The sequence below is a fragment of the Streptomyces chlorus genome (assembly GCF_042655885.1).
Taxonomy (GTDB): domain Bacteria; phylum Actinomycetota; class Actinomycetes; order Streptomycetales; family Streptomycetaceae; genus Streptomyces; species Streptomyces chlorus.
This window is the reverse complement of the sequence record NZ_JBHSOA010000136.1, coordinates 1-114,373: the sequence shown is the minus strand read 5'-3', so window position 1 is coordinate 114,373 and position 114,373 is coordinate 1. Positions and strand designations below refer to the sequence as shown.

92 protein-coding genes and 8 pseudogenes (1 of these 100 cut by a window edge) are annotated in these 114,373 nt (G+C 71.8%); 40 read left to right on the top strand and 60 right to left on the bottom strand.

The window, feature by feature from the left end:
* The 6 genes from ACFPZI_RS35035 to ACFPZI_RS35010 all read left to right on the top strand — a co-directional run.
* Positions 1-736, top strand: the 3' portion of a protein-coding gene (locus ACFPZI_RS35035) for a 2-dehydropantoate 2-reductase (protein WP_381371193.1). 236 nt of this gene lie to the left of the window's left edge; only the last 736 of its 972 coding nucleotides appear in the window; its start codon lies off the left edge, out of view; its stop codon occupies positions 734-736.
* Positions 733-2,700 (top strand): molybdopterin oxidoreductase family protein, encoded by a 1,968-nt coding sequence (locus ACFPZI_RS35030; RefSeq protein ID WP_381371192.1) that lies wholly within the window; start codon positions 733-735, stop codon positions 2,698-2,700. The genes ACFPZI_RS35035 and ACFPZI_RS35030 overlap by 4 nt, the downstream gene beginning before the upstream one ends.
* A gap of 10 nt (positions 2,701-2,710) precedes the next feature.
* Positions 2,711-4,543, top strand: coding sequence for an NAD(P)H-dependent oxidoreductase subunit E (locus ACFPZI_RS35025; RefSeq protein WP_381371191.1), 1,833 nt, complete (start codon positions 2,711-2,713; stop codon positions 4,541-4,543).
* Positions 4,540-5,400 carry a 2Fe-2S iron-sulfur cluster-binding protein gene (locus tag ACFPZI_RS35020; RefSeq protein WP_381371190.1) on the top strand — a complete coding sequence of 287 codons (861 nt, stop codon included), beginning with the start codon at positions 4,540-4,542 and terminating at the stop codon, positions 5,398-5,400. Before ACFPZI_RS35025 ends, ACFPZI_RS35020 begins: the two co-directional genes overlap by 4 nt.
* 28 nt (positions 5,401-5,428) lie before the next feature.
* Positions 5,429-6,277 (top strand): formate dehydrogenase accessory sulfurtransferase FdhD, encoded by an 849-nt coding sequence (gene fdhD, locus ACFPZI_RS35015; protein ID WP_381371189.1) that lies wholly within the window; start codon positions 5,429-5,431, stop codon positions 6,275-6,277.
* Between the two features lie 162 nt (positions 6,278-6,439).
* Positions 6,440-7,759 (top strand): DUF4185 domain-containing protein, encoded by a 1,320-nt coding sequence (locus ACFPZI_RS35010; RefSeq protein ID WP_381371188.1) that lies wholly within the window; start codon positions 6,440-6,442, stop codon positions 7,757-7,759.
* Here ACFPZI_RS35010 and ACFPZI_RS35005 read toward each other — a convergent pair.
* Positions 7,695-8,768 (bottom strand): bile acid:sodium symporter family protein, encoded by a 1,074-nt coding sequence (locus tag ACFPZI_RS35005; protein WP_381371238.1) that lies wholly within the window; start codon positions 8,766-8,768, stop codon positions 7,695-7,697. The two genes, ACFPZI_RS35010 and ACFPZI_RS35005, sit on opposite strands and share 65 nt — an antisense overlap.
* Before the next feature lie 314 nt (positions 8,769-9,082).
* On the opposite strand from ACFPZI_RS35005, the gene ACFPZI_RS35000 reads away from it, so the two are divergent.
* From ACFPZI_RS35000 to ACFPZI_RS34990, 3 genes and pseudogenes are all read left to right on the top strand, one after another.
* Positions 9,083-9,979: a LysR family transcriptional regulator gene (locus tag ACFPZI_RS35000; protein ID WP_381371237.1), complete on the top strand. Its 897-nt coding sequence runs from the start codon at positions 9,083-9,085 to the stop codon at positions 9,977-9,979.
* 93 nt (positions 9,980-10,072) lie between these two features.
* Positions 10,073-10,363 (top strand): annotated as a pseudogene (locus ACFPZI_RS34995) (hypothetical protein); the annotation flags it as partial.
* A 142-nt stretch (positions 10,364-10,505) separates the two neighbouring features.
* On the top strand, positions 10,506-11,327 hold the full coding sequence (locus tag ACFPZI_RS34990; RefSeq protein ID WP_381371236.1) for an aldo/keto reductase: 822 nt from the start codon (positions 10,506-10,508) through the stop codon (positions 11,325-11,327).
* A gap of 84 nt (positions 11,328-11,411) precedes the next feature.
* Here the strand turns inward: ACFPZI_RS34990 and ACFPZI_RS34985 are convergent, their stop codons facing one another.
* From ACFPZI_RS34985 to ACFPZI_RS34975, 3 genes are all read right to left on the bottom strand, one after another.
* Positions 11,412-12,113 carry an SDR family oxidoreductase gene (locus tag ACFPZI_RS34985; RefSeq protein WP_381371187.1) on the bottom strand — a complete coding sequence of 234 codons (702 nt, stop codon included), beginning with the start codon at positions 12,111-12,113 and terminating at the stop codon, positions 11,412-11,414.
* A 150-nt stretch (positions 12,114-12,263) separates the two neighbouring features.
* Positions 12,264-13,187 carry a class I SAM-dependent methyltransferase gene (locus ACFPZI_RS34980; protein WP_381371186.1) on the bottom strand — a complete coding sequence of 308 codons (924 nt, stop codon included), beginning with the start codon at positions 13,185-13,187 and terminating at the stop codon, positions 12,264-12,266.
* Positions 13,188-13,406: 219 nt separating this feature from the next.
* Positions 13,407-15,128, bottom strand: coding sequence for a glycoside hydrolase family 6 protein (locus tag ACFPZI_RS34975; RefSeq protein WP_381371185.1), 1,722 nt, complete (start codon positions 15,126-15,128; stop codon positions 13,407-13,409).
* A gap of 694 nt (positions 15,129-15,822) precedes the next feature.
* Between ACFPZI_RS34975 and ACFPZI_RS34970 the strand changes: the two genes are divergently transcribed.
* A complete protein-coding gene (locus tag ACFPZI_RS34970; RefSeq protein WP_381371184.1) occupies positions 15,823-18,741 on the top strand; it encodes a glycoside hydrolase family 48 protein in 2,919 nt (972 codons plus the stop codon).
* A 167-nt stretch (positions 18,742-18,908) separates the two neighbouring features.
* Positions 18,909-21,605 carry a cellulose binding domain-containing protein gene (locus tag ACFPZI_RS34965; RefSeq protein WP_381371183.1) on the top strand — a complete coding sequence of 899 codons (2,697 nt, stop codon included), beginning with the start codon at positions 18,909-18,911 and terminating at the stop codon, positions 21,603-21,605.
* 84 nt (positions 21,606-21,689) lie between these two features.
* Here ACFPZI_RS34965 and ACFPZI_RS34960 read toward each other — a convergent pair whose 3' ends face one another.
* The 3 genes from ACFPZI_RS34960 to ACFPZI_RS34950 form a co-directional block, all read right to left on the bottom strand.
* Positions 21,690-22,304: a rhamnogalacturonan lyase family protein gene (locus tag ACFPZI_RS34960; RefSeq protein ID WP_381371235.1), complete on the bottom strand. Its 615-nt coding sequence runs from the start codon at positions 22,302-22,304 to the stop codon at positions 21,690-21,692.
* Positions 22,305-22,410: 106 nt separating this feature from the next.
* Positions 22,411-23,214 carry a class I SAM-dependent methyltransferase gene (locus tag ACFPZI_RS34955; protein ID WP_381371182.1) on the bottom strand — a complete coding sequence of 268 codons (804 nt, stop codon included), beginning with the start codon at positions 23,212-23,214 and terminating at the stop codon, positions 22,411-22,413.
* Positions 23,215-23,219: 5 nt separating this feature from the next.
* Complete coding sequence (locus ACFPZI_RS34950; protein WP_381371181.1) at positions 23,220-23,534, bottom strand: 4a-hydroxytetrahydrobiopterin dehydratase; 315 nt, start codon at positions 23,532-23,534, stop codon at positions 23,220-23,222.
* A 167-nt stretch (positions 23,535-23,701) separates the two neighbouring features.
* Between ACFPZI_RS34950 and ACFPZI_RS34945 the strand changes: the two genes are divergently transcribed.
* Positions 23,702-24,544 carry a helix-turn-helix domain-containing protein gene (locus ACFPZI_RS34945; protein WP_381371180.1) on the top strand — a complete coding sequence of 281 codons (843 nt, stop codon included), beginning with the start codon at positions 23,702-23,704 and terminating at the stop codon, positions 24,542-24,544.
* On the opposite strand, the gene ACFPZI_RS34940 is transcribed toward ACFPZI_RS34945, so the two are convergent.
* A complete protein-coding gene (locus tag ACFPZI_RS34940; protein ID WP_381371179.1) occupies positions 24,526-24,951 on the bottom strand; it encodes a hypothetical protein in 426 nt (141 codons plus the stop codon). The two genes, ACFPZI_RS34945 and ACFPZI_RS34940, sit on opposite strands and share 19 nt — an antisense overlap.
* A gap of 377 nt (positions 24,952-25,328) precedes the next feature.
* Between ACFPZI_RS34940 and ACFPZI_RS34935 the strand changes: the two genes are divergently transcribed.
* Positions 25,329-26,192 carry a helix-turn-helix domain-containing protein gene (locus ACFPZI_RS34935; protein ID WP_381371178.1) on the top strand — a complete coding sequence of 288 codons (864 nt, stop codon included), beginning with the start codon at positions 25,329-25,331 and terminating at the stop codon, positions 26,190-26,192.
* Here the strand turns inward: ACFPZI_RS34935 and dnaK are convergent.
* The 5 genes from dnaK to ACFPZI_RS34910 form a co-directional block, all read right to left on the bottom strand.
* Positions 26,186-28,084, bottom strand: coding sequence for a molecular chaperone DnaK (gene dnaK, locus ACFPZI_RS34930; RefSeq protein ID WP_381371177.1), 1,899 nt, complete (start codon positions 28,082-28,084; stop codon positions 26,186-26,188). The two genes, ACFPZI_RS34935 and dnaK, sit on opposite strands and share 7 nt — an antisense overlap.
* Before the next feature lie 100 nt (positions 28,085-28,184).
* Positions 28,185-28,913, bottom strand: coding sequence for a glycerophosphodiester phosphodiesterase family protein (locus tag ACFPZI_RS34925; RefSeq protein WP_381371176.1), 729 nt, complete (start codon positions 28,911-28,913; stop codon positions 28,185-28,187).
* Positions 28,914-29,094: 181 nt separating this feature from the next.
* A complete protein-coding gene (locus ACFPZI_RS34920) occupies positions 29,095-29,523 on the bottom strand; it encodes an OsmC family peroxiredoxin (protein ID WP_055595704.1) in 429 nt (142 codons plus the stop codon).
* A gap of 265 nt (positions 29,524-29,788) precedes the next feature.
* The gene (locus ACFPZI_RS34915; protein ID WP_381371175.1) at positions 29,789-31,864 is read right to left on the bottom strand and encodes a phage holin family protein; all 2,076 of its coding nucleotides are present in this window, start codon (positions 31,862-31,864) and stop codon (positions 29,789-29,791) included.
* Positions 31,865-32,040: 176 nt separating this feature from the next.
* The gene (locus ACFPZI_RS34910) at positions 32,041-32,442 is read right to left on the bottom strand and encodes a hypothetical protein (RefSeq protein WP_381371174.1); all 402 of its coding nucleotides are present in this window, start codon (positions 32,440-32,442) and stop codon (positions 32,041-32,043) included.
* An 81-nt stretch (positions 32,443-32,523) separates the two neighbouring features.
* Between ACFPZI_RS34910 and ACFPZI_RS34905 the strand changes: the two genes are divergently transcribed.
* Complete coding sequence (locus ACFPZI_RS34905; RefSeq protein WP_381371173.1) at positions 32,524-33,297, top strand: MBL fold metallo-hydrolase; 774 nt, start codon at positions 32,524-32,526, stop codon at positions 33,295-33,297.
* 56 nt (positions 33,298-33,353) lie between these two features.
* Entirely contained in the window at positions 33,354-33,980 is a 627-nt protein-coding gene (locus ACFPZI_RS34900; RefSeq protein WP_381371234.1) for a DedA family protein, read from the top strand.
* A 46-nt stretch (positions 33,981-34,026) separates the two neighbouring features.
* Here the strand turns inward: ACFPZI_RS34900 and ACFPZI_RS34895 are convergent, their stop codons facing one another.
* The 4 genes from ACFPZI_RS34895 to ACFPZI_RS34880 all read right to left on the bottom strand — a co-directional run bounded on the left by ACFPZI_RS34895 (position 34,027) and on the right by ACFPZI_RS34880 (position 37,793).
* Positions 34,027-35,103, bottom strand: coding sequence for an MBL fold metallo-hydrolase (locus tag ACFPZI_RS34895; RefSeq protein WP_381371172.1), 1,077 nt, complete (start codon positions 35,101-35,103; stop codon positions 34,027-34,029).
* Positions 35,100-36,422: an aminotransferase class I/II-fold pyridoxal phosphate-dependent enzyme gene (locus ACFPZI_RS34890; protein ID WP_381371171.1), complete on the bottom strand. Its 1,323-nt coding sequence runs from the start codon at positions 36,420-36,422 to the stop codon at positions 35,100-35,102. The genes ACFPZI_RS34895 and ACFPZI_RS34890 overlap by 4 nt, the downstream gene beginning before the upstream one ends.
* A gap of 132 nt (positions 36,423-36,554) precedes the next feature.
* Positions 36,555-37,382 (bottom strand): hypothetical protein, encoded by an 828-nt coding sequence (locus tag ACFPZI_RS34885; RefSeq protein ID WP_381371170.1) that lies wholly within the window; start codon positions 37,380-37,382, stop codon positions 36,555-36,557.
* A gap of 204 nt (positions 37,383-37,586) precedes the next feature.
* Positions 37,587-37,793, bottom strand: a complete 207-nt coding sequence (locus ACFPZI_RS34880; protein ID WP_381371169.1) for a hypothetical protein — start codon at positions 37,791-37,793, stop codon at positions 37,587-37,589.
* Between the two features lie 192 nt (positions 37,794-37,985).
* Here ACFPZI_RS34880 and ACFPZI_RS34875 point away from each other — a divergent pair, with 192 nt between their 5' ends.
* Complete coding sequence (locus ACFPZI_RS34875; protein ID WP_381371168.1) at positions 37,986-38,378, top strand: DUF2795 domain-containing protein; 393 nt, start codon at positions 37,986-37,988, stop codon at positions 38,376-38,378.
* Positions 38,379-38,450: 72 nt separating this feature from the next.
* Positions 38,451-38,999, top strand: coding sequence for a type 1 glutamine amidotransferase domain-containing protein (locus tag ACFPZI_RS34870; protein WP_381371167.1), 549 nt, complete (start codon positions 38,451-38,453; stop codon positions 38,997-38,999).
* A 118-nt stretch (positions 39,000-39,117) separates the two neighbouring features.
* Here the strand turns inward: ACFPZI_RS34870 and ACFPZI_RS34865 are convergent.
* Positions 39,118-39,407, bottom strand: a pseudogene (locus ACFPZI_RS34865) (DUF6158 family protein).
* A gap of 102 nt (positions 39,408-39,509) precedes the next feature.
* Complete coding sequence (locus tag ACFPZI_RS34860; protein WP_381371166.1) at positions 39,510-41,129, bottom strand: ABC-F family ATP-binding cassette domain-containing protein; 1,620 nt, start codon at positions 41,127-41,129, stop codon at positions 39,510-39,512.
* A 182-nt stretch (positions 41,130-41,311) separates the two neighbouring features.
* Here ACFPZI_RS34860 and ACFPZI_RS34855 point away from each other — a divergent pair, with 182 nt between their 5' ends.
* Together ACFPZI_RS34855 and ACFPZI_RS34850 are read left to right on the top strand one after the other, a co-directional pair.
* Positions 41,312-42,133: a methyltransferase domain-containing protein gene (locus ACFPZI_RS34855; RefSeq protein ID WP_381371165.1), complete on the top strand. Its 822-nt coding sequence runs from the start codon at positions 41,312-41,314 to the stop codon at positions 42,131-42,133.
* 43 nt (positions 42,134-42,176) lie between these two features.
* A complete protein-coding gene (locus tag ACFPZI_RS34850; RefSeq protein WP_055597260.1) occupies positions 42,177-42,347 on the top strand; it encodes a hypothetical protein in 171 nt (56 codons plus the stop codon).
* Positions 42,348-42,427: 80 nt separating this feature from the next.
* Here the strand turns inward: ACFPZI_RS34850 and ACFPZI_RS34845 are convergent, their stop codons facing one another.
* The 13 genes from ACFPZI_RS34845 to ACFPZI_RS34785 all read right to left on the bottom strand — a co-directional run bounded on the left by ACFPZI_RS34845 (position 42,428) and on the right by ACFPZI_RS34785 (position 52,226).
* Entirely contained in the window at positions 42,428-42,793 is a 366-nt protein-coding gene (locus ACFPZI_RS34845) for a gas vesicle protein K (RefSeq protein ID WP_381371164.1), read from the bottom strand.
* A complete protein-coding gene (locus ACFPZI_RS34840; protein WP_055597259.1) occupies positions 42,790-42,978 on the bottom strand; it encodes a gas vesicle protein in 189 nt (62 codons plus the stop codon). Before ACFPZI_RS34840 ends, ACFPZI_RS34845 begins: the two co-directional genes overlap by 4 nt.
* Positions 42,975-43,757, bottom strand: coding sequence for a GvpL/GvpF family gas vesicle protein (locus ACFPZI_RS34835; RefSeq protein WP_381371163.1), 783 nt, complete (start codon positions 43,755-43,757; stop codon positions 42,975-42,977). Before ACFPZI_RS34835 ends, ACFPZI_RS34840 begins: the two co-directional genes overlap by 4 nt.
* Complete coding sequence (locus ACFPZI_RS34830) at positions 43,754-44,152, bottom strand: gas vesicle protein (RefSeq protein WP_381371162.1); 399 nt, start codon at positions 44,150-44,152, stop codon at positions 43,754-43,756. Before ACFPZI_RS34830 ends, ACFPZI_RS34835 begins: the two co-directional genes overlap by 4 nt.
* Complete coding sequence (locus ACFPZI_RS34825) at positions 44,149-45,261, bottom strand: SRPBCC family protein (RefSeq protein WP_381371161.1); 1,113 nt, start codon at positions 45,259-45,261, stop codon at positions 44,149-44,151. The genes ACFPZI_RS34830 and ACFPZI_RS34825 overlap by 4 nt, the downstream gene beginning before the upstream one ends.
* Complete coding sequence (locus ACFPZI_RS34820) at positions 45,258-45,890, bottom strand: DNA primase (protein WP_381371160.1); 633 nt, start codon at positions 45,888-45,890, stop codon at positions 45,258-45,260. The genes ACFPZI_RS34825 and ACFPZI_RS34820 overlap by 4 nt, the downstream gene beginning before the upstream one ends.
* Positions 45,887-46,150 carry a gas vesicle protein GvpG gene (locus tag ACFPZI_RS34815; protein ID WP_055597254.1) on the bottom strand — a complete coding sequence of 88 codons (264 nt, stop codon included), beginning with the start codon at positions 46,148-46,150 and terminating at the stop codon, positions 45,887-45,889. Before ACFPZI_RS34815 ends, ACFPZI_RS34820 begins: the two co-directional genes overlap by 4 nt.
* A gap of 4 nt (positions 46,151-46,154) precedes the next feature.
* Positions 46,155-46,922, bottom strand: coding sequence for a GvpL/GvpF family gas vesicle protein (locus ACFPZI_RS34810; RefSeq protein ID WP_381371159.1), 768 nt, complete (start codon positions 46,920-46,922; stop codon positions 46,155-46,157).
* On the bottom strand, positions 46,919-47,353 hold the full coding sequence (locus ACFPZI_RS34805) for a gas vesicle structural protein GvpA (protein ID WP_381371158.1): 435 nt from the start codon (positions 47,351-47,353) through the stop codon (positions 46,919-46,921). Before ACFPZI_RS34805 ends, ACFPZI_RS34810 begins: the two co-directional genes overlap by 4 nt.
* 52 nt (positions 47,354-47,405) lie before the next feature.
* Complete coding sequence (locus tag ACFPZI_RS34800; protein WP_381371157.1) at positions 47,406-47,777, bottom strand: gas vesicle protein GvpO; 372 nt, start codon at positions 47,775-47,777, stop codon at positions 47,406-47,408.
* A 104-nt stretch (positions 47,778-47,881) separates the two neighbouring features.
* Entirely contained in the window at positions 47,882-48,820 is a 939-nt protein-coding gene (ligD, locus tag ACFPZI_RS34795; RefSeq protein WP_381371156.1) for a non-homologous end-joining DNA ligase, read from the bottom strand.
* The gene (locus tag ACFPZI_RS34790; protein WP_381371155.1) at positions 48,817-50,664 is read right to left on the bottom strand and encodes a transketolase; all 1,848 of its coding nucleotides are present in this window, start codon (positions 50,662-50,664) and stop codon (positions 48,817-48,819) included. The genes ligD and ACFPZI_RS34790 overlap by 4 nt, the downstream gene beginning before the upstream one ends.
* On the bottom strand, positions 50,661-52,226 hold the full coding sequence (locus ACFPZI_RS34785) for an NAD(P)/FAD-dependent oxidoreductase (RefSeq protein ID WP_381371154.1): 1,566 nt from the start codon (positions 52,224-52,226) through the stop codon (positions 50,661-50,663). Before ACFPZI_RS34785 ends, ACFPZI_RS34790 begins: the two co-directional genes overlap by 4 nt.
* 141 nt (positions 52,227-52,367) lie before the next feature.
* Between ACFPZI_RS34785 and ACFPZI_RS34780 the strand changes: the two are divergent.
* Positions 52,368-52,523 (top strand): annotated as a pseudogene (locus ACFPZI_RS34780) (LLM class F420-dependent oxidoreductase); the annotation flags it as partial.
* A 104-nt stretch (positions 52,524-52,627) separates the two neighbouring features.
* Here ACFPZI_RS34780 and ACFPZI_RS34775 read toward each other — a convergent pair.
* On the bottom strand, positions 52,628-53,128 hold the full coding sequence (locus ACFPZI_RS34775; RefSeq protein WP_381371153.1) for a phage holin family protein: 501 nt from the start codon (positions 53,126-53,128) through the stop codon (positions 52,628-52,630).
* A 60-nt stretch (positions 53,129-53,188) separates the two neighbouring features.
* Here ACFPZI_RS34775 and ACFPZI_RS34770 point away from each other — a divergent pair.
* Positions 53,189-53,538 (top strand): annotated as a pseudogene (locus tag ACFPZI_RS34770) (VOC family protein).
* A 136-nt stretch (positions 53,539-53,674) separates the two neighbouring features.
* Here the strand turns inward: ACFPZI_RS34770 and ACFPZI_RS34765 are convergent.
* The 9 genes and pseudogenes from ACFPZI_RS34765 to ACFPZI_RS34725 form a co-directional block, all read right to left on the bottom strand.
* Positions 53,675-54,259: a GNAT family N-acetyltransferase gene (locus ACFPZI_RS34765; RefSeq protein WP_381371152.1), complete on the bottom strand. Its 585-nt coding sequence runs from the start codon at positions 54,257-54,259 to the stop codon at positions 53,675-53,677.
* A gap of 38 nt (positions 54,260-54,297) precedes the next feature.
* Positions 54,298-55,233: a S66 peptidase family protein gene (locus ACFPZI_RS34760; protein WP_381371151.1), complete on the bottom strand. Its 936-nt coding sequence runs from the start codon at positions 55,231-55,233 to the stop codon at positions 54,298-54,300.
* Entirely contained in the window at positions 55,230-57,194 is a 1,965-nt protein-coding gene (locus ACFPZI_RS34755) for a dipeptidyl-peptidase 5 (RefSeq protein ID WP_381371150.1), read from the bottom strand. Before ACFPZI_RS34755 ends, ACFPZI_RS34760 begins: the two co-directional genes overlap by 4 nt.
* 4 nt (positions 57,195-57,198) lie before the next feature.
* A complete protein-coding gene (locus ACFPZI_RS34750) occupies positions 57,199-58,503 on the bottom strand; it encodes a M20/M25/M40 family metallo-hydrolase (RefSeq protein ID WP_381371149.1) in 1,305 nt (434 codons plus the stop codon).
* Entirely contained in the window at positions 58,496-59,329 is an 834-nt protein-coding gene (locus ACFPZI_RS34745) for a M55 family metallopeptidase (protein ID WP_350858394.1), read from the bottom strand. The genes ACFPZI_RS34750 and ACFPZI_RS34745 overlap by 8 nt, the downstream gene beginning before the upstream one ends.
* A 250-nt stretch (positions 59,330-59,579) precedes the next feature.
* Positions 59,580-60,305: a class I SAM-dependent methyltransferase gene (locus ACFPZI_RS34740; RefSeq protein WP_381371148.1), complete on the bottom strand. Its 726-nt coding sequence runs from the start codon at positions 60,303-60,305 to the stop codon at positions 59,580-59,582.
* 291 nt (positions 60,306-60,596) lie between these two features.
* Positions 60,597-63,116: a SpoIIE family protein phosphatase gene (locus ACFPZI_RS34735; RefSeq protein ID WP_381371147.1), complete on the bottom strand. Its 2,520-nt coding sequence runs from the start codon at positions 63,114-63,116 to the stop codon at positions 60,597-60,599.
* 170 nt (positions 63,117-63,286) lie between these two features.
* Positions 63,287-63,844: pseudogene (locus ACFPZI_RS34730) on the bottom strand (carboxypeptidase regulatory-like domain-containing protein); the annotation flags it as partial.
* 18 nt (positions 63,845-63,862) lie between these two features.
* Positions 63,863-64,306: an SRPBCC family protein gene (locus ACFPZI_RS34725; protein WP_381371146.1), complete on the bottom strand. Its 444-nt coding sequence runs from the start codon at positions 64,304-64,306 to the stop codon at positions 63,863-63,865.
* A 167-nt stretch (positions 64,307-64,473) separates the two neighbouring features.
* Here ACFPZI_RS34725 and ACFPZI_RS34720 point away from each other — a divergent pair.
* The 3 genes and pseudogenes from ACFPZI_RS34720 to ACFPZI_RS34710 all read left to right on the top strand — a co-directional run.
* Positions 64,474-65,071, top strand: a pseudogene (locus ACFPZI_RS34720) (SPL family radical SAM protein); the annotation flags it as partial.
* 151 nt (positions 65,072-65,222) lie between these two features.
* Positions 65,223-66,800, top strand: coding sequence for an alpha/beta hydrolase (locus ACFPZI_RS34715; protein WP_381371145.1), 1,578 nt, complete (start codon positions 65,223-65,225; stop codon positions 66,798-66,800).
* A 169-nt stretch (positions 66,801-66,969) separates the two neighbouring features.
* Complete coding sequence (locus ACFPZI_RS34710; protein WP_381371233.1) at positions 66,970-67,473, top strand: GNAT family N-acetyltransferase; 504 nt, start codon at positions 66,970-66,972, stop codon at positions 67,471-67,473.
* Positions 67,474-67,503: 30 nt separating this feature from the next.
* Here the strand turns inward: ACFPZI_RS34710 and ACFPZI_RS34705 are convergent, their stop codons facing one another.
* Positions 67,504-68,112, bottom strand: a complete 609-nt coding sequence (locus ACFPZI_RS34705; RefSeq protein WP_381371144.1) for an adenylosuccinate lyase — start codon at positions 68,110-68,112, stop codon at positions 67,504-67,506.
* A 385-nt stretch (positions 68,113-68,497) separates the two neighbouring features.
* Here ACFPZI_RS34705 and ACFPZI_RS34700 point away from each other — a divergent pair, with 385 nt between their 5' ends.
* From ACFPZI_RS34700 to pssA, 9 genes are all read left to right on the top strand, one after another.
* Positions 68,498-70,312 carry a 3-hydroxyacyl-CoA dehydrogenase family protein gene (locus ACFPZI_RS34700; protein WP_381371143.1) on the top strand — a complete coding sequence of 605 codons (1,815 nt, stop codon included), beginning with the start codon at positions 68,498-68,500 and terminating at the stop codon, positions 70,310-70,312.
* 169 nt (positions 70,313-70,481) lie between these two features.
* Positions 70,482-71,294: a TetR family transcriptional regulator gene (locus ACFPZI_RS34695; protein ID WP_381371142.1), complete on the top strand. Its 813-nt coding sequence runs from the start codon at positions 70,482-70,484 to the stop codon at positions 71,292-71,294.
* Between the two features lie 477 nt (positions 71,295-71,771).
* Entirely contained in the window at positions 71,772-73,115 is a 1,344-nt protein-coding gene (gene ccrA, locus ACFPZI_RS34690) for a crotonyl-CoA carboxylase/reductase (protein ID WP_381371141.1), read from the top strand.
* Between the two features lie 52 nt (positions 73,116-73,167).
* The gene (locus tag ACFPZI_RS34685) at positions 73,168-75,276 is read left to right on the top strand and encodes a protein meaA (RefSeq protein WP_381371140.1); all 2,109 of its coding nucleotides are present in this window, start codon (positions 73,168-73,170) and stop codon (positions 75,274-75,276) included.
* Positions 75,273-76,235 carry an HpcH/HpaI aldolase/citrate lyase family protein gene (locus ACFPZI_RS34680; RefSeq protein WP_381371139.1) on the top strand — a complete coding sequence of 321 codons (963 nt, stop codon included), beginning with the start codon at positions 75,273-75,275 and terminating at the stop codon, positions 76,233-76,235. Before ACFPZI_RS34685 ends, ACFPZI_RS34680 begins: the two co-directional genes overlap by 4 nt.
* A 16-nt stretch (positions 76,236-76,251) precedes the next feature.
* Entirely contained in the window at positions 76,252-76,779 is a 528-nt protein-coding gene (locus ACFPZI_RS34675) for a MaoC family dehydratase (protein WP_381371138.1), read from the top strand.
* A 2-nt stretch (positions 76,780-76,781) separates the two neighbouring features.
* Positions 76,782-77,987, top strand: a complete 1,206-nt coding sequence (locus ACFPZI_RS34670) for an acyl-CoA dehydrogenase family protein (protein WP_381371137.1) — start codon at positions 76,782-76,784, stop codon at positions 77,985-77,987.
* Between the two features lie 171 nt (positions 77,988-78,158).
* Positions 78,159-78,815: a phosphatidylserine decarboxylase gene (locus tag ACFPZI_RS34665; RefSeq protein WP_381371136.1), complete on the top strand. Its 657-nt coding sequence runs from the start codon at positions 78,159-78,161 to the stop codon at positions 78,813-78,815.
* Between the two features lie 25 nt (positions 78,816-78,840).
* Positions 78,841-79,656, top strand: a complete 816-nt coding sequence (gene pssA / locus ACFPZI_RS34660; RefSeq protein WP_381371135.1) for a CDP-diacylglycerol--serine O-phosphatidyltransferase — start codon at positions 78,841-78,843, stop codon at positions 79,654-79,656.
* Between the two features lie 453 nt (positions 79,657-80,109).
* Here the strand turns inward: pssA and ACFPZI_RS34655 are convergent, their stop codons facing one another.
* The gene (locus ACFPZI_RS34655) at positions 80,110-81,306 is read right to left on the bottom strand and encodes a glycerate kinase (protein ID WP_381371134.1); all 1,197 of its coding nucleotides are present in this window, start codon (positions 81,304-81,306) and stop codon (positions 80,110-80,112) included.
* Between the two features lie 325 nt (positions 81,307-81,631).
* Here ACFPZI_RS34655 and ACFPZI_RS34650 point away from each other — a divergent pair, with 325 nt between their 5' ends.
* The gene (locus ACFPZI_RS34650) at positions 81,632-82,135 is read left to right on the top strand and encodes an NUDIX domain-containing protein (protein ID WP_381371133.1); all 504 of its coding nucleotides are present in this window, start codon (positions 81,632-81,634) and stop codon (positions 82,133-82,135) included.
* Positions 82,136-82,355: 220 nt separating this feature from the next.
* Complete coding sequence (locus tag ACFPZI_RS34645; RefSeq protein WP_381371132.1) at positions 82,356-83,189, top strand: MHYT domain-containing protein; 834 nt, start codon at positions 82,356-82,358, stop codon at positions 83,187-83,189.
* On the opposite strand, the gene ACFPZI_RS34640 is transcribed toward ACFPZI_RS34645, so the two are convergent.
* The 4 genes from ACFPZI_RS34640 to ACFPZI_RS34625 all read right to left on the bottom strand — a co-directional run bounded on the left by ACFPZI_RS34640 (position 83,137) and on the right by ACFPZI_RS34625 (position 87,162).
* Positions 83,137-83,721: a methylated-DNA--[protein]-cysteine S-methyltransferase gene (locus ACFPZI_RS34640; RefSeq protein ID WP_381371131.1), complete on the bottom strand. Its 585-nt coding sequence runs from the start codon at positions 83,719-83,721 to the stop codon at positions 83,137-83,139. The two genes, ACFPZI_RS34645 and ACFPZI_RS34640, sit on opposite strands and share 53 nt — an antisense overlap.
* A 74-nt stretch (positions 83,722-83,795) precedes the next feature.
* Positions 83,796-85,316: an AlkA N-terminal domain-containing protein gene (locus ACFPZI_RS34635; RefSeq protein WP_381371130.1), complete on the bottom strand. Its 1,521-nt coding sequence runs from the start codon at positions 85,314-85,316 to the stop codon at positions 83,796-83,798.
* Between the two features lie 55 nt (positions 85,317-85,371).
* Positions 85,372-85,536: a hypothetical protein gene (locus ACFPZI_RS34630; RefSeq protein ID WP_381371241.1), complete on the bottom strand. Its 165-nt coding sequence runs from the start codon at positions 85,534-85,536 to the stop codon at positions 85,372-85,374.
* A gap of 87 nt (positions 85,537-85,623) precedes the next feature.
* A complete protein-coding gene (locus tag ACFPZI_RS34625; RefSeq protein ID WP_381371129.1) occupies positions 85,624-87,162 on the bottom strand; it encodes a purine-cytosine permease family protein in 1,539 nt (512 codons plus the stop codon).
* 102 nt (positions 87,163-87,264) lie between these two features.
* Between ACFPZI_RS34625 and ACFPZI_RS34620 the strand changes: the two genes are divergently transcribed.
* Positions 87,265-88,716, top strand: a complete 1,452-nt coding sequence (locus ACFPZI_RS34620) for a PucR family transcriptional regulator (RefSeq protein ID WP_381371128.1) — start codon at positions 87,265-87,267, stop codon at positions 88,714-88,716.
* 463 nt (positions 88,717-89,179) lie between these two features.
* On the opposite strand, the gene ACFPZI_RS34615 is transcribed toward ACFPZI_RS34620, so the two are convergent.
* The gene (locus tag ACFPZI_RS34615) at positions 89,180-89,839 is read right to left on the bottom strand and encodes a ScbR family autoregulator-binding transcription factor (RefSeq protein ID WP_381371127.1); all 660 of its coding nucleotides are present in this window, start codon (positions 89,837-89,839) and stop codon (positions 89,180-89,182) included.
* Positions 89,840-90,398: 559 nt separating this feature from the next.
* Between ACFPZI_RS34615 and ACFPZI_RS34610 the strand changes: the two genes are divergently transcribed.
* Positions 90,399-91,079 (top strand): HAD family hydrolase, encoded by a 681-nt coding sequence (locus tag ACFPZI_RS34610; RefSeq protein ID WP_381371126.1) that lies wholly within the window; start codon positions 90,399-90,401, stop codon positions 91,077-91,079.
* A 143-nt stretch (positions 91,080-91,222) separates the two neighbouring features.
* On the opposite strand, the pseudogene ACFPZI_RS34605 reads toward ACFPZI_RS34610, so the two are convergent.
* From ACFPZI_RS34605 to ACFPZI_RS34560, 10 genes and pseudogenes are all read right to left on the bottom strand, one after another.
* Positions 91,223-91,366 (bottom strand): annotated as a pseudogene (locus ACFPZI_RS34605) (macro domain-containing protein); the annotation flags it as partial.
* The gene (locus ACFPZI_RS34600) at positions 91,363-92,772 is read right to left on the bottom strand and encodes a phytoene desaturase family protein (RefSeq protein WP_381371125.1); all 1,410 of its coding nucleotides are present in this window, start codon (positions 92,770-92,772) and stop codon (positions 91,363-91,365) included. The gene ACFPZI_RS34600 and the pseudogene ACFPZI_RS34605, both read right to left, overlap by 4 nt.
* A gap of 170 nt (positions 92,773-92,942) precedes the next feature.
* Complete coding sequence (locus ACFPZI_RS34595; RefSeq protein WP_381371124.1) at positions 92,943-93,788, bottom strand: inositol monophosphatase family protein; 846 nt, start codon at positions 93,786-93,788, stop codon at positions 92,943-92,945.
* Positions 93,789-93,889: 101 nt separating this feature from the next.
* Positions 93,890-95,749 carry a gamma-glutamyltransferase family protein gene (locus ACFPZI_RS34590; RefSeq protein WP_381371123.1) on the bottom strand — a complete coding sequence of 620 codons (1,860 nt, stop codon included), beginning with the start codon at positions 95,747-95,749 and terminating at the stop codon, positions 93,890-93,892.
* A gap of 195 nt (positions 95,750-95,944) precedes the next feature.
* The gene (locus ACFPZI_RS34585) at positions 95,945-98,293 is read right to left on the bottom strand and encodes a UvrD-helicase domain-containing protein (protein WP_381371122.1); all 2,349 of its coding nucleotides are present in this window, start codon (positions 98,291-98,293) and stop codon (positions 95,945-95,947) included.
* Positions 98,290-105,162 (bottom strand): DEAD/DEAH box helicase, encoded by a 6,873-nt coding sequence (locus ACFPZI_RS34580; RefSeq protein WP_381371121.1) that lies wholly within the window; start codon positions 105,160-105,162, stop codon positions 98,290-98,292. Before ACFPZI_RS34580 ends, ACFPZI_RS34585 begins: the two co-directional genes overlap by 4 nt.
* A gap of 218 nt (positions 105,163-105,380) precedes the next feature.
* Positions 105,381-106,325, bottom strand: coding sequence for a hypothetical protein (locus ACFPZI_RS34575; protein ID WP_381371120.1), 945 nt, complete (start codon positions 106,323-106,325; stop codon positions 105,381-105,383).
* Between the two features lie 94 nt (positions 106,326-106,419).
* On the bottom strand, positions 106,420-107,610 hold the full coding sequence (locus tag ACFPZI_RS34570) for an AAA family ATPase (RefSeq protein WP_381371119.1): 1,191 nt from the start codon (positions 107,608-107,610) through the stop codon (positions 106,420-106,422).
* Positions 107,607-108,890, bottom strand: a complete 1,284-nt coding sequence (locus ACFPZI_RS34565; RefSeq protein WP_381371118.1) for a DUF262 domain-containing protein — start codon at positions 108,888-108,890, stop codon at positions 107,607-107,609. The genes ACFPZI_RS34570 and ACFPZI_RS34565 overlap by 4 nt, the downstream gene beginning before the upstream one ends.
* Before the next feature lie 629 nt (positions 108,891-109,519).
* The gene (locus ACFPZI_RS34560; protein ID WP_381026022.1) at positions 109,520-110,128 is read right to left on the bottom strand and encodes a hypothetical protein; all 609 of its coding nucleotides are present in this window, start codon (positions 110,126-110,128) and stop codon (positions 109,520-109,522) included.
* A 694-nt stretch (positions 110,129-110,822) separates the two neighbouring features.
* Here ACFPZI_RS34560 and ACFPZI_RS34555 point away from each other — a divergent pair.
* Positions 110,823-112,429: pseudogene (locus ACFPZI_RS34555) on the top strand (nuclease/transposase family protein).
* A gap of 141 nt (positions 112,430-112,570) precedes the next feature.
* On the opposite strand, the gene ACFPZI_RS34550 reads toward ACFPZI_RS34555, so the two are convergent.
* Positions 112,571-113,062 (bottom strand): ATP-binding protein, encoded by a 492-nt coding sequence (locus tag ACFPZI_RS34550; RefSeq protein WP_381371117.1) that lies wholly within the window; start codon positions 113,060-113,062, stop codon positions 112,571-112,573.
* 157 nt (positions 113,063-113,219) lie between these two features.
* Between ACFPZI_RS34550 and ACFPZI_RS34545 the strand changes: the two genes are divergently transcribed.
* Both ACFPZI_RS34545 and ACFPZI_RS34540 read left to right on the top strand, forming a co-directional pair.
* On the top strand, positions 113,220-114,041 hold the full coding sequence (locus tag ACFPZI_RS34545) for a helix-turn-helix domain-containing protein (protein ID WP_381371116.1): 822 nt from the start codon (positions 113,220-113,222) through the stop codon (positions 114,039-114,041).
* Between the two features lie 251 nt (positions 114,042-114,292).
* A partial coding sequence (locus ACFPZI_RS34540; RefSeq protein WP_381371232.1) for a DUF397 domain-containing protein occupies positions 114,293-114,373 on the top strand: 81 nt, incomplete at its 3' end.

Sequence of the window (114,373 nt, the reverse complement as noted above, 5' to 3'; positions counted from 1 at the left end):
GTACGCGGCGTGCGGGCCGCTGATCGCACCCTTGTTGCACGACACCACGGCGGTCGTGGCCGCCCAGAACGGCATCCCCTGGTGGTACTTCCACCGGCACGGCGGCCCTCACGACGGCCACCGTCTCGAGAGCGTGGACCCCGGCGGCGCGGTCGGTGCGGTGCTCGCGCCACAGCGAGCGATCGGCTGTGTCGTCTACGCGGCCACCGAGCTCGAAGGGCCGGGCGTGGTGAGGCACTTGGAGGGCACCCGGTTCTCGATCGGGGAGCCCGACCGCAGTGTCTCCGCACGCTGCCTCGCGTTCAGCGGGGCGATGGTGGACGGCGGGCTGAAATGCCCGGTGGAGCCCGAACTGCGCGGTGACATCTGGGTCAAGCTGCTCGGCAACATCTCCTTCAACCCGATCAGCGCCCTCGCCCGCGCGACCATGCGGCAGATGTGTCTGCACGGCGGCACCCGCAGGGTCATCGAGATCATGATGAACGAGACGCTCGCGGTCGCCCGTGCCCTGGGCTGCGAGGTCGGCGTGTCCGTGGAGCGCCGGCTGGCCGGTGCCGAGCGCGTCGGCGACCACCGCACGTCCACGCTCCAGGACCTGGAGCGCGGCAAACCGCTCGAGCTCGACGTACTGCTCGCCGCCGTCGTCGAGCTGGCGGAGATCACCGGCGTGGAGGTGCCCACCCTGCGCACCGTGCACGCCCTCTCGGACCTGCTCGCGCTGAGGAGCGCCGCATGAAGAGCACCAGGAAACGCGACCGGAGCCCGAAGACCTACACCAGGCTCACCCATCCCCTGGTCCGCGACTCGCGTGACGAGCCGTTCCGGCGGGCCACCTGGGACGAGGCCCTGGAGCGGGCCGCCCGGGGAATCGGCGCCGCGCGCGGCGCGTTCGGAATGTTCTCCTGTGCCCGCGCGACCAATGAGATGAACTACGTGGCGCAGAAGTTCGCCCGGGTCGTCATGGGCACCCACAACGTCGACTCCTGCAACCGCACCTGTCACGCCCCGTCCGTGGCCGGATTGTCGGCCGCCTTCGGCTCCGGTGGAGGGACGTCGTCGTACGAGGAGATCGAGCACACCGACGTCATCGTGATGTGGGGTTCCAACGCCCGCTTCGCACACCCGATTTTCTTCCAGCACGCGCTGAAAGGCATCCACAACGGCGCCCGCATGTACGCGGTCGACCCGCGGCGGACGTCGACCGCCGAGTGGGCGGAGAGCTGGCTCGGGCTGAACGTCGGCACGGACATCCCGATGGCGCACGCGATCGGCCGCGAGATCATCCACGCCGGTCTGGTCAATGAGGCGTTCGTCCGGCGGGCAACCACCGGTTTCGAGGAGTACCGAGAACTCGTCGAACCGTGGACGCTGTCCCTCGCCGAGAAGGTGACGGGCGTCCCGGCAGCCGCCATACGGGAGTTGGCGCACGCCTATGCCCGGGCCGAGCGCGCCCAGCTGTGCTGGACCCTCGGTATCACCGAGCACCACAACGGCACCGACAACGTCCGCGCCCTGGTCAACCTGTCCTTGCTCACCGGCCAGGTCGGCCGCTACGGCGCCGGCCTGCAGCCGCTGCGCGGCCAGAACAACGTGCAGGGCGGCGGTGACATGGGGGCGATCCCCAACCGGCTGCCCGGCTTCCAGGACATCCTCGACCCCGGGATCCGGCTGAAGTTCGAGTCCGCCTGGAACACCGTCCTCCCGCCGCGCTACGGGATGACCCTGACGGAGATGTTCGAGGCCATGGACGACGGTTCGCTGCGGGCCGTCTACTGCATCGGTGAGAACCCGGCGCAGTCCGAGGCGGACGCCGATCAGGCGGTCCGGCGGCTGAGCGGGCTGGACTTCCTGGTGGTGCAGGACATCTTCCTGACGAAGACCGCCGAACTCGCGGACGTCGTCCTGCCGGCCACCGCAGGGTGGGCGGAGACCGACGGCACCACCACCAACAGCGAGCGCAGGGTGCAGCGCGTCCGCAGGGCGGTGGTGCCGCCCGGTGAGGCACGCGAGGACATCGACATCATCTGCGATCTCGCCACCCGCCTCGGCCACGACTGGAAGTACGCCGACGCCGAGGCCGTCTGGGACGAGCTCAGGTCCGTCTCCCCCGACCACCACGGCATGACCTACGGGCGGCTGGCGGAGCACCAGGGCATCCAGTGGCCGTGCCCGAGCACCGATGCGCTCGAGCCACCGTATCTGCACGGCAGGTTGTGGGACCCGGATCCGCAGCGGCGGGGCAGGTCCGCGCCGTTCGGGATCGTGCAGCACGACCCGCCGGTCGACCTCACCGATGAGGAGTACCCGATCCGGCTCACCACCGGGCGTCGGCTCGACTCGTACAACACCGGTGTGCAGAGCGGCGGTTACTCCTCGCCCCTGCGGCGTGGCGAGGCCGTCGAGCTGTGTCCGGAGGACGCCGAGCGGTACGGGGTGGTGGTCGGCGAGGAGGTGCGGGTGACGTCCCGGCGCGGGTCGGTGCTGGCGCCGGTGTGGGTGGACACCGCGCTGCGGCCGGGGCTCGCCTTCATGAGCTTCCACTTCCCCGACGAGGTGGACACCAATGTGCTGACCATCGAGGCCAACTGTCCCATCGCCGGGACGGCGGAGTTCAAGGCCTCGGCGATCCGGATCGAGAAGCTCCCGGCTCCGAGCCGTACGACCCGTGCGACCCGTGCGACCCGTGCGACCCCACAGTGAGGTGACGTAAGTGGACCTGCGCTTCGGTGACAGCAAACCGACGGACGAGGAGCGGGCGGCGGTCGACGCGCTGCTCGGTCCTCCCGAGTCCTCGTGGGAGGGCGCCGACCGCGACGAGATGAGGGCCGCCGATCTGAGGTGGGCCCGTGGCGGGCGGGAGGCCCGGGACCGCCGCGACCAGCTGCTGCCGGGGCTGCACGCGGTCAACGACCGGGTGGGCTGGATCAGCGAGGGCGCCCTGGACTATCTGTGCCGACGGCTGACGGTGCCGCCGTCGGAGGCGTACGGGGTGGCCACGTTCTACGCGATGTTCTCCGTCAAACCGCGCCCGGCGACCGTGCTGCACGTGTGCACGGACCTCGCGTGCGCGGCGGCCGGGGCCGGCGCGCTGTGCGCCGGGATCGAGTCACGCCTCGGGCCCGGCAGCGGGGTGAGCGTCGAACGCAGCCCCTGTCTGGGCCTGTGCGAACGCGCCCCGGCGGCACTGACGATCAGGGCCGGGGAGCCGGTGCGTACGGCGGTGTCGGCGCCGGCGACGGTGGACGCCGCGGTGCTCGCGGCGACCGCGCCCGACGCGGCGCCCGACGAGCCGCCCGCGGCGATGGCCGTGCCCCAGGCAGGGGACACCACGCTGACGCTGCTGCGCCGGGTCGGGGTGGCCGACCCGGAATCGCTGGACGACTACCGCGCCCACGGCGGCTACGCGGCCCTGCGCCGGGCCTTCGCGCTGGGCCCGGCCGGGGTGATCCGGGAGGTCACCGACTCGGGTCTGGTCGGGCGGGGCGGTGCCGCCTTCCCCACCGGCCGCAAGTGGCAGGCCACGGCGTCCCAGCCGGACCGGCCGCACCATCTCGTGTGCAACGCCGACGAGTCCGAGCCCGGGACCTTCAAGGACCGGGTGATCATGGAGGGTGACCCGTACGCGCTGGTGGAGGCGATGACCATCGCCGCGTACGCGACCGGCGCGCACAAGGGATACCTCTATCTGCGCGGCGAGTACCCGCGGGCGCTGCACCGTATGCGGTATGCGATCGACCGGGCGCGGGCGCGCGGGCTGCTCGGCGACGACATCCTCGGCCAGGGTTTCGCCTTCGACATCGAGATCCGGCGCGGCGCGGGCGCGTACATCTGCGGCGAGGAGACCGCGCTGTTCAGCTCCATCGAGGGCTACCGGGGCGAGCCCCGCTCCAAGCCGCCCTTCCCGGTGGAGAAGGGCCTGTTCGGCAAGCCGACGGTGGAGAACAACGTCGAGACACTCGTCAACGTTCTGCCCGTCCTGACGATGGGCGCCCCGGCGTACGCGGCGATCGGTACCGAACGGTCCACCGGCCCCAAGCTGTTCTGCGTCTCCGGCAGTGTCGGGCGGCCCGGCGTCTACGAGGTCCCGTTCGGCGCGACGCTGGGCGAGCTGCTGGAGCTGGCCGACGTGCGGGACGGGCTGCGGGCGGTGCTGCTCGGCGGGGCGGCCGGCGGCTTCGTGCGCGCCGACGAACTGGACATCCCGCTCACCTTCGAGGGCACCCGGGAGGCGGGCACGACGCTCGGCTCGGGGGTCGTCATGGCCTTCGACGACACCGTCCCACTGCCCCGGCTGCTGCTGCGCATCGCCCAGTTCTTCCGTGACGAGTCGTGCGGGCAGTGCGTGCCGTGCCGGGTGGGGACCGTGCGCCAGGAGGAGGCGCTCACCCGGATCGTGGAGCGCACCGGGGCCGGGGCCGCCGGTGACATCGCCCTGCTGCGCGAGGTGGGCAGCGCGATGCGGGACGCCTCGATCTGCGGTCTGGGCCAGACCGCGTGGAACGCCGTGGAATCCGCCATCGACCGCCTGGGGGCCTACGAATGACCGTGACACCGCTGGGGATTCCCCGCCGTCTGCTGGAGTTCACCCTGGACGGCGAGCCGGTCCGGGCGCCCGAGGGGTCGACGATCCTGGACGCCTGCCGGGCGGCCGGGAAGGACGTGCCGACCCTGTGCGAGGGCGACACACTGACGCCGAAGAACGCGTGCCGTGTGTGCGTGGTGGAGGTCGAGGGCGCTCGCACCCTGGTCCCGGCCTGCTCGCGCAAGGCGGAGCCGGGCATGGAGGTACGTACCGGCACCGAACGGGCCCGGCACAGTCGCAAGGTGGTCCTCGAACTGCTCGCGTCCTCCGTCGACCTGTCGACGACCCCGCGGGCCGCCGAGTGGATCAAGGAGTACGGGGCGAAACCGGACCGCTTCGGCCCGGACGCGGCCCGGGTCGACGAGGAACCGAGGGTCGACAACGACCTGTACGTGCGCGACTACGGCAAGTGCATCCTCTGCTACAAGTGCGTGGACGCCTGCGGCGACCAGTGGCAGAACTCCTTCGCGATCTCGGTCGCGGGCCGTGGTTTCGACGCGCGGATCGCGGTCGAGCACGACGGTCCGCTGACCGAATCGGCGTGCGTGTACTGCGGGAACTGCATCGAGGTGTGCCCGACGGGCGCCCTGTCGTTCAAGTCGGAGTTCGACATGCGGGCGGCGGGCACCTGGGACGAGTCGGCGCAGACGGAGACCACGACGGTGTGCGCGTACTGCGGAGTGGGCTGCAACCTCACGTTGCACGTGCAGGACAATGAGATCGTGAAGGTCAGCTCACCGCACGACAATCCGGTGACCCACGGCAACCTGTGCATCAAGGGCCGCTTCGGCTATCAGCACGTACAGAACCGGGACTGACACCAGGCACCGACCAGGGACTGGGGACATGGGACGAGTCACAGAACGACGCAAGGTGGTCCGCATCCGGGACGGGGTGGTGTCCAGCCGCCCGGACACGCTCGTCACCGAGGAGCCCCTGGAGATCCGGCTGAACGGGAAGCCGCTGGCGATCACGATGCGCACCCCGGGTGACGACTTCGCGCTGGCCGTCGGCTTCCTGGTGAGCGAAGGAGTCCTGGCGACGGCATCCGATCTACGGAACGTCGTGTACTGCGCGGGCGCGACCGCGGACGGGTCGAACACGTACAACGTGGTCGACGTGCAGACCGCCCCCGGCGTGCGGATCCCGGACATCACGCTCGAGCGGAACGTGTACACGACCTCGTCCTGCGGCCTGTGCGGCAAGGCGAGTCTGGACGCGGTGCGCACCACGACCCGCCACCCCATCGCCGACAGTCCGCCGCTGCGTGTCACCCCGGAGCTGCTGGCGGGCCTGCCCGACCGGCTGCGCGCCTCCCAGCGGGTCTTCGAGCGGACGGGCGGCCTGCACGCGGCGGCCCTGTTCGACGAGGCCGGGGAACTGCTGGACGTCCGGGAGGACGTGGGCCGGCACAACGCGGTCGACAAGCTGGTCGGCCGTGCCCTGCAGGGCGGGAACCTGCCATTGTCCCGGACCGTCCTGATGGTCTCCGGCCGTGCCTCCTTCGAGCTGGCGCAGAAGGCGGTCATGGCGGGCATCCCCCTGCTCGCGGCCGTCTCGGCGCCGTCCTCGCTGGCCGTGGACCTGGCGGCGGAGACGGGTCTGACGCTGGTCGGGTTCCTGCGGGGCACCTCCATGAACGTGTACGCGGGTGAGGACCGCATAGCCCTGCGGGCGGCGGCTTCCCAGGGTTGACCGGTCCCCCGCGGCACGGCGGCGGGGTCCCTGCCGGCGGGGAGCGCCCCCTGCGCCGCGGGGGCCCCGCCTCGAACCCACGGCCATCGCGCCATGCGCCAGGGCAGGCAGGGCAGCAGGCACCATGGACCCGGGCCACTGGGGCCACTAACGTCCCGGAGCGTGCCCGACGACGCAGCGCCAGCACGCGCAGGAACACGCACGGAGACACCGAAACCGGCACAGCCACAGCCGCGGACACGACGGGGGACAGGGACCTGGATCGGCCTGGTTCTGGCCCTCGCCCTCGCCCTGGCCCTGGCCCTGCTCCTGGGGACCGTGCTGGTCCTCGGCCTCCCGGACCACGACGACGGGCGGCAGGACGGCGGTGCCTGCACACCGCACACCGTCGCCTCCTGGGCCGAGGACGACGCCCTCACCGCCGAGTTCGCCCGCTACGGCGACGACGGGGCCCGTACCGACGACTGGACGGGCGGCGACGGCACGCACTCGGTGCGGCTGCCCGACGGCCGACTGCTGTGGCTGTTCTCCGACACGTTTCTGGGCCGCGTGCACAGCCCGCCCAACCCGGTCGGCGAGTCGTACGCCTGGCGGGACATGACCGCGCCGATGGTGCGCAACTCGGCTGTCCTGATGCGCGACGGCCGGCTGGAGTCCACGCTCCCCGCCCCGCTCTTCCCCGACCCTGCCCCGGACCAGTGGCGCTGGCCGGTCGGCGCCCGGGTGGAGCCCCGCTCCCCCGGTTCCACGGAGCAGGTCGTCCGCGTCCTGCTGTGGGTGCGTACGGCGGGGCGGTCCCCGTGGATCTACGGAGTGCCCACCGCCACCGAGGTCGCCACGCTCTCCCTGCCCGATCTGCGCCTGGAGTCGGTGGAGACGGTGCTCGACCAGCGGGACGTGCCCGATCCGTCCCGGCGGGTGCTGTTCGGCACGACCCTGGTCGAGGAGGACGGCTGGACGTACGTCTTCGGCGGTGACGACGGCCGGGCCGTCTCCCGCGAGGCCTCGCAGGCGTACGTGGCGCGGGTCCCGGAGGGCGGGCTCGCCGACCCGGCTGCCTGGGAGTACTGGGAGGGCACGGCGTGGCAGACCCGCACCCGCCCGCGCCCGGTGCTCGGGGACGGACAGCGCACCGGGGTGGGCAGCGCCTTCTCGGTGGTGCGGGAGGGCGGGACGTACGTCCTGTTCACGATGGCCACGGGCGTCAAGGGGCTGACCACGGTGGCGGCGTACTGGTCCTGCTCCCCCACCGGACCGTGGCGCGGCCCGGCGAAGGAGTTCAGCCCCACGCTGCCGCCCGGCGGGACCGGCGCGTACAACCCGCAGGCGCACCCGGAACTCAGCGGGGACGGACGACTGGTGCTCAGCTACGACGTGAACCTGCTCGAGACGTCCGGCGCCGGCGCCGCCGTGACGCTCAGCCGGAACGTGTCCCTGTACCGGCCGCGGTTCGTGACCGTCCGGCTGGGACCGGGACGGTGACCTCCTCGGCGACCGCCGAGGTGACCGCCTCGGGCGGGTCGACGGCGTCGCGCGAGCGGCGTTTGGCGATCACCGCGCACACCATGAGCTGCATCTGGTGGAACAGCATCAGCGGCAGCACGGCCAGCGAGGCCTGCGCGCCGAACAGCACGCTCGCCATCGGCAGTCCGGCGGCCAGGGACTTCTTCGAACCGGCGAACTGGATCACGATCCGGTCCGCCCGGCCGAACTTCAGCGCCTTGGCCCCGTACCAGGTCAGCAGCAGCATCGCGGCGAGAAGTACGGCTTCCACGGCGAGCAGTCCGCCGAGCCGGGCCGGGCTCACCCGGTGCCAGATGCCCTCGACCATGCCCTGGCTGAACGCGGTGTAGACGACGAGCAGGATCGAGCCCCGGTCGACGAGCCCGAGCACCTTCCGGTGGCGGAGGACGAACTCCCCCACCCAGCGGCGCAGCACCTGCCCGGCGACGAACGGCACCAGCAGTTGCAGCACGATCTTCGTCACCGAGTCGGCGGAGAACCCGCCGGCGCCCAGGCTCCCGTCGCCGCCCCCGCCCCCGCCGAGCAGCGCCGCCGCCAGCAGCGGGGTCGCCACGATGCCGGCCAGTGAGGAGAAGGAGCCGGCGCAGATCGCGGCGGGCACGTTGCCGCGGGCGAGGGAGGTGAAGGCGATCGACGACTGGATGGTGGACGGGACGAGGGTGAGGAAGAGCAGGCCCTGATAGAGGGGGTCGCTCAGAATCCCGGCCGGGACGAACCCGCGGGCGGCCAGGCCGAGCAGCGGGAAGACGACGAAGGTGCAGGCCAGGACGGTGCCGTGGAGCCGCCAGTGCCGGAGCCCGTCCAGTGCCTCACGGGTGGAGAGGCGGGCTCCGTAGAGGAAGAAGAGGAAGGCGATGGCTGCGGTGGAGGCACCGGAGGCGATGTCGGCGCCGGTGCCGCGCGCCGGGAGCAGCGCGGCCAGGCCCACGGTCCCGAGCAGGAGCAGGATGTACGGGTCGACCGGCATCCGGCTCGGCCAGTGCGGGCGTTTCACGGTGTTTCACTTGCTCCACTCACTCGGGGAACGCACTCCGGTGCGCGCTCGGGGTCCACCGGGGTTCCGCCGGGATTCCCCTGCGGCTCGCCGGGGTTTCGCCGGGGGGCGCCAAGGGCTCCTCGGGGCTGCCCCGGGCCGAGGGCACCGCCGGGAGCACCCCGCACGGGCACGCGAAACCCCTCCCCATCCTGCTCCCTCCTTCCGTGATCGGGAATCCCGTATACCGCTCTCACTGTCATCACGTACCGCGATAGCCACGCTAATCTGCCGGGATGGCGGACGAGATGTACGACCCGACGCAGCTGCGGACCTTCCTGTCCGTGGCGCAGACGCTGTCCTTCACGCACGCGGCGCGCCGCCTCGGGCTGCGGCAGTCGACGGTCAGCCAGCATGTGCGGCGGCTGGAGGACGCCACCGGGCGGCAGCTGTTCACCCGGGACACGCACTCGGTGGAGCTCACCGAGGACGGCGAGGCGATGCTGGGCTTCGCGCGGCGGATCCTGGACGTCCACGAGCAGGCGGCGCAGTTCTTCACCGGCACCCGGCTGCGCGGCCGGCTGCGGTTCGGGGCGTCGGAGGACTTCGTCCTGACCCGGCTGCCGGAGATCCTGGAGCGGTTCCGGTACGAGCACCCGGAGGTGGACCTGGAGCTGACGGTCGAGCTGTCGGGCACGCTGCACGAGAAGCTGGCCGCGGGCGAGCTGGACCTGGTGCTCGCGAAGCGGCGGCCGAAGGACCTGCGGGGCGAGCTGGTGTGGCACGACGAGCTGGTGTGGCACGACGAGCTGGTGTGGATCGGTGCGCAGGGGCTGCGTCTCGATCCCGGCCGTCCGGTGCCGCTGATCGTCTACCCACCGCCGGGCATCACCCGCGAGCTCGCGCTGCGGGCGCTGGAGCGGCAGGGCCGTGAGTGGCGGATCGTCTGCACCAGCGGCAGTCTCAACGGCTTGATCGCGGCGGCCCGCGCCGGGCTCGGCGTGATGGTGCACGCGCGCGGGATGATCCCGCCGGGGCTGGTGCGGATGCCGGACCGGGCGGAGCTGCCGGAGCCGGGCCAGGTGGACTTCGTGGTGGCGCACGGCCGGCGGCGCCCTTCCGCGCAGGGCGCGGCGCACGCGCTGGCGGCGGCGATCCTGTCGGGCGGCGACCGCCTGCACCGCACCGGCCGCCAGGCCCGCTGACCGGGACCCGCCGACCGGGACCCGCTCCGACGCACAAGCCCCACCATGCGAGCCCGGAACTCCCGCCCCGCGCCCGCCCGACACACCCCACCCCCTCGTCTGTCGCCGGCCGAGCTGGTGCGGGACGCGGCGCTGGAGGCGGAGGTGCGGCGGGCAGTGGCGCGGCGGGCGGAGGTACGGCGGGCGGAGGTACGGCGGGCGGAGGCAGCGGCCAACACCCTGGTCTCGCAGGCGGATTCGATCCGGACCTTCCGGATTCTGGCGCAGCCGTTCACCGAGGAGCACGGGCTGCTCACGCCGTCGCTGAAGCTGAAGCGCAGGACGATCGAGAAGGCGTACCAGAAAGCGTACGAGGAAGAGGTCGAGACGCTGTGCCGCACGTGAGGACCGCCACACGACGGTGCTTTGCGACCCGGAAGTGCGCTCACCGTACGGGAATTGTGCCGTCAGGAATGCATCACGGGCGGTGATCGTTGACCATGGGAGTTCCACCGGACCCCGACCGAAGGATCGAGAGCTCGTGAGCATGGTCCCCCCGATCACCCTGAACAACGGCGTCGTGATGCCCCAACTGGGTTTCGGCGTCTGGCAGGTACCGGACGCCGAGGCCGAGACGGCCGTCGCGGCGGCGCTGGAGGCGGGCTACCGCAGCATCGACACCGCGGCGGTGTACGGCAACGAGGAGGGCACCGGCAGGGCCGTCGCCGCCTCGGGCGTTCCCCGCGAGGACCTCTTCGTCACCACCAAGCTCTGGAACGACGACCAGGGGTACGACGCCACCCTGCGCGGTTTCGACGCTTCCCTGTCCAAGCTCGGCCTGGACTACGTGGACCTGTACCTCATCCACTGGCCGACACCGGCCCACGACCGCTATGTCGACACGTACCGGGCGTTCGAGAAGCTGTACGCCGAGGGCCGGGTCCGTGCCATCGGCGTGTCCAACTTCCTGCCCGAGTACCTGGAGCGCCTGCTCGACGAGACGTCGGTCGTACCGGCCGTCAACCAGATCGAGCTGCACCCGCATCTCCAGCAGCCCGCCGCGCGGGAGTACCACGCGGAGCGGGGCATCGCCACGGAGGCATGGTCGCCGCTCGGCCAGGGCAAGGGCCTGCTGGAGGTCCCGGCGATCGTGGCCATCGCCCAAAAGCACGGCCGTACTCCGGCCCAGGTCGTGCTGCGCTGGCACCTCCAGCTCGGCAACGTCGTCATCCCCAAGTCGGTGACGCCGTCGCGGATCAAGGAGAACATCGACGTGTTCGGCTTCAGCCTGGACGCGGAGGACCTCGCGGCGATCAGCGCCCTCGACGAGGACCGCCGTCTGGGCTCGGACCCGGCGACGGTGAACTGACCTCCGGCCCGCCCGGGCCACGGATGCGGCGGCGGCCTCCCCCTTGCGGCGGCGGCCGCCGCCCGGCTGTCCGGCCGGGGCTCGTCAGTTGGGCTGGCCGATGGGACGGACGACCATGGTGTTGACGTCCACCCCGGCCGGCTGCCGCATCGCCCACACGACCGACTCCGCGATCCGGTCGGCGGTGAGCAGATGACCGGGCGGGAGGCTGCCGTACGAGTCCCAGAACGGGGTCTCGACGCGGCCGGGCGCGACGAGGGTGACACCGACGCCCCACTCGGTGACCTCCCGCCGGACGTTCTCGGCGAGCCCGGTCACCGCCCACTTGGTCGCACCGTAGAGGTTGCCCGGCGTCGGCACGAACCCGGCGACGCTGCCGACCAGGACGATCCGTCCGCGGGTCTCCTTCAGAGCATCGATGGAGGCCCTGATCAGCAGGGCGGGGCCGAGAACGTTGGTCAGCACCATCTCGGTCCACCCGGCGGGGTCGCCCTCGGCGACCGAATCATGGGTGGCGAAACCGGCGTTGGCGACGACTGTGTCCAGTCGGCCGAATGCCGTCAGCACGGTGTCGACCGCGGACCGTACGTCGTCGTACTCGGCCGCGTTCCCGGGGATCGTCACCAGCCCTTCCGGTTCCCCGAGCTCCTTCGCGAAGCCGCGCAGCCGCTCCTCGCCGCGGCCTGTGACGGCCACCCTCTGCCCCGCGTCCAGCAGCCGCCGGGCTACGGCGGCGCCGATGCCGCTGCCCCCGCCGGTGATGAGCGTGACCGGTGAGTCGGTCATGGATACCCCCTGTGTGTCGTCGAGTGCAGGGGAGTCCATCACTTGGAGAGCTCTCCAAGTCAAGCTCGCGCCACCGGACCGGGCGGGCCAGGGTCTTTCGTTTGGATCAGGCCGGACCCCGCGAGCCCGGCATGATCCGAACGAGAGGCCCTAGACCGGGCGGACGGCCGTGTGGACCGTGTGAGCCGTCAGGAAGAAGACGTCGGGGCGGTGGTGCAGGCTCGCCTCGTCGGCCGGGTCGAGGAGGCGGTCGAGGGTGGCGCGGTCGTCGGCGTCCAGTTCCTCGGCGAGTCTGTCGCGGGTGCGGGTGAGGGTCGCGACGACGTGGGCACGGGCTCGGTCGGTGGCCGGGGCGGGGAGGTCGAGGAGGAAGGTGCGGGAGCGGCTGTGGTGCAGTCCGGCCGTGGTCAGCAGGGCGGGCCAGTCCTCGGTGTGTGCGACGGAGCCCGGCAGTTCGGTGCGCATACGGGTGAACCAGTCGGCTTCCACGGCATCGATGCGGGTCTGGAGCCCTGGCCGGCCGATGCCGATGTCGCGCGGCAGGTACCGGGTGGGCAGGCCGCCCTCCATGACGGCCAGCGTGCCGCCGGGCGCGAGCCGGGCGGCGTAGGCGGCGAGTGCGGCGCGCTGGTCGCCCAGGTGGTGGACGCTGCGGCTGGCCCACAACAGGTCGGCCGGGTACTCCAGTTCGTCGAGCACGCCGGGCAGTTCACCGGCGAGGGTCCCGAAGCGGTCGCCGGCGCCGTGCCGGGCGGCGCGGTCCGCTGCCCGTTCGAGCAGCGGGGCGGAGCCGTCGGCGGCCACGATGCGGGCGCCCTCGAAGGCCTCGGCGAACAGACAGGAGATGACACCCGGCCCGCTGCCCGCGTCCACGATCAGTCCCGGCTCCGTCACCTCCTTCGCGAGCCAGCCGAGGGCTCGTTCGTACAGGGGCGTGAACAGTTCGGCCTCCGATTCGAGCAGGGAGGCCGTCTCCGCCCAGTCCATCTCGGTGTCCGTGGTGCCGTGGCCGTGGTGGTGGCCGTGCCGGCCGTCGTGCCGGGGCTCGTGGTGATGGTGGTCGTGATGCGCCATGGGGGTCAGCCTCTCCGCTCGGATGCGGACAGGGTGCGCCAACGCACCGGGGAGAGGCCAGTATTGTTGCCGCTTCGGCAAAATGGTTTCCCGAAACCGCCCGTACGGGCGTGGGCGATCCGCCGGGGAGCGGGCGCGTGGCCCGCTCCCCGGCGGATCGGGGTCACTCGGTGGATCGGGGTCGGCCGAGGTTCAACCGGAGGCCGGTCGGCCGGCCGGTCAGGACAGTGGCGGGTACGCCTTCTGCATCAGTTCCTGGAACTGTGCCGAGAACCAGTGACCTGAGACCGGGGCGTTCGGCAGGGCGCCGGTGAGGTTGTTCCCGTTGCGCGGGGTGCCCGTGTAGGCCGGGTCGCACATCCGGTCGAAGCCCTTGCCCTCGTCGTTCGGGATGGCCTTGCTGGCCCCGTCGGACTCACCCGGGGGCTTCATCCACACGTAGGCGTCGATACCGCTCTCCGGTGCCGCCTGCGGGCGTTCGCCGAGTCCGGCGCCCGACTGGTTGCACCAGTTGCCGATGTGGATGCGGCGGTCGTACCGTCCGCCTTCGATGTAGGTGTCGACGCTGGTCGTCGCGCCCGGTCCGGCGGGCCGGGCGGTGCCGCCCCAGCCGTTGCGGGAGGTGTCGATGAGCATGCCGATGTTCGTGTTGAAGCCGGTCGAGACGAGTTTGTTGCGGAAGGCCTGGGCGAAGCCCAGTTCGTCGACGTACCGGTTCCAGTCGACCCATTTGGACTCGCGGACCGACTTGCCGGCCACGGAGTCGTTGATGGTGAAGTTCTTCTCCTTCAGCGCACTGTAGTTGGCGGTGTTGGTGATGAAGCCGTGGACGTCCGACGGGGTCGCGCCCTCGGCGGTGGCCGCGTCGCGGAACACGTCGGCGGAGGCCCCGAAGTTGTCGTCCCAGCCGATCCAGCCGTGGTGGCCGGCGTCGACGTAGTTGTACACGTTCGGCACGTCGCCGAGCTTGTTCAGGGCGTATCCGACGCCCTTGACGTAGTTGCCGTTGGCCTTCATCACGTCGCACTGCGGCGTCGCGGTGGCCCGGCTGCCGGTGTTGGTGACGAGGTTGGGCAGGGAGTCGATCTCGACGGTGGTGACGATCCGCAGCGGGGCGTACTTCTTGTCGGCGAGGATCGCGGCGATCGGGTCGATGTACTCGGTCTTGTAGCGGCCGATCTCCGTCGGGCCGAGTTCGCCGTTGGAGGCGAGGGCGGCGCAGTCACGGCCGGGCAGGTTGTAGATGACCAGCTGGACGACGAGTTCGCCCGAGCCCTTCTGTGTGAGTGCCTTGTCGAGGTGGTCGCGCAGGCCCATGCCGCCGTTCACGCCGTTGATGGCGGCGATGCGGTCCAGCCAGACGCCGGTGGGCTGGTTGGCGATGCGGTTGCCGCCCGGCTCGGCGGCCGCCTTCGTGGACCACTCGGGGTTCACGTACACCTTGGCGCCGCTGTACGGGTTGTTGACGCGGTCGCCGGGGCCGGTCGGATCGGTCGGGTCCGTGGGGTCGGTCGGGCCGCCGCCGTCGACGTTGCACGTGACACCGTCGAGGGTGAAGGTGGCGGGAATCGCGTTGCTGCCGCTGTAGGTGCCCTGGAAGCCGAAGCTGGTCGAACCGCCGGTCGCCAGCGTGCCGTTGTAGGACTCGTTGGCGGCGGTTACGTTGCTGCCGGACTGGGTGATCTTGGCGTTCCAGCCGCTGGTGACCCGCTGGTTGCCGGCGTAGGACCACTTCACCGCCCACGACGACTTGGCGGCACCGAGGTTGGTGACGGTCACGGAGGCGGTGAAGCCGGTGTCCCACTGGTTCTGCACCTGGTAGGCGACGGTGCAGGGGACGGCTGCGGCACCGACACCGTCGGGTACGACGGCGTACGCCGTCCCCGTGGCACCGGCGACCAGCGCCATGGCAGCGAGGAGCGCGGTTCTCGTGCGACTCATGAGTGCGGGTTTCCTATCCGTTGGGGGGTGTCCGGGCGCGCTGTCCGAAGAGGAGTGTCCATAGGGGGAGTTGAGGTTCGGCAGTGGTCGGACCGGGGCGCGCGTGGATCGCGCGTCCGGTGCCGTACGGCGTGGGGGTGCCTCGGGGCGGAGGATCAGGACAAGGTCCGGTCCGCGGTCCGGGACGTGCGGGGGCCGGACCGGCCATGAGGGGTCCCACGGGAGTGCGCTGCCCCCGCGTCGGGGGGACGGGTGGTGCCGTCGAGCGGGAACACCGCGGATCCGGTGCCGGCGTCCCTCGGGGAGGCCGTGGCGGAGTGCTCCGCCGTGCACACGGGCGCGGTCTCGTGCGCCGTGAGGACCGGTGCGACCGGGGTGCCCGCCCGGGGCACGGCCGTACCGATGACAGGACGTAAAAGTACTGAACGCGGGGGGTGCCGCATGAGCGACTCCTTGCAGTTCGGACGCGTCGTGACGGACGTGTCGACTGATGGAACCGCTCCCACTGGTGTTCATGAAGCTAGCGCCAAGTGACGGCGAAGAACAGGGGAGTTACCGACATTCACTCAACTCGGGCCGTCGAATCTTTTCGATTCACCACAAGCCTTGACCGCTCCGGACCCCATCCCCACTATGGGAGCGCTCCCACTGGTTCAAGCCTTGACCTCTCCGAGTCGCAGGAGGAACCAGCACCATGCATCCCCCACCCAGAAGGCGCCGCGGCGTCCGGCGACTGTGGACGGCCGCCGTGGCAGCGCTGGCACTTCCGCTGACGATGCTCTCCTCAGGATCAACTCCCGCTCAGGCGGCAGCTGTTCAGTGCAGCGTGGACTACCGGACCAATGACTGGGGTTCCGGCTTCACCGCGGATCTGACCCTCACCAACCGCGGCACGGACACCATCGACGGCTGGACGCTGACCTACGGCTACGCGGGCAACCAGCAGCTCTCGAACGGCTGGAACGGCAACTGGTCCCAGTCCGGCAGGACCGTGACCGTGAAGAACGCCGCGTACAACGCGCGGATCGCGGCCGGCAGCGCCGTCACCACCGGCGCGCAGTTCTCCTACAGCGGCAGCAACTCCGCGCCCACGTCCTTCGCCATCAACGGCACTGCCTGCACGGGGGCCCACCAGCCGCCGATCACCGTGCTGACCAGCCCGGCGGCCGGCGCGGTCTACACACAGGGCCAGACGGTCCCGCTCGCGGCGACCGCGGCGGCGGCCGACGACGCGACGATCACCAAGGTGGAGTTCTACGACGACACCGTGCTGCTGGGCACGGACACGAGCGCGCCCTTCACGCTGTCCGTCACTGGATTGACCGTGGGCAGTCATTCACTGGCGGCGAAGGCGTACGACAGCCTGGGCGCCTCCGCGAACTCGACCCCGGTCGGCATCACGGTCGCCTCCGGCCCGACCGTGGTGGCCGCGCCGTCCCAACTGGGCGTGCGGCAGGGTGAGTCGGGCACGTACGAGGTGAAGCTGTCGACGCGGCCGAGCGCGAACACGACGGTCACGACGACCCGCGCGAGCGGCAACTCCGGCCTGTCGGTCGGCGCGGGCGCCTCGCTCACCTTCACGCCGTCGAACTGGAACACCGCGCAGAAGGTCACGATCAGCGCCGCCTCCTCGGGCACGGGCTCGGCGGTCTTCGAGTCGTCGGCCCCGGGCCACGCGAAGGCCGCGGTCACGGTGACGCAGCTGGGTGCGACGAAGGCGTACGAAGCGCGCTTCCTGGAGCTCTACGGGAAGATCACCGATCCGGCGAACGGCTACTTCTCGCCCGAGGGCATCCCGTACCACTCGGTGGAGACGCTGATCGTCGAGGCGCCGGACCACGGCCACGAGACCACCTCGGAGGCGTACAGCTATCTGCTGTGGCTGCAGGCCATGTACGGCAAGGTGACCGGTGACTGGTCGAAGTTCAACGGGGCCTGGGACATCATGGAGCGGTACATGATCCCGACCCACGCCGACCAGCCGACCAACTCCTTCTACAACGCGTCGAAGCCGGCGACCTACGCGCCCGAGCTCGACACCCCCACGCAGTACCCGGCACCGTTGGACACCGGCGTCTCCGTCGGCCCGGATCCGATCGCCTCCGAGCTGCGGTCCACGTACGGCACGGACGACGTCTACGGTATGCACTGGCTCCAGGACGTGGACAACACCTACGGCTACGGCAACGAGCCCGGCAAGTGCGAGGCGGGTCCGACGGCGACCGGGCCGTCGTACATCAACACCTTCCAGCGCGGCTCGCAGGAGTCGGTGTGGGAGACGGTGCCGCAGCCCACCTGTGACGCCTTCAAGTACGGCGGCAAGAACGGGTATCTGGACCTGTTCACCCAGGACGCCTCCTACGCGAAGCAGTGGAAGTTCACCAACGCGCCGGACGCCGACGCGCGCGCGGTGCAGGCCGCGTACTGGGCGGACCTGTGGGCGAAGGATCAGGGCAAGGGCGGTGACATCTCCGCAACCGTCGCCAAGGCCGCCAAGATGGGCGACTACCTGCGCTACTCCATGTACGACAAGTACTTCAAGAAGGTCGGGAACTGCACCAGCCCGTCCTCCTGCCCGGCCGGTACCGGCAAGGACGCCTCGCACTATCTGATGTCCTGGTATTACGCCTGGGGCGGCGCGACCGACACCTCGGCGGGCTGGGCCTGGCGCATCGGCTCCAGCCACACGCACGGCGGCTACCAGAACCCCCTCGCGGCCCACGCCCTCAGCTCCTACGCCGGCCTGAAGCCGAAGTCGGCGACCGGCGCGGCGGACTGGGCCAAGTCCCTGGACCGGCAGCTGGAGTTCTACCGCTGGCTGCAGTCCGGTGAGGGCGCCATCGCGGGCGGTGCCACCAACAGCTGGGCGGGCCGCTACGCGACGCCGCCGGCCGGGACGCCGACGTTCTACGGCATGTACTACGACGAGAAGCCGGTGTACCACGACCCGCCGTCCAACCAGTGGTTCGGCTTCCAGGCGTGGTCCATGGAGCGGGTCGCCGAGTACTACCAGCAGACGGGTGACGCCGACGCCAAGGTCGTCCTGGACAAGTGGGTCGACTGGGCGCTGTCGAAGACGACGATCAACCCGGACGGCACCTTCCGGGTCCCGTCGACGTTGCAGTGGTCGGGCAAGCCCGACACCTGGAACCCGTCCTCCCCCGGCGCCAACAGCTCACTGCACGTCACCGTCGCCGACTACACCAACGACGTCGGTGTGGCCGCGGCCTACGCCAAGACGCTGACGTACTACGCGGACCGCTCGGGCGACACCGAGGCCGCAAGGACGGCGAAGGCGCTCCTCGACGGCATGTGGGGCAACCACCAGGACGCCCTCGGCATCGCCGTCCCGGAGACCCGCGCCGACTACAACCGCTTCGACGACCCCCTCCACGTCCCGAGCGGCTGGACGGGCACCATGCCCAACGGCGACACGATCAACTCGTCGTCGACGTTCGACTCGATCCGTTCCTTCTACGAGGACGACCCGGCCTGGTCGAAGATCGAGTCCTATCTGGCGGGCGGCGCCGCGCCCACCTTTACGTACCACCGGTTCTGGGCCCAGGCCGACATCGCCCTGGCCATGGGCTCGTACGCGGAGCTCCTCGAATAGCCCCCGCCGGCGCTCCGCGTGCCGGCCCCGGCACCTGACGCCGGGGTCACGGCGGCCGGGCGGGCCCCCTCGCGCACGGGGGACCCGCCCGGCTCTCGCACGCCCCCTCCCCATTCCTCGCTCCCCCTCCCCTCTCGTTTCCCCCCACCCCGAGGAAGGACTTCACCGTGCGAAGAACCCGCGTCCTCACGGCCGTGCTCGCACTGGCGGCCGGCCTGCTCACGGGCGGCCCGCCCGCCCTCGCCGCCGCTCCCCCCGAACGGTCGGCCGTAGCCGCCGACGCCCCGGCGGGGTCCGCGCTCGCCGCCGACACGTACACCTGGAAGAACGCCCGGATCGACGGCGGCGGTTTCGTCCCCGGCATCGTCTTCAACCGCAGGGAGAGGAACCTGGCGTACGCCCGCACGGACATCGGCGGCGCCTACCGGTGGCAGGAGGGGTCGAAGACCTGGACGCCGCTGCTGGACTCGGTCGGCTGGGACGACTGGGGGCACACCGGCGTGGTGAGCCTCGCCTCCGACCCCGTCGACCCCGACCGCGTGTACGCGGCGGCCGGCACGTACACCAACGACTGGGATCCCGGGAACGGCGCGGTGCTGCGCTCGGCGGACCGGGGAGCCACTTGGCGCAAGGCCGATCTGCCGTTCAAGCTGGGCGGCAACATGCCGGGGCGGGGCATGGGCGAACGCCTGGCCGTAGACCCGCACCGCAACAGCGTGCTGTATCTGGGGGCGCCCAGCGGGAAGGGCCTGTGGCGCTCGACCGACTCGGGCGCGAGCTGGTCGCAGGTGACGGCCTTCCCCAACCCGGGCACCTACGTGCAGGATCCGGGCGACACCTCCGGGTACGCCAGTGACAACCAGGGCATCGTCTGGGTCACCTTCGACGAGTCGACGGGCACGCCGGGCAGCGCGACGCGGACGATCTACGTGGGGGTCGCCGACACGGAGAACGCCGTGTACCGGTCGACGGACGCGGGCGCCACCTGGCAGCGGGTCGCCGGACAGCCGACCGGGCATCTGGCGCACAAGGGCGTCCTGGACACCGACAACGGTCATCTGTACATCGCATACAGCGACAAGGGCGGTCCGTACGACGGCGGCAAGGGCCGACTGTGGCGGTACACGACCGCGACCGGCACCTGGACCGACATCAGCCCGGTCGCCGAGGCCGACACGTACTACGGGTTCAGCGGGCTGACGGTGGACCGGCAGAACCCGGGCACGCTCATGGCTACGGCGTACAGCTCGTGGTGGCCGGACACCCAGATCTTCCGCTCCACGGACAGTGGTGCGACGTGGACGCAGACGTGGGACTACAGCTCCTACCCGAACCGGGAGAACCGCTACACCATGGACGTCTCGTCCGTGCCATGGCTGACCTGGGGCGCCCACCCGTCACCGCCCGAACAGACCCCCAACCTGGGGTGGATGACCGAGGCACTGGAGATCGACCCGTTCGACTCGGACCGCATGATGTACGGGACGGGCGCCACGGTCCACGGCACCGAGAACCTGACGAACTGGGACCGTGACGCCACGTTCACCATCACGCCGATGGTGCGCGGCCTGGAGGAGACGGCGGTCAACGACCTCGTCTCTCCCCCGTCCGGCGCCCCGCTGCTCAGCGGGCTCCTGGACATCGGCGGCTTCCGGCACACGGACCTGACGAAGGTCCCGTCGATGATGTTCACCCAGCCGAACTTCACCGCCACCACCAGTCTGGACTTCGCCGAGTCCAACCCCCACACGGTGGTCCGGGCGGGAAATCTGGACTCGGGGCCGCACATCGCCTTCTCGACCGACAACGGCGCCAACTGGTTCGCGGGCACCGACCCTTCGGGGGTCAGCGGCGGCGGTACGGTCGCGGCGGGCGCCGACGGCAGAGGCTTCGTGTGGAGCCCGCAGGGCGCCGGGGTGCACCACACCACCGGCTTCGGCACCTCGTGGTCGGCGTCGAGCGGCATCCCCGAGGGGGCGGTGGTCGAGTCCGACCGGGTGAACCCGAAGACGTTCTACGGCTTCAAGTCCGGCAGGTTCTACGTCAGTACGAACGGCGGCGCCTCCTTCGCCGCCTCCCCCGCGGCCGGCCTGCCGAGCGGTGACAGTGTGCGGTTCAAGGCACTGCCGGGCGCGGAGGGCGACATCTGGCTGGCCGGCGGGGCGAGCGACGGGGCGTACGGGCTGTGGCACTCCACCAATGGCGGCCAGAGCTTCACCAAGCTGCCGGGCATCGACGAGGCCGACACCGTCGGCTTCGGCAAGGCGGCCCCCGGCGCCTCGTACCAGACCCTCTTCACCAGCGCGAAGATCGACGGCGTGCGCGGCATCTTCCGTTCGACGGACCGGGGGCAGAGCTGGACCCGGATCAACGACGATGCCCACCAGTGGGGTTGGACGGGCACCGCGATCACCGGTGACCCGCGGGTGTACGGCAGGGTGTACGTGGCGACCAACGGCCGCGGGATCGTCTACGGCGACACCTCGGGCACCGGGGGCGGGGACGACGGTGGCGGAGGCACCGATCCCGGTCCGGGGCCGACGGACGCCTGCGCGGTGACCTATGAGATCACCAACCAGTGGCCCGACGGTTTCCAGGCCCAGGTGCAGGTGACCAACACCGGGTCGGACGCTTGGAACGGCTGGTCCCTGACCTGGTCGTTCCCGGACGGCCAGCGGGTGTCCCAGCTCTGGAACGGGGCCCATGCACAGTCCGGTTCGGCCGTGACGGTACGTAACACCGATTGGAACGGCACCGTCGCGGCGGGCTCGTCGGTCGGGTTCGGCTTCACGGCGAGCCGTTCGGCGACGAACACGCAGCCGACGGCCTTCGCGCTCGACGGGCGGGCCTGCGCCGTGAGGTGAGCGGCCGAGGCGCGGTGAAACCGCGGGGCGCGTACGGCCGGGCCAGCCGTACGCGCCCCGCGGTCCTGTTCGGGGTCCGTGCGCTCAGGGGGCGGCAACTGCTGAGGTTTGGCTGAGTCCGAGTGTGTTCTGGTGTGTATGAGTGAGCGCTGGCTTGTGGTGGCGGGGCGGGGTCGACATGCCGTCACCGAGGAAGAAGCCGGCGTGCGGCGGCTGGTTGTAGGCGGTGTTCTGCCAGGCCGGCGAGGTGCGGCACAGGGGTCGTGGAGCAGCGTCGTGATCTTGATGTTGGTGTCGTGCGGGGTGGAACAGATGCGCAGCGCGGTGTTGTCGCTGGGGCGCCGGACGACCTCCTCGCGGCCAGTCGCCGAGGATGTCGCCGGACAGCACGGGTGTGGCTTTGGTGCCGTTGTTGGAGGCGACCCCGGATCCGGTCAGCAGGCGGGTGTCGGAGGAGGTGCCGTACGTGTCGATGTTGGTGCCGTCCAGGAGTTCGCGCACCGGGTCGCCGTCCCACCAGGACAGAAAGTTGGCGGAGGACGGCTTGCGGCCCTTGGTGCCGCCGCCCTCGTCGCGGATGCTGCCGTCGGAGGAGGAGCACGTCTCGGGGCCGGAGTTGCCCGACCAGATGTCACCGGCGACGCCGCGCCCGTTGTCGCAGCAGGCGGAGAGCTTCCAGCGGACCGATCCGTTGGCCAGGTCGATGTGGAGGGCGGCGGGCTGGGAGGCCGACAGGGAGGACGAGGGGATTCCACCCCTCAGTCGCCGCCGGTCACGGCCTGGTTGCCGTACCCCGTAACGGAGTTCACCCGATCCCGTGACACGCCCAGCCGTCTGTGATTGCCGCCGTTCCCCCGTTCCCGGGTGCCGGTGGCTTCCGGAAGGCGCGGAGGTGGAAGACCGGGTCGGGGCGGGGGCGGTCCTGGTCGGGGAGGGCGGCGAGGCGGGCGGCGAAGACGTCGGCGAGGGGGGAGCCCGGGGACAGGGTGCCGAACCAGCCGCGGCGCAGGTCGGCGATGGTGCGGCGAGGGCTGCGGCCCTGGCCGTGGCCCCGGAACACGGCCTGTCCGGCCGGGACCAGGCCGTGTTCGGTGGCGCGGGCCGCCACGTCGGCGGCGACGTCGCGCACCGGGCTGCGCGGGCGGGCGGAGAGGACGGCGTCGATGTCGCTGCCCACGTTGTGCGAGGCGGCCTTGTCGACGGTGGTGACATAGACCCCGCCGGGTCGCAGGACCCTGGCGCACTCTTTGACGAGGGCCCGCACGTCCTCGGGGCCGGACTGGAGGTGCAGCAGCCACACACTGACGGCGGCGTCGAACCGGGCGTCACCGAACGGCAGTTGCCGGCTGTCGGCGCGCACCACGGCGCCGGGCAGACGAGCCGCCGCGATCCGGGTCATCGACGCGGCGAGGTCGACACCGGTCACCCGCAGGCCGGCGCGGGCCGAAGGGAAACGCCGGGTCACGATGCCGGTGCCACAGGCGATGTCCAGCAGGTCGCGCGCCCCGAGGGGGATCAGGTCCAGCACCGCCTGCGCGGCGGCCGCGGCCCGGGGCTCACCGCCGCGTGAGGCGTCGTACCGCCCCGCTTCCTCGTCGTAGTCGAGCACACGCCTCAGTGTGCACCGTGACCGGGTGCCAAGTCCTCTACTCTGCGCGCCAGTTCGATGTCCTTCGCGGTGACGGCGCCTCCCACGCTGTGCGTCTGGACGGCGACGGACACAGTGTTGTAGCCGAGGGTGAGGTCGGAGTGGTGGTCGAGTTCCTCCTGCACCTGGGCGACGTGGACGACCATCGCGGTCGCCGCGAAGTGGGAGCCGAGCCGGTAGGAACGGATGAGTCGGCCGCCGTCGAGCGACCAGCCCGGCAGGCCGGCCAGCCGGTCCTCGATCTCCTTCGGCGACAGCGGTACGACGGGTTCGGCGGGCATGGGCTGCGCTCCTCCTCTGTCCCCCCGTGGCGGTCGGGGTTCCTCTTCGCCCAGCGTGCCACAGGATGTGCCGCCGGACCCTGCGCAGGAAGTCAGGAGGGTGGCCGGAAGGTAGGTCAGGGAGGTACGGCTCCCGCGTGCGGCGCCTTCTCGGCTACCGTCCCGGCATGAGCACTCTCCTGCCCGGTACCACTCCCGCCGCGGCCGGAGGCGTGGGTCCGCTGCTGCGGGCCTGGCGGGAGCGGCGGCGGGTCAGTCAGCTGGAGCTCGCGCTGCGCGCGGACTCGTCCGCCCGGCACATCAGCTTCATCGAGACCGGCCGCTCCCGGCCCAGCGAGCAGATGGTGCTGCGGCTGGCCGAGCACCTGGACGTCCCGGTGCGGGAGCGCAACGCGCTGCTGCTGGCGGCCGGTTACGCGCCCCGGTTCCCCGAGACCCCGCTGGACGATCCGGCGCTGGACGCGCTGCGCGAGGGAATCGAGCGGCTGATCGGCGGATACGAGCCGTATCCGGCACTGGTGGTGGACGCGATGTACGACGTCGTGGCCGCCAACCGGGGGGTCATGATGCTGTTCGACGGCGTGCCGGAGTCACTGCTGGTGCCGCCGCTGAACGCGCTGCGGCTCACACTGCACCCTCAAGGACTTGCGCCCCGGATCCGGAATCTGCGGGAGTGGCGCGGTCATCTGCTGGAGCAGATGGAGCGGCAGATCGCGCTCCGCCGCTCCGCACCGCTGCGGGCGCTGTACGAGGAGGTCGCGGCGTTCCCGGTGCCGGAGCCCGGGCCGGGTGAGGGGGCGGGGGACGCGGACGGGGCAGAACAGTCCGCGTCCGTGGCGTACTTCGCGCTGCCGATGCGGATCGAGCACGAGGGCCGGATCCTGTCGTTCGTGTCGTCGATCTCCACCTTCAACACGCCGATGGACGTGACCGTCGCCGAACTGGCCGTGGAGACCCTCCTCCCGGCCGATCCGGCGACAGCCAAGTACCTTCAGTCCTGGCTGAGTTGACGAGTTTTCAGGGCCATGTGCTGGAGCAGTGCGAAGCCGGCCACGACGAGCGCCTGGAGAGCCGTCCACACCATGCCCGCCGTGCTCGGCTCGAGCCACAGCACAAGTGCGGCGCAACTCACCACTGCCCAGGCCAGGTTGATCTCAACGACGGCCCGGACTCCGAGCTTCGGCGGATGCCTGCGCGAGGCCAGCAGCCCCACAGCGGCCGTGTACACCGCGAGGAGGGCGCCGAGCCCGGCCAGCAGGTCCGAGCCGATGCCGAGGAAGCGGCCGAGCGGGCCGGAGAGGGAGAGGTAGGCAAGCGCGTTGGCGCCGGTCACGGCGGCGTCGAGGACCAGGAGCCGGCGCAGCACGGACTGCGGGCCAAAGGTCCGGGTGAGTGAGGCAAGCTGGGTCGCGGACATGGCGAATCACCCTCCGTCGAGGTCGGTGTCGGGGTCGGTGTCGGGGTCGCGCCGATCGGTGGCGGGCTGTGGGTCATCGCTGCGGGCCGGTTCGCGGGCTGGGTCGTGGCGATCGCATATGGCATACGAGATGCCGGATATTGCATACCTTGCTCGCGGGCAGATCACGGGACGGATCCGGACCCGGATCCCGGGCCGGAGTGCGCCGGCCCGGAACCCGGTGCGTCCACGATCCCGCCCGCAGCGGGTCGCGGTCGATCACCCGGGACGTAATGACCCGGGCGGACGGGAGCAGGGGCGCCCGCCCGTCAACCGTGAGAGGGTCGGGCGGGCATGGCAGACTGATCGTGTGTCTGGGGGCGTTGGGGAGATGTGGCGTGAGTGAACGGCGGGCCGCACCCACGGTGGGCCAAGTGGTACTCGGCAGGCGGCTGCAGGAGCTGCGGGAGACGGCGGGCCTCACCCGGGAGGAGGCCGCCCGGGTCCTGCGGGTGGCTCCCGCGACCGTCCGGCGCATGGAAATGGCCGAGGTCGCGCTGAAGATCCCGTACATCCAGATCCTGCTGACGGCGTACGGGGTGTCCCGGGGCGAGACGGCCACCTTCATCGGGCTCGCGGAGGACGCGAACCGTCCTGGCTGGTGGCAGCGGTTCCACGACGTGCTGCCCGAGTGGTTCAGCCTGTATGTGAGCCTCGAGGGTGCCGCCCGGGTCATCCGGTCCTACGAGCCGCACTTCGTGCCGGGGCTGCTGCAGACGGAGGACTACGCGCGTGCCGTCCTGGAGGCCGGGACGATCGGGAACCAGGGGCCGGAGGCCGTCGAGCGGCATGTGTCACTGCGGCTGGAGCGGCAGCGGCTCCTGGAGCGTCGGGACCCGCCCCACCTGTGGGTGATCGTGGAGGAGACGGTTCTGCGGCGCCCGGTGGCCCAGGACGGCCGGGTGATGCGCGAGCAGTTCGACAAGTTGCTGGAGTGGTCCGAGCGGGACCGGATCACACTCCAGGTCGCCGAGTTCGCCGACGGCCCGCACCCGGGGACGTACGCGCCCTTCTCGCTGTTCCGGTTCGCCGAGCCGGAACTGCCCGACATGGTGTTCACCGAGTACCTGACCGGTGCCCTGTATCTGGACTCCCGCAAGGAGGTCTCGGTGCACCTGGAGGTGCTGGACCACATGACGGCGCGGGCCGCCTCCTCCCAGCACACGCAGAAGCTGCTGAGGGAGTTCCGGGACAGCTACTGAGCGCCGCCGCGCCCGTCCTGCCCGCGGCCCCCGTCACGTCCGTCGTTTTCGCCGCTTTCGTCGTCGACGATCTCCGCGTCGACGACACCTTCCTCCTCCTGCGATGAGGTGTGCTGCCCGGCGTCTCCGGTGGACTCCGGACCGGCCTGGGCGTACATCGCCTGGCCCATCCGCTGGCTGACCGCGGCGAGTTTCTCGGCGCCGGCGCGCAGGGCGGCGGTGTCGGCGGACTGCTCCAGCAGGGGCTTCAGCTCGGCGACGGCGGCCTCCACCTCGGACCTGGTGCCGGCGGGGATCCGGTCCTCGTTGTCCCGGATGAAATTCTCGGTCTGGTAGACGAGTTGCTCGGCCTGGTTGCGGGTCTCGGCGGCCTCCCGGCGCTTGCGGTCCTCGTCGGCGTACTGCTCGGCCTCACGCATCATGCGGTCGATGTCGTCCTTGGGCAGCGCCGAGCCGCCGGTGACGGTCATCTTCTGTTCCCGGCCGGTGGCAAGGTCCTTGGCGGAGACGTGCATGATTCCGTTGGCGTCGATGTCGAAGGCCACCTCGATCTGCGGGATGCCGCGCGGGGCCGGGGGCAGACCGGTCAGGTCGAAGACGCCGAGCTTCTTGTTGTACGCCGCGATCTCGCGTTCGCCCTGGTAGACCTGGATACCGACCGAGGGCTGGTTGTCGATGGCGGTGGTGAAGGTCTCCGAGCGCCGGGTGGGGATGGTCGTGTTGCGTTCGATCAGTTTGGTCATGATGCCGCCCTTGGTCTCGATGCCGAGGGACAGCGGGGTGACGTCGAGGAGCAGCACGTCCTTCACGTCGCCGCGGATGACGCCCGCCTGGAGGGCCGCTCCGACGGCGACGACCTCGTCCGGGTTGACACCCTTGTGCGGGTCCTTGCCGGTGAGTTCGCGAACCAGGTCGGTGACGGCGGGCATGCGGGTGGAACCACCGACGAGGATGACGTGGTCGATCGCGGAGAGTTTCACCCCGGCGTCCTTCACGGCCTGGTGGAAGGGTGTCTTGCAGCGCTCCAGCAGGTCGGCGGTGAGTTCCTGGAACTGGGCCCGGGTGAGCTTCTCGTCCAGGTGCAGCGGGCCGTCGGCGGAGGCCGTGATGTAGGGCAGGTTGACGGTGGTCTCGGAGGAGGAGGACAGCTCGATCTTGGCCTTCTCGGCGGCCTCCCGCAGCCGTTGCACGGCCATCTTGTCCCGCGTCAGGTCGATGCCGTACCGGCCCTTGAAGCTCTGGGCGAGGTGTTCGAGGAGCCGCTGGTCCCAGTCGTCGCCGCCGAGATGGGTGTCACCGTTGGTGGCCTTCACCTCGATGACCCCCTCGCCCATCTCCAGGAGCGACACGTCGAAGGTTCCGCCGCCCAGGTCGAAGACGAGGACGGTCTGCTCGTTCTCCTTGTCCAGGCCGTACGCGAGGGCCGCCGCCGTGGGCTCGTTGATGATCCGCAGAACCTTCAGGCCGGCGATCTCCCCGGCTTCCTTGGTGGCCTGCCGCTGGGCGTCGTCGAAGTACGCCGGTACGGTGATCACGGCGTCGGTGACGTCCTCGCCGAGGTAGGCCTCGGCGTCCCGCTTCAGCTTCTGCAGTACCCGGGCGGACAGTTCCTGCGCCCGGTAGCGGGTGCCGTCCACGGAGCCCTGCTCCGGGAAGTGCCACTGTCCGTCGCCCATGTGACGCTTGACCGAGCGGGCGGTGCGGTCGACGTTCGTCACCGCCTGCCGCTTGGCGACCTCGCCGACGAGCACCTCACCGTTCTTGGCGAAGGCCACGACGGAGGGGGTGGTCCTGGCGCCCTCCGCGTTGGTGACGACCGTGGACTCACCGCCCTCCAGCACGGCCACCACCGAGTTCGTGGTTCCCAGATCGATTCCGACCGCACGTCCCATCGCCGTCCCCTTCCGCCAGGGCACACCTCTCCGGACTTCCAGCACAAAACTTGAGTGCGCCGTTGTCAATAGTTTGCCTGGGTAGTTTGTCAATCGCCCGTCAAGCGCGCGCTGCGCGCAGTTGTACGGCGCGCCGGGGGCGGTCGGTGATCAGTACGTCCACGCGCTGGTCGGCGAGGAAGGCGCGCAGGGGGGCGTCGTCGTTGACCGTCCACACCATGGTGAACAGTCCGTTGCGGGCTGCCTCGCGCAGCGCCCCGCCGCGGGCGAGGCGCTGGTGCGCCGCGATCCCGCGGGCGCCGCAGGCGCGGACCCGCCGCATGGGCAGCAGTTCACTCAGCCGGGTGCGCGCCAGCCGGGCCCGGGGGATCCCGGTGCCGTCCCGGCCGAGGGAAAGCACCGTGCGTACGCCGGGGAAGGCCGCGGTGATCGCGGCGACGGAACGGTCCTCCAGACTGGTGGCGACGAAGCCGTCCCGGCCGAGCAGGGCGATCGCGCGGTCGATCAGCTCCCCCTCGTGACCGGTCTCCTTCAGGTCGAGATGCCCGACGAGTTTCCCGGCGATCAGCTCCATGACGTCGTCCACGACGGGTACGGGGTACCCGGCGCGCTCGCAGAGCCCGGCGTGGGTGAGCGTGGCCAGCAGCGGGCCGGTGCGTCCCGCGCGGGCGTCATGGTGCACGACGAAGACTCCGTCGGCCGTGCGCCGCACGTCGAACTCGACGTATTCGGCGCCGGACCGCAGGGCGTCCTCGTAGGCCTCACGGGTCGCGGGCGCGGCGCGTTCGGAGCCTCCCCGGTGCGCGGAGACGGCGGGCCGTGACGTCATACGGGTCGTCTCCCTGGATTCGAGGTCGTGGAAGCCGTGGTCCTGGAGGCCGAGGTCTGGAGACAGAGGTCTTGGAGACAAAGGTCCTCGGCCCGGTTCCGGAGGCGGACGCGACGCAGGCCGCCCCCTGCGGAGCGGCCTGCGGGTGTCCTGCGCGTGTGTCCTGTGTGCGGCGAGCGGGTCAGGAGAGCTTCGCCGTCAGGGTGATCTCGGTGCCCTTCAGCGCCTGGCTGACCGGGCAGTTGACCTTGGCGTCCTCGGCGGCGGCGAGGAAGGCCGCCTCGTCCAGGCCGGGGACGGTGCCCTCGACGGTGAGGTGGATGCCGGTGATGCCCTCGCCGGGCACGAAGGTGACGTCGGCGGAGGTCACCAGGCGGGTCGGCGGGTTGCCGGCCTTGTCGAGGATGTTGGAGAAGGCCATCGAGTAGCAGCTGGAGTGCGCGGCGGCGATCAGCTCCTCGGGGCTGGTTTTGCCGTTCGCCTCCTCCGCACGCGACGCCCAGGTGACCGGCTGCTCGCCGATGCTGCCGGAGGAGTCGAAGGTGACGACCCCGCTGCCCTTGATGAGGTTGCCTTCCCAAACGGTGTGTGCGGAGCGCGTGGCTGCCATGACTGTTCCTTCCGAATGTCCGGACGTGTGTCCGTTCCGTGCTCGGTCTGCGGTACCCGTGTCGCCGGGTTTCCGTCTCCCATCTGATCACACCCCGGATCAACTGGCGTGGAAGACGGGTTCCTTAGCGGTGAACGGCAGACGCACGCCGCGCAGGACCAGGTAGGCGTGCTCGCGCCGCGCCCGCGGACCCGTCCGGCGACCTCGATGACAGGCCGGCGGCCGGCGTAGTGCTCCCCGTGAGCGGCGGCCCCGCGGCCGGGGCTCAGGCGGCCTGTTCCCCCCGCGGAGCGGCCGGCAGGTACGAGCCGTCCGACTCCTTCAGCCAGCGGCGCAGTACGTGGTGCACCTGCTCGGCGCCGGCGAGGTCCTCCCCGTCGGCGACCGGTGCGGACAGCGCGACCGGGGACAGCAGGAAGGGACGGGACTGGGCGCCGCCGAGGCCGCCGTGGGAGCCGATCTGCTCCTCGAAGGCGAGCACCTCGCCGTCGACGGGGTCGTGGAAGGAGTTGACCATGATGTCGGCGGTGTGCGGGAAGGAGTGGGTGCGGCGTACGGCGTCGGCGGCGCCCGGCCCGAACGCGGCGAGCGGCCCGGGGTTGTCGTCGAGTTCGTCCAGGGGGATCTCCGCGCGGTGCGCGCCGAGGACGACGCCGCCGTGCCGTTCGCTGCGGACGAGCAGGAAGCCTATGCCGGGGTGGTTGGCGAGGGTCGGCAGCAGGGCGGGGTGGCGGGCGTCGATCTCCTCCTTGGTCATCCGGTGCGGCGCGTCCGGGAAGGAGACCAGACCGAGGTTGCCGGAGGCCAGGACGACGGGTTCGGAGCCGCGCGAGGGGCGGTGCTGCTCGATGCCCTCCTCGACCGGGCGGCGCAGCGCCGCCCGGACCGCCGCGCGGGCCTCGGCGTCGCTGCGGGTGCGCCGGGCGCGGCGTGGCACGGGCAGTCCGCAGCCGGCCCGCACCAGGTCGCCGAGGGTGAGGCCGTAGCGGGAGCGGAAGGTCTCGCCGGGGCTCTGGCCGTGGTCGGAGAGCACCACGATCCGGTACGGGCGCGGGGCGTGTGCGGCGACGTGCTCGATCAGGCCGAGGGAGCGGTCGAGGCATTGCAGGACCTTCGCGGCGTCCCGGCTCGTGGGTCCGGAGTGGTGGGCCACCTCGTCGTAGGCGACCAGGTCGGCGTAGACGGAGGTGCGGCCTGCGAGCAGGTCGCCCATGACGGCGGCGACGACCACGTCCCGTTCAACGACGGTCGCGAAGGCCCGTATGAAGGGGTAGAGCCCGCCGCGGGACACGCGCGGGAGCTGTTCGGTCCAGCGGGCGCGGGTGGACTGGCCGATCTCGCGGGTCACCTCGGCGGCGAAGGACAGGGCGGTGCGCACGGCGTTGGCCGGGTCGGAGAAGTAGGCGAAGTAGCCGGAGCGGGAGCGGTTCTCGCGGCTGCGGCGGCGGGCGGCGATGGACAGCACCAGGGCCTGTTCTTCGGCACCGCCGCTGAACAGGTTGCCGCGGCTGGCGCCGTCGTCGGCGAGCAGTCCGGGGTGTCCGGCGTACCGGACGGCACGCTGCTGGAGTTCCACTGTGCTGGTGGGGCGGTTGCAGACCATCACCTCCCGGCGGTCCTTCTCGTACCAGCGGAAGGCGGGGACGTCGTGGTTGTTGCCGTGCAGGATGCCGAGCTGGCTGGCGCCGGTCTGGCTGGACCAGTCGGTGCGCCAGGGGGTGAGCCGGTGGGAGTGGGGGAGGCCGGCGTCGTCGGTGCCGAGCCAGCGGGCGACGGTCGGCATCAGGCCCTCGCCGACGGCGCGCTGCAGGACGTCGTGGCCGACGCCGTCCAGTTGCAGGAAGACGGTGCCGTGGGTGGCCGGGACGGGCGGTGTGGAGCGCCGGCGGCGGTCGGCGAGGCGGTAGAGGCGACGGCGGTAGGCGGCGTCGTCGCGCACGGCGAGGGCGGCTCCGGTGGCGGAGGCGACGGCGGACATCACGGCGGCGACCACGATGGCGGTCTCCCAGGCGGCGGTGCCGCGCTCGACCGGGGTGATCCGCAGCGCCACCAGCAAAAGTGCGCCGTTGAGGAAGAACACCAGCAGGCCGAGGACGAGCGCCGGTACGAGCAGCAGCAGGCGCACCAGCAGCGGCCACACCAGCGCCGACAGCAGGCCGAAGGCGCCGGCGCCGAGTGCCGCGGTGACCGCGATGTCGGTGGCGCTGTCGCCGTCGGCGGAGCGCAGCCGGAAGTCGGGGAGGAGACCGGCGAGGACCAACATGGTGAGGGTGGCGACCGCCCACACCGTGACGCTCCGCCCGATCTGACTGGCGATCCGTCGCCACCGCACGCCACTCACACCCAGTCCACCTCACGTCCCGGCCCGTTGCCGCCGGGGCGGCCTGCGAACCGGCCCCTGCCCGTGCCCCTCACCCTGCCACAACGCCCGGACGTGTCGTTTCGTCCCCCAAAAACCCACGGGCGGAAACGGGCGACCGGAAACGGGGCGGTGCCCCGGAGCCGGGCGGGCGGGTCTCAGCGGCCGTCGTAGCCCGCGGTCGGCATGGACAGGCGACGGTGCACCCGGGCCTTCATCGCGGCGTCGTACAACGGTTCGGCGTGACCGACGGTCTCCACGCGCACCCCGCGCCGCGCGCACTCGGCGGTGAACTCCTCGACGGAGGACAGGGCGCTCTCCAGTACCCGGCGGCTGGGTGCCACGAACAGGTCGGAGCCGGGCCGTACGCCGTCCCACAGCACGCAGTGGTCGGGGCGAAGGCCACGCACCAGCAGCTCCCGGGTCACCACGTACCCGCGTTCGACGGCCCAGCGGGCGCACATGGCGTGCTGGCTGCGGGAGTCCACGAGGAAGGGATCGGCGTCCAGTTCCTCCAGCGGCGTCAGACTCGCGATCGCGATCACCCGCACCGGCCCCATGGCGTCCCCCCACCTCCGGACTTCGCCGCCGACCCTACTCCTGCGCGTAGGCTTCGGGGAGTCGCAGAAGGAGGCGAAGGGGTGCCGGTGGAGATCACCTGGTGGGGTCACGCCACTTGCACGGTCGAGGATGCGCACACGCGCGTGATCACCGATCCTCTGTTCGCCCGCCGGCTCGCGCATCTACGGCGCCGGCGCGGCGCATTGCCGCCGCCGGGCGCCCTGCGCGCGGACGTGGCGCTGGTCTCCCATCTGCATGCCGACCATTTGCATGTGCCGTCGCTGGCCCTGCTCGCCCCGGGCACGCACCTGCTCGTGCCCCGGGGCGCACGCCGTGCGGTGCCGGCGCTGCGCCGGCTCACGCATCTCAGGGTGAGCGAGGTGGCGCCCGGCGATGTGCTGACGGCCGGCGGTCTGGTGGTCCGGGTGGTGCCCGCCCGGCACGACGGGCGGCGGCTGCCGCTCGGGCGACGCCGCTCCCCCGCCCTCGGCTACGTCCTGGAGGGCGAGGCGCGGACGTACTTCGCCGGTGACACCGGGCTGTTCGACGCGATGGCCGAGGAGGTCGGCCCGGTCGACGTGGCACTGCTGCCGGTGGGCGGCTGGGGTCCGTATCTCGGCGAGGGGCATCTGGACGCGGCGCGCGCGGCCGAGGCGCTGGCCCGGCTGGGGGCGCGCAACGCGGTGCCGGTGCACTACGGCACGTACTGGCCGATCGGCATGGACGCCGTGCGTCCGCACGAATTCCACTCGCCGGGCGACGAGTTCGTGCGGCGGGCGGCCGAACAGGCGCCCGGGGTGCCGGTGCACCGGCTGGGGCACGGGGAGAGCGTGCACCTGGGGGTTCCACGGTGATCCTGCCCGCCGCCCTGATACAGGCGGCCGGTGTGCCCCTGTCCGCCCTGTCCGCCGTGGCCTCGTCGGCGGCCGTGCCGGCGACGGTGGTTCCGGACACCACCCAGCAGGCGATCGGTTATCCCTCACTGTTCCTGCTGGTGCTGATCGGGGCGCTGGTGCCGGTGGTGCCGACCGGGGCGCTGGTCAGTTCGGCGGCGGTGGTCGCCTTCCACCGGGCGGCACCGATCTCGATGGTGCTGGTGTTCGCGACGGCGTCGCTGGCCGCGTTCCTCGGGGATGTGGCGCTGTACTGGCTGGGGCGGCGCGGGATGCGGTCGCGGAACGGCTCGCGCTGGCTGGAGGCGATCCGGGGGCGGGCGCCGGAGGACCGGCTGACGCAGGCGCAGGAGAAACTCGCCGATCACGACGTGACGGTGCTGGTGCTGTCCCGGCTGGTGCCGGCGGGGCGCCTTCCGGTGATGCTGGCCTGCCTGATCGCCGACTGGCCGGTCCGTCGTTTCGTCCGCGGCAACCTGCCGGCCTGTCTGGCCTGGGCGGCGACGTACCAGTTGATCGGCGTCCTCGGCGGCTCGCTGTTCGACGAGCCCTGGCAGGGGGTGCTCGCGGCGATCGCCCTGACCGTCCTGATCAGCGTGACTCCGGGCGTCTGGCGCCACCTGCGGGGGCCGGCGGCGCGGTGAGCCGCCGGCCGTCCCCCGGCCGGTGCGTCGCCACACATCCTCACGGTCAGTCCAGGACGCGGGAGCCGCCGACCGGCAGGTCCCAGAGGTGCTCGCGGGGCAGGCCCGCCCGCTCCCAGGCGGCACGGACACGGGTGAGGGGTTCCCGCACCGGTTCGGCGGAGAGGACGAACGTCGCCCAGTGCATGGGCGCCATCCGGCGCGCGCCGAGGTCCCGGGCGGCGCGGACCGCCTCCTCCGGGTCGCAGTGGACGTCCCTGAGCCACCAGCGTGGCTCGTAGGCGCCGATGGGCAGCAGGGCGAGGTCGATGCCGGGGTAGCGGCGGCCTATCCGGGAGAACCAGTGGCCGTAGCCGGTGTCGCCGCCGAAGTAGACGCGCTGCCCGTCGGAGTCGGTGAGCACCCAGCCGCCCCACAGCGAGCGGCAGGTGTCGGTCAGGGTGCGCTTGGACCAGTGGTGGGCCGGGACGAAGTCGAAGCGGACGCCCTTCAGTTCGGCGGCCTCCCACCAGTCCAGTTCGGTGACGCGGGTGAACCGGCGGCGGTGGAACCAGACGGCGAGTCCGGCCGGCACGAACACCGCGGTGTCGCGCGGGAGCAGGCGCAGTGTGGGGGCGTCGAGGTGGTCGTAGTGGTTGTGGCTGATGACGACCGCGTCGACGCGGGGCAGGGCCTCCCAGGCGACGCCGACAGGGGTGATGCGGGCCGGGGTGCCGAGAATGCGGCGGGACCAGACGGGGTCGGTGAGCACGGTGAGCCCGCCGATCCGCACCACCCAGCTGGCGTGCCCCGCCCAGGTGACGGCGACCGTGCGGGCGCCGACGCGGGGCAGCGGGCCGGGGGCGTAGGGCAGTCCCGGTATGCCGGCGAGGCCCTGCGGGCCGGGTCTGATGGAGCCCTCGCGGGCGAAGCGGGCGAGACCTCTCAGTCCGGGCAGCGGGGAGGTCAGCCGGTCGTGGAAGGCGCGCGGCCACACCCGCCGCTCGGCGAGCGGGCGGGGTTCGGCGAGCGGGGGGTACGGAGACGGGGAGGAGAGGACCACCGGGCCGGCAGGGGCCGGGCCGTCTGTGTGCGGGGTGGTGGTCGTGGTCGTGCTCGTGGTCGACTCGGACTGCTGCGTCATCGATGAGACTCCCCTCGCTGGGCGTCGTCACGGAGATCGTCGAAGACCGTCTTCAGGTGGATCAACGCGCGTCGCACGTGCGGCAGTTCCAACGGCGCGGAGGATCCGAGGCATTCCGCGCGCTGCTCGGCGGTGTCGCCGAGCAGGGGCGCGGTGGACAGCCGTACGCGGGGTGCTTCGAGATCGTCGCCGAAGCGGTGACCGCCCGCCGCGGGCATGCCGAGCCGTCCGGTGAGGAAGTCCTCCAGTTCCTGCGCGTCGCCGACACCGTGCGCGGCGAGTGCCGGGGCCAGCGGCGCGAGGTCGACGTACAGGTGCCGCCCGGCCTGCGGGGGCCGGGCCAGGGCGCCCGCGGCGACGACCGCGTCGCGGGCGGCCGCGGCCACGCGCGCGTGCAGGCGTACGGCGGCTGCCACCCGCGCGGTGACCGGTTCCGGCTCGGACAGCGCGTAGGCGGCGGCCGCGGCGACCGGGGTGGCGACGCGCGCGTCGAGCGCGGTCAGGACATCGAGCACGCGCGCGTGGAGCGGGCCGCCCGTCGCGCCCGCCGGGAAGCGGGCGACCGCGGCGGGCCAGCCGGGCGGGAGCAGGGCGCCCGCCAGGTCGGTGACCACGGTGACCTGTTCGGGCAGCATCTCGGCGGGGCTGAGCAGCACGGTGTCGCGCGGGGTGTGCAGGGTGTCGCGCCAGGTCTCGTCGCTCACCAGGTGCAGCCCCTCGCCGACGGCGGCCTCGAGGGTCTCGTGCAGCAGTTCGGGCGGGGCGACGGTGCCGGTGGGGTCGTCGGCGACGGAGAGCACCAGCAGTCGCGGGTCGCCGCCCTCGGCACGCAGCCGCCGTACGGTCTCCAGCAGGGCGTACGGATCGGGGACGCCGCCGCTCTCGGCGGGCGTCGGCACCTGGAACGCCGGGCGGCCCAGCAGCCGGGCGCAGGGGGCCCACCAGGCGGCGCAGGGCCGGGGCACCAGTACGTCCCCGCCGATCGCCGCGGTGAGCGCCACGAGCAGCGCGGGCGCGCCGGGGCCGGCGGCCACCCGGTCCGGGGCCGCGGGCAGGCCGCGCCGGTCGCCGTGGCCGCACGCGGCGTCCAGCAGGACGGGGCCGCCGCCGACCGGCTCCGTCTCCGCGCGGGACGCGGCGGCGGCGAGGACGGCGGCCAGTTCGGGCAGCACGGGCAGCCCGTCCTCGGGCAGCGCCGGGCCGAAGCGGACCGGGCCGTGGCCGACGGGATCACGGCCTGCGGGATCACGGCCTGCGGAACCTGCCCCGCCGGGATGCCGACTTGCGGAGCTGTGGGTTTCGGGGTCCGTCCGCCGCATGCGCACCTCCACTCAGTGTCCGGTGTCAGTACCCACGGTTCCACCGACCACTCCCGGTGGGCGCCGCCGACAAGGACCGGGAGGCGAGGACCGGGTGGACGGACCGGTCAGCGGGCCAGGCCGCTCGGGGCATCAGCCGTCCGTACGGGTGCTCCTGCCGCGGTGCAGCCGGTGGGCGGCGGCGCCGAACGCGGCCACGATCAGCAGCCCGCCCGCGACCAGGGCGGGCACGGAGTCGGTGAAACCGCCGCCTGTCCCCGCCTGGACGCCCCGCGGAACCTCGGGCCCGCCACAGTGGGCACGCTCGGATCCGGGGCAGGGCGAGGAGGACGGCGCAGGGGAGGGGGACGGCTTGTACGAGGGAGACGGCTTGTAGGAAGGGGATGGCTTGTGGGAGGGGGACGGGGCGCCGGAACCTCCCGGGTGGCGGGCGACGACGGTGAAGGTGGTGCTCCACGGCTTGCCCTTCCCGCCGGGCGTGTCGGGACACGTGCCCTCGACGGTCCGGGCGGACCCGCCGCCGGCCGTGCCGACGGTGTCGAGCGCGGCGAGCGAGCCGCCGGCAGGACTCCCGGCGTCCTTGGTGTCCTCGGCCTTGTCGGGGACACCGGTGTCCCCGGTCACTGCCGTGCCCCCCACGTCATCGGGGCCTCCGGCGGCCCCCACCTCCTGGATGTCCGCGGTACCCCGGTAGGTGGGGCCGGATTTCTCCGCGTCGCCGCCGGTCACCTGCTTCAGCTCGACGACGCCCTTGTCGAAGGCCGCCGAGGTCGCCTCGAGGATCTTCGGCGGCGGCCCGCCGGCCGGTTCGCAGAAGACCGAGACGGTGACGGTGCCACCCGGGGCCGCGCTGCCCGGACTGACCTCGGCGGACGGATCCGCGGACGCGGCCGGCGCGAGAGCGCCGAGGACGGTGCCGACGGCGGCGGCGAGGGACAGGGCACGGGTGGTGCGGCGCATGGGGCGGGCTCCTTCGGGCGACGGCCGGGGCACGGCGTCCCGTTCGACGGCCGCGGGGGTGATCCCGCGTCGGCGGGGCGCGGGGTCGCGTCCCGCATCCATCAGAGCCCTCCGGCCGCCGCACCGCGCGCGGCCGGACACCATTCGCGGGACGGGCACGCCCGAGCGGGTGAAGCCGGTGCGCGCGGGCGCCCGTCCGGTGGATCAAGGGCTGCCGGGAAACCCGCCCGGATCCGTCCGGCCGGTGTGCGCGGCGGCCGCGGCACCGGCCCGGGGACCCGCGTCCTGCGGTGCGGGGACGCCGTCGGGGGCATGCTCACGCACGCCGGGCAACAGAAGCTCCTCGTAACGGCCCAGCATCAGCAGTACGCCGAGCATGAACGGCGGAATGAGCAATGCGAGCACCGCCATGGCGGTCCCTTCCCAGGAGGCACGTAGAGGCACGTACGGGGGTGAGGGCACCCGGGTCTCCCGCCCTCCCCGGCGCAAACCGGCAGCGCACGAGCCCGCTGCCGGGGGTGGTGACAATCCGCCCGGCGAACCCCGTGTCGGTCTCCGCCCTCCGGGTACGCGGTGCGGACCCGGAACCACCTGGAGGGAAACATGCAGCGAGGCAGTGACCGCCTGAGTGCCCACCGCGACGACGAGATGAAGCACGAACTGCAGGGCCTGCTGAGGCCGGGGCCCCCTACCCGGACCGAGGAGTGGAACGACCCGGAGCCGTTCGCCGAGGACGACCCGGAGGTGGCGCACGGCCCGGTGACGCCGGGGCGCGCGCCGACGTCGCTGGAGTCGGTGCGACTGGAGCTGGCCAGGATCCTGGGCCGCGGGGCGTTCCCCGCGGGTCCGCACGAGCTGATGCGCACCCTGAGCCGGCAGCACGCTCCGGACACGCTCATCGACGCGCTGGAACGCCTGCCCCGGCGGGCCCACTACGACAGCGTGCAGGAACTGGCCGAGGCGCTGACGCGGTCCCGGGAGACGGAGAACGCGTAGGAGCCCGCCGGTTCCCCCCATGCGCCACCGCATGACCGCACGAACGCCGTGCACGAAAGGACAGAGCACCTCATGCGCATCGCATTCCTTGTCGCACCCGAAGGCGTCGAGCAGGTCGAACTGACCGAGCCGTGGCAGGCGGCCGTGGGCGCCGGTCACGAACCCGTGCTCGTGTCGACGCGGCCCGGCAAGATCCAGGCGTTCGACCATCTCGACAAGGCGGACACCTTCCCCGTGCAGGAGGTGGTCGGCGACACGACTGCCGACGCCTTCGGCGGGCTGGTGCTGCCGGGCGGGGTGGCGAACCCGGACTTCCTGCGCACGGACGAGGCGGCCGTCGCGTTCGTACGGGACTTCTTCCAGCAGGGCCGGCCGGTCGCCGCGATCTGCCACGCGCCCTGGGTCCTCGTCGAGGCGGACGTGGTCCGCGGCCGGGAGCTGACCAGCTGGCCCAGCCTCCGAACCGACCTCCGCAACGCCGGTGCCACCTGGGTCGACGAGCAGGTGAAGGTCTGCGACCACGGCCCCGGCAAGCTGGTCACCAGCCGCAAGCCGGACGATCTCAGGGCGTTCTGCGAGACGTACCTCGACGTCTTCGCCACGGAGCCGAAGGCGGCCTGAGGCAAAGACGGCCGTCGGCTCGACGGCCGGATACCCGGCTCGACGGCCGTCGCATGTCCGGGACGGCGGCCGTCAGGCGCCCGGGACCGCGGCCGTCAGGCGCCCGGGGTCGTGGCCGTCAGGCGCCCGGGGTCGTGGGGGTCGCCGTGTCCGTGCCGCTCCGCTCCCGGGCCCCTTCGCGGGTGCGGCCCGACGCCACCAAGCGGCGGGGGTTGCGGCGCAGGTACTCGCCCTCCAGCTGAGCCATGCGCTCGTTGTGGGCCCGCAGCGCGTCGTTGGAGGCGTACAGCAGGGTGTCGTGGCGCGTGCGGTGAATGGTTTCCAGCTCCTTCATGAGCTGCTGGTCGTCCAGGCGGTTCGGCTCGACTCCGGTCATCGTGTGCCCCGCTCGTCGTGTGCGTCCTGCAGTCCGGGTACCCGCCCGGGAAGGCCACGGGTACCCGCGTCCCTGCGTCCACTCTACGAACATCCCGGGCACCGGGCCCGTTCCGCCGACCGGACCCACTCCCGCTACCGGGCCCGTTCCACCCTGCGCTCGTCCCACACCGGTTCGGGGGTCTCCCGGACCCTGCCGTCGCTGCCGAAGACCAGGTAGCGGTCGAAGGAGCGGGCGAACCAGCGGTCGTGCGTGACGGCCACCACCGTGCCCTCGAAGGCCTCCAGGCCCTCCTGGAGTGCCTCCGCCGACTCCAGGTCCAGGTTGTCCGTCGGCTCGTCGAGCAGCAGTGCGGTGACACCCTGGAGCTCGAGCAGCAGGATCTGGAACCTGGCCTGCTGGCCGCCGGAGAGCCGTTCGAAGGTCTGCTCGGCCTGGCCGGTCAGTTCGTAGCGGCGCAGCCGGGACATGGCGGCGCCCCGGTCCTGGGCGTGCTCCTTCCACAGGATGTCCAGAAGGGGGCGGCCCTCCAGTTCGGGGTGCGCGTGCGTCTGTGCGAAGTGTCCGGGGACGACCCGGGCGCCGAGCCGCCAGCCGCCGGTGTGGCTCACGTCGTCCCCGGCGAGCAGGCGCAGGAAGTGCGACTTGCCGGAGCCGTTGGAGCCCAGTACGGCGACCCGTTCGCCGTAGAAGACCTCCAGGTCGAAGGGTTTCATCAGGCCGGTGAGTTCGAGCTGCTCGCAGGTGACCGCGCGGACTCCGGTCCGGCCGCCCTTGAGCCGCATCCTGATGTCCTGCTCGCGCGGCGGCTCCGGTGGCGGGCCGGCCTCCTCGAACTTGCGCAGCCGGGTCTGCGCCGCCTGGTACCGGGATGCCATGTCATGGCTGACGGAGGCGGCCTGACGGAGATTCAGCACGAGCTTCTTCAGCTGGGCGTGCTTCTCGTCCCACCGCCTGCGCAACTCCTCGAAGCGGGCGAAGCGTTCGCTGCGGGCCCCGTGGTACGTGGCGAAGCCGCCGCCGTGCACCCAGGCGTCGGCGCCGGTGGGGCTCGGTTCGAGGGAGACGATGCGCTGGGCCGCGCGGGCGAGCAGTTCCCGGTCGTGGGACACGAACAGCACGGTCTTGCGCGTCTGTTCGAGCCGCTCCTCCAGCCAGCGCTTGCCGGGCACGTCGAGGTAGTTGTCGGGCTCGTCGAGGAGCAGGACCTCGTCGGTGCCGCGCAGGAGCGCCTCGAGGACCAGACGTTTCTGCTCGCCGCCGGAGAGGGTGCGCACCTGGCGCCACTGCGCCTGGTCGTACGGGACGCCGAGTGCGGCCGTCGTGCACATGTCCCACATCGTCTCGGCCTCGTAGCCGCGCGCCTCGGCCCAGTCGGCGAGGGCCTGCGCGTACCTCATCTGGGCGCTCTCGTCGCCGGCGACGTGAAGCGCGTGCTCGGCCTTGTCGACGGCGCGGGCCGCCTCGCGGATCCGGGGCGTGGCGACGGAGACGAGGAGGCCGCGCACGGTCGTCCCGTCCCGTACGGAGCCCACGAACTGGCGCATGACGCCGAGGCCGCCGCTGACCGTGACCGATCCGCCGTGCGGCTTCAGCTCGCCGGAGAGGAGGCGCAGGAGGGTCGTCTTACCCGCGCCGTTGGGTCCGACCAGGGCCATGACGGCCCCTTCTCCCACCCGGAAGGACACGTCGCCCAGGAGCGCCCTCCCGTCGGGAAGGAAGTACTCCAGATGCGCGGCTTCGAGGTGACCCATGGGAGGCAATTGTCCGGGGCGTCGGTGCAGGTGGCAAACCGTTTTACCCTTCGGGCCCGGTGACATTCCCCGCACGCCCTTGCCGTCCATACCGTGAAACGCATATCTCATTATGCGGCCGGGGTGCGTACGGTGACGGTCATTCGGACGAGGCGTACGCGACGAGAGGGGACGGGGTCACCATGCCGGCACCGCGAGAAACCGCTGTCTATACCCACGGGCATCACGAGTCGGTGCTGCGGTCGCACACCTGGCGGACCGCGGCCAACTCGGCCGCGTACCTTCTCGGGGTGCTGCGGCCCGACATGCGGATCCTGGACATCGGATGCGGGCCCGGCACCATCACCGCGGACCTGGCGTCGCTCGTCCCCGACGGACACGTCACCGGTCTCGACCGGGCGCCGGGCGTCCTGGAGCAGGCCCGCGCCACGGCGGCCGGGCGGGGGCTGGCGAACACCGCCTTCACGGTGGGCGACGTGCACGCGCTGGACTTCCCGGACGACACGTTCTGCGTGGTCCATGCACATCAGGTGCTCCAGCACGTGGGGGATCCGGTGCGGGCGCTGCGCGAGATGAGACGGGTGACCAGGCCGGGCGGGTACATCGCCGTCCGTGACGCGGACTACGCGGCGATGACCTGGCATCCCCCGTCGCGGGGCATGGACGACTGGCTGGAGCTGTACCGGCGGGTGGCGCGGGCCAACGGCGGCGAACCGGATGCCGGACGGCGGCTGAAGTCCTGGGCGCTGGCCGCGGGACTCACGGACGTCACCACCGGCTCGAGCACCTGGACCTTCTCGACCGACGAGGAGCGGGCCTGGTGGAGCGGCCTGTGGGCGGACCGCACCGTGGCATCGGCCTACGCCGAGCGGGCCACCGGGCAGGGCCACGCCACCGACGGGCAGCTACGCGCGGCGGCACAGGCCTGGCGGGAATGGGGCGCGCGGGACGACGGCTGGTTCAGTGTGCTGCACGGAGAAATTCTGTGCAGCAAGGAAGCCTGAAACGCGAATTCCGGGCAACCAGAAGGGACAGGAGGTTGACATCATGGTTCCCATTCTGCTCGTTCTGCTTCTGGCCCTGGTCCTTTTCGGTGCCGGTTTCGCGGTGAAGGTGCTCTGGTGGATCGCCTTGGCGGTTCTCGTCGTATGGCTGTTGGGATTCCTCATGCGCAGCACAACGGCAGGCGGAGGCAGGGGCCGCTGGTACAGGTGGTGAGGTGACAGTCGGCGCGTGACGGACGACGTCACTCCAAGGGCTCGGCGCCGGGAAACTCCCGGCGCCGAGCCCTTGGAGACTCAGTCCCGCGGCAGCAGCGGTCCGAGCGGCCCGAGGTCCAGATTCAGGTCCTCGGGCCGCAGCCCGTAGCGGTCCCGCAGTTCCGCCATCCGGTCCCCGAGCAGCATCAGGGTGAGCCCGATACGCTCCTCCTGCTCCTCCGTCAGGTCTCCCTCGTCGAACCGGCGCAGCGCCTGGCGCTCCATGAGCTGGCGCAGCAGTTCCACGACGGTGAGCACCAGTTTGACCAGGTCGCGTTCGACCGTGTCCGGATCCAGGTCGAGCCGGTTGCGCCGGTCGCTCCCGTCACCCCGACCGTTCCGGCCACTCCGGTCACGCCGGCCTCCGTGCGGCTCGGCGCGAGGGTCGTCCGGGGCGGCCGTCAACGCAACTCCTCGAAGGGCGACGGAACGTTCGCGTTCACCGAGCTGATGAGCGCGTTGAGATCGATACGGACCAGGTCGACGTCCGCGATGCGCAACGTGAGGTCGCCGGTGATGACGACGCCGCCGGCCAGGAGCCGGTCGAGCAGATCCACCAGGGCTATCTCACGGCGTTCGACGACGGTCATGCTCCCTCCCCCGTCACCGATTCGTCCCCGGCGAACGAATAGGCCGCCCAGGGGCCGGTGAGTTCCACCCGTATTCCGGGCTCCCCGTCCCTCGTCCGTTCCACCGTTTCCACGAATTTCTCGGATTCCGCCCGCGGTACGAGATAGGCCGCATTCAGCACATTGCGCCCCGAGGCGCCGGAGAGCGTGGGATTCTGCGGTGCGTGCAACCGGGAATCCTCGGCGCAGCCGGAAAGCGTCTCGTGCAGTCGGGTCGAGAAAGTCTCGGCCCGCTGCCACAGGTCGTCGTGGGATTTCGTCTCCATGCGCCGTTGGCGCAGGTAGTCCCGGCCCGACACGGGCTTGCGCGGGGGCGGTGCGGCGGTGGTGTCCGGCGCCCGCTCCGCCTCGACGAAGACCTTCACGCCCCATTCGACCCGGCCGTCCAACCGGTCCAGCGTCCGCAGGAAGCCCTCCTCGCGCGCCTCCATCATCGTCCGTACGCCGCTGTCGTCGCGGAACACGGTGCCGAGCCGCAGCGGCAGCGGCGTCGTGACGGTGGTGAGCGCGTCGATGACGCCCTGGTGGGCGCGGGCGACCGTGGTCAGCCAGTCGAGGTCCTCCAGATGCGCGCGGAAGGGCTCCTCGGCGAAGTCCGCCTCCGGCACATGGCTGACGACGGCCACCAGGTCGTGGTGGGTCAGCAGCCGCGGCGGATCACCCGCCACACCGGCCAGTTGTGCCTGGAGCGGAGTGCCGAAGGGCCGGCAGACGGCGTAGACGTACCGCAGTCCGGTCACGGGGCCTCCTTCTGTGGACGGTCGGTCTCCTGCTGACGGCCGGTCTCCAGGGGACGGTCGGCCTCCAGCTGACGGCCGGTCTCCAGGGGACGGTCGGCCTCCAGTTCTGCCAGCCGCTCACGCAACTCGGCGTTCTCCTTGGCCAGTTCGGAGCGGCGGGCGCGTGAGGACAGTGCCGGGTCCGTCTCCCACCAGTCGATCCCCATCTCCTTCGCCTTGTCGACGGAGGCGATGACGAGCCGCAGTTTGATGGTGAGCAGTTCGATGTCGAGCAGGTTGATGCGGATGTCGCCCGCGATGACGATGCCCTTGTCGAGCACCCGCTCAAGGATGTCGGCGAGGTTGGCGCCGCCTCCCTGGCCATACGGCTCGGGGAAACGGCCGGGCGTTGTCATCGTCGGCTCCCGCCCTCGGCGTACTCGGGCTCGTACTCGTCCTCGCCTTCGTCCTCCTGATCGCCCTCATAGACGTCCTCGTCGTCCTCGGCCGGTTCCCCGCCCTCCGCGGCTTCGTCCGTGCCCTCGTACTCGTCGTCCTCGTACTCGGCCTCCGGCTCTTCCTCGTCCGCCTCGCCTTCGCCGGCCTCCTCGTCCTCGTCGGCCGCCTCGTCGCGCGAGGCTTCCTCCTCCTCGGCGACGGCGTCCTCGTGGCTGCGGACCACTTCCCCGTCCTGGATCTCGCCGCGCCAGCCGTCCTCGGCCTCGCCCTTGAATGTGATGAAACGGGCGAAGTTCTTCAGGTCGAGCCGGGTTCGGCGGCCCTGGGCGCGCCAGATGTTGCCGGTCTTCTCGAACAGGCCGACGGGGTAGTACTCGATGACCAGGAGGACCCGGGTGAGGTTGTCGGCGAGCCGGTGGAAGGAGACGACGCCCTTCGTGGTGCCCTTGGCGCCCTCGGAGGACCAGACGATGCGGTAGTCGGGGACCTGCTCGGTGGTCTTCGCCTTCCAGCTGCGGTTGGACCAGAAGACCTTCAGCTGCCAGTCCGAGGTGGTGTCGTCGCCCTTGCCGGCGCTCTTGACACCCTTCGCGAAGGTGCTGAAGTCCTGGTACTGGGTCCACTGGTCGTAGGCGGTGCGCAGCGGGACGCCGACATCGATGTGCTCGATGATGACGGTGGGTTTCTTGCCCGCCGAGCGCTTGCCCTTGCCCTTGCCGCCGACCAGGCCCTTGAAAGCGCCCATCACGCTGTCCTTGACGCGCGAGGCTCCCAGTTCGACGGCGCTGCGCAGAGGGCTCTTGCCCTCGGCGAGTTTGCGACCGCCCTCGAGTGCCAGCTTGGCGAACCCGGAACTGTTGCCCTCGGCGATGTCGGTGAGTTTGCCGGTCGTCTCGCCGAGTTTGCGGCCGGCCCCGGTCAGCAGACGGGTGGCCTGGGCCGCGAGGTAGTCCTGCAGTTCCGCCTTGAGGCGGTCGGCGGCCTCGCTGTGGGCCACGTCGGCGAGCGGGTTCTTCGTCGTCCCCTCGCGCGCGGCGGAAGTGGCCGATCCGAGTGCGTCGGTCATCGCTCACCGCCTCCCTTCGACGTGCGGGAGCGGGTGCCCCGGGACGAGGCCGTCCGCGCGGCCGTGGTCTTCTTGCCGGCCGTCTTCTTGGCCGCGGCCTTCTTCGCCGGAGCGGCCTTCCCTGCCGGTGCCTTCTTCGCGGGGGCCTTCTTGGCCGCCTCCTTCGACGGGGCCCTCTTCGACGGCCGCTCGGGAGGCGGTTCCGGCTCCTCCCCGTCCGGTTCGTCGTCCCTGGCGTCCTCGTCGTACTCGGCGTCCTCGTCGTACTCGGCGTCCTCGTCGTACTCGGCCTCGCGGTCCGGTCGGCCGCCCGGACCGGTCAGCCGGTCGCGCATCTCGGCGGTACGGCCGTGCAGCTTGCCGGCGAGGGCGTCGAGCTGCCGCTCCACGAGGGCCCCGGAGGCCGCCTTGCCGGCGCCGCGCAGATCCCCGCGCAACTGGTCCCCGAGCTCCTTGAACTGCGGGTTGTTCCGCAGCTGCGTGGACACCAGGTCCGTGATCATCCGCGGGCCGAGGTTCAGCTTCTTGCCGGCCACCAGGCCGCCGACGGCGACCGCCATCTTCAGTTTCTTCGTCCGTCCGAGAAAGTATCCGGCCCCTATCGCGAGGCCAAGTGCCGTTCGGTTCATTGTGGTGTCGTCCCGTCCCCTGTGGCGCCGGTGTGCATTGCGGTCTCCAACCGGTCGAGGAGTACGTCCTCCTGCTGGTCGAACTCCTCCTCGGTGATCTCTCCGGCCTCCAACTGTTCCTCGAGCCGTGCCAGTTCGGTACGGATCGTGGCGGGGTCGTAGTAGATGCGTTCCGCCTCGCGAAGCACCTGTTGGATGGCCCAGCCGCTACCGCGCACGGGGGCGAACGGCAGCAGCAGTACCTCCGAGATCAGGCCCATGCCGTCACCCCGCTCCGGCGCCCGCCCCGCCGGCCGTGGTGCCCGCCGGTTCGGCCGGGCCGGGTTCCACGAAGCTGTACGGCGGCAGCGGACCGTTGAGCCGCACCTCCAGGTGGGGCATGTCCTCGCGCACCCGGTCCACGGCGGCCATGAAGTCCGCGGCCGCGTCGCGCTCCACCAGGAAGGAGACGTTGGCGAGCCAGCCCGTGGACTCGGGGCCCACACCCACGGCGTCGGCCGCCGGTTCCAGGGCGCGCTGCACGGCGACGCCGTCCTCGGCCTCCTGAGCCCTGACCGCACTGGCGACCATCTCGCCGAGACGGATCTTGTCGTCGTAACTTCCGCCACCGGACTGCCGGTTGGCTTCCGCAAGGGCGCGAATCTCCGGATTGCCGGCCATCACGTGGTGCAGTACGGCTTCCTCTACATGATTGGCCTTGACGTTGTACTCGACCCGGCCGTCCAGCGCCCGCAGGCGCTCCTTGTAGTGCTCGGCGCGTTCGGCGAGGACATCGGTGACGGACTCGTCGTCGGGGGCGACACTGCCGAACCGCATCGGCAGCACACAGCCCTCCGCACCGACCTCACCGAGCACGTTCTGGTGGGCGAGCAGTTCCCTGCGCTTGGGGCGCAGCCCCTCGGGGGCGTCACTGACGACGGCCGCCAGGTCGCCCGACTTTAGGACGCGCAGCGGGCCCTCGCCCACACCGCTGAGGTGCTCGGGAACGGCGGGGTGCGTACTCGCGATGATGCCGTAGACGTACGTACTCACTCCTGCTCCTCCCTCCGACGTGACGAGGTGCTCTTGCGGGCCCGCGGGCGGGACTCGCCCTCCCGCTCGGAGCTTTCGCCGCGCGCCTGCTGGAAGGCGTCGGAGATGGTCTCGGCGGCGCCGGACAGCGCGCCCTTGGACTTGCCGCGGGCGCCGGACTCGGTCATCTCACCGACCAGGTCGGGCAGGCCCGGGTCCTTGTGGGGCCCGGACTCCAGATCGAGCCGGTTGCACGCCTCGGCGAAGCGCAGATAGGTGTCGACGCTGGCGACGACGACACGCACGTCGATCTTGAGGATCTCGATGCCGACCAGGGAGACACGCACGAATGCGTCGATGACGAGCCCCCTGTCCAGGACGAGCTCGAGCACGTCGTAAAGGCCGCTGCTGCCGCCTCCACCGCCGGACTGTTGTGCCGGTACGACTGTCATGCCGACTGTTCCTCCCTTTCTGTGAGTGTGGGAGCGGGTCCGGGCGGGCGGCCTACCGGCCGCCGGACCCGCGCGCCTCGGCCCGTCCTCGCTCGTAGCGGCGGACACGCCGGTAGCCGGTGAGCTGGCCGTCGGGATCGAGCTCCACCTGGTAGCTCGCCATCAGACTCATCGTGTCGGGCACGCGCTCGAGTTCGAGGACCTCGACCTCCAGCGCCCAGCCCTCCTCCGTCTGCTCGAAGGACGACACGGACTCGGCTTCCATACCGGTGAGCTCCGCGAGCTGGCCGCGCGCTTGGCGCAGTACCTCCATCGGGCCCGGCCGCTTGTTCGCTCTGCTGTTTTCCGTGGACTTGCGGGATCCGTGAGAATCCCGTGGTTCCTGTGAACCCTTGGAGTCTTCGGTGTTTCTTGCGTTCGCCATGGGCACCTCCTCCTTCGTGTGGCCGCAAGCCCGTTCGTCAAACCTCCTGGGGCTCACCCGATTGCCACGGCCGCGCTCCGTGCCTGGTCGTCCGGCCGGGACGGTCAGCCCCGCAGCGTGCCCAGCCGTCGGCGGGCCGGCCCCAGGGCCCGGCCCCGGCGCGGCAGCCCGGCCCAGGGGCCGGTAAGCAGCTGGCCGAGGGCGTCGGCGACGGTCCAGCGGCGGGCGTGCAGCTCCGGGTCGTCCAACTGGTCCCAGGAGAGAGGGGTCGCGACGGGAGCGCCGGGCAGGGCGCGGACGGTGCAGGGCGCGACCGCGGTCTGCGCGTAGGCGTTGCGCTGCACGTCCAGGTAGAGCCGGTCACCGCGGTCCTTCTTGCGCGCGGCGGTGGTGAGCCGGTCGGGGTGGGCGTCGGCGAGGGTGTCGGCGACCTCACGGGCGAAGGCGCGCACCTCGTCGACGCCGTGGTCACCGGTGAGCGGCACGATCACATGGAGCCCGCGGGAGCCCGTGGTCATCAGTGCCGAGGGCAGGTTCAGCTCGTCCAGCAGCTCCCCCAGCAGCCGGGCCGCCTTCCGGACCGTCTCGAAGTCGTCCCGCGAGGGATCGAGGTCGAAGACCAGCCGGTCCGGACGGTCGATCCCGCGGGCCGGGGCGGCGCGGGACAGCCAGCGGTGCAGGGTGATGCTCGCCTGGTCGACGAGGTAGAGCAGGGTCGCCGTGTCGTCGCACACGGTGTGGCACACCGTGCCGCCCTCTTTGGCGACCTCGACGCGGGTGATCCACTCCGGGTAGTTCCCGGGGGTGTTCTTCTGCAGGAACGTGGGCCCGTCGATGCCGTCCGGGCGCCGCTCCAGCATCAGCGGGCGGCCCCGCAGGTGCGGCAGCATGAAGGGGGCGACGGCCCGGTGGTAGTCGACGAGGTCGCCCTTGGTGTACTCCTCGGCGCCCCCGCCGCCGGGGAAGAGCACCTTTTCCGGCCGGTGGATCCGCACGGTACGGCGCCCGGCCCGCACGATCCGCGCGGTGTCCTCGCCGCTCACGGCACGAGCGCCTGCTCCACCAGCAGCCGCCCGGCCGCCGCGATCGACTCGGCGTCGATACCGGCGGCGTGCAGCTGCTCCTCAGGGGAGGCCGAACCCGGCATGCCGCGTACGGCGAGCCGTACCAGGCGCGGCACGGGCCGTCCGTCGGTGAACGCGTCGAGGACCGCGTCCCCGAGGCCGCCCTGCGGATGGTGGTCCTCCACGGTCACCAGGCAGCCGGTCTCCTCGGCGGCCCGGCGCAGGGTGTCCCGGTCGACGGGCTTGACCGAGTACAGGTCGATCACCCGTACCGCGATGCCCTCCCCCGCCAGCGCGTCCGCGGCGGCCAGAGCCTCGGGCACCGTGACGCCCGCCGCCAGCAGCGTCAGCCGGTCCCGTTCCGAGGAACGCAGGACCTTGCTGCCGCCGACGGGGAACTCCTCGCCGGGGCCGTAGATCACGGGGCTCTCGCCGCGCGAGGTGCGCAGGTACCGGATGCCGTCGAGGTCCGCCATCGTGGCGACCAGACGCGCGGTCTGGTTGGCGTCACAGGGGTAGAGCACCGTCGAGCCGTGCACCGCCCGCATCATCGCCAGGTCCTCGAGACCCATCTGGCTGGGCCCGTCCTCGCCGATGGCGACCCCGGCGTGCGAGCCGACGAGGTTGACGCCGGCACCGCTGATCGACGCCATGCGGATGAAGTCGTGGGCGCGGGTCAGGAAGGCGGCGAAGGTGGCGGCGTAGGGCACCCAGCCGCGCGTCGCCGTCCCGACCGCGGTGGCCACCAGCTGCTGCTCGGCGATGTAGCACTCGACGTAGCGTTCGGGATGCTCCTTGGCGAAGAACTCCGCGCGTGTGGAGTCGCCGACCTCCCCGTCCAGGACCACGACCTCGCCACGCACGGTGCCGAGGGCGGTCAGCGCCTCACCGAAGGCGTTCCGTGTCGCCACCTTCTCGCCCTTGTCCCACCGGGGCGGTTCGGCCTGCCCGGTGTACACGGCGTGCAGCGCGCGGGCGGCGGGCGGTTCCGGCACCCTCACGCGCAGGTCTCGGGGGCCGCCGAGTTCGGCGATCGCCTCGTCGGCCTCCGGCAGCGGCTTGCCGTGCATCCCCTCACGGTCCTGCACCGCCTCGACGCCCTTGCCCTTGAGGGTGCGGGCGAGGATCACGGTCGGCTGCCCCTTGGTGGAGGACGCCTCCCCGTACGCCCGGTCGACGGCGTCGACGTCGTGCCCGTCCACCTCCACGGTGTGCCAGCCGAAGGCCGCGAAGCGGCGGGCGTACGCGTCGAGGTCGTGGCCGTGCCGGGTGGGGCCGCGCTGGCCGAGCCGGTTCACGTCCACGACGGCGGTCAGGTTGTCGAGGTTCTCGTACGCGGCGTGCTCGGCGGCCTCCCACACCGAGCCCTCGGCCAGTTCGCTGTCCCCGCACACCACCCACACCCGGTGGCCTGAGCGGTCGAGCCGCTTCCCGGCCAGCGCGATGCCGACGCCGACCGGCAGCCCCTGGCCGAGCGACCCGGTGGCCGTCTCGACCCAGGGCAGCCTTTGGGGGGTGGGATGGCCTTCGAGGCGGCTGCCGAGCTTGCGGAAGGTGAGGAGTTCCTCGTCGTCGATGGCGCCGACCGCCTTGAACGCGGCGTACATGAGGGGTGAGGCGTGCCCCTTGGAGAGGACGAAACGGTCGTTGCCCGGGTGGTCCGGGTGGTCGAAGTCGTAGCGGAAGTGGCGTGCCAGCAGGACGGCCATCAGGTCGGCTGCGGACATCGAGGACGTGGGGTGCCCGGATCCGGCGGCGGCTGCGGCGCGGACACTGTCCACGCGCAACTGCTGCCCGAGCTCGGCGAGTTCACCGGTATTCATGAGTCTCCTTCGAAGGGATCGGCAGGGCTGTCGGAGCTGTCGGTGCGCTTGACGGGGCCGGGGGCGAGGTGCGGGCCGGTGGGCGGCCGGGGACCGGGCCGCTTCTTCGCGGGCTCGCCACCGGGCCGGCTCTTGGCCGGCTCCCCACCGGGCTGGTTCCTGGCCGGCTCCCCACCGGGCTGGTTCCTGGCCGGCTCGGCGGCCGGCTGCGGCTTCGCCGGCTCGGCGGCCTCGCCGCCGGACCGCTTCGGCTCCGGGCCGGAGGGCACCCTGGCCAGTTCCGGGGACGCCGTGTCCAGCGGCACCGACCAGGACCGTACGAGCCCCAACTGCACCGCCTGCCGCGGCAGTACGGCGTCCAGCAGCCAGTCGGCGGCGACCCGCACCCGGTTGCCGGGCAGCGCCGCGAGGTGGTAGCCGCGGGTGACCGCGCCCGCCGCCGGACCGGACAGGTTGACGCCGAGCGGGTTGGCCGCCGCCTTGACGCCGCCCAGGTCCACCACGAAGCCGAGGTCACGGTGGCGGTAGGCGCGGGGCTCGCCGTCGCCGAGGGAGGCGGCGACGTTGTGGGCGCAGACCTTGCCCTGCCGCCAGGCGTGCTGCGCGGTCATCGGGGTGTACTGTCCGGGCTTCTCCAGATCGGGCACCGCCGCCGCGTCACCGCAGGCGAACACCTCGGGCCGTCCCGGCACCCGCAACTGCGGGTCCACCAGCAGCCGCCCGCGTTCCATAGGCAGCCCCAGCGACTCGGCGAGCGGATCGGGCCGCACTCCCACGCACCACACCAGCGTCCGCGTGTCGACGAACTCCCCGTCGGTCAGCAGCACCCCCTCGCGCGTGGCCTCCTTGACGGAGGTTCCCATCCGTACGTCCACGCCCCGCTCGCGCAGTACCCGGTCGGCGGTGCGGGAGAGCCGCTCGTCGAGTTCGGGCAGGACCCGGTCGGCGATGTCCAGCAGCAGCCAGCGTGGCCGCATGCCCGTCCGCAGGGGGTGCTTGTGGACCTGCGCGTCGCTGAACAGCTTTCCGTGCGCGGCGACTTCGGTTCCGGTGTAACCGGCGCCGACCACCACGAAGGTGCACCGGGCGGCGCAGCTCGCGGGGTCGTCGGTGGCCGCCGCGAGCTCCACCTGCCGGGTCACGTGGTCACGTAGGTACAGCGCCTCGGGCAGCCCTCGGAAGCCGTGCGCGTGCTCGGCGACGCCGGGGACGGGCAACAGCTTGTTGACACTGCCGGCGGCCAGCACCAGCCGGTCGTAGGCGAGGCTGCCGCCGTCGCCCTCGGGGCCGGTGTAGTGCACGGTCCGGGCGTCGAGGTCGATGCGGTCGGCCTCGCCCAGCACCAGCCGTACCTGCCGCAGCGTCCCGGAGAGGGAGACGGTGACCCGGCGCGGCTCCAGGACGCCGGCCGCGACCTGGGGCAGCAGGGGCAGGTACAGGAAGTAGTCGGTCGGGTTCAGCAGGGTGATGTCGGCCCGGCCCCGGGCCAGCCGGGACAGGGTGCGGGCCGTGCGGTACCCGGCGAAGCCGGCACCGACGATCACTGTGCGGGGTCGACTCACGGTTCGCCTCCGGGGCTGTCGTCACGTACCTCGGGAGCCTTCCGCGTCCCCCTGACCGGGGTCACCAAACGTCCGCCGGCTTCCGCTCCGGCCCCTGGGCGCCCGGACCGGAACCCCATCCCCTTGTCCCGGAGGCACCCCATGTCCGAGTACGGCTGTTTCCCCTCACGGGGGCAGTGGGGGCAGTACGGTCCCACCGAGCCGGTGGAGCAGGCGCGAATGGCCGAACGGGCCGGATTCCAGGCACTGCGGCTCTCGGACCACCACCCGTGGAACGACGAGCAGGCCCAGTGCCCCAGCGACCTGGTGACCTGGTGACCTGGTGAAGGGGCGGTACGACGAAGGCACGGGCCGTGGCCCGTGCCTTCGTCCGCCTCGTTCGGATCCTGCCTTGCGGCCGGTCAGGCCCGGGGGCCCGGCGCATCGGGGCCCGGTGCGCCGGGAGCCGGGTCGTCCGGCCGCGGCGGTACGGCTCCCGTGGCGGGCGGCATCGACGGCACCGGCGGAGCGACGCCACCGGTGCGCCCGCGCTCGGCGTCCTGCTGCCCGGGGGCGGGCACCTGCCCGGGGGCGGGCACCTGCCCGGGGGCGGGCACCTGCCCGGGGGCGGGCGAGGGACGGGCCGCGTTCCGCAGTGCGTAGGCCAGGGCGCCCAGGATCACGGCCGTGATCAACGCGGCGGCCCAGTCCGGCAGGACGAGGGCGAGGGCGAGCCCCACGGCCAGGGCGACGGCCGCACCCGCGTACAGGGCGACGGCGCCGGACGCGCCGTACAGGGCGGCCTTGCGGCGCTGCCCCCGCGCCTGTTCCCGCAGCTCGTCGCGTACGGTCTCGCGGGTCACCTGCGCCAACTCGTCGACCAGGTGCTTGTCCAGGTGCTGCATGTGCTCCAAACGCTGCATGGCGCCCGGGTACCCAACGCTCCGAGCACGTAACGCCGTTCCCCAACCAGGCTCGTCGCCATGGAGATTCTGGGTGCCACACTGCGCGTCTGCGTCGACGACATCGAGACCGCGATCCCCTTCTACGAGCGGCTGGCGGGAGGCAGGGCGCTGCGCTTCGAGCGGGCCGGTGTCCACGTGGCCGCCGTCGGCTGCTTCCTGCTGATGAGCGGCCCCGCGGCCGAACTGGACGTGCTGCGCAAGGTGGCGGCGACCATCGCGGTGAAGGACGTCGAGGAGGCCGGTCAGGTGCTGGCCGACATGGGCGCGGACATCATCGCGGGCCCGCTCCCCACACCGGTGGGCCGCACCTCATCGCGCGGCACCCGGGCGGTGCGGTCTGCGAGTACGCGGACCGCCTCGCTGTCTGACCCGCCCGGCCACGGCTCCGTCCGTACCCGTCCCGCGCTGATCCGTATCTCCCCCGCCCGGGCGGGGGAGATACGGATCAGCGCGGGGTGGCGGCGACGGCCTTCCGGACGCGGGGCGCCGTACGCGCCGACGCGATCAGTGCGGTCCCCGCATCTCGCGGGTGAGGGCCCAGCGTTCGTGGTCGCGCCAGGCGCCGTCGATGAAGAGCATGCCCGGCGAGAACCCCTCCAGGCGGAATCCGCAGCCACGGGCCAGGGCGATGGAGGCGGCGTTGGCGGGCTGCACGTTGATCTCCAGCCGGTGCAGCCGCATCGGTCCGAACGCGTGCCGCACGACGAGGTCCAGCCCTTCGCGCATCAGCCCGCGCCCCGCCGCGTGCGCGAACGCGCCGTACCCCAGGACGCCGCACTGGAACGCGCCGTGCACGATGTTGTTGATGTTGATGAACCCGGCGATGGAGCCGTCACGGACTCCGTCGTTCGGACCCGCACCGGCGTCCGCCTTCTCGCAGACCAGGAAGCCGGCCCTGGCCGGGTCCTCGATCAGGCGCTGCGCGTACGCGGAATACGCCGAGGCGCTGTCCGGCGGGAACAGCCAGGGGTGGTGCAGGTCCTTGCTCTCCCGGGCACGGGCGGTGAACTCGGCGCTGTCCGCGTGGGTGAAGTGGCGTATGCCCACACGAGGGCCTTCGGCAAGGTAGCGGGAAACGGGGTGCGGCACCGTGCCACCCTACGTCGGGTTCCGGGTGCGGGACGGGCTCAGCTCAGCGCCGGTTCGTCGAGCGTCAGGGTGCCCGCGTCCGCGTCGAGTTCGGCCGTGACGCCGAACGGCACGGTGAGCGCCCCGTCGCAGTGCCCGAACCCGAACTGCTCGGCCACGGGCACGCCGAGGCCGCTGAGCCGGTCGGCGAGCAGCGCCCGCACTTTCTCGTACGGGCCGCACTGTGCCCAGGAGCCGAGCAGCAGCCCCGACACCCCGTCGAACCAGCCGGCCCGCGACAGCTGGGTGAGGTACCGGTCGAGCCGGTACGGCTCCTCCCCCACGTCCTCCAGGCACAGCAGCCCGCCGCGCGCGGAGGGCCTGGTGTGCGGGGTGCCGAGGTCGGCGGCGAGCAGGGCGAGGCAACCGCCGAGCGTGACGCCGCGTGCCCGGCCGGGGACCAGTGCGGTGCCGTCGGAGGCGAGGGTGCGGACGGTCTCGGGGACGAACAGGGTGGCCTTGAGGTGCTCCTGCGCGCGGGCGTTCTTGAGGAAGTCGACGCCCGCCGCCATCGGCCCGTGCAGGGTGACCAGGCCGAGCCGGGTCGCGAACGCCTCGTGCAGGGCGGTGATGTCACTGAACCCGACGAAGACCTTCGGTCCGGCGGCCCGCATCGCCGACCAGTCGAGCAGGTCGACCATGCGCTGCACGCCGTAGCCGCCCCGGGCGCAGATCACCGCGTCCACGGCGGGGTCGCACCAGGCGGTCTGCAGGTCGGCGGCCCGGTCGGCGTCGGTGCCGGCCAGATAGTCGAACTCGCCGTGGCGGTCCAGGACATGGGGGGCGGCCACCGGGTCGAGGTCCCAGCCGCGCAGCGCGTCGAGACCGGCCTGCAGCCGCTCCTCCGGCACGGGCCCGCTGGGCGCGACGACGGCCACCCGAGCGCCGGGGCCGAGCCGGGGCGGCCGCCGCAACGGCTCGACCCGGCTGCTCATCGGGTCAGCTCCAGGACCGGCACGCCCGGTACCGACAGCCCGAACACCTGGGCGTACAGGGACAGTTCGGCCTCCAGTGCGCGCACCATGGTCTCGGCGCGCCGGAAGCCGTGCCCCTCTCCCTCGAAGGTGAGATACGCGTGTGGCACGCCCTTGCCCTCCAGCCGGGCGAGGAACCGCTCGCACTGCACGGGAGGGCAGATCCGGTCGTCCAGTCCCTGGAGGAGCAGGAACGGCGCGGTGAGCCGGTCGGCGTGCGCGGCGGGCGAGCGTTCGGCGTACCGCTCGGGGACTTCGGCGCGCGGGCCGATGAGGCTCTCGAGGTACTGGGACTCGAAGTCGTGGGTCTCCCCCGGGCCCCAGCCGGTCAGGTCGAGCACCGGGTAGATGATGGTGCCGCAGGCGTAGATGTCGGTGGTGGTGAGGGAGGCAGCCGTGGTCCAGCCGCCGGCGCTGCCGCCGCGGACGGCGAGCCGGTCGCGGTCCGCGGTGCCCTCGTCGGCGAGGGCGAGCGCGACGGCGGCGCAGTCCTCGACGTCCACCACGCCCCACTGCTCGCGCAGCCGGTCCCGGTAGGCGCGTCCGTAGCCGGTGGAGCCGCCGTAGTCGACCTCGGCGACGCCGATGCCGCGCGAGGTGAAGTAGGCGATCTCGAGGTCGAGCACGAGCGGTGCCCGGCCGGTGGGCCCGCCGTGTGCCCAGATCACGTACGGCGGCAGCTCGCCGTCGGGCCCGGCGCGGCCGGGGTTGCGCGGCGGGTACACCTGGGCGTGGATCTCGCGGCCGTCCGGCCCGGTGAAGGTGCGGACCTGCGGTTCGGGGTAGTGGGCGGGGTCCACGGCGTCCTCGTGCGGGGCGCCGATCACCCGGGCCCTGCCGGTCCGGGTGTCCAGCTCGACGACCTCGTGGGCGCTGCGCGGGCTCGCTCCGACAGCCACGACGCGCTCGCCGTGGGACGCGAGCGTGGGCGTGAACTCGGTCCAGGGTCCGGCCGCGTCGACGACCTCGCCCGTCTCCGGGTCGAGTATGCCGAGCGCGGCGGCGCCCCGGCCGTGCACGACGGCGATCAGGCCGCTGTCCAGCGGGGTGAACCAGCGCGACCCCGGCTTCCACAGCGGCCCGCCGAACTCTTCCTCTCGGGGGCAGACGGGTTCGCCGTCGAGGTAGAGGTTCCACCAGCCGGTGCGGTCGCTCGTGTGGAGCAGCCGGCCGTCGGGCGTCCAGTCCGCCTGGGCGACCGACTCGCCCGGACCGCCGGCCACGGTGCGGGTGTTGTGCAGGGTGCCGTCGGGGGCGACGTCGGCGAGGCGGAGTTCGGTACCGTCCCAGGGCATGCGGGGATGGTCCCAGGCCAGCCAGGCGGCGAGTCGCCCGTCGGGCGAGAGGCGCGGTCCGGTGACGAACCGGTGCCGGTCGTCGGTCAGTTCGCGCACGGCACCGCGGTCGTCGGCGGCCGAGCCGTCCAGCGGTACGGCGGCCAGGACCCGGCGCACGTCACTGGGTCCGTCGCCGGTGAACTCCTCCAGGACGCACCACACCTCGCCGCGGTCCGGCAGCAGGGTCGGCTCGGCCCAGCGCAGCCCCTGCCCCACCGGGGAGACGGGGGTCAGCGGCCGCGGCTCGCCGCCCGGTTCGTACCGGTGGAGGCGCTGGTCGGCGAAGTCGACGAACACCACGAGCGGGTCGTCGTCCCGTACGAAGCCGGCCCAGGGCCGTCCGCCGTACTCGTGGACCCGGCTGCGCACATTCCACGGCGCGGGCAGTACGGACTCCTCGGCGCCGTCGGAGTGCCGGCGCACCAGGGTGCGGCGGCCGCCCTCGGCGGGCCGGGGCTCGGTCCACCACACCTCGTCCCCGACGAACCCCACGTACTCGGGACTTCCGTCGTGCGCCGCGGCCGTGGCCGCGTCGATGGGCGAGGGCCACTCGCCGTACGGCAGGGTTCGCACCGTCTCCCCCATGGGCTCAGGCCGTCCGCAGGAACCGGTCGAGGACGCGGACGCCGAAGTGGAGCGCCTCGACCGGGACGCGCTCGTCGACTCCGTGGAAGAGGGCCTGGTAGTCGAAGCCCTCCGGCAGCTTCAGCGGGGCGAAGCCGTAGCCGGTGATGCCGAGGCGGGAGAACTGCTTGGCGTCCGTGCCGCCGGACATGCAGTACGGCACGGGGTGCCCCTCGGGTGCGAACTCCTGCACCGCGGCCCGCATCCGGGCGAACGTCGTCGAGTCCACCGGCGACTGGAGGGCCGGCTCCCGGTGGTGGAACTCCCAGTCCACGTCGGGCCCGGTGAGCCGGTCCAGGGTGGCGCGGAAGTCGTCCTCGCCGCCGGGCAGGATCCGTCCGTCGATGTATGCCTCGGCCTGGCCGGGGATCACGTTGACCTTGTAACCGGCGTCCAGCATCGTCGGGTTGCTGCTGTTGCGCAGGGTGTGCTCGACGAGTTTCGCGGCCGGGCCCAGCTTGGCGAGCAGCGTGTCCACGTCGGACAGGTCGGGGTCGACGCCGTACAGGGCGGCGAGTTCGGTGAGTGCCGCGCGGACGGTCGGGGTGAGCCGCAGCGGCCACTCGTGCTCGCCGATGCGGGCGACGGCGGCGGCGAGGCGGGTCACCGCGTTGTCCCGGTTGACCTTGGAGCCGTGGCCGGCCCGCCCGCGCGCGGTGAGCTTCAGCCAGGCCGTGCCGCGTTCTCCCGCGGCGATCGGGTAGAGCTGCCGGCCGGCGCCGTCGTGGACGGTGTAGGCGCCCGATTCGCTGATGCCCTCGGTGCAGCCCTCGAAGAGCTCCGGGTGCTGGTCGGCGAGGAACCCGGAACCGTCCTCGGCGCTGGCCTCCTCGTCCGCGGTGAAGGCGATCACGATGTCGCGCCGGGGCCGCACGCCCTGGCGGGCCCAGGCCCGCACCACGGCGAGGATCATCGCGTCCATGTTCTTCATGTCGACGGCGCCGCGCCCCCAGACCACCCCGTCGCGCACCTCGCCGGAGAACGGGTGCACGCTCCAGTCGGCCGCCTCGGCCGGTACGACGTCGAGGTGACCGTGGACGAGGAGCGCGTCGGCCGCCGGGTCGGTGCCCGCGAGGCGCGCGACGACGTTGGTCCGGCCGGGGGTGCGCTCGAGCAGCACCGGTTCCAGGCCCGCTCCGGCCAGCCGCTCCGCCACGTACTCGGCGGCGGGCCGCTCCTGGCAGTCACCGCCGCCCCGGTTCGTGGTGTCGATCCTGATGAGGTCGGACGTGAACGTCACGACCTCGTCCAGGGCGTGTTCGTCAGCCATACTGCTCCTCCACCGCTGCCGAGGCGATCGTGGTGACCGCCTTGAAGGTGCGGATCCCGTCGTACATGGTCCCGCTGGTGTATGCCACTTTCCGCTCGCCGGTCCGGGCCACGCCCGGCACGACGGTGGCGGCCATGGCCAGATGCTCGGCGTCGAACTCCACCGCGACGGTGAAGGGGCCCGCGGCCACCGGCTCGTGGCGCACCGCGAGCGCGGCGGCGTCCTTGGCCGCCGCACGGATGTCGGAGGCCGTCCGGGCAGGTGTCCGGCACACCGCCGCGTACCGCGAGACGTGGTCCTTGACCGCGACCTTCAGCGCCCCGGGCGCGTAGCCGAGCGCGTCCTCGCAGGCCACGTCGTCGCCGGTGACCAGGACGACCGGCACCCCGTACTCGGCGACGACGGCCGCGTTGAGCAGGCCCTCGCTCGCCCGTTCGCCGTTCAGCCACACCCCGGTGATGGAGTTGGCGAGGAAGGTGTGGGCGAGGACGCCCTCCATGCCGGCGCCGGCGTGGTAGCCGATGAACGCGATGCCGTCCACGTCGCCGTGCTGCACGCCCTCGACCATGGACAGCGACTTGTGCCGCCCGGTGAGCATCTCGGCCCGCTCGTCGAGCCGCTCCAGCAGGAGATTGCGCATGGTCCAGTGCGCCTCGTTGATCAGCACCTCGTCGGCGCCGCCGTCAAAGAAGCCCCGCACGGCGGCGTCGACGTCGGAGGTGAACATGGACCGGCAGCGCTCCCACTGCGGGGTGCCCGGAAGCACGTCGGCCGGCCAGGTGACACCGGTGGCGCCCTCCATGTCGGCGCTGATGAGGATCTTCATGCGCCTCACGCTACGTCCTGCTGCCAAAACTCTGCCAGGCCTGTGGAAAACTCTCACCGGCCCAGACCAATGACGGTACAGGACGCACGGGACCGCCTCCCACCTGCCCCTATGCCACGCCGCAGCCCTTCCCGTACGCCGTAGCCCCTCCGTGATGCCGCAGCCGCTCCGCCGGACCGCGGGCACTCCGCCGGACCGCAGTCGCTCCGTCAGGCCGCGGGCGCTCCATCGGGCCGCGACAGGCCCCGGGTCACCCGGCACGTCCCGTCACGTACCAGCCGGACGGCAGTTCGATGCGGGAGCCGTCGGGCGCGTACTCCGTCGTGGTGAGGGGCACGGTGCCGCTCACCAGGAGGGTCAGTCCGGCCGCGGCCAGGAACTCCGGCGCCGCGTCGTCGGCCACCCTCCCGGGGGCTATACCGTGCCGGAAGACCGCCGCCACCTTGGGCGGCGGGCCGGCGGGCGAGGCCGTGAGGCTCTGCAGCAACGCCCCGGCGGCCTCGGAGGGTTCGACAAGGAAAGCACGGCCGCGGTCGCCGATCAGGGTGGCGATGCCGTCCACCAGGGGCTGCCGGTCGTCGGCCTCGCACTGGTGCAGCACACCCCGCACGTAGACGTTGACGTCGCCGAGTTCCGCGCGCAGGCCCTGCGCCTCGCCCTTGTCTGCGGCGTCCAGTTGCCGATAGGAGGCCCGGCCGGCCGGATCGGCACGCCGGGCGTGGTCCAGGGCGGCGGCGGACAGGTCGGCGCCGACGACGTGCGGGAAGCGGTCGGCGAGGAAGCGGGTCTGGGTGCCGTTGCCGCAGCCCAGGTCGACCAGCGGCAGACCGGGATCGGACAGATACGGTTCGAACAGGGCCAGGTGGCGGGCGACGGTCAGGGTGGGTTCCGCGTCCCAGAACACTCCCCCCTGCCCGCCCGGCGCCTCGCGCCAGAAACCCTCCCATGCCTCCCGGTACCGACTGGTCACGCTCATGCCCAACTCCCCAGGGTGTGAGGCGAATCCGCCCGTGTGACGGGCCAGTACGGTGTATCGCGCGCCGGGGCGCGCCGACAAGGACACGGCGCATTCCTTCACGCCTCGTTCGCCTCGGGTGAGCCCCTGTTCGCGTCGCGTGAACCCTCGTTCGCGTCGGGTGAGCCGTCCAACCCGCGGCTGAGGAGCCATCGTTCGCGTCAGCCGGTCGTCCACGCCCGTCGAACGGGACCCTCGTTCGCGGTGCCGTGGGACGTCGGACGTGGGGCGTGGAACGGGAAGCGTGCCGGATCAGCGGCGCGGCAGCGTCAGTTCGAACCAGACGCTCTTGCCGGAATGGGTCCGACTGGCACCCCACTCCCGCGCGATCCTGCTGACCACCCGCAGCCCGCGCCCGAACTCGTCCGTCGGCCCGGTGTTGAGGAGTGTGGGCAGTTCGTGGTCGTCGTCCTCCACCTCGCACAGCAGGGTGTCGCCGCGGACCAGGCGCAGCGCGACGGGCCGGGCGTGGGCGTGCCGTACGGCGTTGGTGACGAGTTCGCCGACCATCAGCTCGGCGTTGTCGGCCTGCTTCTCCAGGCCCCACTCGTAGAGCTGTTCGCGGACCATGGCGCGGGCCCGGGGGACCTCCGACGGGTCGGGGACGAGCCGCCACTCGGCGACGTGGTCGGGCTCGATACCGCTCAGGCGCGCCATCAGCAGGGCCACGTCGTCCTTGCGGCCGCCGCGCCCCGCTTCTGAAAATGTCACGGCGAGGGCGCGGATGATGGTGTCGCAGGCGTCGTCCATGGACGCTGCCGGGTGGGCGGCGGATTCGCACAGGGTGGCGAGGCCGACACCGATGTCCTCGCCACGCACCTCGACCAGTCCGTCGGTACACATCACCAGCCGGTCGCCGGGCTCCACGCGCACGCGCACGGACTCGAACGGCACTCCGCCGACGCCGATCGGGGCACCGGTGGGCAGGTCCAGCAGTTCACTGCGGCCGTCCGCCGCACGGACCAGGACGGGCGGGATGTGTCCGGCGTTGGCGAGGCGGAGCTCGCTCGCGATGGGGTCGTAGACGGCGTACAGACAGGTCGCCAGATGGGTGTCACCAAGCCGCTGGGCAAGGTCGTCGAGGTTGCGCAGCAGCTGCGCGGGCGGCAGGTCGAGCCCCGCCATGGTCTGCACGGCGGTGCGCAACTGGCCCATCATCGCGGCGGAGTTCAGGCCGTGGCCCATGACGTCGCCGACGACGAAGGCGGTGCGGGCGCCGGGCAGCTTCACCGAGTCGAACCAGTCGCCGCCGACCCGGCCGAGCAGCGTGCCCGGCAGATAGCGGGTGGCGATGTCGCAGCCCGCCATGCGCGGCGGGATGTGCGGGAGCATGCTGTCCTGGAGCGTCTCGGCGACGTTCTCCTGGTAGGTGTACATGCGGGCGTTGTCGAGCACCAGGCCCGCGCGGGCGGCGAGTTCGGCGCCGGTGACGCGGTCCATGTCGTTGAAGATCTGCCGCTCCGGGTGGCGCAGCAGGATCATGAAGCCGAGGACGACCTGACGCGCCTTCAGCGGTACGACGAGCATCGAGCGGCCGGTGATCAGCGGGCGGATGTCGCGCTTCTCGAACTGCGAGGCGACGGCATGCCCCATCTGCTCACTGACGCGCGGCACGAGGACGGGCTCGCCGGTGGTCATGCACTGGAAGAACGGGGTGTGGGCCGGGAAGGGCATGGCTTCGCCGACGGGCACGACGTCGTCCCAGCGGCCGGGTTCGTCGGTGTGCTCGAGGGCGACCCGGTGCCACATGGTGGTGGTGTCGGGCACACCCTCGTCGAAGCCCTCACCCGCGACGACCTGTTCGCGCAGATAGGTGCCGGCGACGTCGGTGAAGCGGGGCACGACGGCCTTGCTGACCTCGACGATGGTGCGGGACAGGTCGAGGGAGGTGCCGATCCGGGAGCTGACCTCGTTGAGGAACTCAAGGTGTTCGCGGACGGCGGCGTACTCGAGGTCCTCGGTCTCGTCGCGCTGGTCCTCGGGCACGGGTTCGCCGGCCGCGCGGGCCCGTGCGGCCCGTTCGCGACGCGCCCTGCGCTCGGCACGGCGGGGCACCCCCCAGTCGGGGGTGACGGGCACCCGCTCATTCTGGCTGAACTCCAGTATGGGATAGCCCAGTTCGAGGATCTGGGCGGCGATGCGGGCACTCTCCCCGACGCTCATGCTGGGCAGGATCTCGGGGAGCCGGCGGGCCAGGTCCGCGGAGCCGGGGAAGTCGGTGTGCAGGGCGAATCCGGGGGCGATCCACTCGAACGCCTCCGCCTCGTCGCCGTGCAGCGCCTCCGCGTCGGCGGCGAGCACCAGCAGCCGCTCGCTGCCGGGGCCGACCAGCGGGTAGGCCCACCACAGCACGTCGACGCGCCCGGACCCGGACCCTGACCTGGCCCCGGACTCGCGAGCAGGAGCGGCGAGGCGGGCGCGGCCCGCGGCCGGATAGGAAAGGCCCCGGCCGAGGGAGGATTCGAGACCGGGGCCGAGACCGTCGTAGTCCGCGTACGACGCGTACGCACCGTGCCGCCCGGCTTCCCTCTCCTCCTCGTCCTCGGGGAGGGCGCCGGAGACCGGCAGCAGATCGACGGCCGGACGGCCGAGGGCGTCGTCCTTGGACAGCCCGAACAGGCGCCGTGCGCCTGTACTCCAGTGCGAGACCAGCCCGCCGCGGTCCACGACGACGACGGCCAGCGGGATCCGGCCGGCACCGAGGCCTTCGGTCACCGTGCCGTCCTCGACTCCATGGTCGGGCGGTGCGTCCCGCTCGGTGCCACGATCCATGGCCCAGGCCCTCTCTCCCCACGGATCCCAAGATCTGTACCGCCGTACCACCGTACGGGCACGGCTGGTTGCAATGTGTGGCAATACGGGAATTGACCGCCGGCGTTCGCACCGGAGTGCGTTCCACCGCGCGGACGTCCGTTCCCGGCCCCGCCCCTGGTCCCGCTCCCGTGCCCCAACTGGAGGTCCCGTTCGGTGCGGTCCCCTCCGGCGACCTGGAGCACGGTCGCGACCGGCGGGTAGCCGGCGGCGACGACGGTGTGCTCACCGGACGACAGGTCGACGAAGCGGAAGATGCCGTCCGGCCCGGTGGTGAGGGTGGCGACCACGTTGCCCGCCGCGTCCAGCAGGGTCACGCGCGCGTCCTCCACGGCCCGTCCCGCGCTGCCCCGCACGGTGCCGCGCGGCACGGCGCCGCCGGCCGGTTCGACATCCTGACGGGTCTCCCGCGCCGCCTGGACGGTGACGGGGGGAACGGCCGGGCGGAAGGCTGGCACGCTCGCGGCGAGGGTGTGCTCGCCGGCCACCAGCCCGGTGGTCCCGCAGCCGCCCTCCCGGCCGCTGCGGGTGGTGGCGGCGACCTCGCCGGGCACGTTGGCCAGGGTCCCGATGGCGTTCCGTACGGGTGGTCCGTCGGCGGTGAGCACGCTGCCGGCAAGGCGGCCCGCGCCACCGAGGACGACGTCCGGTTCGACGGGCCGCTCGCCGCCGGTCACGGGGACCGCCTGCCACTTCGCCTCGGGCGGTTACTTCTCGACCTCGGCGGCGAGCCTGGCGAGCAGCGCGTCGTGGATGCGCGCGAGGCCCTTGGGGGCGAAGGTCTTCTCGAAGAAGCCGCCGATACCCCCGGCGCCGGTCCAGGTGGTGGTCACGACGACCCGGGACCTGCCCTCCCCGGCCGGGGTGACGCGCCAGGTGGTGACCATGGACGAGTTGCGGTCCTTCTCGACCAGTTCGCCGTCGTTCGGCTCGGTGACCTCCATGAGGCAGTCGCGGACGCGCTTGCTGGTGGCCTGGAGCTTCCAGCGGACGAGGCTGCCCTCGCCGTCACCGCCCTCGCGGACCTCGTATTCGCTGTACTGCTCGGGCAGCAGCTTCCCGCGCGTGTCGCGGTAGTCGGCGAGGGCATCGAACACCGTCTCCGCGTCCGCCGCGACGATCCGCTCCGTAGTGGCCTCGACCTGCGCCATCGATTTCCTCCAGGACATGGGTTCTCGGGGGTCGGGGCAAGCCAACCACCCCCTCGCCCGGCCCCCCAAATCGGGAGTCCGGAAGTGATCGGGAGTGTGCTCAAACCAGTCGTTCGCGCGATCAAGGGAACACTTGCTCTATTACCTGGGCCAGTGCTTGGACCAGTGCCGCCGAGGTCGCCGACGTCGGCATCTCGGTCTCCGTCGGCTTCACCGACACCGAGCTGTGGCGCACCGTGGAGGCGGGCACGCCCGCCCCGGAGCGCCGGCTGGAGGTCGTGCGGACGCTCGCCGCGCACGGGATCGGCTGCGGGGTGCTGATGGCACCGGTGATCCCGTTCCTGGGCGACCGGCCGGAGCAACTGCGGGCCACCGTGCGGGCGATCGCCACGGCGGGCGCCACGGCGGGCGCCACCTCCGTCACTCCGCTGGTGCTGCGCCTGCGGCCGGGAGCCCGCGAGTGGTTCATGTCCTGGCCCGGGCAGCACCATCCGTACCTCGTGAACCGGTACGAGCGGCTGTACGCGGAGGGCGCCTACGCCCCGAAGTGGTGTCGACGCAGGATCACTCGTCAGGTCCACGACCTGGCCCGTGAGTACGGCGTCGGCCCCACCTGCGCGGAGATGCCCCATCGCCTCCGGCCTGCCGGGCACCCGGTGACCGGATCTCCGGACCATGGATCCCCTGCCTCCGGACCCTCCACCTCCGCATCCCGACGCCCCGAGTCCCTCATGTCGGGCCCGACCCAACTCTCGTTTTCTTTAGAAGCATTCGAGTCTTTGGAAGCATTCGAGGGCATCCGGCGACCCGATCGGGTCAAGAGTCGGTGGAACGCGTTCGTCCAGCGGCTCGTTCCGGGACGATGCCGCGTGGACCGTGAGCCCGCGGTTCACCGACCTCCGTCCTGGGAGGACCCATGAGGAAACGCGCAGCAGTGCTGTGCAGTGTCGCCGCCGTCGTGGCCGGGAGCCTGACGGCCCTGCCCGCCGAGGCGGCCGCGCCGAGCGGCGCCGACACGTTCCGCGCGGCGAAGCCCGTGTGGAAGGACTGCGGCACCGAGAACCATCCGACGCTGCAATGCGCGTCCGTCGAGGTGCCGCTCGACCATGCCCGCCCCGACGGGCGGAAGATCACCCTCGCGCTGTCCCGCGTTCCGCACACCGCGAAGAAGTACCAGGGCCCCCTGTTGGTCAACCCGGGCGGCCCCGGCGGCAGCGGGCTGGCGCTCGCCGGGTTCGTCGCGGCCTCGCTGCCGAAGGAGGTGGCCGCCCAGTACGACGTGATCGGCTTCGATCCGCGCGGGGTGGGCGCGAGCAGGCCCGCGCTGAACTGCGAGCCGGGCTTCTTCGACCCGGTGCGGCCGAATCCGGTGCCGAGCACCCGCCCGGTGGAGCAGGCCAACCTCGCGCGCGTGAAGTCGTTCGCCGACGCCTGCGGCAAGAAGCACGCGGATCTCCTTCCGTACGTGAACACGGTCGGCGCGGTGCGCGACATGGACGTGATCCGGCAGGCGCTGGGCGCCCGGAAGATCAATTACTTCGGCTACTCCTACGGCACGTATCTGGGTGCCGTGTACGCCAAGCTGTTCCCGGAGCGGGTGCGGCGCCTGGTCCTCGATTCGATCGTCGACCCCACCGAGGTCTGGTACGAGTCCAACCTGAACCAGGACCACGCCTTCAACGACCGTCACCGTGCCCTGATGGCCTGGATCGCCGAGCACGACAGCACGTACCGGCTCGGCGCCGATCCGGAGAAGATCGAGGCCGAGTGGTACGCGATGCGCGCGGCCCTGGCGAAGAGGCCGGCCGGTGACAAGGTGGGCGCGGCCGAACTGGAGGACACCTTCCTGCCGGGCGGCTACTACAACGGCTACTGGCCCTATCTGGCGGAGGCGTTCGCGGCGTACGTGAACGCCGGCGACTTCGGACCGCTGGTCAAGGCGTACGAGAACTTCGGCGCGGTCGACGCCGCCGGCGACAACGGCTACAGCGTCTACACGGCGGTCGAGTGCCGGGACGCGTCCTGGCCGCGGGACTGGCGGCAGTGGCGCAAGGACAACTGGGAGGTGTACGAGCGGGCACCGTTCCTGACGTGGAACAACGCCTGGTACAACGCGGCATGCGCGTTCTGGCCGACCGAGTCACTGCGGCCCCTGAACATCGTCAACAGGAAGCTGCCGCCGGCGCTGCTCTTCCAGGCCACCGACGACGCGGCCACTCCCTACCAGGGCGGCGTGACGGTCCACCATCTGCTGGCCCGCTCCAGCCTGGTGGTGGAGCAGGGCGGCGGCAATCACGGCATCACGCTGAGCGGCAACGCCTGCCTGGACGAGCACCTGACGGCGTACCTGACCGACGGCACCGTGCCGCGCGGCCGCGGCACGGCCGACGCGGTGTGCGAGGCGCTGCCCGACCCGGCCCCGCGGACGTCGAAGGCCGCGTCCCCCACGTCCCGCGGCTCGACCCTGCACGGCCTGCTCGGCTTCCGCCGCTGAGCAGGCGCGTCGTCGGGGCGGGGAGTCGGGGGGCAGCGAGGCGGGGGCGGGGCACGGCGTTGTCGGTCCCCTGGTTCACCATGGAGCCATGAGTGAGCCGATCGAGGCCCCTGCCCTCGCCCCCGACGACGTTCTCCCCGCGTCCCCGGCGGGGTTCGTGCCGCGCCCGATGAGGACGGACGACTGCGCCGAGGTCGCCGCGATCCGCATACGCGGCTGGCAGCACGCCTACAAGGGCCTCGTCCCTCAGCCGTATCTCGACGGCCTCGACATCGCGGCGGACGCCGACCGGCAGCGCGCTCGCCTGCTGGACGGCGACCGGCGCGTGGTGAACCTGGTCGTCGACAGCGGCGGCGGCACGCTCCTCGGCTGGGCGGCCCTCGGCCCGTACCGGGACGGCGAAACACGCACCGAGGACGCCGAGTTGTACGCCCTGTACCTGCGTCCCCAGCACATCGGCCGGGGCGTGGGCAGGGCCCTCCTCTCGGCGGCGGTCCGGCACTGCGCCGCCGCCGGACACCAGCGCATGTACCTGTGGGTCCTCAAGGGCAACGCCCCCGCCCGCCGCTTCTACGAGCGGGCCGGCTTCACCGCGGACGGTGCCGAGGAGGCCTTCGAGGTGGGCGGGTCGGTGGTGCCCGAGGTGCGGTACGCGAAGGATCTCCGCGGCTGAGCGGTCCGGCCACCGCCGCGAAGCCCGCGGCTACCGCTGCCCCGGGATCCGCGGCGTGGACGCCCGTCGCTGCCCGGGGATCCGCTCCAGGGCATGGACCGCCGCCTCGGCCAGGGCGGGGTGGGCCAGGGCCTCGTTCAGGACGGGTTCGGCGCGGGCGTCGCCGAGTTCGCCCAGTCCGTCCACGCAGGCGAGGGCGACCCCGCGGTACGGGTCGTGCGGGTGCAGCCGCCGCTGCAGCGTGGTGATCAGGGCCGGCACGGCTTCCGGGGCGCGCAGTTCGACGAGCAGGCGTACGGGGTGGAGGGCGTAGGCCACACGGAGTTCGTTGGTGGCGAGGGCGGCGGCGGCACGGGCGGTGCGCGGGTCGCCGAGGCGGGCCAGGGCGTAGGCGGCGCCGGCGCAGCGCGGGGGGTCCCGGTGGTTGAGGAGAAGCACGAGGGACTCGAAGGCCCGCCGGTCCCCCGCGAGCCCGAGCCGGAAGGCCCCCAGTTCCCTGGCCCACAGCGGCTGCCCCGGCTCGGTGAGCACGGCGGCCAGGGCGTCGGGGTCCTCGGTCGCCAGAAGCCGGTCGACGGCTGCCGATCCGGCCGCCTCGGTCCGTAAGCGCTCCGTGAGCGATCGCAACTCTTCGTCCATGCCCCGAGGTTAGACGGCCCACCCGGCTGTCGGGACGTACATCACAAACACCGGGGGCTGGCGCGCTCGTTACCCGCGAGTTAAGCTCAATCGAGCGAGTTACCCACTCGCGTTCTCGCTGTTCGTTTCTCCTCACGGTGGTTTGGTGACGCAGCCACGGTGAGTGCAGTCGGTTCGGTACTCGTACGCGTGTACCGCAGTACGGCTCGGCCTCGGGACAGGGCCGGTCGGAACCGCCGTTCCCGGGCGTGTGCCCGTCGTGACGGCGCCGGGTGTGTGCGCTCGCAGCCCGGCATCACCCGCATTCCGTACGCACGCATCCGGTGCGCCCCTCGGCGTACCCGGGCGCGTTCTCCGTCGTCACCCTCATTCCTGGAGTCCCTCGATGGCCACTCCCCTGTCTCCCCAGTCCGACATCCCCATGCCCCCGCTCCGAACCGTCGCCGTGGTCGGCCTCGGCACGATGGGTACCGGCATCGCCGAGGTCCTGGCCAAGGCCGGCCGCGAGGTCGTCGGCATCGACATCAGCGCGGCCCAGGCCACGCGGTGCGTCGCCGCCCTGGAGTCCTCGACCGCCCGCGCCGTGGAGCGCGGCCGGCTCACCGGTGAGCAGCGCACGGAGCTGCTGGCCCGCGTGACCACCTCCACCGACCTCGCGGCGGCGGCCGGCGCCGACCTGGTGATCGAGGTGGTGCCGGAGTCGTACGAGGCCAAGCAGCAGATCTTCCGTGAACTCGACGCCGTGGTGCGGCCGCAGACGATCCTGGCGACCGGCACCAACGCCCTGTCGGTCACCCGTCTCGCCGCCGACTCGGCCCGTCCCGAGCGTGTGCTGGGCCTGCATTTCTTCAACCCCGCCCCGGCGATGAAGCTGGTGGAGGTCGTCTCCTCGGTGCTGACCTCGCCGGCGGCCGTCACCGCGGTCACCGACCTGGCCCTGGATCTGGGCAAGGAGCCGGTCGCGGTCGGCGACCGGCCCGGGTTCGTCGCCGACGGGCTGCTGTTCGGCTACCTCAACCAGGCCGCCTCGATGTACGAGTCGAACTACGCCTCCCGCGAGGACATCGACGCCGCGATGCGGCTGGGCTGCGGTCTGCCGATGGGCCCGCTGGCGCTGCTCGACCTGATCGGCATCGACACCGCGCGGACGGTCCTGGAGGCCATGTACGCGGAGTCCCACGACCGGCTGCACGCGCCGGCCCCGATCCTGAAGCAGCTGAGCGAGGCGGGTCTGACGGGCCGCAAGGCGGGGCGCGGCTTCTACACGTACGAGGAGCCGGTCAGCGCCGCCGTCGTGCGGGACGCGCTGACCCCGCCGGAGGGCGGTCGGCCCACCGAGGGCCGGCCGGTCCGTTCGGTGGGCGTGGCGGGCTCGGGCACCATGGCCTCGGGCATCGCCGAGGTGTTCGCCAAGGCCGGCTACCACGTGGTCCTCGCCGCCCGCAGCGCGGAGAAGGCACAGGGTGCCAAGGCCCGGATCGGCACGTCCCTGACGCGCTCCGTCGACAAGGGGCGGATGACCGCCGAGGCCGCCGCCCAGGCCCTGGAGCGGGTCCGGCCGACGGACTCCTACGACGACTTCGCCGACGTGGACCTGGCGGTCGAGGCGGTCGCCGAGGACCTGGAGGTCAAGCGGCAGCTGTTCGGGACGCTGGACAAGGTCTGCAAGCCGGGCGCGGTGCTCGCCACCACCACCTCCTCGCTGCCCGTGATCGCCTGCGCCCGTGCCACCTCGCGTCCGCAGGACGTGATCGGCATGCACTTCTTCAACCCGGCGCCGGCCATGAAACTGGTCGAGGTGGTCCGTACGGTGCTGACCCGGGACGACGTCCACGCGACGGTGCGCGAGGTCTGCCGGGCGGTCCGCAAGCACCCTGTGGACTGCGGTGACCGGGCCGGTTTCATCGTCAACGCACTGCTGTTCCCGTACCTCAACAACGCGGTCAAGATGGTGCAGGAGCACTACGCCGGCATCGACGACATCGACGCCGCGATGAAGCTGGGCGGCGGCTACCCGATGGGCCCGTTCGAGCTGCTGGACGTCGTCGGGCTGGACGTCTCGCTCGCGATCGAAAAGGTCCTGCACCGCGAGTTCCGCGACCCGGGGCTCGCCCCGGCGCCGCTGCTGGAGCATCTGGTGGCCGCGGGCTGCCTCGGCCGCAAGACCGGCCGTGGCTTCCGCGAATATGCCAAGCGCTGAGCCGCCGCACCGCCTGGGCGACCGGTACCGCGGCGACGGCCAGTGGGGCGGGCTGCTGGAACCCGGCCGGTTCCCGCCGCTCCCCGGCCGCAGCGCTCCCCCGCCCCCCGAGGGCGGGGGAGTTCCCGGTCCGGCGCGGCGAGCTGCGCACATGCAGTACGTTCGGGGCATGTCCCAGCCCGCCAAGTCCTCCCGTACACCCGCCACGACCGAGCCGCCGGAACGCGCCGCCGGCAGTCGCGCCGCCGCCCAGCGGCTGAAGATGCGCCGGGAACTGGCGGCCGCCGCGATGGAGCTGTTCGCGACCAAGGGATACGAGGCCACCACCGTCGACGAGATCGCGGCCGCGGCCGGGGTCGCCCGCCGCACCTTCTTCCGGCACTTCCGGTCCAAGGAAGAGGCGATCTTTCCCGATCACGACGACACCCTGGTACGCGCCGAGGCGGTGCTCAACGCGGCGCCGGCGCACGAACATCCGCTCGACACGGTGTGCCGTGGCATCAAGGAGGTCATGCGGATGTACGCGGCGCGGCCGGAGATCTCGGTCGCCCGCTACCGGCTGACCCGCGAGGTGCCCACCCTGCGTGAGGCGGAGATCGCGTCAGTGGCCCGCTACGAGCGTCTCTTCACCCGTTACCTGCTCGGCCACTTCGACGAGCACGCGCACGACGAGGACGCGGGCGACGACCCACTGCTGGCGGAGGTCGCCGCGTCCGCCGTGGTCACCGCGCACAACCATGTGCTGCGGCGCTGGCTCAGGGCGGACGGCCAGGGCGATGTGGAGGCGGAGCTCGACCACGCCTTCTCGATCGTCCGCAAGACCTTCGGGAACGGGATCATGGCGGGCCGCCGCACGGTGCCGCCGAGACCGCCGGCCGCCTCGGTGTCCGCCCAGGGCGAGGTGCTGGTGACGGTCGCCCGCACCGATGCCCCGCTGGACGAGGTGATGCGGACCATCGAGCGGGCCCTGAAGGAACGCTGAGGAGCGCTCGAGGGGCACCAGGAGGTCCTGACGAGGCACTGAGCAGTGCTCTGAAAGCGCGCTGAGCACATCTCGCCGTGCTGACGACGGCCACCCCATGGGGTGGCCGTTTTGCCACGTCAGGGCCCCTTTTCACGCCCTCTTCGGGCGCCATTCGATCGATCATCGCTCATTTGTTACGTAAAGATTTCATCTGAGAGCGATTCATGGCACCCAGTGCCTTGCGCACTGTCACGGCGTGCCATACGTTGAAGGAGTCCGGGCGGCCGGCGCGCAGAGACCCTTCGTGCGCCGGCTGTCCCAGCAAGCCGGAAGGTTTGCCCGCCCGGACGCCTGCGTCACAGGCACCCTCCCGCGCCACCAAGCGCTGCCGAAGCACCACCGCCGAACCGACGGCATCCCCTCAACCCTCAGCAGCACCGACGTAACCCTCAGCGCCCCTCCCTCAGGGCACTGCTCATCGCCGGAGGCAACACCGTGACCGTCAAGGACATCCTGGCCGCGATCCAGTCGCCCGACTCCACGTCGGAGGACTTCGCCGCCCTCCCGCTGCCCGAGTCGTACCGTGCGATCACCGTGCACAAGGACGAGACGGAGATGTTCTCCGGGCTCGCCACCCGCGACAAGGACCCCCGCACGTCACTCCACCTCGACGACGTGCCCGTGCCCGAACTCGGCCCGGGCGAGGCCCTGGTGGCTGTGATGGCCTCCTCGGTCAACTACAACTCGGTGTGGACGTCGATCTTCGAGCCGATGGCGACCTTCGGCTTCCTGGAGCGCTACGGCAGGCTCAGCGAGCTCACCAGGCGCCACGACCTGCCGTACCACATCATCGGCTCCGACCTCGCGGGCGTCGTGCTGCGCACCGGTCCCGGGGTCAACGCCTGGCACCCCGGCGACGAGGTCGTCGCCCACTGCCTCTCCGTCGAGCTGGAGTCCAGCGACGGCCACAACGACACGATGCTCGACCCGGAGCAGCGGATCTGGGGCTTCGAGACCAACTTCGGCGGCCTGGCGGAGATCGCGCTGGTGAAGTCCAACCAGCTGATGCCGAAGCCGGACCACCTGAGCTGGGAGGAGGCCGCCGCCCCCGGCCTGGTCAATTCCACCGCCTACCGGCAGCTGGTCTCCCGCAACGGCGCCGGCATGAAGCAGGGCGACAACGTGCTCATCTGGGGCGCGAGCGGCGGACTCGGCTCCTACGCCACCCAGTTCGCGCTGGCCGGCGGGGCCAACCCGATCTGCGTCGTCTCCAGCGAGCAGAAGGCGGACCTCTGCCGGGCGATGGGCGCCGAGGCGATCATCGACCGCACCGCCGAGGACTACAAATTCTGGAAGGACGAGAACACCCAGGACCCGCGCGAGTGGAAGCGTTTCGGCAAGCGCATCCGCGAACTCACCGGCGGCGAGGACGTGGACATCGTCTTCGAGCACCCCGGCCGCGAGACCTTCGGCGCCTCCGTGTACGTCACCCGCAAGGGCGGCACCATCGTCACCTGCGCCTCGACCTCGGGCTATAACCACGAGTACGACAACCGGTACCTGTGGATGTCCCTGAAGAAGATCGTCGGCTCCCACTTCGCCAACTACCGCGAGGCATGGGAGGCCAACCGCCTCGTCGCCAAGGGAAAGATCCACCCCACGCTGTCGCGGGTGTACTCCCTGGAGGACACCGGCCAGGCCGCCCACGACGTGCACCGCAACCTCCACCAGGGCAAGGTCGGCGTGCTGTGCCTGGCCCCCGAGGAGGGCCTGGGCGTGCGCGACCACGCCAAGCGCGCGCAGCACGTGGACGCCATCAACCGCTTCCGGAACATCTGAGGGCCGTTGAATGACAGAGCGTCAGAACCCGTCTGCCGCGCAGGGCGCGCCTGTGTCGAAAGAGACGAAGACAAGGGAGCGCAGCGACCGCGGGCCGAGGAGCGTCGACACCCGCACCGAGCGCCCTGCGCCGCAGGCGCAGAAGGAAAGGGACCGTCCGTGGCTGATGCGGACCTACGCCGGGCACTCCACGGCCGAGGCGTCGAACGAGCTGTACCGGCGCAATCTCGCCAAGGGCCAGACCGGTCTGTCGGTGGCGTTCGACCTGCCGACGCAGACCGGCTACGACCCCGACCACGTCCTCGCCCGCGGTGAGGTCGGCCGGGTCGGGGTGCCGGTCTCGCACATCGGCGACATGCGCCGGCTGTTCCAGGACATCCCCCTGGAGCAGATGAACACCTCGATGACGATCAACGCCACCGCCATGTGGCTGCTGGCGCTCTACCAGGTCGTCGCCGAGGAGCAGGGCGCGGACCTCACCGAGCTCCAGGGGACGACCCAGAACGACATCGTCAAGGAGTACCTGTCCCGCGGCACGCACGTGTTCCCGCCGGGGCCGAGCCTGCGCCTGACGACGGACATGATCGCGTACACGGTCTCCCACATGCCGAGGTGGAACCCGATCAACATCTGCAGCTACCACCTGCAGGAGGCGGGCGCCACACCGGTCCAGGAGATCGCGTACGCGATGTCCACGGCGATCTCGGTGCTCGACGCCGTGCGCGACTCCGGCCAGGTGCCGCCGGAGCGCATGGGCGACGTCGTCGGCCGTATCTCGTTCTTCGTGAACGCGGGCGTCCGCTTCGTCGAGGAGATGTGCAAGATGCGCGCCTTCGGCCGGATCTGGGACCGGATCACACGCGAGCGGTACGGCATCGAGAACCCCAAGCACCGCCGCTTCCGCTACGGCGTCCAGGTCAACTCCCTCGGTCTGACCGAGGCGCAGCCGGAGAACAACGTCCAGCGGATCGTGCTGGAGATGCTGGCCGTGACCCTCTCCAAGGACGCACGCGCGCGTGCCGTCCAGCTGCCGGCCTGGAACGAGGCCCTGGGCCTGCCCCGCCCCTGGGACCAGCAGTGGTCGCTGCGCATCCAGCAGGTGCTCGCCTACGAGAGCGACCTGCTGGAGTACGGGGACCTCTTCGAGGGCTCCAAGGTGGTCGAGGCCAAGGTGGACGAGCTGGTCGAGGCGTCGCTGGCCGAGATGGGGCGGATCGAGGAGATGGGCGGCGCGATGGCCGCCGTCGAGTCCGGCTACCTCAAGTCCCAGCTGGTCTCCTCGCACGCCGCGCGCCGGGCCCGGATCGAGTCGGGTGAGGAGAAGATCATCGGTGTCAACGCCTTCGAGGGCACCGAGCCGAACCCCCTGACCGCCGATCTCGACACCGCGATCCAGACCGTCGACCCGGCCGTCGAGGCGCGAGTGGTCGGGGCGCTGGGCCGCTGGCGCGACACGCGCTACCAGCCGCCGTTCAACCACCCGCGCCCCTGCAAGGCGCTGGAGGCGCTGAAGGAGGCCGCGAAGGGCGACGGCAACCTGATGGAGGCCACCCTGGAGTGCGCCCGCGCGGGGGCCACGACCGGCGAGTGGGCCGGTGCCCTGCGCGAGGTGTTCGGCGAGTACCGCGCCCCGACCGGGGTGTCCTCGGCGCCGGTCGCCGTCCCCGCCGAGGCGGGCTCGGCGCTCGCCGGCGTCCGCCGCAAGGTGGAGGTGACGGCGCGTGACCTCGGCGTCGGCAAGCTGCGCTTCCTGGTCGGCAAGCCGGGCCTGGACGGCCACTCCAACGGCGCCGAGCAGATCGCCGTGCGGGCCCGCGACGCCGGGTTCGAGGTGGTCTACCAGGGCATCCGGCTCACCCCGGAGCAGATCGTGGACGCCGCCCTCGCGGAGGACGTCCACGCGGTGGGCCTGTCCATCCTCTCCGGCTCCCACGCCCAGCTGGTGCCGGACGTGCTGGAGCGGCTGCGCGAGGCCGGCGCGGCCGACATTCCGGTGATCGCCGGCGGAATCATCCCGAACGCCGACGCCGAGCAGCTCAGGGCCGCGGGAGTGGCCGCGGTCTTCACCCCGAAGGACTTCGACATCACCGGGATCATCGGCCGTATCGTCGACGAGATCCGCAACGCGAACAAGCTCGACCCCCTGGAGGTCCCCGCATGACGACTGTGAACCGCCTTCGCCCCCGGCGCTCCTGCCTGGCGGTACCGGGCTCGAACCCGCGCTTCCTGGAGAAGGCCCAGGGCCTCCCGGCGGACCAGGTCTTCCTCGACCTGGAGGACGCCTGCGCTCCGCTCGCCAAGCCCGAGGCGCGGCACACCATCGTCAAGTTCCTCAACGAGGGCGACTGGACCGGCAAGACGCGCGTGGTGCGGGTCAACGACTGGACGACCGAGTGGACGTACCGTGACGTCGTGACCGTCGTCGAGGGCGCCGGCCCGAACCTCGACTGCATCATGCTGCCGAAGGTGCAGGACGCCCAGCAGGTCGTCGCGCTCGACCTGCTCCTCACCCAGATCGAGAAGACCATGGGCTTCGAGGTCGGCCGCATCGGCATCGAGGCGCAGATCGAGAACGCCCAGGGCCTGAACAACGTCAACGAGATCGCGCAGGCCTCCCCGCGCGTCGAGACGATCATCTTCGGCCCGGCCGACTTCATGGCGTCGATCAACATGAAGTCGCTGGTCGTGGGTGAGCAGCCGCCCGGCTACCCGGCGGACGCCTACCACTACATCCTGATGAAGATCCTGATGGCCGCCCGCGCCAACAACCTCCAGGCGATCGACGGCCCCTACCTGCAGATCCGCAACGTCGACGGCTACCGCGAGGTCGCACAGCGCGCCGCCGCCCTCGGTTTCGACGGCAAGTGGGTGCTCCACCCGGGCCAGGTCGAGGCGTCCAACGAGATCTTCTCGCCCTCCCAGGAGGACTACGACCACGCCGAGCTGATCCTGGACGCGTACGACTACTACACATCCGAGGCGGGCGGTAGGAAGGGCTCCGCGATGCTCGGCGACGAGATGATCGACGAGGCCAGCCGCAAGATGGCCCTGGTCGTTTCCGGCAAGGGACGGGCCGCCGGTATGCGGCGCACCGGCACGTTCGAGATGCCCACCGACTAGAAAGGTCCTGAGCGCGATGCAGTTCGGACGCACCTACGAGGAGTTCGAGGTCGGCGCGGTCTACAAGCACTGGCCCGGCAAGACGGTCACGGAGTACGACGACCACCTCTTCTGCCTCCTCACCATGAACCACCACCCCCTCCACATGGACAGCAACTATGCGGAGAGGACGACGGACTTCGGCAAGAACGTCGTCGTGGGCAACTACGTCTACTCACTGCTGCTCGGCATGTCGGTGCCGGACGTCTCCGGGAAGGCGATCGCCAACCTGGAGATCGAGTCGCTGCGGCACGTGGCGCCGACCTTCCACGGCGACACGGTCTACGGCGAGACGACCGTGCTCGACAAGAGGCCGTCGAAGTCGAAGAACGACCGCGGCATCGTCCACGTCGAGACCAGGGGCTACAAGCAGGACGGCACCCTGGTGTGCGTGTTCCGCCGCAAGGTGATGGTGCCGACCGAGACGTACATCAAGGAGCGCGGCGGCGAACAGCCCGGCCGCCCGGAACCGCTGGACATTTCAGAGCGAGAGCAGGAGAAGTAGCCATGGCGCGACTCGCCCAGACGGCCGGTCTGACCGACGTCCAGCGGGAGATCCTCTCCACCGTCCGGGACTTCGTGGACAAGGAGATCATCCCGGTCGCGACCGGCCTGGAGCACCGCGACGAGTACCCGCAGCAGATCGTCGACGGCCTGAAGGAACTCGGCCTGTTCGGTCTGATGATCCCCGAGGAGTACGGAGGGCTGGGCGAGTCGCTGCTCACGTACGCCCTGTGCGTGGAGGAGATCGCGCGCGGCTGGATGTCGGTGTCCGGCATCATCAACACGCATTTCATCGTCGCGTACATGCTCAAGCAGCACGGCACGCAGGAGCAGAAGGACCACTTCCTGCCGCGCATGGCGGCCGGCGACGTCCGGGGCGCGTTCTCCATGTCGGAGCCGGCCCTGGGTTCCGACGTGTCGGCGATCTCGTCGAAGGCGGTGAAGGACGGCGACGCGTACGTCCTGAACGGCCAGAAGATGTGGCTGACGAACGGCGGCACGTCGTCCCTGGTGGCCGTTCTGGTGCGGAGTGACGAAGGACACCCGGAGGGCACGGCGCCGCACAAGTCGATGACGACCTTCCTGGTGGAGAAGGAGCCCGGATTCGGCGAGGTGCGGCCCGGTCTGACCATCCCGGGCAAGATCGACAAGATGGGCTACAAGGGCGTCGACACCACCGAGCTCATCATGGACGGACTGCGCGTTCCGGCGGACCGCGTGCTCGGCGGGGTCACCGGCCGCGGTTTTTACCAAATGATGGACGGCGTCGAGGTCGGCCGCGTCAATGTGGCGGCGCGGGGCTGCGGTGTCGCCCAGCGCGCCTTCGAACTCGGGGTCCGGTACGCCCAGCAGCGGCACACGTTCGGCAAGCAGATCGCCCAGCACCAGGCCATTCAGTTCAAGCTCGCGGAGATGGCTACCAAGGTGGAGGCCGCGCATGCGATGATGGTGAACGCCGCACGCAAAAAGGACTCCGGAGAACGAAACGACCTGGAGGCGGGGATGGCCAAGTACCTCGCGTCCGAGTACTGCAAGGAGGTCGTCGAGGACGCCTTCCGGATCCACGGCGGCTACGGTTTTTCCAAGGAGTACGAGATCGAGCGCCTCTACCGCGAGGCGCCGATGCTGCTGATCGGCGAGGGTACCGCCGAGATCCAGAAAATGATCATCGGTCGCAGACTGCTCGAAGAGTATCGATTCCAGGGATGAATGTCCGGATACGGGGTGTTTTCTTGGAATAGAGGATCACACCCCGTCAGCACTCTCCGGTCACCGACTCGACTGCCTGGCTTACCCAGTTGTCACCTGGAGCCGCTACGATCGCCGGAAAGCCGCCGTCCCCTGTCCATGCGCGGCACTTATCCGCTACGAAGGTCATCCATGCCCCACAGCAAAACCTCTGCATCTCGCGACAGCCTCGCCGGCGTGCGCCTCGCGCGCGGAGCATCGCCGTGGCTCCTGCCGACCGTCGCCACCGCAGCCGTCAGCCTGGTCCGTGCCCGCCGCTCGGGTGCCGCCAAGGCCGTAGCCGTCCCCGCCACCGCTCTCGCGGCGGGGATGCTGTGGTTCTTCCGCGACCCCGAGCGCGAGATCACCCGGGGCCGGGTCATCTCGCCCGCCGACGGTGTGGTGCAGAGCATCATGCCGTGGAAGGACGGCCGGACGCGCGTCGCGATCTTCATGAGCCCGCTCAACGTTCACGTCAACCGCGCCCCGCTGGCCGGCACGGTGACGTCGGTCGAGCACATCCCCGGTGGATTCGTTCCCGCCTTCAACAAGGAGAGCGAGAACAACGAGCGCGTCGTCTGGCACTTCGACACCGAGCTCGGCGACATCGAGATGATCCAGATCGCCGGTGCGGTGGCCCGCCGCATCGTCCCCTACGTGCCCGAGGGCACCAAGGTCGAGCAGGGCGAGCGGGTCGGTCTCATCCGGTTCGGCTCGCGTGTCGACCTCTACCTGCCCGAGGGTGTGGAGATCGACGTCGAGGTGGGCCAGAAGACCGTGGCTGGGGTGACTCGCATTGACCGTGATTGATCCAGAGAAGACACAGACAGGCTGGGTGCCCGACGCCGACGGCGCGGACGACGAGGAGGAGATGCCCCTCTCACTCCGCCTGTCGATAGCGGATACCCTCACCCTCGGCAACGCCACCTGTGGCTTCATGGCGGTGTACTTCACCACCACCGGCATCCTGATCCCGCACCTCACGGGCAGCCAGGAGAGCGGGATGGCCCGCCACAGCGCGGCCACCGCCGTGATCCTCATGCTGTGCGCGGCGGTCTTCGACCTGTTCGACGGCCTGGTGGCCCGCAAGCTGCGCTCCTCCCCCATGGGCGCGGAGCTCGACAACCTCTCGGACCTGATCAGCTTCGGTCTGGCCCCGGCGTACTTCGTCCTCGTGTACGGCATGGTCGCGGACGACGCGCACCAGAGGGTGGCCGCGGTCGGGGCGATCGTGGTGCTGCTGGCGGTGGTGCTGAGGCTTGCGAGGTTCTCCTGCGTCACCGTCAAGGACGGCACCTTCCAGGGCATGCCGTCACCGTTCGGGGCGCTGACCATCGTCTCGATCGTGCTGCTGGAGCTGCCGTTCGTGGCGACGGTTCTGGCGATCCTGGGCACGGCCTGGCTGATGGTGAGCCGGGTCGAGTACCCGAAGCCGCGAGGCCCCCTCGCGGTGGCGATGCTCTCCTGGATCGTGCTGGCCATGGGGCTGCTGGCGGCCTGGGCCTTCGACGCCCCGAGCGGCCAGCTGCTCCTGCAGACCGGCTGCGCGCTGCAGCTGGTGATGGGCGCGGTGATCCCGCTGTTCGCCACGGCTCGCCGGGTGAACAACTTCCGCGGCAATCGCCGCGAGGCGAGGGCGGCGCAGCCGTAACACTGCCGCTGTGGGCCCCGGACCCTGTTGGGTTCGGGGCTCCTTGCTTTTTTGGGCCCCCGGCGTGGGTGCGGGCCCTGCCGGGGCTCCGCCAGCGGGCCCCCGGGCCTATGCCCGACCACCACCCGGCTCGGTGAGTGGAAAGGCGTGGGCAGGGCCATGCGACCCGTCTGGGGGTCCCCCCTCTGGGGGAGTTTGAGGACGAGGCCCGTCCAGGGCCGAAGTGGGAGTCCGGGGACGGAAGCACCCAGGGTCGGGACGGGAGAGGGCCGCGGGGGCGAAAGACCTTCTTCGGCACGTCCCCGTCCGCCCCGGCTTCCGCTCGGTCGGTGAGAAGCGCCGAGCGAGCGGGCTGCTCGTCCGACCCACCGGCGTCGGGTGGCGGGTGGGCGAAGGCCGGGGGCCCAGGGCGCGGAGCCCTCCGGTTCGGCGCGACCGGGCGGAGAACCCTCTTCAGCCCAGGAAGTCCCGTGCGATCCGCTCCGCGGTGCGTTCCAGGATCGGGCCCGCCTCCGCGATGCACGTCGTCACGTCCGGCTCGAGATCGGTCAGCGCGTACGCCCGCCGAATCCCCACCCGCCCCAGCGCCTCCGGCGGCAGCGCGAGCCGCCCGCACACCGCGACGACCTCCTTGCCGGCGGCACGGGCCGCGGCGGCCACCCCCGCCGGGGCCTTGCCGTGCAGGGTCTGCTCGTCCAGTGAGCCCTCACCGGTGATCACGAGGTCGGCCCGCTCCAGCGCGGGCGCGAAGCCGAGGACGTCCAGCATGACCTCGATACCGGGCCGGAACCGGGCCCCGAGGAGCAGCGCGCCGTACCCGATGCCGCCGGCCGCGCCCGCACCGGGCGAGGCGGCGAACTCGGTGGCCCTGGCCCCGGCCGGCTCCTCCAGCACCTTCACGAAGTGCGCGAGCGCCGCGTCCAGCCGCCGCACGTCCTCGGGGGAAGCGCCCTTCTGCGGGCCGTAGACCGCCGGGGCGCCCTTCGGGCCGGTCAGCGGGTTGTCGACATCGCTGGCGAGCACGAACGCGACCTCGCCTAGGCGCGGGTCCAGGCCCGACAGATCCGCCGAGGCCAGCTCGGCGAGACCGGCGCCGCCCGGCGTCACCGGCTCGCCGTCGGCCTTCAGGAAGCGGGCGCCCAGCGCGGCCAGCATGCCGGCGCCACCGTCCGTGGTGGCACTGCCGCCGACCCCGAACACGAGGGTCCGCGCGCCCGCGTCCAGCGCGGCCGTCAGCAGCTCGCCGGATCCGTACGTGGACGCCGTCAGCGGCGCGAGTACGCCGCCCGGCAGCCTCTGGAGGCCGCTGGCCTCCGCCATCTCCACCACGGCGGTGTCGCCGCGCAGCGCGAACGCCGCGGTGACCTCGTCGCCGAGGGGGCCGGTGACCCGTACCTCCCGCCGATCGAAGCCGGCCGCGACCGCCGCGGCCACCGTGCCGTCGCCTCCGTCGGCCACGGGAAGCGCCTCGACCTCGAGGCCGGGCACCACCCGGCGCAGCCCGGCGGTCACCCGCTCGGCGACCTCCACGGCCGTCAGCGACCCCTTGAACTTGTCCGCGGCGACGAGCACCCGCCGCGCCGGCGCTTCCGACTGTGCTGACCGTACTGACTGTGCTGATCGAGTACCGCTCACTGCAGCGTCCGCCACTTCCGCCATCCCTTGCTCTCCGGGCCCGTACGCATGCCGGGTCAGTCGCGCCACCGCAGAACCCTAGCCCTCGGTTCCCCGGACCGTCATGCCCCTGCCCAGCCCGTGGAAGGACGTCGGGCGTACGGGGGCCGGGAGGGACATCGAGCGCGGACGGGGCCGGTCGCGCCGGGCGGCGTGAGCCGGGCGTCCGGCCGGGGTCGCCGTGCCCCCGGCGCGTGCGCCGTCCGGTGCCGGTCGCGGGACCGGCGTGTGCTGCCGTGCGCCCTGGCCGGCCGGGCTTCCCGGCCGCGGTGCGGTCGTTCACCGCCACTACCCTTCCCGCATGACCCCCACTCAGGATGTTCAGGACTACGCCACCTATATCGCCTCGCTCCCCCGTGTCCTCGCTGGCGCCGCCGCCCTCTTCCGGGACGGCGAGGGCCGCGTGCTGCTCGTCGAGCCGAACTACCGTGAGGGATGGGTGCTGCCCGGCGGCACGATCGAGTCGGACGACGGGGAGACCCCCCGCCAGGGGGCACGGCGCGAGACGGCCGAGGAGATCGGGCTGGACCGTGAGCTCGGACGCCTGCTGGTCGTGGACTGGGTGCGTGGGGCCGGACGGCCGCCGGTGGTGGCGTACCTGTACGACGGCGGAGTACTCGGCGCGGACGATCTCGCGGCGATCCGCCTGCAGGAGGAGGAGCTGCTGTCCTGGCGGCTCGTGCCGCGCGCGGATCTGGCCGAATATCTCCCTGGTTCCCTCGGTCGCCGCGTGCTGACCGCGCTGGACGTCCTCGCCGACGGCTCGGGCACCGCGGAGCTGGAGGAAGGACATCAGGTGAACTGATCATGATTTGAGGACGTTTGGAGGTCCAGCGGGGGTCACCCCGAATACTCTGTGACAGCAGAACAACGCCTTCCGTGACGGACGACACAGCATCCGAATGTAGGCAGCACTGGTTGATCTATGAATAATTCAGCCACGTGGCTCGATTTTGATGCCTCTCTCACCCGTTGTGTGTGCTCGACCCATGGTGGCGAGCACTTTCCGCGAAAGGCATGTGGTCGTGACCGCCACACTGACCGATTTCCACTACGGAGCGGTGACTCCTGTCATCTCCTACCTGATGGCATGTCTGGGGTCGGCGCTGGGTCTGCGCTGCACCGTGCGGTCCATGCGCCGCGGGGCGCAGCAGAGCCGGAGGATCGGCTGGCTCAGCCTGGGAGCCGTGTCCATCGGCTGCGGCGTCTGGACGATGCACTTCGTCGCGATGATCGGCTTCAGTGTCAACGGCGCGGTCGTCGAGTACGACACCCGGCTGACCCTGCTGAGTCTGGCCGTCGCGATCCTCGTCGTCGCCATCGGCGTGTTCCTGGTCGGCTACCGCGGTGCCCGCCCGGCCGTCCTGGGCACGGCCGGTCTCATCACGGGGCTGGGCGTCGCGGCCATGCACTACATCGGCATGGCCGCCATGGACGCCGGCGGCACCATCCGCTACGACACGGTGGCCGTGGTGCTGTCCGTCCTGATCGCCGTGGTCGCGGCCACGGCGGCGCTGTGGGCAGCGGTCTCCGTCCGAGGGCTCTGGGCGAGCCTGGGGGCGAGCCTCGTGATGGGCATCGCGGTGACCGGCATGCACTACATGGGCATGGCCGCCGTGAGCGTGCACCTCGAGCACGCCGGTACGTCCTCGCAGTCCTCGGTCGGCCTGATGTCCTTCCTCCTGGCCATGCTCGCCGGCCCGGTGGCGGTCCTCGTCCTGGCCGCGGTGATCGTCATGTTCGACCCCGAGATGGTGCTCGGGAACGACGAACGGACCCGCGCGGTGCGGCCCTCGACGGGTGACTTCACCCCCGAGCGGTCTCCGTCGCCCGTGTCGCACCGGTACGAGGGCCCCTGACGGAGCCGGAGGGCAGCGACTGCGGGAACAGGGCCGGGCCCCGCTCGAAGTCCAGCAGTCGCTGCTTGCGGTCCAGGCCTCCCCCGTATCCGGTGAGGCCGCCGCTCGCGCCGATGACCCGGTGGCAGGGGATGACGATGCCGATCGGGTTGCGGCCGTTGGCCAGTCCGACGGCCCTGGACGCCTTCGGATTGCCGAGGGCCACGGCGATTTCGCCGTACGTGCGGGTCTCGCCGTAGGGGATGTCCGTCAGCAGGTCCCAGACGCGGCGCTGGAACGGGGTGCCGTGCGGGCGCAGCTCCAGAGTGAACTCCTTCAGCCCGCCCGCGAAGTAGGCCTCCAGTTGTTCCTCGGCGTCGGCGAAGGCCCTCGCGGCGGGAGCGGCGGCGGAGCCGGGATCGACGCGGTCGCCGAAGGTCTCCTCCGGGGGGCGGTGACGCTGGTCGGTCATGTAGAGGCCGCACAGGACGCCGTCGTCGGCGACGAGCGTCAGCGGGCCGTACGGGCTGTCGATCACGGTGTGCTGCTTCATCGGCTCCATCCACTTCCGGGCTCCGGGCTCCGGGCTCCGGGGCTTCGTATGTGTTCATCGGCGCTCGTACGTCCTCATGCCGGCAGGACGTTGATCGGGTGGCTGTCCGTCGCCCACAGGTACTGCACCGCGTACGCCCGCCAGGGCCGCCAGGCCGCCGCGTGTGCGGTGAGCGCGGCGGGGGTGGAGGGCAGGTCGAGTTCCCGGGCGGCGCGGCGGATGCCGAGGTCGGTGGGGAGGAAGGCGTCGGGGTCGCCGAGGGCGCGCATGGCGATGACGTCGGCGGTCCAGGGGCCGAAGCCCGGGAGGGCGAGGAGCTTCGCGCGGGCCTCGGGCCAGTCGCTCTCGACGCCCAGGCGCAGGCCGCCGTCCACGAGTGCGCGCACCAGCGTGGTGAAGGTGGCGCGGCGGGCGCGGGGCAGGGCCAGGGTCTCGGGGTCCAGATCCGCGAGTGCCTCGGGCGACGGGAAGAGGTGGGTGAGTCCGCCCTCCGGGTCCGGGTCGTCCACCGGTTCGCCGTACGCGGTGACCAGGCGGGCCGCGTGGGTACGGGCGGCCGCGGTGGAGACCTGCTGTCCGAGCACGGCCCGGACGGCGAACTCCGCCTCGTCGACCGTACGCGGGACCCGGCGCCCGGGTGCCTTGTCCACCAGGGGCGCGAGGACCGGGTCGGTGCGCAGCCGGTCGTCGACGGCCACCGGGTCGGCGTCCAGGTCGAGCAGGCGGCGGCAACGGCTGATGGCGACGGTGAGGTCCCGCGGGTCGGTGAGGGTGAGACGGCAGGCGATGTGGTCGGGCCGCGGGGCCAGGGCCACGAAGCCGTGCCCGTGCGGCAGCCGCAGGGTGCGCCGGTAGGCACCGTCCCGCCACTCCTCCACGCCGGGTACGGCGGTGGCGGCGAGGTGGCCGAAGAGGTTGTCGGGAGTGAGCGGGGCCCGGAACGGCAGGCGCAGCGACAGCGCGGCGGGGGTGCCGGTGGAGGCGGGGGTGCCGGTGGTTCCGGCGGGACCGGGGGTCCGTTTCGGCGCGCGGGCGCGCAGGTCGCCCGGGGCCAGGGCGAAGACCTCGCGCACGGTGTCGTTGAAGGTGCGGACGGAGGAGAAGCCGGCGGCGAAGGCGATCTCCGTCATCGGCAGGGCCGTCGTCTCGATGAGCAGCCGCGCGGTCTGCGCGCGCTGGGCCCGTGCGAGGGCGAGGGGTCCCGCGCCCAGCTCGGCGAGCAGCTGGCGTTCCACCTGCCGGGTGCTGTAGCCGAGCCGGGCGGCAAGGCCGGGCACTCCCTCCCGGTCCACGATCCCGTCGGCGATCAGCCGCATGGCGCGGGCCACGGCGTCGGCCCGCTGGTTCCACTCCGGTGAGCCGGGGCTGGTGTCGGGACGGCATCGCTTGCAGGCCCGGAATCCCGCCTGCTGGCAGGCCGCCGCGCTCGGGTGGAAGACCATGTTCTCGGGCTTGGGCGGTACCACCGGGCAGCTGGGCCGGCAGTAGATGCCGGTGGTGAGGACGGCGGTGAAGAACCAGCCGTCGAACCGCGCGTCCTTGGACCGGACGGCACGCACGCAGCGTTCGGTGTCGATGTGCATCCCCTTCTGCATGGGTCCAGCATCGGGGACGGAACGGGCCCGGTCTCGCGGAAATCCGACATGAACCTCAGCCGGCCTGCGCTGCCCCGGTTCGCCATGCCGACTCGCGCAGCAGCCGCAGCCCGTTGATGCCGACCAGCACGGTCGAGCCCTCGTGGCCGGCGACAGCGAGCGGGAGCGGGAGGTGGCCGATGGGGAGGAGGGTTTTCTCGTGCTGCCGGCCGCCGACCATCCTGCGCCGTCCGGCCTCGAAGCGCGGGGAGGTGGCCCGTCGGGCCGGCCGGTGGACCGGTCGACGGGCCGCGACCGGCCCGGAGGGTCAGCCGACCGAGGCCGGCTCCACGGGGGCGGCCTCCTGCGGGCCGCCGCTGATCGGCAGGACCTCGGCGTCGGAGGTCCGGACGAAGCGGGGTCCCGCCGGTCCGTACACTCCGCGCGGCTCGGGGAACACGGCGAGCAGGACGAGGTAGAGCACCGCCGCGAGGACGAGGCCGACCGGCAGCGAGATGTCCATGCCGTCGGCCAGGTTGCCGAGCGGTCCGACGAACTGGCCGGGCAGGTTGGTGAACAGCAGTGCCACGACGGCGGAGACCAGCCAGGTGGCCAGGCCGCGCCAGTTCCAGCCGTGGGCGAACCAGTAGCGGCCGCCGGTGCGGCGCTGGTTGAAGACCTGGAGCGCCTCGGCGTCGTACCAGCCCCGTCGGGTGACGTAGCCGAGGATCATCACGACCATCCACGGTGCGGTGCAGGTGATGATCAGGGTGGCGAAGGTGGAGATCGACTGGGTGAGGTTCAGCGCGAAGCGGCCGATGAAGATGAACACGATGGACAGGGCGCCGATGAGGACCGTCGCCTGGACGCGGCTGAAGCGGGTGAAGACGCTGCAGAAGTCCAGCCCGGTGCCGTACAGGGCGGTCGTGCCGGTGGACAGGCCGCCGATCAGCGCGATGAGGCAGAGCGGCAGGAAGTACCAGCCGGGGGAGATCGCGAGCAGGCCGCCGACGTAGTTGGGCGCGTCCGGGTCGACGTACTTGACGGCCTGGGTCGCGATGATCGACGCGGTGGCGAGACCGAAGACGAACGGCAGCAGGGTGGCGGCCTGGGCCAGGAACGCCGCGCCCATCACCCGGCGGCGGGGCGTCGCGGCCGGGATGTAGCGGGACCAGTCGCCGAGGAACGCGCCGAAGGAGACCGGGTTGGAGAGCACGATCAGCGCGGAGCCGATGAAGGACGGCCAGAACAGCGGGTCGGCAGTCGAGGCGAAGCTTCCCGCGTAGCCGGGGTCGAAGTCGCCGGCGAAGGCGAAGGCGCCCAGCACGAACAGGGCCGACGCCGCCACCACGGCGATCTTGTTGACCAGCAGCATGAAGCGGAAGCCGTAGACGCAGACCACCAGCACGAGGGCGGCGAAGATCGCGTACGCCGCGCTGTACGACAGGGTGGACTCGGGGAGCCCCACCAGCCGGTGCGCGCCGCCGACGAGGGCGTCGCCCGAGGACCACACCGAGATCGAGAAGAAGGCGATCGCGGTGAGCAGCGAGAGGAAGGAGCCGACGACCCTGCCGTGCACCCCCAGGTGGGCGGAGGAGGAGACGGAGTTGCTGGTGCCGTTGGCGGGGCCGAAGAGCGCCATCGGCGCGAGCAGCAGGGCACCGGCGATCAGGCCGAGCAGGGTCGCCGCGAGCCCCTGCCAGAAGGAGAGGCCGAAGAGGATGGGGAAGGCGCCCAGCACACAGGTCGCGAAGGTGTTGGCGCCGCCGAAGGCGAGCCGGAACAGGTCGAGCGGACGGGCCGTGCGGTCCTCGTCCGGGATCTGCTCGACACCATGAGTCTCGATTTCGGTGACCGAGGTCGCCATGGGGCTCTCACCTGCCGTTCATACCGGGGGACGGGTCCACAGTGTGGGTCACTCGCCGACCACCGACAATTGTGCCAGTCACGAAGAGATAGCCTGTTTCATGTGGCTGTCGACAAACTCACCGTCGAGGATCTGCTCTCCTTCCCCGCCCTCCAGCTGTCCGTGAAGGCGGGGAGCAACGGCCTCGGCCGGTCCGTATCCTGGGCGCACGTAAGCGAGTTGGATGATCCGACCCCGTGGCTTCTGGGGGCCGAGATCCTCATGACGACGGGGCTCGCGATCCCCCGCACGGCGGCCGGGCAGCGCCGTTATCTGGAGCGGCTGGACGACGCCGGCGTCTCCGCACTGGCCCTGTCGGCGCAGCTGCACATGCCCGTGCTGCACGAGGCGTTCTTCCGGGCGGCCGAGGAGCGGGGCTTCCCGGTGCTGGAGGTGCCGCTCGCCGTCCCGTTCATCGCGGTCTCCCAGGAGGTCGCCGCCGCGGTCCAGGAGGACGCCCGGCACCGGCTGGGCGCACAGTTGCAGGTCTTCGGCTCGCTGCGCTGGATGGTCGCCGAGGACCTCGACACTCCGACCCTCCTGCGTCGCCTCGAACGCCTGTCCGGATACGACGTGTATCTCTGCACCCCGCAGGGCCGCCCGCTGCTGCCCGGGGTGCCGACCCCCGGCCCGGGGGTGCTGCCCGCCTCGGTGGACGCCGCGCCGACCGTCCCCGGCGGTTTCGTCCTGCCGGTGCCGGCGCCCGGCGGCCCGGCGGGCTTCCTGGTGGCGTACGAGCGGCAGGGCGCCCAGCCCGCCGGCCTCGCGGTCGTCCAGCACATCGCCACGGTGGCGGCGCTGCGGGTGGCGATGGTGCGCAGCGAACGCGAGACGCTGCGCCGCGAGGGCGCCGAGACGCTGGCCGAGCTGCTCCAGGAGGTGCTCGACCCGGAGGCTGCCCGCCGCAGGCTCGCCCGGCACTCCATCGAGGGCGACACCGTCCTGATCGTGGTCCGGCACACCCCCGACGAGGCGCTGCTTGCCTGCCTCGAGGACCACCCGCATCTGCTGCTGACCTGGGGCGAGGACCGGTATGTGCTCGGGGCGCCGCAGCTGGCCGACACCATCGGCGCGCTGCCGGCCGTCACGGCCGGGATGAGCCGCCCCTTCCAGCCGGGCGCGGCTCTGAAGGTCGCCCAGCGCGAAGCTCTGTGGGCGGTCTCCAAGGCGGGCGAGTCGGGCCGCCCGCTGGTCCGCTACGGCGCCGACGCGACGGGCCGCTGGCTGCCGGACGACCCCGCGGTCCTGACCGCGCTGGTCGACCACGTGCTCGGCGAGGTGCTGCGCTACGACGCGGAGCACGACTCCCAGCTCCTGGTCTCCGCCCGCACCTGGATGGAACGCGACCGCCGTACCGAGGCCGCCGCGGCGGTGCTGCACATCCACCCGAACACCCTGGCCTACCGCCTGCGCCGCTTCGGCGCCCTCTCCGGCCGCGACCTGTCCTCGACCGGCGCGCTCACGGAGGTCTGGCTGGCCATCCAGGCAGCCGGGGCGCTGGGCCTCACCGACTGACACCACGGCAGCCTGCGCAGCCCGTGCCTCACCCCGGCCGGCGCAGCTTTGCGGCGCACGTGGTGTACGCGCGGTCGTCGTGAAGGACGGAACAGATCTCCTGGAGTGTGTGGGGGCGCGCACCGCGTGGATCGCGATGCGGGCCGCGTCCTCCGGGGGCCGGCGGTGGACGCCCGTGGAAAGGGCCGGGAACGCGACCGTCTCCGCACCGAGGGCCCTTGACGCGCAGGGCCTCGCGGTGCTCGCGGTGACAGGACGCCGGCAGAGACGGGCGGTCCTCCGTCGTACCGCAGCCAGGGGGCACGGCCCCAGGCGTCGACCCTCGGGGCACGCAGCCGGTACCACCGCCCGGGCGTCCACGGCCCGCTCCTGCCCCTGGTTCCCGAAGGGCGGCCGACGCACCCCCGTCCCCGGCTCGCCCGTCGCGCTGCCCCGCCCTCCGCCACCGGGCGTGCGGGCCCCGTCAGGCAGGGCTCGGAGCCGGGTCCTCCGGCTGCGCGGGCATCCCCGCCCGCGCGCGGGCGAGCAGGGCGGCCGGGTCAGGATCCGCCTGCAGGAACCGGAGTACGAGCATCCACCACTGGTCCAGCCGCTCTCTCCAGTTCCGCCCGCCCGGCATCTCGTCGGTCAGGGTGCAGAGCCCGAAGAACGCGCACACGAGCGTCACGGCCGCGGCCGACGGCTCGACCCCTTCCGCGAGTTCGCCTCTGGTGCGTGCCTGGGCGAGAAGCCGGGTGGCGGCCACCGACCAGGCGTCGAACGGCGTGGGGACGGCAGCCTCGATGGTGCGGCGTTCCGCCCACAGTCGTGCACCGGCACGCGCCACGATGTCCTCACTGAGGGACTGCGCGACACGGAAGCTGAGGCCGACCAGCTTCTCCAGCGGAGGGATGCCGGGCCTGGCGTAGGCCGTGGCGAGCTGCGGCCAGGTGGCGAACTGCTCGCGGACCACGGCCAATGCCAGCCTTTCCTTACTGGAGTAGTGGAAATAGATCGCCCCACTGGTTCTTCCCGAGTGATCGCTTATTTCATTGACACTCGTTCCTGCATACCCCCGCTCGACGAATAGATGTGCTGCTGATTCCAGCAGCACTTTGCGGGTTGCGCGCGCCCTGTCCTGCACTCCGGTTCCACCTTCGCTCAAATGTTCCACCGCTACGACGGGAAAATTCAGGCACCCCCATGGAGGCACATCCGCAGCGCGCGAAGATCTTATTATTCTTGGGCCATGCGTGGGCACGGGCGGCACCGCACCCTGTGCACCCCTGCCGGGCAGAATCGTTTCACCTGAGCGCGAGGGCCCCTCCCCGGACCGACGCCGCAGCGCCCCGGAAGCGGCGCCCACCAGGCGCGTTGACCTTATTCCAAGCGCCTCGAGTTCTTTCTCCGCCTCGCACACGGGAGGCCGGCGGCTTCCGTTCGGGACATTCCCCTACACCCGAATTGGTGATTGCGGAAATCGCGGAAGCGAAATTAACGTAATGGCCACGATGTTTTTGGGCTCGCCCGAAATCGACGACCCGCGTCCGCCACAGCGCGCTCAGACACGCCCGCTCGACGCCGACAGCCGTAGGGCATAGCCCGCCCCCCACTCATGTCCCCGAGTGGATCGCTTCCATCCCGACCCGCGCCTGCGCCCCGGGCATCGAACCGCTCGGCGCAGCCTCGAGAACGGCAGTCGCATGACAGCTCATCGCATCCTTTCCTGGTCTCCCGCCGCCATCGTCTTCGACTGCGACGGAACCCTGATGGACACGGAACAACACTGGCAGGAGGCCCGGAGCATCACCTTCCGGGCGTTCGGCCTCAAACCGCCGGCCGGGTTCGCCGACCGGGCAAAGGGCATGCACTACACCGAGTGCGGCGCGCTCATGGCCGAGGAGACCGGAAAACCGAACCTCGTGGAGGACCTGACCGCCACGCTCCTCACCACCTTCACCACACTGGTCGACGGGGACCCTGTCACCATGCCGGGCGCCGCCGCGCTGGTCCGGCTGGCCGCCCGCCACCTCCCTCTCGCCGTGGCGAGCAACTGCCCCCGCGAGGTGGTGGAGTCATGCCTCGACCGGGCCGGGCTCCTCAGTTGCTTCGGCCACGTCGTGGTCGCCGGCGAGGACGTACGCCCGAAGCCTCAGCCCGACGTCTACAGGGTGGCCGCCCGTCTCTGCGGCGTGCCGCCCGAGGAGACGCTGGCCGTGGAGGACTCCTTGACCGGCATGGAGGCGGCCCGCCGGGCGGGCCTGCGCGTCCTCGGCATCGGACCGTGCCCGCCGGGTCCGGAGGCGGAGAAGGCCGACCTGTGGGTCGCGAGCCTCGCCGACAGTGAACTGCTGTCGTGGGCCCGCAGCCGGATCGGCGCGTAGAGGGCACCGGCCCACCCGGTACGCGGGCCGGTACGGCCCGCGTACGTGAGACGGCCGTCCGCGGCCGGGGAGAGCCAAGGAACGGAGTCCGCCTCGGGCGGGGAACGATCAGCCGGTGGGGAGACGAGACGCCAGGTGGGGTTCTCCTCCAGGATCTCCGGGCCGCCGCGGCGGTGGATCGCGCCGTCGACGCCGCCCCCGCCGAGCAGGGAGGAGTCGGCCGCGTTGACGAGGGCGTCGGCGTGCTCGCGGGTGATGTCGCCCTGGGCGAGGGGGAGGGTGGTCATGTCTGCCGCAGCCTCCTCCAGACGGCCTTCGCCGCGTTGTGACCGGACATGCCGTGGACGCCGGGGCCGGGCGGGGTGGCCGACGAGCAGATGAACACGGCCGGGTGCGGGGTGGAGTACGAGAACAGGGAGAGCTTGGGGCGCAGCAGGAGCTGGAGGCCACTGGCCGCGCCGGAGCCGATGTCGCCGCCGACGTAGTTGGCGTTGCGGGCGGCGAGTTGGGGCGGGCCCGCGGTGGCGCGGGCCAGGACGCGGTCGCGGAATCCCGGGGCGAAGCGCTCCAGTTGGCGTTCCAGGGCGTCGGTGAGGTCGCCGGTCCAGCCGTTCGGGACGTGGCCGTAGGCCCAGAAGGTGTGCTTGCCGGCCGGTGCCCGGGTGGGGTCGGCGACGCTGGGCTGGACGGTGATGAGGAACGGCCGGTCAGGGGCGCGGCCCTCGCGGGAGGCGGCGCGCAGGGCGGTGCCGATCTCGGCGCTGTCCGCGCCGATCTGCACGGTGGAGGCCCTGCGGGCCTCGGGCGCGGTCCACGGCACCGGGCCGTCCAGCGCGTAGTCGATCTTGAAGACGCCGGGGCCGTAGCGGTAGTTCGCGTAGTAATTGCCGAAGCCGGCGATGCGGGCGAGGGCGGTGGGCGAGGTGTCGAAGACGTACGCGCGGGCCGGCGGCAGGTCGTCGAGACGCTTGACCTCGTAGTCGGTGTGGACCGCGGCGCCGAGGTCTTTCAGGTAGTCCGCGAGGGCGTCCGAGATGGCCTGGGAGCCGCCGCGGGCGACGGGCCAGCCGCGGGCGTGCGCGGCGAGGGCGAAGACCAGGCCCACGGCGCCGGTGGCGAGGCCGCCGAGGGGCGCCATCACATGGGCGACGAGTCCGGCGAACAGGGCCCTGGCCCGCTCGTCGCGGAAGCGGCGCATCAGCCAGGTGGAGGGCTGCAGTCCGACGAGACCGAAGCGGGCGAGGCCGAGCGGGTCGCGGGGCAGCGCGGTGAGCGGCAGGGACATGAAGTCGCGGGCCAGGGTGTCCCATCGGGGCAGGAAGGGTTCGACCAGGCGTCGGTACGGGCCGGCGTCGCGCGGGCCGAAGGAGGCGGCCGTCTCGCCGACCGACCGGGACAGCACGGCCGCCGTGCCGTCGAGGAAGGGGTGGGCCATGGGCAGGTCCGCGTGCAGCCACTCCAGGCCGTAGCGCTGCAGCGGGAGGGCCCGGAACGCGGGCGAGTTGATGCCCAGCGGGTGGGCCGCGGAGCACGGGTCGTGCCGGAAGCCGGGCAGGGTCAGTTCCTCGGTGCGGGCGCCGCCCCCGACGGTGCCCTTCGCCTCGAACAACGCGACGGAGAACCCGCGCCGGGCCAGCTCCGCGGCGGCGGTCAGTCCGTTCGGCCCCGCACCCACCACGACCACATCGAGCATCGACACCACCTTCGGAACTCCTTCGTCGGCCGACGGCACCCGGAGGCAACCGGGAGACTCAGGATATGCCGGGCCGCCGACAGTCCCCCGCGGTTCGGGTCACCTCCGCCGGGCCCGGCGATCAGGCCCCGCCGGAACCCGGAGCGCGGGCTCCGCCACCGGCCTCGACGTCAGGCTCCGGCCGACAGCAGTCCCGCCACCCGGCGGGCCGTGGCCCCGTCGCGGGCCGTGGTGAAGGGGAGGTCGTTGCCGCCGGTGATGCGGAACGGTTCGCCGGCGCGGGTCAGGTGGGCGCCGCCCGCCTCCTCGACGAGGAGCAGGCCCGCCGCGTGGTCCCAGGCCGCTTCCCAGGTGAATGCGGTGGCGTCGGATTCGCCGCGGGCGATGGCGAGATACTCCAGCCCGGCCGAGCCGCAGGAGCGGGGGGCCACACCGTCCGTCCTCAACGCGAGGAGGGAGCGCTTCTGGTCGTCCGTCGTGAAGTCCGGGTGGGAGGTGGCCACGCGCAGGTCGCGGTCGGGGTCCGGGGAACCGGCGTGCAGCCGCACCCCGTCGAGGAAGGCGCCCTGGCCCCGTACGGCAGTGGCGAGTTGTTCGCGGACCGGGGCGAATGTCCACGAGGCGTGGACGACTCCGCCGAGCGCGAGGGCGACCAGGGTGCAGAATCCGGTGTCGCCGTGCACGAACTGCCGGGTGCCGTCGACCGGGTCGACGATCCACACCGGCGCCTCGCCGCGTATCCCCTCGTACGACGCCGGGTTGGCGTGCACCGCCTCCTCGCCCACCACGACCGAGCCGGGCAGCAGGGTGGACAGCGCCTCGGTGAGGTACAGCTCGGCCTGCCGGTCGGCGTCGGTCACCAGGTCGTGCGGGCCGGACTTGCGGTCGATCTCGTGGTCGGCGAGCCGGCGCCAGCGCGGCATGATTTCCTGGGCGGCGGCCTTGCGGACGGCGTCCTCCACGTCGACGGCGTGCTGTGCGAGAAACTCTTCGATGGTTTCGTTGTCCTTGATCATGCCTCCCATGAGAACATGCCCCACTGACAAACCCCACCCGTTCGGTGCACTCCAGGTGGTATCCGCATGAATATGGGTCCTCGGTCCGAGGGAGTATGGGCTCAGCGGCCCACCGCGTAGCCCTGCATGCCGCGCGGGTTCGCCGCCGCCGAGAGCACGCCCGTGGCCGGGTCCCGGGCGACCGCGCACAGCCTGCCCTCCGACCAGGCCTCGCCGACCGTCACCTCATGGCCCCGGCGCCGCAGCTCCCGCACCACCGCCGGGTCCGTCCGGGACTCCACGGTGACGCTGCCGGGGCGCGTGCCGCGCGGGTAGAAGGAGCCGGGGAAGCTGTCGTGGTGCCAGTTCGGGGCGTCGATCGCGCCCTGCAGGTCGAGCCCGCCGCGTACCGGGCCGCGCAGCGCGACGGCGAGGAAGAAGTGCAGCTGCCACTGGTCCTGCTGGTCCCCGCCGGGCGTGCCGAACGCCATCACCGGCACCCCGTCGCGCAGGGCGACGGACGGGGTGAGGGTGGTCCGGGGGCGGCGTCCCGGCGTGAGCGTGTTGGGCAGTCCGTCCTCCAGCCAGGTCATCTGGAGCCGGGTGCCGAGGGGAAAGCCGAGTTCGGGCACGACCGGGTTGGACTGGAGCCAGCCGCCGCTCGGGGTGGCCGCGACCATGTTGCCCCAGCGGTCGACGATGTCCAGGTGGCAGGTGTCGCCCCGGGTGGCCCCGTCGCCCAAGACCTCCGGTTCGCCCGGCACGGGGGACGTGGGGTGCTGGGCGACCGTCGGCTCGCCGACGCCCGGCACGGCGGCGCCCCTCCCCCGGGACCCCGCCTCGCGCGGGCCGTCCACGCCGGCGGCCGCCGCGCGCGCCTGCGCGCTCAGTCGCGGGGTGCGCCCGCCGGGACTGCCGGGCCGCAGCGCGTGTGAGGCCCGGGGTCCCACACGGGTGCGCCGCTCCGCGTTGTACTCCGCCGACAGGAGGTCGTCGAGCGGCACCTCGGCCGCGTCCCCGTACCAGGCCTCCCGGTCGGCCATGGCGAGCTTGCTGCCCTCGATCAGCAGGTGCGTGTAGTCGGCGGAGCCGTACGGGGGCAGTTCCGGCGGGAGCAGGGCGAGCTGCTGGAGCAGGACGGGGCCCTGGCTCCAGGGGCCCGCCTTGCACACGGTCCAGCCGTTCCAGTCGTACGTCGCCGGGGTCTCGTACGTCGCCGACCAGCCGGCGAGGTCGGCGGCGGTCAGCGTGCCGGTGCGGTGCTCGCCGCTGGTGTCCAGGGTGGGCCGCCCGGCCTGCCGGACCAGGGCCTCGGCGATGAAGCCGGTACGCCACACCTCCCGCGCGGCGTCGATCTGCGCCTCCCGGCCGCCCGCCCCGGCGACCTCGGCCAGCAGCCGCCGCCAGGTGGCCGCGAGGGCCGGATTACGGAACAGTTCGCCGGGGCGCGGTGCCCGGCCGCCGGGCAGGTACACCTGCGCCGAGGAGGTCCACTCCGTCTCGAAGAGTTCCCGTACCGTCTCGACGGTTCCGCCGACGTTCTCCACGGGCGCGTGTCCGTGCTCGGCGTATCCGACGGCGTACTGGAGGACGTCGGCGAGGGAGCGGGTGCCGTGGTCGCGCAACAGGAGCATCCAGGCGTCGAAGGCGCCGGGCACGGCGGCGGCGAGCGGTCCGGTGCCCGGGACGAGGTCCAGGCCGAGCGCCCGGTAGTGGGCGGCGCTCGCCCCGGCCGGTGCGACGCCCTGCCCGCACAGCACCCGCACCTCGCCGCCGGCGGGCGCCAGCAGGATGGGCACCTCGCCGGCCGGTCCGTTGAGGTGCGGCTCGACGACGTGCAGCACGAAGGCGCCCGCCACGGCCGCGTCGTACGCGTTGCCTCCGCCCTCCAGGACGGCCATGGCCGACTGGGACGCCAGCCAGTGCGTGGACGACACCATGCCGAAGGTGCCCTGAAGGGTGGGACGGGTGGTGAACTGCATCTCTCACCTCGGTGTTCGCGCGTGCCGGCGGCCTTGCCCGTCCTCTCTGCCCGCGCCGGGGAGAACCCGGGGAGAATTCGGGGGGTTTCGGTGGCGGATATGTGGTCCGCCGAAGCGGCTGCGGCCGACGCCGGTGGAAGAACCTGCGGCCACCGCGGCGGGCGGCCCCGCCCTCTCGCTCGCCCGTCCTCCCGCTCAGCCGTTCGCTCCCGGCGCCCTCAGTGGTCGCAGGAAGCGGCTCGGTTCGCCGCTCCAGGTGATGACCAGGGCGTCCCGGGCCCTGGTGGCGGCGACGAAGAGCAGTGAGCGGGCTCGTCGCAGTTCACGCTGATGGCGTGTTTTGTCGGTGCTCTCCCAGGCGTCCACGGACGAGCGGGGGACCTTGCCCTCGGAGACACCGGCGATGATCATGCATCGGTATTCCAGCCCTTTGAAGCGGTACATGGTGCCGACGTGGACGCCCTCGCCACCCTTGGGGCCATCGGAGGTGATCTTCGTCGCGACGATGCCGCGCCGGGCGAGCCGGTCCACGACGTCGTCCGCCATGTCGTTCGTGGGCACGCAGACGGCGACGGATTCGCGAGCCACGTGGTGCCAGGCCCGCACCTGCTCGGCCACGAGGTCGAGCTCATCGTCCCAGCTCTCGGCACCGCGCAGCCATGGACGCATCCCGTGCAGCACCGACCGGTACCCGCCCAGGTCGTCCGTGCCGCCGTCGAGGTCGTCGTAGTCCGTGCCGTCCAGCAGGTGGGTCGCCGACTTGAGGATCTCGTGGGTCGTGCGGTAGCTGAGCGTCAGCCTGGCCGACCGGCCTCGGATGTGGACGCCCAGGCTGCCGAGGGTGACCTGGTTGTCGTAGATGCGCTGGTGGGTGTCGCCGACCAGGAAGAGGTCGTCCGGTTCCTGCGGGGCCATCGCGCGGAGCATCTTCCAGTGGGCGGGGCTCAGGTCCTGGGCCTCGTCCACGACGATGTGCCGGTAGCGGTGGCGCAGCCAGGCTCCGGTCCCCGACTCGGCGTGGATGTTGCCGGGGCCCGCGTTCTCCTCCTGTCGCTTCCTGCGCTCCTCGATCTTGTGTCGGCGGGCGATCTCCAACTGGGCGGCGCGTTCGGCGACTTGGCGGTACGTTTCCAGGCCGCTCACTTCCAGCCGTTGCGTGAAACGCTCGGCGAGCTGCCAGATCTCCGCGCGGTCGGGGCGGGTGACACTGCGGCCCCGCCCGGCGCGCCGGGCGCGGAAGTACTCGGAGCGGGAGGCGACGGCCTGTCCGAGGATGACCTGGTTCCACTCGTCGCTCAGGAATTCGGCGTCCCACCGGTTCTCACCCGTCTCCAGCAGGAGTTGGCGCCATTCGAGCAGCGCCTGCGCGTCGTCGATGCGGCGCTTGCCGCTACCGGGGGCGGACTCGCTGACCACCCTCGTCGCCAGCTGATCCACATGTGTGATGTCGACCCGGGCGAGCGTTTTGGGGCCTCCGAGCGACATCAGGCGGGTGCGCAGGTCGGCTGCGAGATTCCGGTTGAACGTGGTGAGCAGGACGGGCTTGGTGTGGCCGGGGGGCAGGCGGTCGACGAGGTGCTTGACCCGGTGCAGGGCCACGATCGTCTTGCCGGTGCCGGGGCCTCCGCTGACCCGGGCCGGGCCGGAGTAGGCGCGGTGGACGAGCTTCTCCTGGGTGGGGTGCAGGAACACCTTCCACCGGCCGAAGTCGCCTTCCTCGATGATGCTCTGGAGGGAGGCGTCGTCCGTGATCACCACGGTCTGCGAACGTTCGACGGCGGTCTGCCAGTCGTCGGTGTCGACCGGCTTCCTCGCCCCGTCGTCGCGCCGGCCGGCGAGCGGGTCGGTGACCTGTTCCATGACCTGGTCGTAGGGGACGCCGTCCCGGAGCCTCAGGAGCACCTCCCCCGTGTGCCGGGGCGCGTACTCGGCCAGGCCCAGGAGTTCGTCGTCCGTGGTCAGCTTGAGGACTATGGGGACGAGGGGTTCCGCGACGCCCAGATCGGCCAGTTGTTCCGCGGTGAACTCGGAGAACAGCCGGGCTTCGTCGTCGGCCGCGGACTGCGGGACGGTCTCGGGCCGCGGTTCGGCCGGCGGGGACGGCGGTGCCGGGGACAACGCCGGGGCCGGCTCGGCGGGGAGCGCCTGCGCCGTGGGCGCCGTCGGCCGCAGCACGCCTTCCTCGACGACCTGGAGGTCCACGTACTCGATCGCGCCGGTCACCTGGTTGATGCCGTACGTGAGCCGGTCGAGGTTGCGGTGGACGTGACCGCGGTGCTTGACGGAGACGAGGAGCCAGTCGTCGCCGGCCAGGCGGAGCAGGAGGGCGCGGTACTCGCGGTTGACGCGCGCCGACCAGAGCCGGTCGTGTCCCTTGAGCTGCTTGAGGTCGAAGCCGCCCGCCTCGGGGTTCTTGCGGAACTCGTGCTGGAACTTGTACACCGCGCCGACGATCGCCCGGTCCAGCTTGACGATCTCCTTGTCCGCCTTGTCGAGCAGCCGCAGGGTCACGCCCGTCGGCGTGCCGGGGCCGGTGCCGGTCATCGTGCTTGCTCCTCGTGGTCGTTCGGGTCGTCCAGGTCGTCCGGTGCGGTACGGAGCCCGGGAGGCGGGCCGGTCAGTGCGTGCGCCAGTTCCTCGACGGTCCACCCGGTCGCGGGGCGGACCAGCCAGCCGGCCCGCGCGTACGCCTCGTCGCGGCGCACGTCGTCCGGATCGGGTTCGCCCTCCGCGTCCGGCTGGGGGGCCAGGACGACGCCGACGCGGTGCGCGGGCCACGCCAGTTCGGCGGGCCAGGCGTCCTGGCCGAGTTCGAATCCCGCCACGGGTGCCGGCACGCCTCCGGCGGCCAGTCCCTCGGCCAGCTCGGCGAGACCGGGTTCGTCGACGAGATAGGCGAGCACCTCGTCCCAGGCGGGGTCCCGTACGGCTCCGCCCTGGTCCGTCACGGCTTCGGCGGGGTCCTTCACCGTCCCGGCGGGGGCGCTCGCCTCCTTCTCGGCGGTGCTGGCGTCCGGGGACGACGCGGCGCGCGTCTCCCGCTCGGCGGCCTGCCGGTGCGACTGGAGCCAGCCCGCGCCACCGGTCACGGCGAGTTCCACGGGGTCGAAGCCGGACAGAGCGCTGCTCACCAGCTGCACGCCGTCGCCCTCGCCGTCGTTGAGGAACTGGAGCAGGTTGGACCAGTACAGCCAGGCCTGCCAGCGCCTGCGGTGCGCGTTCTCGTCGGCGGCGATGGTCTCGGCGCCGTCGTCGAGCACGGTCAGGGCGGTCCACACCGCCGCGGCCTGCCCGCGGCGCAGGTCGAGGGCGATGGTGAGGGGGCAGCCGCTGCCGTCCCGGGTCGCCATGACCTGTACGCCCCCGCGTCCGCCGGCCAGCCGTTTGCCGGCCAGCGCCTCGGCGACGCGTTCGGCGGTCCGCGGTCCGTCGGCCAGGGCCCGGCTGGTCGCCGAGACCGCGGCGAATCCGGCGAGGGCGCTCTGTACGCGCCGCCGCCAGACTCCTGGGTCGGGGGTGGTGAGGTAGCCGATCAGGGTGTTGACCGGGTTGATCCACACGAAGCGCGGCAGGTCACGCGGGTCGCCGCCGTGCATGCGCCGGTGAAGGTCGGACGCTGTCTTTTGCGCGGTGTTCCGGTAGGGCTCCCACACCGGGTCCAGGGGTGGTTTGCTCCGGCCGGTCCAGGCCCTGACGTCGTCCCAGGTCAGCTGGAAGACCTGCCAGCCGTGCCCGGAGCGCAGCCGGGTGCGCTTGGCGGCGTCGGCGGCGACGCGGTTGTGTTCGGGGCTCGCGTGGTAGCGGTAGCCGTCGAGGTAGACGGCGACCCGCCGCCGGTCGTCGTCGAGGCTGCGGAAGACCACGTCGGGCACGGTGAAGCCGAGGTCGGTCTGGGTCTCCATGCGCCAGCCGCTGACCGTGCCGTCGGGCGCCGTGAAGCGCAGGGTGGTGTCGCGTTCCCCGTCCGGGCTCTGCGAGGTGCGCACGCTGACGTCGTCGTCGTCCTTCGCCCAGTCGAGCAGTCCGCGCCGGAACAGCGCTTCGAGTTCGCTCTCGACCTGCCGGACCAGGGAGATGTCCCGGGTGGTGTCCGCTTCCTCGGCGTGCCAGCCCTCGCCGGTCCGGCCGAGCAGTTCGCCGAGCATGTCCAGGGCGTGTTCGCGGGAGACCAGTTCGTACTCGTTGTCGGCGACGTGCCGCAGCAGGCAGCGGTGGCAGGCGGGCCGGCCCTCCGTGACGCAGACGCAGCTCTCGATCGCCTGGCGGGCGCGGGTCAGTACGTCGTGCAGGCCGTCCGGGCCGGCGAGGCGGTGGAGGTAGCCGGTGCCGCCGGGCAGGGTGTCGTACAGGACGAGGAAGTGCCTGCGGACGTCGCCGTCACCGCCCGGTTCGGGCATCGAGTCGGTGACCACGGCCAGGTGGTCGGGGTCGCCTCCGTAGCTGCGGGCGATGCCGGCCAGCAGCAGCGCCTTGAAGGAGGCGAGGCGTTCGGCGGTGTGGGCGGTGACGGCCGGGATCAGGATGCGCAGGGCCTCGCTGCGCAGTTCGTGGGCGAGCAGCAGTCTCACGCCCTGCTGGGTCTGCCGGGTGCTGTCGACGCCGTCGCGCAGCCGGGGGCACCAGGGCCGGTGGTACTTCGTGGCGTTGACCGGTACGAGGCTGTCCTGCTGCTGGGCGGCGGGCCCGCCGTCGGCGTCGGCGAAGCCGCAGGCGTCGCAGACCCAGAAGGGGTTGATCCGGACACGGCGGCCGGCGAAGGCGTCGTCGGTTCCGGTGTCCACGCGGGAGGCGCCGACGTTGATGTGCCGGATGACGGCCCGTCGGCTGAACTCCCAGCCGAAGGTGGCCTTGTGGTGCTGCCAGGCGGAGTCGATGTGCTCGTGCGGGATGTCGACGGCGGGGATCACGGTGTAGTGGCGCCGTTCGCGTTCGTCGGTGTCGTCGCGGACCCGTACGTCGTCGCGCTGGTCGCGGGCGAGGACGCGGTGCGGGACCAGCACCTTGTGCAGGCATCCGACGTCGCCGATGGCGGCGGAGCGGCAGCGCGGGCAGGCGGTGGAGTCCTGCTGCGCCCGGTGGGTGCGGACGTGCCCGCAGTCGGGGCAGATCCGCCACCACAGCCAGGAGGGGCGGCCGGGGCTTCCGACGTCGAGGCCGGTGATGCGGTGCTTGTAGCCCTGGACGTAGTAGTGGTTGCCGGGTGCGAGGTCCTCCAGCGCGAGACGGGCCGAGCGGTCGTACTTGAGCACCTTGCTGCGGTGCTGGACCTCACGGGCCCCGCCGTCCTGGCCGGGTGCCTCCTCGCGCCAGGTGAGGGTGGCCTCCAGTTCGGTCACGGAGTCGACGAGGCTGTAGTTGGGCAGCAGGCCGAGGTCGACGAGCGCGCCGTGCGCGGTCTCGCGGCCGAGTTCGCCGGAGCGGCGGGCGACCGCGCGCCGTTCGGCGCGCAGTTCCCTGCCCTGCCGTTCGTGTTCGGGGTCGCCCGCCACCAGCGCGCGGTGCGCGGCGTCGATGTCCTGCATACGGCGTTGCAGTTCGCCGCGCCGGTCCTCCCACTGCCGGCGGGCCCGGTCCAGGGCGTCGGCCAGGCCATCGGCGGCGTAGTGTCGCAGCTCGTCGGCGGCCTGGGGGCTCACGCCCGTGCCGCGGGCCTCGTCCCAGGGCGGGAAGTAGCCGAGGAAGGTCTCCACCAGGCGGGGTCCGGCGGCGCGGGCGGCCCGCTGGAACTCGGCCTGCCAGGCGGACGCGCCGAAGAGGTCGGCGGCCAGGTGCGGCATCGGGCGGACCGGCCCTTCCCCGTCCTTTGGAGCGGAGGGCAGGCGTCCCGCGGCCACCAGGTCCAGCAGGTGCGCCGTGTACTGGCGGCGCAGGATCTCCACGGCGGACAGGAAGCAGCCGGGCGGCCGGATGTCTCCGGCGATCATCTGCCGGGGGTCGTCGAGGTAGTAGCGGTCCCGGGGGCCGCGGTCGACCATGGTGAGCAGGTAGGCGTTGCCGGTGGCGCGGCCCGCGCGGCCCACCCGCTGCACGTAGTTGGCGGGGCCCTTGGGGAGGGAGGCGAGGACCACGGCGGACAGGTCGCCGATGTCGATGCCGAGTTCCAGGGTCGGGGTGCAGGACAGGACCTGGGGGTTGGCGTAGTGGGCGTCGGTGCCGGCCCGGAACGCCTTCTCGACCGCTTCCCGTTTGGGGCGGCTGAGGGTGCCGGTGTGCTCGGCGGTGTTGATGGTGAAGACTCCGGCCTCCCGGTACATCCGCCGGTAGAAGTCCTCGGTGTAGTCCCGCCGCCGGACGCCGCTCTCCAGGTCCTGGCCGGTGCGCAGGTGTCCGCCGCAGCGGTAGCGCGGGCAGGGCCTGCCGTGCCACTGGCCGGCCAGGTCGGGGTGGACGGTCTGCTGCCAGGAGCACCGGGGGCAGTGCGCGGAGGCGTCCGCGACGGCGTCGTCGGCGAGCTTGCGCACGTGCACGTGGCCGGGCTGGAGCCCGTACACGCGGGTGGTGCCGTCCTTGCTGGTACGGGCCGACAGGACGCCGGCGTCGACGAGGGCGGGCAGCAGCCGTACGAGGAAGGCGTTGGCGGCGTCGGGGCGCAGGCCGAGGCTGCGGCGGGCCCAGTCCTGGTACCAGCCGAGCCGGCCGGTGACGACGTCGAAGTCGTCGCTGCCCTGTTTGGGGCCGCCGAGCAGGAAGGCGGGCGCGGACACGCCGGGCGGGAAGGCGGGCATGCCGGTGGGGCGTCCGCCCCAGACCGCCCATCGGCGCACTCCGGCCTGGTCGATCCAGGGGTCCAGCCAGGCGTGCCGGACGGCGCCGCGGGTGCGCAGCCGTTCCAGGAGGCCGCGGACGTGGCCGGTCCAGTCGTCGGGTCCGGGCAGGGAGCCGTCGGCCAGGGCGATGTCGCCGGGGGTGGTGTGCAGCAGTTCGCGGACGATGTCGGCGACGGCGTCGGGGTCGGCCAGGGGGACGTCCGCGGCGACGGTGCGGGTGAGTTCCAGGGTCCGGCCCTGCCGGGAGCGGAGTCCGAACTCCAGGACGGCCGAGAACGCGAGCCGCTGCGCGATGAGTTCCCAGGTGGCCCGCGATCCGTGGCCGCGGCCCGCGAGGAGGGTGTCGACACCGCGGACGACGTGCAGGTCGGGTGGGATGACGGCGGCGCGGACGGCCTTGCTGTCGACGACGTCGGCGATGAGGTCGGCCGCCAGGTCGCTGAGCGCGATCGGCTCGTCCTCGTCGATGTGGCCGGCGAGCAGGGCGCGCAGGGAGAAGGTGTAGGAGCGGTTGGCGACGTATCCGGCGCGGTGGGCGGCGTCCTGCACCGAGTCGTTGAACAGGAGGGTCTTGTTCTCCTTGAGGTTCTTGTCGAGCTCACCGCCGGTGAACAGCTGGGTGATGGAGGCGGCGGCCAGGGCGGCGAGCCCGGTGCCGAGGAAGCGGATGGCGTTGAAGGTGCGGCAGGCCGGGCACTGGTCGCCCAGCGCGGCCCGGTCGTCGGAGAGGTCGGTGACGACGAAGGCGCTGTCGTGCAGGGTTTTCGGCGCGCGGGGGCCGCCGTCGTCGGACGGCGGTTCGAAGTCCGTGTCGGGCGACAGCGGCCGCAGCCGGCCGGTGAGGCCGTCGAGGACCATGACGGTGGGACCGCTGCGGGGTTTCTCGACGGCGAAGGCCGCCTCGTACGCCTGGTGCGGGGTGGCGGCGATGAGGTTGCGCACGCGGCGCTTGTCCCGGCTCACCGAGGCCCGGCGGATCTTGGTGGCGTTCATGTCCAGTTCGGCCGGGTCGGCCTCCGGGGACAGGGCGGCCCAGCCCGAGCGTCCGCACTCGCGGCAGAAGACGGCGGGCAGGAAGACCTGGGCGGGCGGTGTGGCGCTGTCCCCGGCGGGGGCGGTGTCCGGCCCGTCGGCGGCGCCGTTCCCGGTGGGCGGGGCGCCCTGGCCCGCGGCCCCCACGGCGGTCCCGCCGCCGCTTCGGACGAGGGCTCCGCCGGCCGCGACCCGCTCGTCGTCCCACCGGAACTCCGCGCGGGAGGCGCTGATTCCGCGCAGGACGCGGGAGACGGACCGCACCCAGTGGTGGATCTCGATGGACAGCAGCGGCCGGTCGGGGCGGCCGGGCTCGCGGGCGGTGGACAGGAGCGCGACGTAGCGGGCGAGGGCGCGGGCGGCGACGGCCGGGTTCTGCTGGACGGCCATGCCCCAGTGGTAGGCGTACCGGGGCAGTACCTCCATGACCTCGGCCATGGTGCGGGGGCGGCCGTCCAGGATCTCCAGGACGGCGGCGGTGAGCCGGTGGCGGCGCAGTTCGCGGCCGAGCTGCTCGGGGCCGAGCCCGCTCTTGCCGGTGAACGCGGCGGCGAGCTGGTCGAGGGCCTCACGGTCGCGGGTGGGGTCGCCGAGCCCGTCCACCTCCTGCGGCGACGGGAACGGCAGCCTGAAGTCGCTCTCCCCCGCGAACTCCTGGACACTGGCGCGGCTTTCGCCCACCACGGCGTCTTCGGGGAACGGCGTCCCGAAGACCTGCTCCGCGACCTCCAGCATGGATCCGCCGCCCGCCCCGGGCGTGCCCTCGCCGAGGGTGGCCGAGGTGGCGACGGGGCAGACGGGGCCGAGGGGGCGGCCGGGTTCGGCGAGGCCGGTGACGGCGCCGAGTCTGCGCAGCAGCATGGCGACGTCGGTGCCCTGGGCCCCGTCGTAGGTGTGGAACTCGTCGAGGACGACGTAGGCGAGGGCGGGGCCGTCCGCGGACTGCCACAGGCGCTGGTCCTCGGGCCGCTGGAGGAGCAGGTCGAGCATCTTGTAGTTGGTGATCAGGATGTCGGGGCGGGTGTGCCGGATCTCGTCCCGGTCCACGGCCACCCGCGGGTTGGCCTCCTTGAACTCCTTGGACGCCTTGTCTCCGATGTACAGGCCGGCGCGGACTCCGGCGTCCCTGAGCCGGGCGTCCCGGGGATTGTCCAGGTGGTCGTTGATGCGGTGGGCCTGGTCGGTGGCGAGGGCGTTCATCGGGTACAGCAGGACGGCCTTGACGCCCTCCCGGCCGGCCTCGCGCTCGCGCCGGCAGTGGTCGAGCAGCGGCACGAGGAACGACTCGGTCTTGCCGGAGCCGGTGCCGGTGGTCACCAGGGTGGGCCGGGCCGGTCCGTTCAGGGTCGACAGGCGCTGCCAGGCGGTGGCCTGGTGGCGGTGCGGGCGGAAGCCGCGCGGGTACCAGGTGAGGTGCCGCTGCCAGCTGTCGTCCTCGGCCGCCCGGAAGGGCGTGCGGATGCGCAGGTAGGGACCGCGGAAGATGCCGTCGTCGGGGTCGCCGAGGAACCGTTCCAGGGCGCGCCGGGTGCTTTCGTCCGCCAGGGCGTACGTCGTCGACAGGTACTGGCTCAGGCTGTCGCGTACCTGTTCGGCGGCGAGGGTCGGTCGCACCCCGGCTTCTCCTTCGGTGGTCCTGGTGGTTCCCCGACGGTGCTGCGGTCCGCCGGTGCCCGGTGTCGCGGTCCGTCCGTGGCACCGTGCGGGTCCCAAGGTAGTCGGAGATCCGGCGGCCGGTCCCGTCCGGTCGGCGTCCACCTGCGGCGACGGCACAGGGGGGTGATCCGGCCGGTGGTCGTGCGACGGCCGGTGCGGTGCCCGGAGGCGGCGGCTCAGACCCCCAGTTTGCGGCCGACGTACGCGACGCGCAGGGTGCGCTCGTCGTGCAGCAGCCGGAAGTGCAGCCGGCCGGGCTTGGGCAGGAACTCGCTGTGCCAGTCGAAGAGTTCGTCGCGTCCGCCGTCGGGGAACCAGCACAGTTTCCGGCGGTGCTGGAACTCGGTGCGCACATCGGACTTCCACTCGGGCGCGATGGGTCGGGCGGCCGGATCCCAGGTGGAGACGGCTTCCTCCAGTTCGGCGAGGCGTTCGCGCACCGGCCCCACCCACACCTCGGCCAGGCCCAGCAGGTCGCCTTCGACGCGCGGCAGGAACTGTAGGCGCGGGAAGAGCCGGGCCCGCTCCCGCCACAGCTCACCGCCGGTGCGTACGGCGTCCAGTCCGCCTCTGCGGACCGCGTCCGCGCCTTCCTTGATCCAGGCCCGGTGCGTCTCGTAGTGGTCCGGCAGGGACAGGTGCGGGACGCGGACCTCACTGACGGCCGAGCCGTCCGCGTCGCCCTCCTCCTCGACCAGTTGTTCCCGCTCCAGGGTGAGGTGGTCGGCGGCCCAACAGGGTTCCACCGGCAGCGAGACACCTAAGCCCTTCATGAGGTGGGCCGCCCCCAGCCCCACCACCGTCCGGCCGTCGTGGCGGTACTCGATGTCGTAGTAGCCCTCGCCGTCGGGGAAGGCCGCCCGGTGCGGGTACTTGGTCTGCATCTGGAGCATGAGCTTCCAGACGTCCCGGTTCCGTGGGTTGCCGTGCCACTTGCCGATGGGATGGCCCTGCGCGAGCTGGAGTCCGGTGACCGGTTCCCGCGCGATCAGGACGGTGCCGGGTTTGTCGTTCCGCCAGACCTTCAGGACGGCGGTGGCGAAGTCCGTCATGGCCCGGTCGGCCCTGCCCGGATCGCACGCCGACTCGCAGGATCTCTCGTTCAGAAACAGTTGTGGCACGTCTCCCCCTCCGCTGTCGTCCCCGCGCCGTTCCCCTCCCCGCACCGTGGTGTGCGGGCTGCCGCAGCCCGGTCGGCAGCCGGGCGGCGGGTCATCAGTCGAGCAGCCGCTCCAGCGTGTTCTCCAGCTCGTCGAAGAAGCCCTCGGGCCACTGGTCGAGCCGTCCGTCCCGGTCGATGTGGGGGCTGACGATGTCGACGCCGGAGCCGTCGCGGTCGCCCCGGAAGTAGTGGAGTACGGCCCGCTCGGGCGCCAGCAGCCCCTGCTTCACGGCAAGCCGTACGCCGTTGAGGACGTGGTCGCTGTGCGTCTCGACGACCAGTTGTGCGCCCTGGGCGGCGGCGGACGCGGCGAGGATCGCCATCCGGGTCTGCCCGTGCGGGTGCAGATGCGCCTCGGGGTTCTCCAGCAGGACGAGGGACCCGGGCCGGGCCGTCAGGCAGGCCACGACGATCGGCAGGGCGTAGGTGAGACCGAATCCGACGTTGGTGGGCCGGCGGCGGGGCCCGCGCGGGCCGGAGAAGCCGTACGACAGCCGCACCACGTCGGTGCCCTCGATGGCCGCGGCCTGGATGTCCACGCCGGGGCACAGCTCGCCGATCCAGGCGGCGGCCTGGGCGAGCAGTCCCCGGTCCCTGCTGCCGGGGTGCCGCAGCGGTTCGGGGACGACCCCGTCCCTGCTGCCGTGGTGATGGCGCAGGTAGTTGACGGTGTGCTCGCCGCGTACGCCGAGGAAGCCGCGCCCGATCGCGGTGTGGTGGTCGCGCGGGTAGAACTCGGCGGGTGAGATCCGGTCGGCGTGCAGGTACTGGAACCCGGCCGTGAAGTAGCCGGGGATGACGGCGGCCTCGCCGGGCGGCGGTGTGGTGCCCGCGTTGGTCAGCGGCAGGTCGGCGCTGACCAGCGGCAGCAGGTTCTGTTCCTTCTCATACCCGACGGTCCAGGAGTACCGGTAGGCGCCCTCGCTGACCGCGAGGGTGATCTCGGGCTCGTCACCGGTGAAGTCCTCGTGCAGTACGTCCTGACCGGTGCCGAGGCCGACCAGTTCGCCGTTGAGCAGGAAGCCGGTACCGGGCACCGCGCCGAGCTTCAGCTGCCCCTCCCGGGCCGCTTCGTCCGCCCGGTCGAGATCGCCGGCGGTGTACGACTGGTGCAGCAGCGCGAGGGCCTGTAAGACGCTGCTCTTGCCTGAGGAGTTCAGGCCGGTCAGCAGGGTGAGCGGGCCGAGCGGCAGATCGACGTGCTGGAATGCCTTGAAGTTCGTCAGCGCCAGCCGGTCGATCATGCCCACCATCTCCCCCGGAAAAGCTCGTTCATCATGCCGAACCGTGTCTGCACCTTCTTCGGATCGCCGGTGGCGACCGAGATGGAGCGGTCGAAGTCCCAGTCCTTCATCAGCCCGAAGAACCCCTTGAGCACCCTGTCACGCGACGCTACCAAACGATCACGCCCGTGATCGTCGAGTACGGCCAGATTGACCGAGACGGCTTCGAACAAAGCCTTGTTGATGGGCGACTTGGCCCTGGCACCCCGCCACTTCCGGAAGGCGTGGTCGCCGAAGAGGTCCGACGCGCAGCGCATCGCGGCCTTGAACTCGATCGCCAGCAGCTCCCGTTGCTCCGGGATCAGCCGGTTGATGCGGTGCATGGCGTCGACGAGGAACTGGTCGAAGTCCCGTTCCGCGTGCTCGGCCGGGTCGCTCATGCGGAACGCCATGAACCGCAGGACCATCTCCCGGTCCGCCATCCGCTCGTTCGACACGCTCTCGCCGGTCGCGGTCAGGAAGGCCGGGTCCTCCGCGAGGTCGGCGAGGTAGTTGCGCGCCGCTCCGCCGATCATGGCGTGCCGGATCTCCTGCGGCTTCAGCGGCATGCCGCCGGTGTTGATCCGGGAGAACACGTTGAACTTGACCGTCTCCGGCGTTCCCTGCTGGATGATGTGCACCACGAGCTGCGTCTCGCGCAGCCGGATCTTGAGCCGCCCGGACAGGTCGGCGTACCCGCGGCCGTGGAACTGCTTGAGGTAGTCCAGCCCCCGCAGCGTCAGCGGAGGCATGCCGACGGTCTCCGGCGCCATGAACCGGGCGATCGCCGTCAGCCGCTGGATGCCGTCCACGACGGCCCAGTTGTCCTCCTCGTCCTGCGCCATGTGGAACGACGAGATCGGAATGCGCAGCAGCAGTGACTCGATGAGGCTGCTCTGCTGGACGTCGCTCCAGATGCCGGCCCGGCGCTGGAAGTCCGGCGCCAGGTCGATCATGCCCTCCCGCAGCCGGGACAGCAGCAGGTCGACGGTGGTCGACTGGGTGTCGATCTTGATGCTCTCGGGCCGGAAGGGTGCCGAGATCGAGTCCGGCGCCTCCTCGGTACCGGCCTCGTCGGCGGGTTCCTCCAGTTCGACGCCCGTCGGCCGGCCGTCGTCACCGACCTCGACCGGCGCGTACTCGGAGAAGAGCCCGGCCAATTCGAGGTCGTCGTCCTCGTCGACCGGCAGATACCGCTGGTACCCCCTGGCCCGCTCGCCCCCGCCGGTCCGCCTGCTGCCGCTGTCCTCCAGGCCCGCCATGACTCCCCGTCGCCGCCCTCGTCCGTGACCGTGCCCACACGGTGTGTCCGCGATCAAGCCTATAGACGGCGAGCCGTGGCGTCAGTGCGGCAGGTCCAGTTCGGCGCGGACGGGCTCGTCGACCGACGCCCGTCGAGAAGTCGCCGCGCACTCGGAACCGGTTGCCGAAACGGCCGCAGCCCGGTGATCGCCCGGGCCGTCTCGCTTCGATGGAGCCGCCGCCATGAGTACGGCGGGTCCGCGACCGGGGCCAGTGGTCACGGACGTCGACAACGCCAACGGCTCGATGGCCGTCGCCCACCGGTTCACCGACGTGCGCGATACCGCGGGACGGACACCCGCGCCCCGAGCGGGACACACCGTCCAAAAGCATGAGCACTTTGGCCACAACTGCCCTCATGCCGCTCGTTTGAGCACTCACGTGACACTTGCCCGCCAGGTGCTCACACTTTGAGCCGCGTCCGGTATGCGGAGGCGAGGCCCACCCACCCGGGCTATGTGTTCACCCGTGCGTCGCCCCGTGCCGCGTCACCGACGTGGCGCCGTTGGTACCGGCCGGGCCCTTGGGACATCCCGGGAGCGAGGACGCGCCCACGCATTACCGGACAATTCAGCGAGGTGACGCCGCCTCAGATGGTCGGGGTGTCGTCAACAGCCGGCTTGTGAACCTCGACAACCAGTTTCCGCCCCGCGGAGAACTCGATGAATTCCGCACGGGTGGGGTAGGTGTCGATCGCGCGACGGTCACGCATGGGGCTGTCGCCTCCCTTGCGCCCCCGGGGAATCCGCTCCTCGAAGATGTCGACCTTCACGTCGGGAACCTCTTTGAGGCCCTGGCGCCAGATCTGCACGATGTCGGCGCCGAACGCCTGCCGGGCCGCAGCGTAAAGGGCCGTGAGGGACCCCTTGTCCGCACCAGGGACGAAAAGTGTCAGGTCCAGCACGACACCGGCGGACTGGAGGACCTCGATGGTCACCGAGCCGCTCTCGTCGGCCAAGTAGATCCCGGCTTCGTCCTCGCTGTCGGGAAGGCAGGAGACCTCTTCCTTGAATATGGTTCTCGCCGTGATCGAGCCGCCCTTGAAATCCTCACCGGACTCGGTCAGGAAAGCAGGGACATAGCAGTCGGGAAGCTTGAGTTCTGCCGTGTCGGCGGAAACGAAGACCCTGTCCTTCACGCCGAGCTTCATCACCTCTTCCAGCGAGAGGCGGCGAGCGGCGATCTTCTCCGTGTTCACGATTTCCCTTTCAGGTTGCACTGTCCCTCCGAACAAGGACGCTACCACGAAACCTTGAGGTCAACTGCCCAGCAATCTCAGGGTAAATGGCCTCCGATGACCCGCACGGGAGGATACCGAAGCGAGTACCGCTCGGCCGGGACACGCATCCGCCAACCAGTATCCCTCGTCATGATGTTGGGGATCAACTGGCGGTTGCATTTCGGTGCGTCGAGTAGCGCGGAGGAACCAGAAGAAAGCTTACGGTAGATATCACCCATATCGCCTCCGCGGAGGTGGCTGCGAGGTAAGGCGAACCATTCGTCGTGCATCTCGAAGAGCGAAGCAGAAACCAACCGGATGGTCCGGCAACGCAACAACGGAGACCCCCACCGGCGGCTTCCGAATGGAGCGCGAACCGGAAGTCGCGTACTGCCGGGCCCTCTTCGGTCAGGACTTCGGCGTAGTCGGCTGACGCCCGGTCGCTGATGTCTCGTCATGTCGGGCGGGGTGGGGAGCTGCTGGAGTTTGGCTGAGTGCGAGTGTGTTCTGGTGTGGATGAGTGAGCGCGGATGGGCGCGGTCACGGCCGGGGGTGGGTGCTGTCTTGGCCGGAAGGGGGGAATGGGGGTTCGTCTGCCGAATGCGTGACCTTTGCGGGTGGTGTTCGTTGGGTGGGGTGAGCAGGGCATGGCGACTTGGCGGAGGGGTGTGGGGTGGACGGAGGGCTGCGGGAGCTTGCGGCGCCGTTTGTCGTCCCCGGCCCGTCCGGGGTGGCGATCCGGACCCGGCTGAAGCGGCTCACCGCGGCCGATGAGGAGGTGTTGCGGCGGGTGGGCGCGCATCTGGGCGCGCTCGCCGGCCGCGATTTGAAGGCGCGCTGTCATGACGGCCCCGGGCACGACGCGCAGGCGTGGGCGGTGCGCAAGCGGGACCTGACCCCGCTCTCTTCGGCCCGCTGGGCGGGTGCGATCACCAAGGCGACGCACGAGCAGTGGGCGCTGGCCCGCCGCGGTGCGCTCGCCCACCTCCAGAACCTGCAAGCAGGGGTCCAAACTCTGCGGCACCGGCTGGCACTGCCACTCGGCGCGCAGGGGTCGAAGAGAGCCCCGGGTGGTTATCGCAGTCGGCGCGAGTGGCATGCCAAGGCCCGCCGGCTGCGGGTGCTGGAGGACCGGCTGGCGCGGGAGCGCGCCGCCTGGCAGGCCGGGCGGGTGCGTGTGGTGCGCGGCGGCAAGCGCCTGGCCCGGATGCGCCACCAGCTGCCCGCCGCACAACTCACCCAGGCCCAGTGGCGTGCACGCTGGGAGGCGGCCCGCTGGTTTCTGCGGGCGGACGGGGAGAGCGGCAAGCGCTACGGGAACGAGACGATCCGCATCACCCCCGACGGTGAGGTCAGCATCAGGCTGCCCGCCCCCCTCGCAGGCCTGGCCAATGCTCCGCACGGCCGGTATGTCCTCACCGGCCGGATCCACTTCGCGCACCGGGGGACGGAGTGGGCCGACCGGGTGGCCGCCAACCGGGCCGTCGCCTACCGCATCCACCACGACCCGGCCCGCGGGCGCTGGTATGTGACCGCCTCCTGGCAGACCCCCGCCTCCCCGGCGGTGCCTCTGGCGGCGGCGCTCGCGCACGGGGTGATCGGGGTCGACACCAACGCCGACCACCTCGCCGCCTGGCACCTCGACGTGCACGGCAACCCCACCGGGAATCCACGCCGCTTCTGCTACGACCTGACCGGCAGCGCGCAGCACCGGGACGCCCAGGTACGCCACGCCCTGACCCGGCTCCTGCACTGGGCCCGCACCTGCGAAGTGAAGGCCATCGCGGTCGAAGACCTCGACTTCACCGCGGAGAAGACCCGCGAGAAACACGGCCGCAACAAGCGATTCCGGCGGCTGATTGCCTGCCTGCCCACCGGCCGGCTCCGCGCCCGCCTCGTCTCGATGGCCGACCGGACGGGCATCACCATCGTCGCCGTGGATCCGGCCTACACCTCGAAGTGGGGCGCCCAGCACTGGCAGAAACCCCTCACCAGCACCACCCGCAAAACCAGCCGCCACGACGCGCCCAGGGGCATCCCATCCGGCGTCGGACGACACCGCCCCGCACCCACCGGAGTGATGGCTGCGGGCATCGGACCGTCCAGGCCGGACCGGATACCCCCGAGCGTGAGGGACCCCGCCGCCGCCTTCCCGGACCACGGACCCGATCCGTGCCACCGGACGCGGAACGAACGCGGGCGACCAGGACACCCCACACCGTTCGGGGCGTCCGCAGTGAGCGGGAACGGGTCCAGGACCCACTCCCGCTCACTGACTAGGAACGGTTCGGTACACAGCAGGCACGGACGTCGGCCTGCGCGTTCCTCGCCGGAGCGCGATCCCCTCACACGATCAAAACGACTACGCCGAAGCCCTGGGGCCCGGACCGGCAGGAGGGCCGTCGGCCGATCGCGCGGGCGTCAGCGCGGCAGATCCAGTTCGGCGCGGACAGTCTTGCCTACCGGCAGCCGGTCGAGGACCTCCCACCGATCGGCGAGCACGTCGACGAGGAGGAGGCCCCGGCCTCCGACGGCGGAGGCGTCCGGGGCGGCGATCTCGCCGGGGCGGGGTGGCCGGCGTTCGCCGCGGGTGTCGGAGACGTCGATACGGAGGACGCGGGCAAGGTCGGCGCCTGCCCCGGGGGCGTCGCATAAGGCCGCTGCTCCGCACAGCGTGAGCTGGAGCTCGAAGTCGCGGCCCGGTACGCGGCCGTGCGTGACGGCGTTCGCGCCCAGCTCGGCGACGATCAGGGCGGCGGCGTCGGACACGGCGGATCCGTACGGGTAGCCCCAGCTGTCCAGCCGGTACAGCGCGAGCTGTCGCGCGAGTCGGGCGCCCAGCGGGGTGGAGCTGAACCGCTGGGAGAACATACGTACGGTAACCGGCTTGCTGTGGGGGACGGTTGGCGTCATGGCCCCAATATGGCGGGCTCCGGGCGCCGTTCACCAGGTCAGCGACTCATACGCGGGATCAGCGTACGGGTTCACGGGATGGACAGTATGAGTAACCGTGCGTGACCATGGAGTGGTTGGCGGGGTTGGAAGGGCACGGGTGGACGGAGGGCCTGACATGACGACGGACGGCAACGGTATGGGTGGGGCGGGTGCCCCTGGGTGCGGTGGCGGTGAGCCGGATGTGTCGGACAGCCTGAAGACGTTCGGCGAGGTCGTCAAGGCCTTCCGGAAACGGGCGGGCCTGACACAGGAACAGTTCGCCCCGAGGGTGCAGTACTCGGTGCCGACGGTGGCCTCCATCGAACAGGGCCGGCGCTTCCCGCCGTCGGACTTCGTGAAGCGGGCGGAGGAGGTCCTGGACGCGTTCGGGGCGCTGCGGGGGGCGGCTCGGCATCTGTCACGGCAGCCGGGGCTCGCGAGTTGGTTCCGGCAGTGGGCGCGGCTGGAGGAGGAGGCGGTGAGCCTCTACACGTACGAATGCCGCCTGGTGCCGGGCCTGTTGCAGACGGAGGCGTATGCGCGCACGCTGTTCGTGAACCAACTGCCTCCCCTGTGTGACGATCAGATCGAGGCCCAGTGGGTGGCGAGGGCGGAGCGGCAACGGTTGCTGCGGGAGCGCCCGAACACGGCGTTCAGCTTCATCCTGGAGGAGCAGGTGTTCTTGCGGCGTACGGGCGGAGTCGAAGTGACGCGGGAAGTGATTGATCACGTTCTGCGACTGGCCGAGCTGCGGAACGTAGAGGTTCAGGTGATGCCGCAAGTGCGGGAGAACCATGCCGGGCTGGATGGCCCCATGCAGCTGGTGGAGACTCCGGATAATAAGTGGCTCGCCTACACCGAAGGGCAGGAAAGTGGGCAGTTCATCCACCAGTCCAAGGTCGTCAGCATGCTTCAGAGTGCGGTAAGTGATGTTTCCTGCCGTTTCACACCGATGTGATGACATGCCATAACGGGGTGATTCCGGCGGTCGAATGATCAACATCGCCGCCCTGGCCGAGCGCACGGCTCCGGCTCCCCGGTTTGGCTCGACAGCCGAGGTCAGGGGCCTGCTACCCACTGGGACGAAGTGGTGCGAAATTAGCTAGACCATCACTTACCGCACTCTCAGATGCGGTATGCCAGGATGCGCTCACAGGCTCTCTCCTTGGAAGACTCCCTGAGCCTGTTGCAGCAGATGCGAGGAGCGGTATGAGCGCTACAGACCTGGCCTGGTTCAAGAGTAGTTACAGCAGCGGTGGTTCCGGCGACTGCGTCGAGGTGGCGTTGTCA

What these genes read in the sequence shown, in the direction of transcription:
- ACFPZI_RS34745 (WP_350858394.1), bottom strand. Translation starts at nt 59,329, where the DNA reads ATGAAGATCCTCATCAGCGCCGACATGGAGGGCGCCACCGGTGTCACC.
- ACFPZI_RS34840 (WP_055597259.1), bottom strand. Translation starts at nt 42,978, where the DNA reads ATGACCGTCGTCGAACGCCGTGAGATAGCCCTGGTGGATCTGCTCGAC.
- ACFPZI_RS34700 (WP_381371143.1), top strand. Translation starts at nt 68,498, where the DNA reads ATGGCCACTCCCCTGTCTCCCCAGTCCGACATCCCCATGCCCCCGCTC.
- ACFPZI_RS34550 (WP_381371117.1), bottom strand. Translation starts at nt 113,062, where the DNA reads ATGACGCCAACCGTCCCCCACAGCAAGCCGGTTACCGTACGTATGTTC.
- ACFPZI_RS34670 (WP_381371137.1), top strand. Translation starts at nt 76,782, where the DNA reads ATGGCGCGACTCGCCCAGACGGCCGGTCTGACCGACGTCCAGCGGGAG.
- ACFPZI_RS34925 (WP_381371176.1), bottom strand. Translation starts at nt 28,913, where the DNA reads ATGACGTCACGGCCCGCCGTCTCCGCGCACCGGGGAGGCTCCGAACGC.
- ACFPZI_RS34630 (WP_381371241.1), bottom strand. Translation starts at nt 85,536, where the DNA reads ATGGTCGGCGGCCGGCAGCACGAGAAAACCCTCCTCCCCATCGGCCAC.
- ACFPZI_RS34640 (WP_381371131.1), bottom strand. Translation starts at nt 83,721, where the DNA reads ATGAAGCAGCACACCGTGATCGACAGCCCGTACGGCCCGCTGACGCTC.
- ACFPZI_RS34705 (WP_381371144.1), bottom strand. Translation starts at nt 68,112, where the DNA reads ATGGACGAAGAGTTGCGATCGCTCACGGAGCGCTTACGGACCGAGGCG.
- ACFPZI_RS34715 (WP_381371145.1), top strand. Translation starts at nt 65,223, where the DNA reads ATGAGGAAACGCGCAGCAGTGCTGTGCAGTGTCGCCGCCGTCGTGGCC.
- ACFPZI_RS34650 (WP_381371133.1), top strand. Translation starts at nt 81,632, where the DNA reads ATGACCCCCACTCAGGATGTTCAGGACTACGCCACCTATATCGCCTCG.
- ACFPZI_RS34890 (WP_381371171.1), bottom strand. Translation starts at nt 36,422, where the DNA reads ATGCGGCGGACGGACCCCGAAACCCACAGCTCCGCAAGTCGGCATCCC.
- ACFPZI_RS34545 (WP_381371116.1), top strand. Translation starts at nt 113,220, where the DNA reads ATGACGACGGACGGCAACGGTATGGGTGGGGCGGGTGCCCCTGGGTGC.
- ACFPZI_RS34680 (WP_381371139.1), top strand. Translation starts at nt 75,273, where the DNA reads ATGACGACTGTGAACCGCCTTCGCCCCCGGCGCTCCTGCCTGGCGGTA.
- ACFPZI_RS34875 (WP_381371168.1), top strand. Translation starts at nt 37,986, where the DNA reads ATGCAGCGAGGCAGTGACCGCCTGAGTGCCCACCGCGACGACGAGATG.
- ACFPZI_RS34675 (WP_381371138.1), top strand. Translation starts at nt 76,252, where the DNA reads ATGCAGTTCGGACGCACCTACGAGGAGTTCGAGGTCGGCGCGGTCTAC.
- ACFPZI_RS34710 (WP_381371233.1), top strand. Translation starts at nt 66,970, where the DNA reads ATGAGGACGGACGACTGCGCCGAGGTCGCCGCGATCCGCATACGCGGC.
- ACFPZI_RS34570 (WP_381371119.1), bottom strand. Translation starts at nt 107,610, where the DNA reads ATGATCGACCGGCTGGCGCTGACGAACTTCAAGGCATTCCAGCACGTC.
- ACFPZI_RS34775 (WP_381371153.1), bottom strand. Translation starts at nt 53,128, where the DNA reads ATGCAGCGTTTGGAGCACATGCAGCACCTGGACAAGCACCTGGTCGAC.
- ACFPZI_RS35020 (WP_381371190.1), top strand. Translation starts at nt 4,540, where the DNA reads ATGACCGTGACACCGCTGGGGATTCCCCGCCGTCTGCTGGAGTTCACC.
- ACFPZI_RS34760 (WP_381371151.1), bottom strand. Translation starts at nt 55,233, where the DNA reads ATGAGCAGCCGGGTCGAGCCGTTGCGGCGGCCGCCCCGGCTCGGCCCC.
- ACFPZI_RS34980 (WP_381371186.1), bottom strand. Translation starts at nt 13,187, where the DNA reads ATGGCGCATCACGACCACCATCACCACGAGCCCCGGCACGACGGCCGG.
- ACFPZI_RS34750 (WP_381371149.1), bottom strand. Translation starts at nt 58,503, where the DNA reads ATGGCTGACGAACACGCCCTGGACGAGGTCGTGACGTTCACGTCCGAC.
- ACFPZI_RS34825 (WP_381371161.1), bottom strand. Translation starts at nt 45,261, where the DNA reads ATGACCGACGCACTCGGATCGGCCACTTCCGCCGCGCGCGAGGGGACG.
- ACFPZI_RS34815 (WP_055597254.1), bottom strand. Translation starts at nt 46,150, where the DNA reads ATGGGCCTGATCTCGGAGGTACTGCTGCTGCCGTTCGCCCCCGTGCGC.
- ACFPZI_RS34990 (WP_381371236.1), top strand. Translation starts at nt 10,506, where the DNA reads ATGGTCCCCCCGATCACCCTGAACAACGGCGTCGTGATGCCCCAACTG.
- ACFPZI_RS34600 (WP_381371125.1), bottom strand. Translation starts at nt 92,772, where the DNA reads ATGCTCGATGTGGTCGTGGTGGGTGCGGGGCCGAACGGACTGACCGCC.
- ACFPZI_RS34985 (WP_381371187.1), bottom strand. Translation starts at nt 12,113, where the DNA reads ATGACCGACTCACCGGTCACGCTCATCACCGGCGGGGGCAGCGGCATC.
- ACFPZI_RS34855 (WP_381371165.1), top strand. Translation starts at nt 41,312, where the DNA reads ATGCCGGCACCGCGAGAAACCGCTGTCTATACCCACGGGCATCACGAG.
- ACFPZI_RS34820 (WP_381371160.1), bottom strand. Translation starts at nt 45,890, where the DNA reads ATGAACCGAACGGCACTTGGCCTCGCGATAGGGGCCGGATACTTTCTC.
- ACFPZI_RS34945 (WP_381371180.1), top strand. Translation starts at nt 23,702, where the DNA reads ATGAGCACTCTCCTGCCCGGTACCACTCCCGCCGCGGCCGGAGGCGTG.
- ACFPZI_RS34595 (WP_381371124.1), bottom strand. Translation starts at nt 93,788, where the DNA reads ATGATCAAGGACAACGAAACCATCGAAGAGTTTCTCGCACAGCACGCC.
- ACFPZI_RS34970 (WP_381371184.1), top strand. Translation starts at nt 15,823, where the DNA reads ATGCATCCCCCACCCAGAAGGCGCCGCGGCGTCCGGCGACTGTGGACG.
- ACFPZI_RS35000 (WP_381371237.1), top strand. Translation starts at nt 9,083, where the DNA reads ATGTACGACCCGACGCAGCTGCGGACCTTCCTGTCCGTGGCGCAGACG.
- ACFPZI_RS34635 (WP_381371130.1), bottom strand. Translation starts at nt 85,316, where the DNA reads ATGCAGAAGGGGATGCACATCGACACCGAACGCTGCGTGCGTGCCGTC.
- ACFPZI_RS35005 (WP_381371238.1), bottom strand. Translation starts at nt 8,768, where the DNA reads ATGCCGGTCGACCCGTACATCCTGCTCCTGCTCGGGACCGTGGGCCTG.
- ACFPZI_RS34805 (WP_381371158.1), bottom strand. Translation starts at nt 47,353, where the DNA reads ATGACAGTCGTACCGGCACAACAGTCCGGCGGTGGAGGCGGCAGCAGC.
- ACFPZI_RS34625 (WP_381371129.1), bottom strand. Translation starts at nt 87,162, where the DNA reads ATGGCGACCTCGGTCACCGAAATCGAGACTCATGGTGTCGAGCAGATC.
- ACFPZI_RS34910 (WP_381371174.1), bottom strand. Translation starts at nt 32,442, where the DNA reads ATGGGGCCGGTGCGGGTGATCGCGATCGCGAGTCTGACGCCGCTGGAG.
- ACFPZI_RS34565 (WP_381371118.1), bottom strand. Translation starts at nt 108,890, where the DNA reads ATGGCGGGCCTGGAGGACAGCGGCAGCAGGCGGACCGGCGGGGGCGAG.
- ACFPZI_RS34950 (WP_381371181.1), bottom strand. Translation starts at nt 23,534, where the DNA reads ATGCCCGCCGAACCCGTCGTACCGCTGTCGCCGAAGGAGATCGAGGAC.
- ACFPZI_RS34800 (WP_381371157.1), bottom strand. Translation starts at nt 47,777, where the DNA reads ATGGCGAACGCAAGAAACACCGAAGACTCCAAGGGTTCACAGGAACCA.
- ACFPZI_RS34920 (WP_055595704.1), bottom strand. Translation starts at nt 29,523, where the DNA reads ATGGCAGCCACGCGCTCCGCACACACCGTTTGGGAAGGCAACCTCATC.
- ACFPZI_RS34870 (WP_381371167.1), top strand. Translation starts at nt 38,451, where the DNA reads ATGCGCATCGCATTCCTTGTCGCACCCGAAGGCGTCGAGCAGGTCGAA.
- ACFPZI_RS34940 (WP_381371179.1), bottom strand. Translation starts at nt 24,951, where the DNA reads ATGTCCGCGACCCAGCTTGCCTCACTCACCCGGACCTTTGGCCCGCAG.
- ACFPZI_RS34725 (WP_381371146.1), bottom strand. Translation starts at nt 64,306, where the DNA reads ATGGCGCAGGTCGAGGCCACTACGGAGCGGATCGTCGCGGCGGACGCG.
- ACFPZI_RS34695 (WP_381371142.1), top strand. Translation starts at nt 70,482, where the DNA reads ATGTCCCAGCCCGCCAAGTCCTCCCGTACACCCGCCACGACCGAGCCG.
- dnaK (WP_381371177.1), bottom strand. Translation starts at nt 28,084, where the DNA reads ATGGGACGTGCGGTCGGAATCGATCTGGGAACCACGAACTCGGTGGTG.
- ACFPZI_RS34880 (WP_381371169.1), bottom strand. Translation starts at nt 37,793, where the DNA reads ATGGCGGTGCTCGCATTGCTCATTCCGCCGTTCATGCTCGGCGTACTG.
- ACFPZI_RS34850 (WP_055597260.1), top strand. Translation starts at nt 42,177, where the DNA reads ATGGTTCCCATTCTGCTCGTTCTGCTTCTGGCCCTGGTCCTTTTCGGT.
- ACFPZI_RS34895 (WP_381371172.1), bottom strand. Translation starts at nt 35,103, where the DNA reads ATGACGCAGCAGTCCGAGTCGACCACGAGCACGACCACGACCACCACC.
- ACFPZI_RS34735 (WP_381371147.1), bottom strand. Translation starts at nt 63,116, where the DNA reads ATGGATCGTGGCACCGAGCGGGACGCACCGCCCGACCATGGAGTCGAG.
- ACFPZI_RS34740 (WP_381371148.1), bottom strand. Translation starts at nt 60,305, where the DNA reads ATGAGCGTGACCAGTCGGTACCGGGAGGCATGGGAGGGTTTCTGGCGC.
- ACFPZI_RS34665 (WP_381371136.1), top strand. Translation starts at nt 78,159, where the DNA reads ATGCCCCACAGCAAAACCTCTGCATCTCGCGACAGCCTCGCCGGCGTG.
- ACFPZI_RS34860 (WP_381371166.1), bottom strand. Translation starts at nt 41,129, where the DNA reads ATGGGTCACCTCGAAGCCGCGCATCTGGAGTACTTCCTTCCCGACGGG.
- ACFPZI_RS34885 (WP_381371170.1), bottom strand. Translation starts at nt 37,382, where the DNA reads ATGCGCCGCACCACCCGTGCCCTGTCCCTCGCCGCCGCCGTCGGCACC.
- ACFPZI_RS34585 (WP_381371122.1), bottom strand. Translation starts at nt 98,293, where the DNA reads ATGACCGGCACCGGCCCCGGCACGCCGACGGGCGTGACCCTGCGGCTG.
- ACFPZI_RS34755 (WP_381371150.1), bottom strand. Translation starts at nt 57,194, where the DNA reads ATGGGGGAGACGGTGCGAACCCTGCCGTACGGCGAGTGGCCCTCGCCC.
- fdhD (WP_381371189.1), top strand. Translation starts at nt 5,429, where the DNA reads ATGGGACGAGTCACAGAACGACGCAAGGTGGTCCGCATCCGGGACGGG.
- ACFPZI_RS34975 (WP_381371185.1), bottom strand. Translation starts at nt 15,128, where the DNA reads ATGAGTCGCACGAGAACCGCGCTCCTCGCTGCCATGGCGCTGGTCGCC.
- ACFPZI_RS34790 (WP_381371155.1), bottom strand. Translation starts at nt 50,664, where the DNA reads ATGAATACCGGTGAACTCGCCGAGCTCGGGCAGCAGTTGCGCGTGGAC.
- ACFPZI_RS34590 (WP_381371123.1), bottom strand. Translation starts at nt 95,749, where the DNA reads ATGCAGTTCACCACCCGTCCCACCCTTCAGGGCACCTTCGGCATGGTG.
- ACFPZI_RS34830 (WP_381371162.1), bottom strand. Translation starts at nt 44,152, where the DNA reads ATGACAACGCCCGGCCGTTTCCCCGAGCCGTATGGCCAGGGAGGCGGC.
- ACFPZI_RS34610 (WP_381371126.1), top strand. Translation starts at nt 90,399, where the DNA reads ATGACAGCTCATCGCATCCTTTCCTGGTCTCCCGCCGCCATCGTCTTC.
- ACFPZI_RS35030 (WP_381371192.1), top strand. Translation starts at nt 733, where the DNA reads ATGAAGAGCACCAGGAAACGCGACCGGAGCCCGAAGACCTACACCAGG.